A 108,689-nucleotide genomic window follows, 5' to 3' on the forward strand; every position below is an offset into this window, starting at 1 on the left:
TTCGCGTCATCCAGCTTCTCGATCGCCGCGATGTCTTCCGCGGTGAGTTTGAAGTCGAACACCTGGAAGTTCTCGACGATGCGGGCCGGCGTCACCGATTTCGGGATGACGACATTGCCGATGTCGAGGTGCCAGCGCAGGATCACCTGGGCGACGGTCTTGCCGTGCTTCTTGGCCAGCGCTGCCAGCGCGGCGTCGTTGAGCAGTGTGCCTTGGCCCAGCGGGCTCCAGGCTTCTGTCACGATGCCTTCCTTTTCGTGATAGGCGCGCAGCGCCTTCTGCTGGAAGCGCGGATGCAGCTCCACCTGGTTGATCGCCGGCACCACGCCGGTTTCCGCCTTCAACCGTTCCAGATGGGCGATCTGGAAGTTGGAGACGCCGATGGAGGCGACGCGTCCTTCTTCGCGCAGCTTGATCAGCGCCTTCCAGCTGTCGACATAGCGGCCGAGCGAAGCCGCCGGCCAGTGGATGAGGTAGAGGTCGACGCTGTCACGACGCAATTTCTTCAGGCTGGCGTCAAAGGCCTTGAGCGCCGAATCATAACCCTGGTCGGAATTCCAGAGTTTCGTGGTGATGAAGAGTTCGTCGGCGGGCACGCTGGAGGCGGCCAGCGCGTCGCCCACGCCTTGCTCGTTGCGATAGATCGCGGCCGTGTCGATCGAACGATAGCCGGCCTGGATGGCCGCGGTCACTGCCGCGTTGGCGCCCTCGTTCGGCACCTGCCAGACGCCGAAGCCAAGCTGCGGTATCTGCTTGCCGTCGTTGAAACGGAGTGTTGGGCTCATGGTCTCTTTCCTGAAATCGTCGTGGGATGGCGGTCGATGGGAGGACGATGCCTGGGTTGGCCGATGGACATCGCCGGAAAGGATGGTCGCGGCCCGAACGGACCGCCACCCATAATCTGGGGCGCGCGCGTGACAACGGCAAGGAAACGACCGCCTGATTTCAGGTTCGGTACGAAAAAAGCTACTCGCACTGGAAGCCCTTAGCTGGAAGGAAGGGTCGCGAGAAAACTCTCGCGAACCTGCATCGCGTCCCACCAGCCGGACAGGGCGGGATTTTTCTCCAACATCGATGCCGCCACTGCAGCCTGCGCGAAGTAGAAAAACATCGGTGCCGCATGCAGGTCGGCCAGCGTCAGCTGCTCGCCGAGCAGGAACGTTCCGGGCTGCTTCAACCCGGCCAGTGTCGCGAGGCAGGCTTCGGCGCGCGGCAGGGCAGCCGTCACCACGGCGTCGTCGGGCGTTGCGCCTTGCCTCGGCTTGGAGACGGTCTCGACATAGATGTCCCACACCAGCGCCCGGTAGGCATAGGCGTCGAGCAGGCCGATGATCTGGTTCATCACCGCACGCTGGCGCGCCTCATGAGGCTGCAGGGCAGGGCCGTCGAAAGCCTCGTCGACATAACGCGCGATCGCCGTCGTCTCGAACAGGTTCAGCCCGTCATGCTCGAAGGCCGGTATCCTGGAGAAGGGGTGCAGGGCGCGATACCATTCGGGCGGCCCGCCCTCGGCGAAGATGTCGACCGGCACGACGTCGTGCTCGACCTGCTTTTCCATGAGCGTGAGCCGCGCGATGCGGACATAGACGCTGTAGTCGGCGCCATAGAGGATGGGTTTCGGCTGCTGGCTCATGGTGGCTCCCGTCGCCTCGTCTGAGTATCACGAAAATGCGCCGGTCGGTCTGGCCCTGAGACCGGCGCGTGGCGAGGCCAGATGGGGATCGCGTGACGCCGCTTATGGCAACCCGCAAGTCAGCAGGATTTGTCAAATCTGGCTATGGTTGTTTCCGGCCGATCGATTTGCAGGGGGGCGACATGAATGGCGAAACGGCATGGGCAGTCTACGAAGCGCGTCTGAGGCGCGTTTCGAACCACATCCACGAACACCTCGACGAGGAGCTGGATATGGACCGCCTGGCCGAGATCGCCTGCCTGTCGTCCTATCACTGGCACAGGATCTACCGCGCCATCTACGGCGAAACGGCGACCCAGACGGTCAAGCGTCTGAGGCTCCACCGTGCCGCCGGCGATATCGTCGAGACGGATCTCAGCGTCAGCGAAATTGCGAAACGATCTGGCTATCCCAACGTCCAGTCGTTCAACCGCATCTTCAAGGCTGCCTACGGCATGCCGCCGGCGCGCTACCGGAAAGAGGGAAGCCACACGCTGTTTGAAACCAATCAGAGAAAGGCTTCCCATATGTTCGACATTTCCATCCGCACGCTCCGGCCCACCGAACTGGTCGGCGTTTCCCATCAGGGCTCCTACATGAACATCGGCAAGGCGTTCGAGCAGCTGTTCGGCACGCTTTATGCCCGTGGTCAGGGCAGGCCCGATATGCGCATGATCGGCGTCTATCTCGACGATCCCAATGTCGTCGCCGTCGACAAGCTGCGTTCCTTCGCCTGCGTGGAGGCGGATGCGCCGGCGCAGGCGCCGCTGGAACGCCGCACGCTCGAAGGCGGCGAATACGCCGTTCTGCGCCACAAGGGGCCCTACGCGGAAATGCACAAGGCCTATCAGTGGCTCTACGCGGAATGGTTGCCGATGTCGGGCCGCAAGCTGCGCGACACGGTGATGTTCGAGGAATATGTCAACAACCCGCGCGACGTGCCGCCGGCCGAACTGCTGACCGACATCAACCTGCCGCTGGTGTGAGGTGCCTTTCCTTCTCCCGCAAGGGGAGAAGGGACGTGCATCGCCCAACAAAAAAGCCCCGGAAAATCCGGGGCTTTTCACGACCTTTGGCCGGCGCTGCCTACGCCATCGCCTTCTGCAAATTCTCGTCGATCTTGTCGAGGAAACCGGTGGTCGACAGCCAGGGCTGATCGGGGCCGATCAGCAGCGACAGGTCCTTGGTCATGAAGCCCGACTCGACGGTCTGGATGCAGACCTTTTCCAGCGTCTCGGCGAACTTCTTCAGCGCGGCATTGTCGTCCAGCTTGGCGCGGTGGGCGAGGCCACGCGTCCAGGCGAAGATCGAGGCGATCGAGTTGGTCGAGGTTTCTTCGCCCTTCTGGTGCTGGCGGTAGTGGCGCGTCACGGTGCCGTGCGCGGCTTCCGCTTCCACCGTCTTGCCGTCCGGCGTCATCAGCACCGAGGTCATCAGGCCGAGCGAGCCAAAACCCTGCGCCACCGTGTCCGACTGCACGTCGCCGTCATAGTTCTTGCACGCCCAGACATAGCCGCCCGACCACTTCAGCGAAGAGGCCACCATGTCGTCGATCAGGCGGTGTTCGTACCACAGCTTGCGCGCCTTGAACTCGGCCTCGAATTCCTTCTCGTACACTTCCTGGAAGATGTCCTTGAAGCGGCCGTCATAGGCCTTGAGAATGGTGTTCTTGGTCGACAGGTAGACCGGATAATTGCGCAGCAGGCCGTAGTTCAGCGAGGCGCGGGCGAATTCGCGGATCGACTCGTCGAGATTATACATGGCCATCGCCACGCCGGCGCCCGGCGCGTCGAACACGTCGTGCTCGATCACCTGGCCGTCGTCGCCGACGAACTTGATCGACAGCTTGCCCTTGCCCGGGAACTTGAAATCTGTCGCCTTGTACTGGTCGCCGAAAGCGTGACGGCCGACGATGATCGGCTTGGTCCAGCCCGGCACCAGGCGCGGCACGTTCTTCATGATGATCGGCTCGCGGAAAATGGTGCCGCCGAGGATGTTGCGGATCGTGCCGTTGGGCGACTTCCACATCTTCTTAAGCTTGAATTCCTCGACGCGCTGCTCGTCGGGCGTGATGGTGGCGCATTTCACGCCCACGCCCCACTTGTTGATGGCGTTGGCCGCGTCGATCGTCACCTGGTCGTTGGTGGCGTCGCGGTGCTCGATGCCGAGGTCGTAATATTCGAGGTCGATGTCGAGATAGGGGTGGATCAGCTTGTCCTTGATGAACTGCCAGATGATGCGGGTCATCTCGTCGCCGTCGAGTTCGACGACGGGGTTAGCCACCTTGATCTTCGCCATAAAGAAAGCCTCGCTGCTGGTCGGGAAAGGGCCTCGCGCAGGGCTCGGCCGTCAGATGCGGCTCTCATAGCAAAGCCGAAACCGGCACGCAAACGGCTGGAACGTCGCTGCGGGCTAAGTTGGCCCGCGGCGGCGCCAATGCCTATTTCTTCTTCTGTTTTGGAGGCATCGGCCCGACGAATCGGGTGGCCATTGCCAGCCATCCTTTCAGCGCCGCGTCGTCGAGTTCGTCCGCTGTCACGATCACGAACCCTTTCATCTCGCGGCCGGTGAAGTTCATGCGCGCCGCGCCCGGCCGCGACAGCGCTTCCGCTTCCTGGGCTTCGCCCACGCGCACAAGCAGGCCGCCACCCTTCATCGTACCGGCCAGCATGTTGCCGTTGAGCGTAAAGCACAGACCTCCGAACATGCGGATTTCGGCAACGTTCGGATCGTCGCCGATAACGGCGCGGATTTGTTCGACAAGTTCATCCGTCACGGTCGATCCTTTGCCAAACTTTCTTTTCCGTTTCTAAATATGGCAGCGACGCGCAAATGCCGCAAATCTACCTGCGCCCCGCAGCCCGCACGCGCTCGACAGCGCAGTGCAGCCCTGCCAAGCTGCGCGTATGGAACCACTTGGCCAGACCGAACTTCGACTGATGCAGAGCCTGGCCCAGGAGGTGACCGCGCTGCGGCCCGAGTTGCTGAACGGCGACGCCACCGTCGGCGAACTGGCCTGGGTCTGGGCCAAGGATTTCGATGCGCTCGGCCCATTCTGGCGGCATCGGTTGTGGCTCGTCGACGGCCGGCTGGCTGGCTGGGGCTGGGCGCATCTGCCTTACAAGGTTCCACGCGGCGACGGCACGTTCCGCGAGAGCGACACCGCCAATCTGATCTGGCAGGCGCATCCGGACCGGCCGGAACTGCTGGTCGACATACTGGACTGGTACGACGAGGTGGCGGGCGATGTCGACCGGCTGCTGACGATACAGTCCGCCGATGTCGCGGCGCAGGCGATTGTCACCGCGCATGGCTACGCCTTCGACACGGAGGCCGGTGGAGACGACGGCTCCTGGGTGCAGTTCAACATGCGCGAGCTGACCGACGTGCCGAACCCGGCGCTGCCCGAAGGGTTCCGCTTCCTGACCGCCGCGGAAGTCCCCGCGGCGGACGCGGTCAACGTGCATCGCGACGCATGGCATCCCTCGGCTTTCAACGAGGCGGCGTTCGAGCGGGTCCGGCACACCTGGCCGTATCGGGCCGACCTGCATGTGCTGGTCGCCGCACCGGACGGCGCCCTGGCCGCGACCGCGATCATCTGGCTGGATAAGGCGACGCAAACCGCCGAATTCGAGCCCGTCGGCACGCATCCGCAGTTCCGGCGGCGAGGGCTGGGTGCCGCGTTGCAGCTGCACGGCATGCATCTGGCAAAAACCGCCGGCGCGAAACACATGCTGGTCGCCTGTCGCGGCGCGCCGGCCCACGCGGCCGCCCGCGACATGTATTACAGCGTCGGCTTTCGCGCCTTCACCCGGGACCTGCCGCAGATCAAGGTTGCGGGGTGACGCCTGTCTTTGCCAACCCTTCATTTTCCCGGCCGAATATGGCAGGGGTCGCGACAATGTCGCAAATGAGCGTTTTCTGGTTGCAATGACGAATTCTTCACACGAAGCGGGCGGCCCCGCCATCATCCTTGTCGAACCGCAGCTCGGCGAAAACATCGGCATGGTCGCGCGGGCCATGGCGAATTTCGGCTTGGGCGAACTCCGGCTCGTCAACCCGCGCGACGGCTGGCCGAGCGAGAAGGCGCGCGCGGCGGCAAGCCGGGCCGATCATGTCATCGACGGGGTCAAGCTATACGATGACCTGCCTTCGGCCGTAGCCGACTTGAATTTCGTCTTCGCCACCACGGCGCGCGAGCGCGACGGTTTCAAGGAGGTGCGCGGGCCGGTGGAGGCGGGCAGGGCGCTGCGGTCGCGCCAGCGCGATGGCCTGAAGACCGGCATTCTGTTCGGGCGCGAGCGTTTCGGCCTCTATAATGAAGAGGTCGGCCTCGCCGACGAGATCGTCACTTTCCCGGTCGATCCGGCCTTTTCCTCGCTCAACATCGCCCAGGCCGTGCTTCTGATGTCCTATGAATGGATGAAGTCGGGCCTGGAGAGCGAGACCGACACCAATTTCGCCGGCCCGGAAATGTTGCCCGCCACCAAGGAACAGCTGCACGGCCTATTCGCGCATCTGGAGGCGGCGCTGGAGGCGCGCGGCTATTTCAGGCCCGCCGCAAAGAAGCCCAAGATGGTCGACAATCTGCGCGCCGTTCTGACCCGCGCCGGCTTCGCCCAGCCGGAATTGAAGGTGCTGCGTGGTGTGGTTGCGTCGCTCGATTATTTCTCGCCGAAGGAGCCGCGCGGCGCCGGCTATCCAGAACGCAAGGCCAAGGCCGATCGCGCTGCCCATGCGGACGATGACGCCGACACGCTGCCGCCCGAGGGCGGCAAGGGTCTCGATAACGACTGAGGCATACCATGGCTGAGCAGCCGATCCTGATGTTCGATTCCGGCGTCGGTGGGCTCACCGTGCTGCGCGAGGCGCGCGTCCTGATGCCCGACCGCCGCTTCATCTATATCACCGACGACGCCGCCTTTCCTTATGGCAATTGGGAAGAACCGGCGCTGCTGGCGCATCTTCTCACTTTGTTCGGGCAATTGCTGGAGCGTTATCGCCCGGCCATTTCGGTCATCGCCTGCAACACGGCGTCGACGCTGGTCATCGACGCGCTGCGCGAGACGTTCCCAAGCCATCTTTTCGTCGGCACTGTGCCGGCGATCAAGCCGGCGGCTGAGCGCACGCGCTCCGGCCTGGTTTCGGTGCTGGCGACGCCGGGTACGGTCAAGCGGCAATACACGCGCGACCTGATCGCGAAATGGGCGCAGAAATGTCATGTGCGCCTGGTCGGCTCGACGGCGCTGGCGGGCCTCGCCGAGGTCTATATGCGTGACGGCTTCGTCGACGAGGAAGCCGTGCGCGCCGAGATCGCGCCTTGTTTCATCGAGCAGGACGGCCGTTTCACCGACATCGTCGTGCTTGCCTGCACGCACTATCCGTTTTTGGCCAACCGCATGCGCAAGACCGCGCCGTGGCCGGTCGACTGGATCGATCCGGCCGAGGCGATCGCGCGCCGCGCCTTGTCGTTGCTCGATGGGGCGCAGCCGGGCGGCCGCAGGGACTTCGCACCGAACGGCCCCGACATCGCCGTCTTCACCTCCGGCAAGCCCGACCACGCCATCCGGCGCCTGATGCAGGGTTTCGGGCTGACCACGGTTTCCTGACTTTTCGCCCTGGCCGGCCAAAAAACATACCGGACAAGAGGTCCGAGGACTGACCCTGTCCGGTATACGCCGTTACGGCGTTCGATGGTTCGGCTCAGTAGCCGAGCGTAAAACGCTTGCCGGTGTGCTTCGGCGTCTCGGCTTCGTCCAGCACGGCGTAGGCGAGATCTTCCACCGAGACATGGCTTTCGCCCTTGGCGTCGAGCACCGGCTCGTCGCCGCCCAGGCGGAACTTGCCGGTGCGTTCGCCGGGAGCAATGTGCGCGGCCGGCGACACGAGCGACCATTCCAGGCCGCTCTCCTTGCGCAGTTCGGCCAGCGCGTCGCGGGCACCGCGGGCGCCGTCGCGGTAGGCGTCCGGGAAATGCGGCGAATCGACGAGCTGGCTGCCGTCCGGCGCGTGCAGGCTGCCGGCGCCGCCCACCACGATCAGACGCACGCCCGCCTGCTTGGCGGCCGCCACAATGGCGCGCGAGCCGGCCATGTGTTTGTTGTAGATGTCGGGATCGCCCCAGCCGCCATTGAAGGCGGAAATGATGACGTCATGGCCGGCGATGAGTGAGGCAAGCTGCTTGACGTCGGTGACGTCGGCCTTGACCGCGGTGACGCCGGCGCCAGCCTGCACCTTGGCCGGGTTGCGCACGATGGCGGTGACGCTGTGGCCGCGCTGGGTGGCTTCCTTGGTGAGCGCGCCGCCGACGAAGCCGGAAGCGCCGATAAGGGCGATCTTCATGGATGGTCTCCTTGTCTTTCCCCTTCCCCTTGCCGGGAAAGATGGATATTTTCAGTAATCAGGTTATCACGGGTAACTACATAGCGACGACCGCCTGCCGCGAAAAGAACGCATGATTTCGTGCCCAGGTTACGCGAAAGGAACCGCATGAACGCCAGAACCAACGAAGCGGGCGTGCCGCTGCTTCACACCACGCCGGGTTTCGCCATCGACGCCGACGGCAATTGTCCGATCCGCGAGGCGCTGGACCGTTTCGGCGACACCTGGAGCATCCTGGTCATCCTCAACCTGCAGCCGGCGACCATGCGCTTCAACGCGCTGAAACGGTCGATCGAGGGCATCTCGCAGCGCATGCTGACGGTGACGCTGCGCTCGCTGGAGCGCGACGGTCTCGTGCGCCGCACCGTACGCCCGACCACGCCGCCGGAGGTGGAATACGCGCTGACCGAACTCGGCCAGTCGCTTGCCGTGCCGATCGCGGCACTCGGCGCCTGGGCCGCCGGCAACCGCGACAATCTGCGTGTCGCGCGCGCCGCCTTCGACGCCGCCGCCTGAGGCCGGAGCGCCGATATGTCGGCGCGGGCCTGAGCCAACGCACCGGACGCGGCCCGATCCCCGCGCTTGACAGAACGATGACAGCGGTCTATCGAACCCGCGCAACGCCGGGCCGTGAGGTCCGGTGCTTTGTTTTATGCCGCAAGGTCCCGGAATCATCCGGTTTCAGGTCCTTGCATCACCGACGTGTCCCGTGGATCTTCTTGTCGCTTGCGCGGAAGATCCTGTCAGGCTCCGAAAACGGGGGCCAGAGGAGGGCGCGTTTCCTTCACTCGGACCATGAGGTCCGGGTATTTTGTTTTGAAAGGGAATGCGATGAGCAAACGCGAATCCGCAAAATACAAGATCGACCGTCGCCTTGGCGAAAACATCTGGGGCCGTCCGAAGTCCCCGGTCAACAAGCGCGAATACGGTCCCGGCCAGCACGGCCAGCGCCGCAAGGGCAAGCTGTCGGACTTCGGTCTGCAGCTGCGCGCCAAGCAGAAGCTGAAGGGTCACTACGGCGACGTTTCGGAAAAGCAGTTCCGCAAGACCTACGAAGAGGCCGACCGCCGCAAGGGCGACACCTCCGAGAACCTGATCGGCCTGCTGGAATCGCGCCTGGACGCCGTCGTCTACCGCGCCAAGTTCGTGCCGACCATTTTCGCCGCCCGTCAGTTCGTCAACCACGGCCACATCAACGTCAACGGCAAGCGCACCAACATCGGTTCGTACCGTTGCAAGGTCGGCGACGTCATCGAGGTGCGCGAGAAGTCGAAGCAGCTCGTCATCGTCCTGGAATCGGTCGCGCTCGCCGAGCGTGACGTGCCGGACTACATCGAAGCCGATCACAACAAGATGGTCGCCACCTTCGCTCGCATCCCCGGCCTGTCGGACGTTCCGTACGCTGTCCAGATGGAGCCGAACCTGGTCGTCGAATATTATTCGCGCTAATCAGGCGGCGAATACGAATTGCGAAAAGGCCGCCTCCGGGCGGCCTTTTTTGTCTGGAGCGTTTGTTTGGTGGGGCGAGCGCCGCTATAAGGCGCGGCATCATCCTGCGGAACGTTACGCCATGAACGTGCAAGCCGAAACCATCCCCGACCTCGACGGCGGCTGCCATCCGCTGTTTCGCGACGTGCCGTCCTCGGTCGAGTTCAACAAGCTGCGCAAGCGGCTCTTGCGGCTGGCCCGCCAGGCCATGGACGATTTTTCCATGGTCAAGCCCGGCGAACGCTGGCTGGTGGCGCTGTCGGGCGGCAAGGATTCCTACGGGCTGCTTGCGCTTCTGCTGGACCTCAAATGGCGCGGCCTTCTGCCGGTGGAGCTCATCGCCTGCAATCTCGACCAGGGTCAGCCGAACTTCCCCAAGCACATCCTGCCGGACTATCTCACCGCCAACGGCATCGCGCACCGCATCGAATATCAGGACACCTATTCGATCGTCACCGACAAGCTGCCGCAGGGCGCCACCTATTGCTCGCTGTGCTCCAGGCTGCGGCGCGGCCATCTCTATCGCGTCGCGCGGGAGGAGGGCTGTTCGGCGCTGGTGCTTGGCCACCACCGCGAGGACATCCTCGAGACCTTCTTCATGAACCTCTTCCATGGCGGCCGGCTGGCGGCGATGCCGCCGAAGCTGCTCAACGACGAGGGCGACATGATGGTGCTGCGCCCGCTCGCCTATTGCGCCGAGGACGATCTGGAGAAGTTCGCCGCCGCCATGGCCTTCCCGATCATCCCCTGCGACCTGTGCGGCAGCCAGGAAGGCCTGCAGCGCAACGCCATGAAGGCGATGCTGGACGATATCGAGAAGAAGCAGCCCGGCCGCAAGGACACCATGATCCGCGCCATGGGCAATGTAAGGCCGTCGCATCTGCTCGACCGCAAACTGTTCGATTTCGCCGCGCTGGCCACCACTATCGGGAATGACGATGCACTTTGACGACCGCGATATCGAATGGCTGACCGGCGTTCTGGCCGATGCGGCCGCACAGGAGATCATGCCGCGCTTCCGGCGCCTTGGTGCCGGCGACATCCAGCAGAAGAAGTCGGCCGCCGACCTCGTCACCCAAGCGGACATCAACGCCGAGCGTGTCATCACGCAGGCGATCGCCGCGCGTTATCCGGACGCCCTCATCGTCGGCGAAGAGGCCTGCGAGGCCGACAAGACGCTGCTGGCGAAGCTCGGCGGCAGCAAGCTGGCCTTCGTCATCGACCCGGTCGACGGAACCTACAATTTCGCCTCCGGCGTGCCGGTGTTCGGCGTCATCCTGGCGGTGGTCCAGGACGGCGAGACCGTGGCGGGCATCATCTACGATCCTGTCGGCAAGGATGCCCTGATCGGCGTTCGCGGAGCGGGAAGCCACATGGTTGGCGCACAGGGGCCGGAACGTGTCGCCGTGGCCGAACCGGTGCCGTTCTCGCTGATGACCGGTGCGCTCGGCTGGCAGGCCTTCGACGAACCCGAGCGTTCGCTGCTCGCCAGGAACCAGGCCAAGTGCCTGTCCTACATCGGCTACCGCTGCTCGGCGCATGAATATCGCGTGCTTGCCGCCGGCCACGCGCATTTCATCGTCCAGAACGTGATGATGCCGTGGGATCACCTGGCCGGCGTGCTCATCCACCAGGAGGCAGGCGGCTACGCGGCGCGCTTCGACGGCAGCGCCTACCTGCCGTCGCATCTCTCCGGTGGGCTGATTGTGGCGCCCGACAAGGCAAGCTGGGCCGAGATCAGGCGCGAACTCTGGGCCTGACAAGGACCGGCAGCGCTTGGCTGCCGGCCTTGCAATCAGTGAGCAGCCTCGGCGCTGACCGTCTGGTGCGCGCTTGGCGCGGTGAACAGCTTGCCACGCTCGGCGATCAGCACCAGGACCAGCGCCATCAGCCCGACGCCGCAGAAGCCCGCGGCCAGCGGTGTGACCGTGCCGTCGAAGGCCTGGCCAACGGCGGCGCCGATCAGGCCGCCACCCAATGTCTGGATGAAACCCTGGATCGACGCGGCAGTGCCGGCGATGTGGCCGAGCGGCTCCATGGCGATGGCGTTGAAGTTCGAGCCGATCCAGCCGAACTGGAACATGGCCGCCGCGAACAGAAGCACGAACAGCGGCAACGGCACCGGCCCGAACAGCGATATCACGAACCAGATCGTCGAGACGATGGTGAAGCCGATCAGCGCACCATGCGACAGGCGGCGCATGCCAAAGCGCATCACCAGCCGCGAATTCAGGAACGACGACACCGCCATCATGCCGGCGATGGCCGCGAACAGCACCGGAAACCAGTAGCCGAGGTGGTAGATGCCGATATAGACCTGCGGCGCCGAGTTGATGAAGCCGAACAGCGCAGCGAACACCGCGGTGGATGCCAGCGTGTAGCCGAGCGACAGCCGGTTCGACAGCACGATCCTGAAGCCCTGGAAGATCGAGCCGAGATCGACGTCGCGGCGGTCTTCGGGATGCTGCGTTTCCGGCAGGCGGATGACGGCCCACAGCGCGATCGCCGCGGCGATCAGCGCCATCACCATGAAGATCATGTGCCAGTTGGCGAAGATCATCACCACTTGTCCGATCGACGGCGCCACCACCGGGATCACCATGAACACCATGAAGATCAGCGACATCACCTCGGCCATGGCGCGGCCGCCGAAACGGTCGCGCACCATCGAAACCGCGATGACACGGGTCGAAGCGGCACCGATGCCCTGGATGAAGCGCAGCGCCAGCAAGGTCTCGAAAGTCGGTGCGAAGACCGCGCCGGCGGCGGCGCAGATGTAGATGGTCAGTCCCACCAGCAACGGCGTGCGGCGGCCGAAACGGTCCGACAGCGGCCCATAGGCCAGGAGCGCGAAGGCGAGGCCGCCGAAATAGGCGGAGATCACATATTGGCGGTGGTTCTCGCTGGCGACGCCGAGGCTGGCGCCGATCTCCTGCAGGCCCGGCAGCATGATGTCGATGGCCAGCGCGTTGAGCGCCATCAGCGCCGCGCACAGCGCGATGAATTCCCAGCGCGGGATCGGGAAGGCCATCTCTTTGGCCGGCTGTTGAACTTGCGTATCCATGAGGGCGTCCCCAATGCCAAAACGCCGATGCGCCGTTAGAGCGTCCTTTGCGCGTCCGTTCGGACGCGCAAAGGACGCTCTAACATTATGAATCCGCGCATCGTGCTTTCCGAAAACCGAACCCGATTTTCGGAAAGCACGATGCGCCGGGTGGCCGGCGCATCGGGTCTCGCGTCCTCGAACGGACGGTTGTTCAGTTGTGGGCCGGGCTCGATCGTCCGGCGGGCGTCAGGTCAGGCGGCGCCTTTGACCTTGATGCCTTTCTCGTCGAAGAAGGCCTGCAATTCGCCGGCCTGGAACATCTCGCGAATGATGTCGCAACCGCCCACGAATTCGCCCTTCACATAGAGCTGCGGGATCGTCGGCCAGTTGGAATAGTCCTTGATGCCCTGGCGCAGCTCGTTGGAGTCCAACACGTTGACGCCCTTGTAGTCGACGCCGACATAGTCGAGGATCTGCACGACCTGGCCCGAGAAACCGCACTGCGGGAAGCCCGGTGTACCCTTCATGAACAGGACGACGTCGTTGCTCTTCACTTCGCTGTCGATGTAGTCGTTGATTCCGCTCATGGGCAAAAATCCTTCTGCGCCCGTGGGAGTCGGGCTTGAAACATGAGCATCAGATAAACCCGACAGCCGTGCGAGACAAGATGTTTGCCGATTTGCACTTAGGAATGGCGCAAGCGACGGGCCGTGGCTGGGCCAATCCGCCGGCCGGCGTGAAGAGCCGATGATGCGCCGGGTCCTGTTCGGCGGGCTGGCGGCGCTTTTGGCCGGTGCCCTGGCTGCCGCATGGTTTGTCTCGCTGCCGCGCCCGTCTGGCTTGGAGATTTCACCTACAGCCCAACCCGCTACCGCGCCTCAACCCGGCCTGTCGCCGGCTCCCGCACCGGCGTCGCCATCGCCATCGCAGGTGCCATCCACGCCGCCGCAGGTGCCGCCGGCACCTCCGTTGCCGCCGGGTGGCCAAGCGCCGACCGCGCCGGACAATCAGGCGCCGAACGGGGAGGCGCCCGCCGCGCTCCCACCGGCGCCGGCGACGCCAAGCGAAGCGGCGCCCATCGCGCCGGCCGCATTGCCGGAGCCCTGTCGCGACCAGACCTTCGAGACGGTCGCCTATGTCGTATGCGAGATCGATCTTCGCCGCTACGCGGTGACGTTGCAGCGGGCGGACGCCGGCGGTGTGCCTTACGCCTCGGTGCGAAAATTCACGCAGGCCATGCGCGCCGCCGGCACGCCGGCGCTGCTCGCCATGAATGCCGGCATGTACCACAAGGATTTGACGCCGGTCGGCCTGTTCGTGGCGGCGGGCCGCGAGGAAGCGCCGCTCAACCGCGACGACGCCGACGGAAATTTTTTCCTGAAACCCAATGGCGTCTTTTATGTCGACACCGACGGCAAGGCGGGCGTGTTGGAAACCGGCGCCTATGCCGCGACAAAACCCTCGGTGGCCTATGCCACGCAATCCGGCCCGATGCTGGTCATCGACGGCGCCCTGCATCCGCGCTTCGAGCCGAATGGCTCCTCCCGCTACATCCGCAACGGGGTCGGCGTCCGTGATCCCGATACGATCGTGCTGGTCATCTCGCGCGGCGAGGTCAGCCTCGGCAGCTTCGCCCGGCTGTTCCGCGACGCACTCGGCTGCAGGAACGCGCTGTTCTTCGACGGCGCCATCTCGACGCTTTCCAACGGCACCGACACGATCGTCGGCGCCTCGTTCCCGGCGGGGCCGATCCTGGCGGTGCGAATGAAGGAGAATGGGCGCTAGACGACCTCGTTTCGCGCGAAACAGACCCATTTTGCGCGCAAACAGCGGCTTGTAGACAAATCCGACGCGATTTTCGGGGGTGTCACCGACAACCGTCTGAATCAAAAGCGCTTTTTCATTTCACTTTTGTCGGCCGCGGGCGTTCTGTCCACATCGCGCGTCAGCAGCAGGCAGGAGCGCCGGCCTGGCCGAAGCGCGGGCACGTCCGGATTTTCTTAGTAAAATCAGTCCGGTATGCTGGTCTGCAGGGCCAGCGCGTGCAAAACGCCGCCCATATTGCCCTTCAGCGCGTCATAGACCATCTGGTGCTGCTGCACCCGGCTCTTGCCGCGGAAGCTTTCCGCCACGACCTCGGCTGCATAGTGGTCGCCGTCGCCGGCGAGATCGCGAATGGTCACCCGGGCGTCCGGAATGCCTTCCTTGATCAGCCGTTCGATGTCGTGTGCGTCCATCGCCATGGGACGTTCCTTCTTCAGTTCCCGATGAGGCGAGGAAATCAGGATTCGCCAGCCTCGGTCAATTCATCGGGTCTTAGTTTCGAAAACGAACCGGCATGCGAGATTTACGCAGTTGCACGGTGGAATACCGTTTGTCGGAAAACCGCTGTCCATTCTGTGCGGGTCGAAATCTGCCCAAGCCGACAGTTGGGAAAAGGTAGATCGAAAGCGATCGCGACAGACGGGCCATTTTTTCGAAAAGCCACCAAACTACCGCTTCCCCGATACGTTGCTGGATTGCCCATAACACGAAGAGAAGCAATCTGAGGATCAGGCCGAAGAAAAACTCAACCATTTCGATTTGCCACTGCGACAGCCGCTATGTTTGACTTTCACTCGCGCATCTCAGGCTTCCATGAAGGCAGGAAACCAGGATTCGTGCGCCGTTTTCAAGTCCTTGATTGATATGGCGCGTGCCGACCCGAGTTTCAATTCGCTGCCGCCGGTGGTGCCGATCCACGGCGCGAAGATGCCGAGCGCCTTGGCTTCGTTCCACAGCGCCTGCAATTCCTGCGACTGACCGCCGAACTTCACCGTCACCAGATAGCGGCTCTGATCCTCGCCGAAGAACACCGGGATCGGGTCGGCGCCGCTCAAGCCCGGCACGGTTGCGCCGATGCCGGATGCCATCGCCATTTCGGCCAGCGCCACGGCGAGGCCGCCGTCGGAGAGGTCGTGTACGGCGGTGGTGGCGCCGCTGTGGATCAGCTTGCGCACGAAATCGCCGACCTTTTTCTCGTGAGCGAGATCGACCGGCGGCGGCGGACCGTCGCTGCGGCCATGGATGTCGCGCATATAGATCGACTGGGCGAGGTGGCTGCCCCAGCCGGCGGGACCGCCGACGAGCAGGATGACTTCGCCTTCGCTGGCAAAGCCGAGCCTGGCCATCTTCGACCAGTCGTCGATCAGGCCGACGCCGCCAATGGTCGGCGTCGGCAGGATGCCCTGGCCGTTGGTTTCGTTGTAGAGCGAGACGTTGCCCGACACGATCGGGAAGTCGAGCGCGCGGCAGGCATCGCCGATGCCGGTCACCGCCTTGGCGAACTGGCCCATGATCTCGGGCCGCTCGGGATTGCCGAAATTGAGGTTGTCGGTGGCAGCCAACGGCAGCGAGCCGGTCGCGGTGAGATTGCGCCAGCATTCGGCCACCGCCTGCTTGCCGCCTTCGTAAGGGTCGGCCTCGCAATAGCGCGGCGTCACGTCGGAGGAGAAGGCGAGCGCCTTGCTGGCATGGCCGTCGACGCGCACGACACCGGCGTCGCCGCCCGGAATCTGCAGCGAATTGCCCTGGATCAGCGTGTCGTATTGTTCCCACACCCAGCGGCGCGACGACAGGTCGGGCCCGCCGAGCATCTTCACAAGTGCTGCGGCCACATCCGCCTGCGGAATGTCGTTCGCCGCCAGCGGTGCGCGCTTGGCCGGCTCCACCCAGGGGCGGTCATATTCGGGTGCCTGGTCGCCGAGTTCCTTGATCGGCAGGTTGGCGACTTCCTCGCCCTGATGCAGGATGCGGAAGCGTAGATCGTCGGTGGTCTTGCCGACGATGGCGAAGTCGAGCCCCCATTTGACGAAGATCGCCTCGGCTTCTTCTTCCTTTTCGGGGCGCAGCACCATCAGCATGCGCTCCTGGCTCTCCGACAACATCATCTCATAGGCTGACATGCGCTCTTCGCGCACCGGCACCTTGTCGAGGTCGAGCTCGATGCCGAGGTCGCCCTTGGCGCCCATCTCGACGGCCGAACAGGTGAGGCCGGCGGCGCCCATGTCCTGGATGGCGATGACAGCGCCCGACGCCATCAGTTCGAGGCAGGCTTCGAGCAGGCACTTTTCGGTGAAGGGGTCGCCCACCTGCACGGTCGGGCGCTTCTCGTCGATCTTGTCGTCGAACTCAGCCGACGCCATTGTGGCGCCGCCGACGCCGTCGCGGCCGGTCTTGGCGCCGAGATAGACGACGGGCAGGCCGACACCCTTGGCCTGCGACAGGAAGATGCCATCGGCCTTGGCGAGGCCGGCGGCGAAGGCGTTGACCAGGATGTTGCCATTGTAGCGCGCGTCGAAATTGACCTCGCCGCCAACCGTCGGCACGCCGAAGGAATTGCCGTAGCCGCCGACGCCGCTGACCACGCCGGCCACCAGATGGCGGGTTTTCGGATGATCGGGCGAACCGAAACGCAGCGCGTTCATGGCCGCGATCGGCCTGGCGCCCATGGTGAAGACGTCGCGCAGGATGCCGCCGACCCCGGTCGCAGCGCCCTGATAGGGCTCGATGAAGGAGGGGTGGTTGTGGCTCTCCATCTTGAAGACGACGACGTCGCCGTCGCCGATGTCGACCACGCCGGCGTTCTCGCCCGGACCCTGGATGACGCGCGGGCCCTTGGTGGGCAGCGTGCGCAGCCATTTCTTGGAGGATTTGTACGAGCAGTGCTCGTTCCACATCGCCGAGAAGATGCCAAGTTCGGTGAAGGTCGGCTCACGCCCGACCAGATCCAGGATACGCTGGTATTCGTCGGGCTTCAGCCCGTGCGATGCGATCAGCTCGGGTGTGATTTTCACGGTGTTGGAGATGGTCATGGTGCGGCGGGCAGCTCCGAAAGCGTGTTGGGGCCCCTATAGCCGAACAGCCGGCGCCGCGACACTGCCGATTTCAGAAAAAAAGCCGCATGCCACAGGCAGTTTGCGCAGTCTAGAGCGCCACGCGTCCGTTCGGACCCGCAAAGGACGCTTTAGAACCTTGAATCCGCGCATTGTGCTTACCGAAAATCGGACCTGATTTTCGGGCTGATACACTAGGCGTTTGGCGCCGGCGCGAGGCGTTTCGCAAGCACCATCGTGCCGGGCCGGGCGGCCCCGCCGGGGCCGGGAAGGGCCAGCACGTCGCCGGCCTCGACCTTGCCGCCGCATGTGGCGCAGGTGATTTCGGGTTCCAGCGGGTTGCCGCATGTCTTGTGCACGAAGCGCATGGGCTGCCCCTCCCTGGGTTGCACCCAGCGGTCTCCCCAGCTCGTCAGGGCGACGATGATCGGGACCAGTTCCTCGCCGGCCTTCGTGAGGCGGTATTCGAACCGCGCCGGCCGGCTCTGATACGCCACGCGTTGCAGGATGCCGCCCTCGGCCAGGTGTCGAAGCCGGCGCGTCAGCAGATTGCGCGAAATGCCCAAATCCACTGCGATATCGTCGAAACGCGACACGCCAAGGAAGACGTCGCGGACGATGAGCGGCGACCACCAGTCACCGAACACCTCCAGCGAGCGGGCGAGCGAACAGCGCATGTCGGCGAAGCTTACCTTTTTCATGCCGCGATCCTAGTCAGTTGCTTGATTGAACTCAAGGCGATAGGTTCAATCATTGAATGGAGGCGTGCCATGTATCATGCGATCGTTCGTGCCCGCATTCGCTCCCTGTTCGAGAGCGTCAACAAGGGCGATGCCGGCCCGGTGCTTGCGGCTTTCGCGCCGCGTTTCGAACATCGCTTCCTGGGCGAGGGGCATGCGCTTTCCGGGGTCCGCACCTCCTTGTCCGCAACGAGGCTATGGTATGAGCGCCTTTATCGCCTGCTGCCGGATTTGCATTTCGACCTGGACGGGATCGCCGTCAGCGGACCGCCCTGGAATACGCTCGCCATTGTCGATTGGTTGGAAACCAACAGCGGCACCGACGGAGTGCGCACCCACAATCGCGGCATTCACGCCGTGCGCCTGGCCTGGGGCAGGATGACCTCGCTTCACATTTGCCCGGACACGGCCGGGCTGGTGGCGACGCTGGATCGCCTGGCTGCCGCGGGCAACAGTGAGGCGCACGCGCCGCCGATCACGGGCTGAAGCGCGCGCCTGCCGGCGTTTCAGCCGAAGGAATCGTAGCCGACGCGGCCTTCTTCCAGAAGCCTGCGGATGATTTCCACGCCGCGCGCGACTTCGGCGCGCTGGCCCGGAGCCGAAATGCCGAAGCGTGCGCCGTGAAGCACCTGTTCGGAGCGGCCGGCCTTGAACTCGTCCTCGTCGTCGAGCAGCAGGTCGTTTTCGAACGAGGCCTTCTTGAACGTGCCGGAGAGCCAGGGATCGGGCAGGGTGAGCCAGACGAAGGGCACGTTGTCGTGTGCCTTGAAGGTGAAGCCGGCGAGCTTCTCGCGCACGATGGCGATGCGGGCGTTGATCTCGCCGATGCTCTTGTTGCGGATGTCGTGCGCCTGGCCCGACAGCACCAGTTGCGCGCCGACCTCGGCAAGCAGGAAGGGCATGCCGCCGGTCAACATCTTGTGCGCCACCTGGATGCGGTGCCGGTAGGCCGGCGGGCACGACAGCCAGCCGCCGCGCACGCCCGCTGCCACCGATTTCGACAGGCCGCCGGCAACGATGGTGCGTTCCGGCGCCAGTTCGGCCAGAAGCGGGGTCGGATCGTTGGTGAGGCCGCCGTAAAGATCGTCCTCGATCAGGAGCACATTGTATTCGCGCGCGATGCGGGCGATCTCGCGCCGGCGGTCGGTGTCGATCGTCACCAGCGTCGGGTTTTGCACCGTCGGCATCAGAAACAGCATCTTTGGATGCTTCTGCGCGCAGACCCGTTCGAAATCCTGCGGGTCGAGGCCGCCGGAATCGGAATCGACCAACACAACACGCCGGCCGACCAGCCCGGCGCTGCGTGAAATCTGCGAATAGGTGAGATGTTCGAAGGCGATGCTGTCGCCCGGCACGGTGAGCGCGGCAATGGCGGCCATCACCGCCGGGTGGGTGCCCAGCGTCGGCACGATGGTGTCGGGCGCGGGGCGAAAGTTATTGCGGGCGAGCCAAAGGCTGCCGGCTTCGTACCAGCGCTGGGGGAAGTCGCGCGTATAGCTGGCGATTTCGTAGGGGTGTTCCTGCGCCGTCTTCGTCAACAGATCGGCGATGGCGACGCCCTGGCCGGTGTCTGGCGCGGCAGTGGTGTCGAAACGCAGCTTGCCGGACGGCGGTTCGGTCAGCTTCGTGCTCTCGGCGTAGGACGAGAGCGTTATCGCATCCGCCGGCGCGCCGTCGGAATGGCGCTTCAGCACATAGGTGCCGCGGCCGACCTCGCCGCTGACCAGTCCTCGCTCGCGCAGCAATTGGTAGGCGCGGCCGACGGTGCCGACGGTCGCGCCGATGTCATAGGCGAGGTCGCGCTGCGGCGGCAGCTTGACGCCGGCGCCGAGCACACCGCGATCGATGTCCGCTTCGATGCGGTCGGCCAGGCGCTGGTAAAGCGGGCCGGTGCCGGTCGAAAGGTCGGGGAGCCAAGTTGTCATGGTGACAATTTTCTATATTGTATCAATATCAGAGTCAATACATATGGATTGCACCGCGATTGTCGCGGCAATTGTTACAATGGTGCTATGATGGCAAGTGCAATCGAGACAATTCATCGGAACCGGTCGGCTTCGGCGGGCTTTGGCAAGCAGCCTTCCGGCCTGTCGGGCTTCGTGCGCCGCATTGTTGTGGTGATTGTCACCGCGAGCAATCGACTTGCGGATGCGCTGGAGCGCCGTCGCAGCCGCCTTCAGCTGCTCGAGATGACCGACGACCAGCTCAAGGATATCGGCATCTCCCGCGCCGACGCCCATCGCGAAGGACTGCGCCCCTTTTTCGACTGACAGTCTTGGGGGAGTGAGCATGAGCGGGGAGAAGCGCCGGATAGCGTGGCAGGGCATAGTGGCCCGCCTGCAGCCTCGCCGGATATGGCAAGTGCCTAATTTTACCGTCGCCGCGGGGCCGGAGCTCGGCGGCGGCCGATGGTTCGGTCGAGGAAGGCGGCGGCGACCCCAAGCGCGACAAACAGAGCAGCGACGCCGAGCGTGCCCAAGACAACGCCAAAAATGCCGGTCATACGCACATCGAGGAACGGATAGGGCGCCTCGCCGGTGAAATGCGCGCGCGTCAGCGCATAGACAACGTACAGGACCGGGTAGATCAGCCAGACCGGAATATCCTCCCAGCGCGAGGTGCCTTCGGCGCCCGCGGTCAGCCACCACAGCACGAACAGCGCCGGCGCCACATAGTGCAGAAGCACGTTGCAAAGCAGGAACAGGCCGTGCGGCTGCCACAGTGGCGCCAGCACGACCGCATAGACGATGGTGACGACGCAGATGGCGACCGCCACGCCGGCGCGCAGCCGAGGCGAGGCGAAGCCCGGCGCCCAGGCGTAGCCGGTGGGCGTCAGCAGCGAGACATGCACCAGCACCACTGCGATGTTGGTCAGGATGGTGAAGAAGCTGAAATAGAAGACGATTGCGCCGACAAAGCCGCGCCCCGCCGCCATCGCGGCGGGAATGGTGATGAGGAATTGCAGGACGAGGCCGATGAGCCCCGCTGCCAGTCCGACGATTTGCAGAAACCGTGCCATCGACGCCGGCCGGGTCGATCAGGCCTTGGCGCCGCAGTCGCCGTTGCCGGTCTGCCAGCGGGCGATGTCGGAACCGATGCGGCCGCCGAGCGGCTCGGCCATCAGCGGGCCGAACACCTCGACGCGGTTGGAATTGCCGCGCGCCTGCACGACCAGCAGCGGCTTGCCGCCATAATGTTTGCCCGGCACCAGCAGGAACCGTGGCGTTCCGCCGAAATTGTTGAGCTCATTGGCCATCTGGTAGGACTTGAAGGCCGGGTCCTTCGAGGCGATCCAGCATTTGTGCGCGGCGATCGCCACCTGTTCCATGGCGCGCAGCGAAGCGCTCTTGCTGCCGCCGCTGGGGGCGGAATTGTAGGACTTCGACTGGCAAGCCACCAGAACCAGGCCTGCCAGGGCGACGAAGCCGAAACGGGCGGCCATCTTTGCTGCGTTCATCGTTTCGGCTTCCCCCAGTCGAGATGAAGTTTGATTGTCGTCGAAAGAGAAGATGGCCTGCTCAGGCGGCGATGCCGAGCGCGCCTTCGAACAAAGCGCGGCCATCATTGCCGCCATGCGCCGCCTCGATCAGGTTTTCGGGATGCGGCATCAGGCCAAGCACATTGCCCTTGGTCGAAATGATGCCGGCGATGTCGTTGATCGAGCCGTTCGGATTGGTGCCGTCGGCATAGCGGAACACGACCCGGCCTTCGCCCTCGATGCGCGCAAGCGTCTCTGCGTCGGCGAAATAGTTGCCGTCGTGATGTGCGACCGGGCAGCGGATGATCTGGTTCGGCTGGTAGCCCCGGGTAAAGGCGGTGTTGGCGTTGGCGACCTGGAGCTTCACTTCGCGGCAGACGAATTTCAGCGAGGCGTTACGCATCAAGGCACCGGGCAGGAGGCCCGCTTCGACCAGGATCTGGAAGCCGTTGCACACGCCCACCACCATGACGCCCTTGGCGGCCTTCTCGGCCACCGCCCGCATCACTGGCGAACGCGCCGCGATCGCCCCGCAGCGCAGATAGTCGCCGAAGGAGAAGCCGCCGGGAATGGCGATCAGGTCGACATCGGGGATTTCCGTATCGGTCTGCCAGACGGTGGCGGGCGCGGTGCCGGAAATCTTGGTCAACGCCGCGATCATGTCGCGATCGCGATTGAGGCCGGGCAGGAGGACGACGGCGGTTTTCACGTCAGGCGATCTCCACCGCGTAGTTTTCGATCACCGTGTTGGCCAGGAGCTTGTCACACATGGCCTTGAGCTCTGCTTGAGCCTTGGTTTTGTCGGTGCCGTCGATCTCGATGTCGAACACCTTGCCCTGGCGAACGGAACCTACGCCACCGAAGCCGAGGCCGCCGAGCGCATGTTCGATCGCCTTGCCCTGGGGGTCGAGCACGCCATTCTTCAGGGTTACGGTAACGCGGGCTTTCATCATGCTGTTCCTGCATCCATTCGCGGGGTCTACGAGCTTCGCTTCGAAGCACCCCGCGCGATAACACTATTAATGCGGCTTCGAGCCTTTCGGCGGCTCGGTCGAGGCGACCAGCACCGGGCCGGTCCGCTGCGGCTCGTTCTCGTTCATGATGCCGAGGCGGCGCGCCACTTCCTGGTAAGCTTCGACCAGCCCGCCCATGTCGCGGCGGAAACGGTCCTTGTCGAGCTTGTCCTGGGTGGCGACGTCCCACAGCCGGCACGAATCGGGCGAAATCTCGTCGGCGACGACGATGCGCATCATGTCGCCTTCGAACAGACGGCCGCACTCGATCTTGAAATCGACGAGCTGGATGCCGACGCCGAGGAACAGGCCGGAGAGGAAGTCGTTGACGCGGATGGCCAGTGCCATGATGTCATCGATTTCCTGCGGGCTTGCCCAGCCAAAGGCGGTGATGTGCTCTTCCGAAACCATCGGATCGTCGAGCGCGTCGGCCTTGTAGTAGAATTCGATGATCGAGCGCGGCAGCACGGTGCCTTCCTCGATGCCCAGGCGCTTGGCCAGCGAGCCGGCGGCGACATTGCGCACCACGACTTCGAGCGGGATGATCTCGACTTCCTTGATCAGCTGCTCGCGCATGTTGAGGCGGCGAATGAAGTGGGTCGGGATGCCCATCCGGTTCAGATGGTTGAAGATGTGCTCGGAAATGCGGTTGTTGAGCACGCCCTTGCCGTCGACCACTTCATGTTTCTTCTTGTTGAACGCGGTAGCGTCGTCCTTGAAGAACTGGATCAGTGTTCCCGGCTCAGGTCCTTCATAGAGGATCTTGGCCTTGCCTTCGTAAATGCGGCGGCGTGACTTCATTGGATTTTTTCTCTGGTTGGAAGGGCAAGCGGCAACGACCGGTCCCTTTCTTTCGCAACGCTTGGCGGCGCGGTGGTCTCAGTCGCGGTCTCTACCGCAATCGCGGGCTTTGCTCAATCGGCAAATCCGTTGAATCAACCGGTTTGACCACCGAAATGCCGCATTGCAGCATGCTATTTCGCATATTGACCGCGGGCCGCCCATTTGGTTTGAGGGATCGCGACAGGCACAATTGCCAGATGACTCGGTTTCCACCCGGAGGAATTGCCGCATGAGCAGCATGAAGGATCGCGAAGAAGGTTTCGAGCGCAAGTTCGCGCATGACGAGGAACTGCGCTTCAAGGCCAATGCGCGGCGCAACCGGGCGCTCGGCATTTGGGCCGCCGGGAAGCTGGGCAAAAGCGGCGCCGACGCCGAGGCCTATGCCAAGGAAGTGGTGGTTTCAGACATCGAGGAAGCCGGCGATCACGATGTCTTCCGCAAGATCCGCAAGGATTTCGACGCCGCCGGCGTCGAGCAGTCCGACCATCAGATTCGCCGCACCATGGACGAGCTGATGGCCGAGGCCATCGCCCAGATCAACAACACCTGATCGACGGCCGGTCGCGCCGACATGGCTGGACCAACGAACCGCCCGGTATTACCGGGCGGTTTTTCTTTGCCTTTTCCGTCATTTCCGGCTGAAACTGGATTCATTGTGAGAGGAATGAGCCAATGTCCCTGAAAGCACGTCTCGAAGCCGATGAAACGCTGTGCACGGCATGGTCGGGCGTGCCGGACGCGCTGACGGTGGAGATCGTTGCCCGGCAGGGTTTCGACGCTGTGACGCTGGACATGCAGCATGGCGGCCACAATGAGGACAGCGTGCTGCGCTCGATCGTACCGATCCAGGCGGTCAACAAACCGGCGCTGGTTCGCATTCCGGTCGGCCGCTTCGACATGGCCAGCCGCGCGCTTGATTTTGGCGCCGAGGCGGTGATCGCGCCAATGGTGAATTCGGTGGCCGACGCCAGGGCTTTTGCCGCGGCGATGAAATATCCGCCGCTCGGCGAACGCTCCTGGGGCCCGACCTACGCCTTGCCGCGCCACGGCAAGGGCACGCAGGCCGACTGGCTGAAGGAGAGCAACCAGCGCACGCTGGCCTTCGCCATGGTCGAGACGCGCGCCGCGCTGGCCGCGCTCGACGGCATCCTGGAAACACCCGGCATCGATGGCATCTTCGTCGGCCCGTCCGATTTCTCCATCGCCTGGAGCAACGGCGCCAAGGTCGATTCGACGCTGGAAGACATGATGGAGACCATCGCCTCGATCGCCGAACGCACCCGCAAGGCGGGCAAGCACGCCGCGATCTATGTCATCGATCCGGCCATTTCAGGCCGCGTTGTCAAGATGGGCTACCGGCTGCTGGCCATGGGCTCAGAACAGGCGCTGATCGGGCTCGGCACCAAGACGCTGCTGGCGAGCGTGAAGGAATCGATCGGTTAGGCTTCAGTCAGACTAATCCAACACGTCTATCACAACCGCGACAGGAAATGCGCGAAGGTCATCGAGCCTTCCGGCCAGGGGCCGTGGCCGGATTCGGAGTTGAGGTGGCCCGTGTCGCCGGCATCGATGAACAGCGATCCCCAAGCGCCGGCAAGGTCTTCGGCCACGTCGAAGTCGCAGAACGGGTCGTTGCGGCTGGCGATGACCATTGAGGGGAAGGGCAGCGGGTCGCGCGGATAGGGGCCGAAGGTCATCAGGTGCTTTGGCCTGATTTTCGGATTGGCGACATCCGGCGGGGCGACGAAGAAGCCGCCGGCGATCGGCTTGTCGCACAAGGGAAGCGCCTGGATGGCGGTTGCCACGCCCAGCGAATGCGCCACCAGCACCACCGGCTTGGTCGCCTCGTTGACGGCTTCGGCAACGCGGGCCGTCCAGTCCTCGCGTACCGGCTTCGACCACTCCGCTTGCTCGACACGGCGCGCGGTCGACAGTTTCGCCTCCCAGCGGCTCTGCCAATGATCGGGCCCCGAATTGGTGTAACCCGGCACGATGAGGATATCGGTGTCCTTTACTTTCATGGCTCGGATGTAGCGTTCCGCCTTTGCTGGCGCAACATGCCACTCGAATATTCGAATTGTGAACACCTTGTTCGATTTTTGCCGCCTTGTGTGAACAATGGGATTGTTCCATTTGGTAGGCGATGCAATCACCGCCGCATGCTTTCGGAGATAGGGATTTTGCGACTGACACGGCGTACAATGATGGGTGGCGTAGGGGTGATGGCCTTGGGGGCCATGACCAGCGCAGCCCGCCCGGAGAAGATGATGAGCGATCTGCCTTTTGCCGCTACCACGCCGATCAGTGTTGCCCGTGTCGGGTTGAAGACCCGCGACGCCGATGCGCTGGCCGCCTATTATCGTGCTGTTGTCGGCCTGGAAGAGCTGGCCCGCGACGGCGAGACGATCACGTTGGGCGCGGCCAACCGGCCGTTGCTGGTCTTGGAACGCGATGCGGCTGCCAAGCCGGACGATCCGCGCAGTGCCGGCCTGTTCCACACCGCCTTTCTTCTGCCAAGCCGTGCTGATCTCGGCCGCTGGATCAACCACGCCATCGAAAACAAGATCCAGGTTGAGGGCGCGTCCGACCATCTGGTCTCGGAGGCGGCCTATCTGACAGACCCGGAAGGCAACGGCATCGAGATCTATGCCGACCGCCCGCACGAAAGCTGGAAATGGGACGGCCCGAGCGTCGAGATGGCGACACTGCGCATGGATATTCCAGGCGTTGTCGGCTCGGTGCCGGCCGGCGATGCCGGCTGGAAGGGCGCGCCGGACAACACCGTTGTCGGCCATGTCCATCTGCGGGTCGGCGATCCGAACCAGGCCGAGGCCTGGTGGAACAAGGAATTCGGCTTCGACACCGTCAAGAAATACGGCACGCAGGCGGTGTTCCTGTCGTCGGGCGGGTATCATCACCATATCGGCGCCAACACCTGGCAGAGCGCCGGCGCCGGTAAGCGCGATGCCAGCCGTTCGGGTCTCGCCTGGGTCGAGATGCGCTCGGCTGAGGCCAAGACGCCGTCCGCCTATGAAGATCCGTGGGGAACCGTCATCCGCGCCGTGCCCGGCCAGCCTGGATAACAAACTGACTTTGCCGCCCTGATGGATCGTTCAGGAAGGATCCTGACACCCCCGAGCCTCGACCGATGCTAGACATTCACAGCCGAATCCGCGTCAGGCGGATTCGGCTGTTGGCATCAAGGAACTAAGGCTCATCCATGTTGAAGGTTATCGCCCGCGATTTCATCAAGCCTGAGGCACTCGAAATCGTGCAGCCGCTTTATGCCGAACTCGTCGAGAAGACGCGGCAGGAACCGCTTTGCATCTCCTACGATCTTTTTGTCGATCAGAAGGACCCGGGGCATTTCGTTTTCATCGAGGAGTGGCCAGACCGCGCCGCACTGGACGTCCACTGCCGCACCGAGCATTTCCGCCGGCTGGTGCCGCTGATCAATCAGCACCAGACCAGGGAGGGCACCGTCGTTTTGATGGACCGGTTCGTGCCCTGAGCGACGCTTAAGTGCCGATGGCGTTAGCAGCAAAGCCGGTCGACAGCCCATGGCTCCAATTGGCAAAGCCGCTGGCTTCGGCGCGTCGGGCGGCCGAGCTCCAATCATAATCGATCGCGCGCAGGGTGAACGACCATTTGCCGTTGAGGCGCGTGGCGATTGCATAGCGGGCATGCGGGCTGCCGGTCACGGTCAGGCCGGGAAAGGCCTGCACGCCGACGCTGCCCGGATTGAGGACGGTCAGGCGGTCCGAGACATGCACGATGCGCGGTGTGTGCGTATGGCCGCACAGCACGAGCTCGGCCGGCACATCGCCGAGTTTGCGTCGGATCTGGCCCTCGCTGGAGGGGAAGAAGTGGTTGCCGCCGTCTTCCTCCAGCAGGAAAACCTCGTCGTCCGCCGGGCTGCCGTGGCAGAGGAAAATCTCCGACGTCAGGCTCGTTGTCGCAGGCAGCGATGCGAGCCAATCGCGCGAAGCCTTGGTGAGGTGCCGGTATGCGAAGGCGTCAATCGTATCCATCTCGCCTGGCGGCATCTCGGCCAGCGCGCGATCATGGTTGCCGCGCACCGTCGGCCAATTCTCGGCGATCAGATATTGCGCCGTCTCTTCCGGCCATAGCGGACCGGACAAGCAGTCGCCCAGATTGACGATCAGGTCCGGCGAGGCCGTCTTGATCTCGGCATGCACCGCCTCCAGCGCCGGCAGGTTGCCGTGGATGTCGGAGATGACCGCCAGCCGCATGGATATGCTTATCCAAACACGCGCTTGAAGATGGTGTCGACATGCTTGGTGTGGTAGCCGAGATCGAATTTTTCGCGGATTTCCGCTTCGGACAGCGCCGCCGTCACTTCCTTGTCGGCAAGCAGTTCCTCAAGGAAATCAGCGCCCTGTTCCCAGACCTTCATAGCATTGCGCTGCACCAGCCGGTAGGCGTCCTCGCGGGAAACACCCGCCTGGGTGAGCGCGAGCAACACGCGCTGCGAATGCACCAGGCCGCGGAACTTGTTGAGGTTCCGGTCCATGTTTTCCGGGTAGACCAGCAGCTTGTCGATGACGCCGGTGAGCCTGGCCAGCGCGAAATCCAGCGTCACCGTGGCGTCCGGACCGATCATGCGCTCGACCGAGGAGTGAGAGATATCGCGCTCGTGCCACAGTGCCACGTTCTCCATCGCCGGCAGCACCATGCCGCGCACCAGGCGGGCAAGACCGGTGAGGTTTTCGGTCAGCACCGGATTGCGCTTGTGCGGCATCGCCGACGAGCCCTTCTGGCCGGGCGAAAAATACTCTTCCGCTTCCAGAACCTCTGTCCGCTGCAGATGACGGATCTCGGTCGCCAGCCGCTCCACCGAGGAAGCGATGACGCCGAGCGTGGCGAAGAACATGGCATGGCGGTCGCGCGGGATGACCTGCGTCGACACCGGCTCCGGCTTCAGGCCGAGCTTTTTGGCAACGTGTTCTTCGACATAGGGCTCGATGTTGGCGAAGGTGCCGATCGCGCCGGAAATGGCGCAGGTGGCGATGTCTTCGCGCGCATGGACGAGGCGCTCGCGGCAACGGCTGAATTCGGCATAGGCCTGCGCCAGCTTGACGCCGAAAGTGGTCGGCTCGGCATGGATGCCGTGGCTGCGGCCGATGGTGACGGTGTCCTTGTGCTCCAAGGCGCGGCGCTTCAGCGCCGCCAGCAACGCGTCGATGTCGGCGAGCAGGATGTCGCTGGCGCGGGTAAGCTGCACGGCAAGGCAGGTGTCGAGCACGTCCGACGAGGTCATGCCCTGGTGGATGAAGCGCGAGTCCGGCCCGACGAATTCGGCCAGATGGGTGAGGAAGGCGATGACGTCGTGCTTGGTGACGCGCTCGATCTCGTCGATCTTGTCGACATCGAACGTCGCGGCATTGCCCTTTTCCCAGATGGTCTTCGCCGCTTCCTTCGGGATGACGCCGAGTTCGGCCAGCGCATCGCAGGCATGTGCCTCGATTTCGAACCAGATGCGGAAGCGCGTCTCGGGCGACCAGATGGCGACCATTTCCGGCCGGGAATAACGTGGGATCATCGGTCCGTCCTGATGTCTGGGGAAAACTTACGCCGCGTCCTAACAGAGCACGGCAAAATGCTCAACGCGCCAGATGCTCCCGGATGCTCAATGTCGTTGCCGGACAAACCACAGTGCAGCAGCAAAGAGAGCGACAAACCCGACCGGGAAATAGAGGCGGATGCCGAGCACGGCGAACTGATAAAGCGCGCCGGCGCTGGTGAAGGCGAACTGGAACAGCCAGCGCAGGCTGAGCGGCGGGCCATGCCATTCGGCGTAGTAGGAGCGATACTGCATCGCATAGAGCCCACCGGTGACCAGCACAGTCGCCGCAAACAGCGACACGAAGCCGGCCGCGAAAACCACGCTGCCGGGGCGGCCAAGCGAGACAAAGCGCGCGACGAACAGGCCAGTCGGAAAGGCAAGAGCGCCGCCGATGGCAAACAGCGACATGATCGCAACCACGGCAGCGGACGATTCCCAGCCTTGCAGGAAAAGATTGGTCCCGGCACTGACGGCCATCGCCGTCGCCCATGCCAACGCCCCGAAGAGTGCGATGCGCGGCGCGGGCAGGGCCAGGCGCAACCGCATCGCAATCGTGCCGCGCCCGTCGGGGCGTAAAGTCGTTGCCTGGGCGGCCGGGTCTGTCACAGCCGCCCGGTCACCGCCATCCAGCGATAATCCGGCCCTTCAAAGCCGTAGCCACGAACCCAGATCAGCACCGCATAGGCCGACAGGCTGTCGCCGCCATAAGTCTGCACCGCGCCGATGCCATAGCCGTTGGGACAGCCACGGCTCTTTGGGATCGATTTGTCCTCATGCAAAAGCTTGGTCTGGCCGCCTTCGCGGGCTTCGATGCGCAGCAGTCGGAAACCCTTGGTTTCGCCCTGGCTGGAACAGATGTCGTCGCCACTCAGGGTGAATTCGTCCAAGCGCACTTCCAGCGGCTCGTCGATCGCTGGAAACACCGGCCGCGGATTGACGACCATACGGTGCGGGTCGGCCGACAACTCGGTGACGGGATTGCCGCCAACGGTGAAGCCGGCATTGGCCTCGAGTTCCGCCTGTTTGACGATGGCTTCGCCCTGTTCGCGCGCCTTGTCGCGCACTGCCTGCAGCGTGGCCTTCTCGTCGTCGAGCCGTACGCGAATGGGTGTGCCGCTGACGAATGTGTCGGTCGCCGTGTCGATGTAATAGCGGTTTGCATAAGGGAAACCGGAACCGTCCTGCACGCCGTATTCCTCGAAGGCGAAGATGCCGCCGCCCTTGGCGAAACCGAGAATCTGCAGCCGCGCGACATCGCCTGCCCGTGCGACGACGGCGCCGGCCAGGACAAGGACAACTGTGAGTGCCAAACGCATCAGACGGTTCATCTTTTCTCCGGTGTCGGCTGGAACATACCGGTTCCTATCACAATCGTTTTAGCGCGTCGCATGGCGCGAAATGCATTTTGATGGATGCGGCCGGCCCGCTCTTTGCTAGTCTCGGCGTTCTTCACAAGGAGAACTGCCATGAGCGACACGAGCAAAATTCGCGAGCATATGGAAGTCGTCGGTGCGGACGGTACCCATGTCGGTACCGTCGACAAGGTTGAAGGAAAGCGCATCAAGCTTATCAAGACAGACAGCGGCCAGGGCTCCCACCGGGGGCATCATCACTACATCCCCTTGAGCCTTTTTGCCGAAATCCAGGACGGCAAGGTGTGGCTGTCGGCGAATTCGGATGTCGCCGTCATGTTCGAGGAAGAAAGATCCGATCCAACCTGATCGGGCTTCCAACGCCATTGTCATGGAACGGACGGGCTGGCGCCTCGTGTCAGCCCGGCAGGGCCGACCATACGGGAAACAGGTCGCCTTTCGCCGGCGTGGCGGCGAAGGCTGCTCGCGCGATCGCGCGCGCCATCGTCGCGCCGGCCGCCGCATAAAGGTCGATGGCTTCGACCGCCGACGGGGTTATGCCGCTCTTTCCCGTGCCCAGCCCGAAGACCAGATCTCCGTCGACCGGCGTGTGCGTCGGCCAGATGGCGCGGGCGAAGCCGTCATGCGCGGCGATCGCCAGGCGTTTGGCGGCCGCCTTGGTCAGCACGGCGTCGGTGGCGATGATCGCGATGGTGGTGTTGGCACCGACCGGATTGTCGCGGAATTTCAGGCGTATCTGCCTGGCATTCTCGGGCAGTGGCGAAGGATAGCCCAGTCCACCGAACTCGTTGCCGATCTCGAAGGGCGCTGCCCAGAAATGACGGCTGCGGCCGACGGTGACCGAGCCGGTCGGGTTGGCCGCGACCAGCGCGCCGATGGTGATGCCGTTGTCGAGCACGGTGGAAGCCGAGCCGAGCCCACCCTTGAGCCCGGAGGTCAGCGCGCCGATACCGGCGCCAGCGGTGCCGATCTCGAAGTCGTCGGACGCCGTGAGCGCCGCCTCATGTCCCAGTTCTCTGTATGGCGGGTAGCGGCCCCAACCCTTGTCGCCGCCATTGGCAAGATCGAACAGGATGGCCGCAGGCACGATCGGCACGCGGAACCCCGCGACCTCGAAGCCGATGCCGTTTTCCCGCAAGGCTGCCTGCACGCCCGACGCGGCGTCGAGCCCGAAGGCGGAGCCGCCCGACAGCACCAGCGCATGCACGGTTTCCACCGCATTGTGCGGCTCCAGAAGGTCGGTTTCACGCGTGCCCGGCGCGCCGCCCAGCACCTGGACGCCGGCAACCGCCGGTGTGTCGCACAGGATGGCGGTGACGCCCGATTTCAGCCTGGCGTCGCCGGCATTACCGACCCGCAGGCCGGCGACATCGGTGATCAGATTGCGCGGGCCGGTGCGAAACATCATTGTCCCTCGAGAGGCACGAAGCGCGTTCCGTCGAAGCGGAAGGCGCGATAGGGGTTCTTGGCAAGGTCACCCTTGGCATCGAAGCGGATAATGCCGGTGGCGGTCGTGAAGTCGCGGTCGGCAAGGGTTTCGATCAGCGGCTTGCCGGCGGCCTCCTTCTTGGCCTGGCCGGCGATCTCGACCGCGACAAAGGCCGGCAGCGCATAGCCTTCGGGCAGCACTTTGGCGGCGCTGAACAGATCGAGCGTTTTCTTGTCCGCGACATCCGCCCATTCGGGCATGGCGATCATCAGCGTGCCTTGCGTGTAAGGCACGTCGCTCGCCGCGCGCAGGGCTTCGCCGCCGGCAAATGCCATGTCGGCGCCGAGCTTGGCGGCATCGCGCGCCATGACGGCCAGATCGCGGCCGTCGCCGCCGACGAAGACGCTGGTGGCGCCGGCCTTGCGCAAGCGGCCGACTAGCCCGACCTGGTTGTCCATTTCTGGGCGGAACGTGTCGGTGAAGACCGGCTTGAGCGCCGCCTGCTCGACGGTGGCCCGCATCGCTTCGGCAAGTTCGCGGCCGTAGATAGTGCCGTCGTCGACGACGGCGAAAGGCTGGTCGCGCCACAGCCGGGACAGGACCCTGCCGGCTGCGTCGCGTTCGGCGTCGCCGCGCGGCCCGAGCCGGAACACCGGCCAGCCAGTCTTGGCGCGCCGGTCGGTCAGGCTGTCGGTGCGCACGCCGGGGGTGATCACCGCGATGCCCGCCTGTTTGAGGATGGGCATCGCTGCCTCGATTGCCTCGGTGCACAGGAAGCCGACGACGATATCGACCTTTTCGGCAGCGAATTGCGCGGCTGCCGCGGCACCGCCCGCCGCCGTGCAGGTGTCGTCGACAACGCTGATCGCGGCGCCGTTCGCGCCGGCGCCGAGCCTTGCGCCATATTCGATCTGCCGGCCAAGGACAGCCGACGGACCCGACAGCGGTGCCGCGACGCCAATGGTCAGCGTCGTGGCGGCTGCCGGATCGAGGAGGAAAAACCCGCCAAGCAGGCTAAGGATTGCGGACGCCAGTCGCATGCGAATGAAACGTGTCTCCCTGCAGGCTTCGGCCCAGACCTAAAGGCTGCACCGTCTTGGTGCAACAAGCCTGTCGAATCTTGGTACAGCAAGGCAGTTTCGATGAGCCGCATCAACCACTTCGCTTGTGATGCACAAGATACCGCCATATATAGCGGGAGGGGTTTGGTGTCTGGAAAATCGCCCGTGCTGAAGAAGAATGATGTCGAGCCGCAGGCCTATCGCGACGCGATGAGCCGTTTCGCCGGTCATGTCCACATTGTCACCACCGACGGTCCGTCGGGCAGACGTGGCGCGACGGTGACCGCGACCTGTTCGGTTTCGGATACGCCGCCGATGATACTGGTGTGCCTCAATCGCTCCAATCCCCGCAACGAACCCTTTGTCAGCAATGGCAATTTCGCGTTGAACACGCTGGCCGCCACGCACCGGGGGCTGGCCGACGGCTTTTCCGGCCTTACTCATCTCGCGCCCGACGAACGCTTCGGACTGGCCGAATGGGACACCATCGCCACCGGCGCGCCGACGCTGGTCGGAGCGCTCGCCGTTTTCGACTGCGAGCTGACCGACATCAAGGATCTCGCCAGCCATCGTGTGCTTTTTGGCAAGGTGACAGGCCTGCGCATCGGCGATAATTTGAAGCCGCTGATCTACCATGATCGCGGCTACCGCATTCTGCAGGACTAGGGTCCTGATTCTGGGATGCGGGTACGCACGGAGACAGAATGACCGAGCTGAAACCGCGCCCCGCGCCGGGAACGATCGACGAAACGCTCGATCTCCTGACCGGCGCGGATTACGTGGCCGACCGCTCGCTGGCGACGGTGCTGTTCCTGTCGTTGCGCATGAAACGGCCGCTGTTCCTTGAAGGCGAGGCCGGCGTCGGCAAGACCGAGATCGCCAAGGTTCTGGCATCCGCGCTTGGTCGGCGGCTGATCCGCCTGCAATGTTATGAGGGGCTGGACGTTTCCTCGGCGGTCTATGAGTGGAACTATGCCGCGCAGATGATCGAGATCCGCATGGAAGAGGCGGCCGGCAAGGTCGAGCGCTCGACCATGGAGCGCAACGTCTTTTCCGAAAAATATCTGATCCGCCGCCCGGTGCTCGACGCGCTGACCGGCAAGGAAGGTGCGGCGCCCGTCTTCCTGATCGACGAACTCGACCGCACCGACGAGGCGTTCGAAGCCTTTCTTCTGGAAATCCTCTCTGACTTCCAGGTGACGGTGCCCGAGCTTGGCACGATCAAGGCGGAGGAACCGCCGATCGTCATCATCACCACCAATCGCACCCGCGAAATCCATGACGCGCTGAAGCGCCGCTGCCTTTATCACTGGGTCGATTATCCGAACGCGGCGCGCGAATTGGAGATCGTGCGGCGTAAGGTGCCCGACGCCAACAGGCGGCTGTCGGCCGAAGTCGTCGCTTTCATCCAGAAGCTGCGGCAGATCGAATTGTTCAAGGCGCCGGGCGTGGCGGAAACCATCGACTGGGCCGGCGCATTGGCGGAATTGGACAAGGTCGCGCTCGACCCCGAAACCGTGTCTGATACGATCGGCGTGTTGTTGAAATACCAGGACGACATCGCCCGGATCGAGCAGGGCGAGGGCCGGCGCATCCTCAAGGAGGTCCAGGCGGAACTGGCCTCGGCGGCGGAGTAGCATGAGATGAAAGGCAGCCAGCCGGAGGGCCGGATCGCCGACAACATCGTCTTTTTCGCGCGTGCCCTGCGCAAGGCCGGCATGCGGGTCGGCCCGGCCTCGGTCAAGGACGCCATCGAGGCGGTGCTGACCGCCGGCATCGGCGGCCGCGACGATTTCTACTGGACGCTGCACGCCGTGCTCGTCACCCGCCATGAGGACCACGCCACTTTCGACGAGGCGTTTCGCCTCTACTGGAAGTCGCGCGAGCTGGTCGAGAAGCTGCTCGCCATGTTCTCGCCGGTGGCGGTCGACAATGCCGAGCGCCGCAAGCCGCGCGCGGCGGAAAACCGGGTCAGCCAGGCGATGTTCGAAGGCCGGCAGGATGGCCGGCCGCCGCGGGAAATACCCGAAATAGAGATCGACGCGCGTTTCACCGTGTCCGGCAGCGAAGTGTTGCGCGGCAAGGATTTCGCGCAGATGAACGCCGACGAGCTCACCGACGCGCGCAAGGCGATTTCGGAATTGCGATTGCCGTTCGATACGGTCGCGACGCGGCGCTTCAAGGCCGATGGTTCCGGCCGCCGCATCGATCCGCGCGCCATGATGCGCATGGCGGCGCGCACGGGCGGAGAGCTGATCCTGCCGAAATTCCGTTCGCCGCGCGAAATCCATCCGCCGCTGGTGGTGCTGGCCGACATTTCCGGCTCGATGAGCCAGTACACGCGGATTTTCCTGCACTTCCTGCACGCGCTGACCGAGAAACGGCGGCGTGTCCATGCATTCGTCTTCGGCACCCGATTGACCAACCTGACCCGCCAGATGCGCCATCGCGACCCGGACGCGGCGCTGGCCGATGCCTCTGCCGTCGTCAAGGACTGGTCAGGCGGCACCCGCATCGGCGAGACGTTAGGTGAGTTCAACCGGCTGTGGTCGCGCCGCGTGCTGGGGCAGGGCGCCGTGGTGCTGCTGATCACCGACGGGCTGGAGCGCGACCATATCGAGGGTCTCGCGCAGGAGATGGAGCGGCTGCACAAATCCTGCCGGCGGCTGATCTGGCTCAATCCGCTGCTGCGCTTCGACGGTTTCGAGGCGCGGGCGCGCGGCGTCAAGGCGATGCTGCCGCATGTCGATGAGTTTCGCCCGGTGCACAATCTCGAAGCGCTGGCCGATCTCTGCGCCTCGTTGGCGCGGGGCTCCGCTCGCGACGTCGATCCGCGCCGCTGGCTCGACATTGGCGCGGCCAGGGCAGCGTAGCCATATGTCTGGAGGAGGGCCCATGGAAAACAGCGCCTATCTCGACGAAGCCCGCGATCCTTTGATCATCGCGGAAGACTGGATGAAGAACGGCAAGGATGTCGCCATCGCCACCGTGGTGGAAACCTGGGGGTCGGCGCCGCGTCAGGCCGGCAGCCATCTGGTGATCGACGCCGGGGGCAATTTCCACGGGTCGGTTTCCGGCGGCTGCGTGGAAGGCGCCGTGGTGGCCGAGGCGCTCGACGTCATCGGCTCGGGCAAGGCGAAGATGCTGGAATTCGGCGTCGCCGACGAAACCGCCTGGAACGTGGGGCTGTCCTGCGGCGGCCGCATCAAGGTTTATGTGGAACGACTGGGGTAGAACGACGTGAAAACGATCTGCAACGCGCGATTTTCGCCTCGCCATGAAGCTTTTTGAAATCGGCACATCACGATGGACCCCTATGCCCTCAAGACACTGAACGCCGAACGCCGCGCACGTCGTGCAGCCGTGCTGGTCACCGATCTCGGCGACGGCCGCGACCGCGTCGTGCGCGAGGGCGATAAGGTGGCGGGCGAACTGGGCGCCGCCATCGAGACTGCCTTCCGGACCGGCCGTTCCAAGGCGGTCGAGGCCGAAGGGCGTCCCTTTTTCCTCAACGCGCATCTGCCGCAACCGCGCCTGGTGGTGATCGGCGCCGTGCATATCAGCCAGGCACTGGCGCCGATGGCCAGGATTGCCGGTTACCCGGTCGAGATTATCGACCCGCGCACCGCCTTTGCCACGGCCGACCGCTTTCCCGACATGCCGCTGCACGCCGAATGGCCACAGGATGTCTTGGCGCGCCAGCCGCTCGACGGCTACACCGCGCTCGCCGCCGTCACCCATGATCCGAAGATCGACGATTTCGCGCTGAAGGCGGCGCTCGATGCGCGCTGCTTCTATGTCGGTGCGCTGGGCAGTCGCAAGACGCACGCCAAGCGGGTCGAGCGGCTGCTGGCGCTGGGTGCGAGCGCCGACGATGTCGCGCGCATCCACTCGCCGATCGGCGTCGACATCGGCGCGGCGAACCCCGCCGAGATCGCTGTTGCCGTTCTGGCCGAGGTGATCGGCGCTTTCCGCTCGCGCGGGCTGGCGCGCCGGGGCGAAGCGGCGTGAAATTCGGTCCGGTTCCGATCGATCAGGCTGAAGGCGCGATCCTGGCCCACGCGACGAATGCCGGCGAGCGGCGTTTTCGCAAGGCGCACCGGCTCGAAGCGGCCGATATCGCCGCGCTGCAGGCGGCGGGTGTCACCGAAGTTGTGGCGGCGGTGCTCGGGGCCCGCGACCTTGGCGAGGATGCCGCCGCCGGGGCGATCGCGCGGGCGATGCGCCATCGCGACATCGAGGCGAAGGCGGCGACCACGGGTCGCGTCAATCTGCATGCGTTGGCGGCCGGCGTGTTCACCGTCGATGCGGCGATGATCGACGCAATCAATGCCGTCGATCCCGCTATCACCATCGCGACATTGGCCCACCATGCCCCGGTCGAGAGCGGCCAGATGGTGGCGACAGTGAAGATCATTCCCTTCGCGGTCGACCGCGCTCTTGTCGACGCGGTACTGGCCATCTGCGCCGGCGGCGAGGTTTTCGCGGTCAACGCCTATCGGGCGATCCGGCTCGGCGTCGTGCAGACGGTGCTGCCGGGGGTGAAACCCAGCGTGCTCGACAAGACCATGCGTGTCACCGAGGCGCGGCTGGCGCGTTCCGGCAGCCGGGTGACCACCGAGCGTCGCGTGCCGCATCAAGCGGAAGCGGTGGCCGAGGCCGCCGGTGCATTGGCCAGGGACAACGACATGGTGGTCATCTTCGGCGCTTCGGCGATGTCCGATTTCGCCGACGTCGTGCCGGCGGCGATCGAACGGGCCGGCGGCCGCGTCGAACGCGCCGGCATGCCGGTCGATCCAGGCAATCTGCTGGTACTTGGCCGGCTGAACGGCAAGCGAATCGTCGGCGCGCCGGGGTGTGCCCGCAGTCCCAAGGAAAACGGGTTCGACTGGGTACTCGACCGGCTGATTGCCGGGCTCGAAGTGACAGGACGCGACATCGCCGGCATGGGCGTCGGTGGACTGCTGATGGAAATTCCGAGCCGGCCGGAGCCGCGCGAACGTCCACCGGCGCATGCGGGCGAAAGGGTTCATGCCGTTCTCCTGGCCGCCGGTCGCTCGAGCCGCATGGGTGGACCCAACAAGCTGATGGCGCTGTTCGACGGCAAGCCGCTGGTGCGCCGCACCGCCGAACGCGTACTTGCCTCGAAGGCCGTCGGCACGGTCGTGGTCTCCGGCCATCAGCGCGACCGAGTGCGCGCTGCGCTCGCCGGGCTCGACCTTGCCTTTACCGACAACCCCGACTTCGCCGACGGCCTGTCGACCTCGCTGAAGGCGGGCATTGCGGCGCTGCCGGCCAGTGCCGCCGGCGCGTTGATCGTGCTGGGGGATATGCCGGGCGTCGCCTCCGCCGATTTCGATCGGCTGATCGAGGCCTTCGCGGGTTCCGGCGGCAAGGCGGTGGTGCGCGCCTCGCATGACGGCCGGCGCGGCAACCCGGTGCTTTTGCCGCGTTCGCTGTTTGCCGCCGTTGCCCATCTCGAAGGCGATACCGGTGCCCGCCATCTCGTCGAGACGGAGGGGGTGGAGGTGATCGACGTCGAGATCGGCGCCGGCGCCTCGGTCGATGTCGACACGCGCGAGGCACTGGAAGGCGCCGGCGGCGTGTTGCAGGATTGACAAGCAGCCGCCGAAAGCCGCAACGCTCTCCCATGATCTTTGCTGTTTCTTCCGCCGCGCCGCGCCTCGCGCGCCGCTTCCGTCTTTCGCTGATCCTCCTTTTGTCGCTGGCGCCCGCCGCGGCATTGGCCGATGCGCAGACGCTGAAGCCGCTCAAGGACGAGCTGTTCGCCTATCCGGGCATCCTGTCGGCCGAAAAGGGCGATATCTATCGCGTGGTCGACTATCGCGAGATGCGCGACATCAACGCGCGCGACACGGTGCCGGAACGGCGCGTGAAACCGCAATATACCTCGACCGGCGTGCGCGGCGTGCAGCAGGATCTGGCGCTGACGACCGACGTCGGCATCATCCGCCATGTCGCCGTCGGCAAGACCGAGGGCGCCGCCATCATCGTGCTTTACCTGCACGGGCAGGGCGGCAGCCGCAAGCAAGGGGTGGACGACTTCACCTTCGGCGGCAATTTCAACCGCATCAAGAACCTGATGGCCGACAATGGCGGTCTTTACCTGTCGCCCGACTTCAGCGATTTCGGCGACAAGGGCGCCGCGCAGGTGGCGGCATTGATCGGCCATTATGCCGAGCGGTCGCCCGGTGCGAAGATCTTCGTCGCCTGCGGTTCGATGGGCGGCGCACTATGCTGGAAACTCGCCGGCCGCGCCGATACCGGCAACCGCATCGACGGCCTGCTTTTGCTGGGTTCGTTGTGGGACGACAGCTTCTTTGCAAGCCCTGCCTTCAAGCGGCGCGTGCCGGTGTTTTTCGGCCAGGGCAGCAAGGACCCCGTTTTCCCCATCGAGAACCAGGAAGCCTTCTTCCGGTCTATTCTTGCCAAGTCAAAGGCTTACCCGACGCGTTTTGTGCGCTTCGAGACCGGCACGCATGGCACGCCGATCCGCATGACCGACTGGCGCGAAACGCTGAACTGGATGCTGTCGCGCAAATAAGGAGCCGGACGGCTCGACCGAGGCGGCTCTGAACGATCGATGGTTTTTGCTCAGGGCGCGGTGTTGTAGTCCAGCACGGTCTGCGGGTTGATCTCGCCGTCATAAGACGCGTCGACGTCATATTGCACGAGGCCGAAGACGCCGTTGCGGAACAGATAGGTGCCGGTCGAGGAAGCATCGCCGACGCCGCGCCACTTGTCGTGCGACACGATCGTGTGGGCGTTCTCGTCATAGTCGGCGTTGATCAACTGATCCGTCGTGCGGAGGCCGGTGATGCCGATATGCTCGACCTTGCCTTCGGTGTCGCCGTTCTCGTAGCGGATATCGAGTTCGGGCACGGCGAATTGCAGCTGGCTCACGCTCTGCCCGTCTTCAGAGACATAATAGACCGAGCTTTCGTTGTAGGCGGCCATCGAACAGAAGAAGCGGAACAACCGCACGGTCTTGTCCGGTTCGCTGTCGCTGGGCTTGTAGGTGATGGTGTGGTCGCTTGGTTCGCCGGTTTTCGCACCACCGCCAGGGGCTTCGGGATCGCATTGATCGCCATAGGAGGCGAGGAAGGCCTTTTTCGCCTTTTCCAGCACCGCGTCCTGTTTCGGCAGCGCCGGTCCTTCGCCGCAGCTGTCGGGCAGTGCGTTCTGGAGCTCTTTGTCGGACAGTTTCAGCGCGCCCTTCTCGATGCGGATCGGGCTGAAGGGCGGCGATTGAATCTGCGCGTTGACCTGGCGCAGCGTGTAGCAGCCGGCAAACACCTTGCCGTTGCCGGATTTGTCGACGGCGCGGATGGCGACGGGCAAGGTGTAGAAAATGCTGCCGGCCGCCCCCTCGCTTGCAGGCATACCGGTCGTCACCTCGACAGCCTCGGTGCTTTCATACCCCTTGGCGAAGGCGTCGAAATCCTTGGCGGGCTTGGTCTCGCCGAAATAGTCCCAGGCGCGCGCATATTCATGGCGGTTGATTGCATTGTAGAGCGAGCGCACCACATTGGCGGCGTCTGAACGATCGTCGAGATAGGGCGGCTCGGCGGCCATCGCGGCCTGACTGAGCGTTGCGAGGCCAAGGACTGCCGTCGCGGCGAAAAGGGGGCTTTTCATCGGGAATCTCCAGTCGACAGGGGCAGCATCCACATCGATTGAGGCAGGCGCGTGACGCCTGCGCGACACTTGAAGAATCGTGCGCGAAAGCGCTAGCTCTTTTAGCGGTCAAGAACGGAGCGGCCTATGGCGATATCCATGTACGATGCCTCGATTGCGGTGTTTTCAGCCAGGCTGAAGGCACTTGCCGGCGTGCTCAATGCCGCCGAGCAGAACGCTGTCGACCGCAAGATCGACCCGGACGTGTTCTTGCTCGCGCGCCTTGCGCCGGACATGTATCCGCTGACCCGCCAAGTGCAGATCGCGACGGATCACGCCAAGGGCGCGAGTTCCAGGCTGGCCGGGCGCGAGGCGCCGCGTTTCGAGGACGACGAGCAGAGCTTCGACGACCTGCACGCCCGCATCGGCCGCACGACCGATTACCTGGCGACTTTCTCGGCGCAGGACCTCGACGGGTCGGAGGAGAAGAATATCGAAATGAAGCTGGGTGGAAGGCAGATCGCCATGCCGGGCCTGCAATATCTGCTGCATTTCGCCATGCCCAACTTCTATTTCCACGTCACCACCGCCTACGACATCCTGCGTCACAACGGCGTGCCGCTGGGCAAGGTGACTTTCATCAGTGGCGGGCAGCGATCCTGAGGCCGACAGCCGGAATACCGGCTGCCGCATATTGGCTGACGGTGGTCAGCGAAGTGCCGGGCGGCGTGCGATGCGCGGAAAGTCGATCGGCCTGATACCGGTCTCGGCGCGATCGGTACGGCTCATCGCATAGATAAGCGCCAGCGATGCGCTGTAGCGCACCTGTTCCTGCGGCCGCGGGCGGGCGAACATCTCGGTGAAGAACCCCATGGTTCTCGGCTCCGGTTGGTCCTCCCGTCTCCTCATATAGGTGATTCATGACCGTTGTTGCAGTGCAGCATGGCCACGGAACGCTGTTTTATGTTGCATTGCACAATATGTCGCAGCGAGGAGGATAATCGGCGCGATGATGGGCTAGGATCGCCAGCGTTAAGCAACGCCAAAAAAACCCTTGCCGAAGGCATGCATTCTTAACTGGCCGGATGTATCGTCCGTGCAAAGCCCGGTTGGGCACGCATTGCTGGGAGGCTGACATCGCAACCGGGGCCAAGCGAGATTTCGCTTCGTTGCTCGACGATTTGTTCGTCGCCTCCGGCGAGGCGGAGGACGTCGCCGCGAAGCCGACCATTCCATTCGACTATCTGTCCGTTGTCGACGAGCTGCACTCCGGTCGCATCAAAGTGGCCGGCGAGGCCGCCGCCGCCGAATATCGCGAGAGCGGAGCCGATCTGGCGGCCGAGTTCGCGGCCTTGCTCGACCAGGCGCGGATCGCACTGGCCAACGAGCATCCCGAGCCGCAGGAAGTGCTGCCGCCGATCGACCCCGAGGCGATCGCCACCGAACTCGGCCTCGGCCGTGTCGCCAAGGCCGCCGACCTTGCCCGCCTGCGCCGCGAATTCGCCTTCGCCAATCATCCCGACCGGGTGGCGCCGCATCTGAGGCAACGGGCCATGATCCGCATGCAGGTGGCGAACATGCTGATCGACGACGCCCGGCAGAAGGCGCTGGCGGCGACACGCCGCCGCTAGTCCGTTCTTGCGCAAGGGTGGCGGCATGCGGGGCTTGGCCTCGACGTTTGCACCGCTTATGCTGGGTTTCCTCCCGCGCGCCTGCGCAACCAAGACCTTTCCCGATACGCTTCCTGGAGCCGATCATGCAAAAGCGCCGTCTCGGCCGGACCGATCTTCTTGTTTCGCAGATATGCCTCGGCTCGATGACCTGGGGACAGCAGAATACGGAGACGGAAGGGCACGCGCAGATGGATCTGGCCTTCGCGCGCGGCGTCAACTTCATCGATACGGCGGAGCTTTACCCGATCCCGCCAAAGGCGGAGACGCAGGGGCGCACCGAGACGATCATCGGCAATTGGATGAAGGCGCGTGGCAATCGCGACCGTGTGCTGTTGGCCACCAAGGTTGTCGGCCGCACCGCCAGCGACTGGTTTCGCGGCGGACGTCCTTCAAAACTCGTACGCGCCGACATTTTCGACGCCATCGACAAATCGCTCGCCAAGCTCGGCACCGACTATGTCGATCTCTACCAGATTCACTGGCCGGAACGCGATGTGCCCTGGGGTGCCAATCCGACCCGCGTTGGCGGCACGCCGCCACGTGCCGATTCCACCAGTGGCGACGAGACCCCGATCGTCGAGACGCTTGCCGTCTTTGACGAACTGGTGAAGGCCGGCAAGATCCGCCATTTCGGCCTGTCCAACGAGAGTTCCTGGGGGCTGATGCGTTTCATCACCGAGAGCGAAAAGGGGATAGGGCCTCGCGCCGTTTCCCTGCAGAACGCCTACAATCTCGTCAACCGCACCTTCGAGGTCAATCTCGCCGAAGCCTGTGCCCGCGAGGACGTGTCGCTGCTTGCCTATTCGCCGCTGGGGCAAGGCTATCTCACCGGCAAATACGACCATGGCGCGCGGCCGGCGGGTTCGCGCTCGCAGCTGTTCAACCGCGGCCAGCGCTATGAAACGCCGAACGCCGCCGAGGTGCTGCTCGAATACAGCGAGCTGGCGCGTTCTTTCGGCATGGAGCCGGCGCTGTTTGCCGGTGCCTATGTGGCGAGCCGGCCCTTCGTGGCGTCGAGCATCATCGGCGCCACCAGCCTGCCTCAGCTCGAGATCGCGCTTGCCGCCGCAGCCGTCGTGTGGACCGAGGACATGCAGAAGGCGGTCGATGCCGTGCATCAGCGGGTCGGCAATCCCTGTCCCTAGCCCGGTGGCCACGCGTGCTGCATCTAGGCACGGTCACAAACAGAGAGGACAGCATGGATTTTCCGATCGAGGCCGTGCGCGACGCGTTTCCGGCACTTTCCCTGACCGACAAGGGCCGCCGTCGCATCTATCTCGACAACCCGGCCGGAACCCAGGTGCCGAAATCCGTGGCGGATGCGGTGTCGCGTTGCCTTGTCGAAACCAACGCCAATCTCGGCGGCTTCTTCGAGACGACGCTGGCCGCCCAGAAGGTGGTGGATGATGCCCATGCCGCCATGGCCGATTTCGTAGGTGCTGCTTCGCCCGAGGAAATCATCATCGGCGCCAATATGACGACGCTGACCTACCATATGTCGCGCACGCTCGGCCGCGATTTCAAGCCCGGCGATGAGATCATCCTCACCCGCATGGACCACGAGGGCAACGTCTCGCCCTGGCTGCAACTGGCGGAAGACCGCGGCCTTGTCGTGCGCTGGCTGCCCTTCGACCAGCAGAGCTGGCAGGTCGAGGGAGCGGCCCTTGCAGCGCTTCTGAACGATCGCACGCGGCTGGTGGCGCTGAACTATGCCTCCAACCTCACCGGCTCGATCAACCGGGTGAAGGAACTGACGCGCATCGCCAAGCAGGCCGGCGCGCTGGTCTATGTCGATGCCGTGCAGTTCGCGCCGCATGGGCTTGTCGACGTCGCCGAAATCGGTTGCGATTTCCTGGCCTGCTCGGCCTACAAGTTCTTCGGCCCGCATATGGGCATCTTGTGGGGCAAGCGTTCGGTGATCGACGCACTGCAGCCTTATAAGTGCCGCTGCTCTTCAAACGGCCTGCCGGAGCGGTTCGAACTCGGAACGCCGCAGATCGAGCTGATGGCCGGCCTGACCGCCGCCGTCGGATATTTCGAAAAGCTGGGTGAGGCGACCGGCGAACACGGCACGCGGCGCCAGAAGATCGCCGCCGCCTTCAAGGCGGCCATTGCCTATGAGAACGTGCTGGCGCCGCGGCTGATCGACGGGCTTTCCGCCATAAAGGGTCTGACCATCCACGGCATCACCGAGCCTGCGCGGGTGAATGAGCGCGTGCCGACCGTTTCCTTCACGGTGGAAGGCATCGCGCCGGAAAGCATCGCCAGGCAAATGAACGCCGAAGGCATTTTCCTGTGGTCGGGCCACAACTACGCGTGGGAGATTGTCCACCAGCTCGGCATCCCGGCGGAGGAGGGTGTCGTGCGCATCGGCATCGCGCATTACAACACCGCCGCCGAGATCGACGAGACGCTGGAAAGCGCTGCCCGCATCATCGCCATGTTGCGGCAGCAGCGCTAACCTTCGCCATGGGCGGTTATCTTGCCGGGCGGTGGCTGTCGCCGAAGCCGGTGAGGAAGGCTGTCAGATTGGCACCGAGCGCGTCGCAGAGATAGCCTCCCTCCTGCACGATCACGGTCGGCAGGCCGAGCTTGCCGATCGCTTCGCCGATGCGCGCGAAGCCGGGTGTCGACACCGACAGTCCGCCGAATGGATCGCCCTCGAATGCGTCGAGGCCGAGCGCGACGACGAGCGCGTCCGGCGCGAAACCGCGGATGCGCCGGAACGCCGTGTTAAGCGTATCCAGAAACGCCTCGTCGCCCGATTTGCGCGGCAGTGGCAGGTTGAAATTATAGCCTAGCCCCGGACCTTCGCCGCGTTCGTCGGCGTGGCCCCAGAAGAAGGGGTAGAAGCGCACCGGGTCGGCATGGATCGAAACGGTCAGCACGTCCGGACGGGCATAGAAGATGCCTTGCGTGCCGTTGCCGTGGTGCAGATCGACATCGAGGATCGCCACGCGCGCCGCATCCCGGCGCAGCACCTGGGCGGCCACGGCCGAATTGTTGATAAAGCAGAAACCGCCGGCGACGTCGGCGAAGGCGTGATGGCCGGGCGGACGGCAAAGCGCATAGGCGGCGAGCTCGCCCGACAGGACGGCCTCGGCCGCCTCGACGGCGCTCCACGCGCTCCACAAGGCGCTGTCCCAGGTCTCGGCCGAGATCGGGCAGGCTGTGTCGGCCATGTGGTAGCCGGCCTGTCCGACCGCCGAGGCCGGATAGGAGCCGCCACGCGCGATGGGATGGATGTTGGGGATGACTTCGGCGGAAGCGCCCTCGATGCGCTGCCAGCGTTCGAAAATATGTTCGAGGAAATCGAGATATTCCGGCGTGTGCACCGCCGCCACCGGTCCAAGGCCATGGTTGCGCGGCCGCTCGATCGAACAGCCGGCGGCAATCGCGCCCGACTTCAGCCTTTCGACACGCTCCGGCTGTTCCGGATTTGGTTGTGGTGCGCCGCTGGACAGGAAGGCCTTGGGGGCGTGGCGTTTCTGCTCTGCGGCATAAAAGGCTTTCATCGCTCGTCCCCCAAATCCCCGGCTTCGGCGAAGGCGAAGAACGCATCGCCGATGATCCTGTGTACCTGATCGTCGTCCTGATGGGCGATGCCGATGCGCTCGTAGAACCGTTGCGCGCCGATATTGCCGGTGTCGACCGCCAGTTCCAGATAGACGCCACCCTCCTGCTTAACGAGCCGCGCCAGCTGCCGCAGCAGCTTTTCGCCGACCTTCATGCCGCGAAAATCCTTGCCGACAAAAAGGTCCTGAACAAAGGCGCCTGGCCGGCCTCTCCACGTGGAATAAATGGGGAAATACAGGCAGATGCCGGCGAATTCTGAATCAATTTCTGCGATCAGCACCTGGAAATGCGGCTTGGAGCCGAAACCGTCGCGGCGGATATCTTCCGGTGTCGATCGCATCTTGGGCAGCTCGCCGACCGTCTCGGCGATGCCGAGCAGCGCCGCATGGATGTTCTCAGCATCCTCGACCCGGCCGGGACGGATATGCACCCGGACATGCTTTGCGTCTTTGGTGGTCATCGCTAGAACGCCACCCGGTCACCGCCCTTGAGCGACAGCATCTGGCGCGCTTCGGCGGGGGTGGCCACTTCCAGCGACAGGCCCTCCAGGATGGCCCGGACGCGTTTGACCTGATCGGCATTGGATTTGGCCAGCGCGCGCCCGTCGTAAAGACTGTCCTCCAGCCCGACGCGGACATTGCCGCCCATCGCGGCCGCCATCGAAATCAGGTGCATCTGCTGGCGCCCGGCGGCCAGTACGGAGAATTTGTAGTCGCCGCCGAACAGTTTGTCGGCGATCCGCTTCATGTGAAGAAGGTTTTCCGGATCGGCGCCGATGCCACCGAGGATACCCAGCACGAACTGGATGAAGAGCGGACCCTGCACCAGCCCGCGATCGCGGAAATGCGCCAGCGAATAGAGGTGGCCGACATCGTAGCACTCGAACTCGAACCGCGTGCCGCAACCCTTGCCGAGTTTGTCGAGAATGGTCTCCATGTCGGCGAAGGTGTTCTTGAAAATGGTGTGGCGCGTTGCTTCCAGAAGCTTCGGCTCCCATTCGTGCTGCCAGTCGCGCGGCTTGTCCAGCATCGGGAACAGGCCGAAATTCATCGAGCCCATGTTGAGCGAGCACATTTCCGGCTCGGCCTTCAGCGGTGCCGCGAGGCGCTCGTCCAGGCTCATCAGCGAGGAGCCGCCGGTGGTGATGTTCACCACCGCGTCCGTCGCCTGCTTGATGCGCGGCAGGAACTGCGTGAACACGGCCGGATCGGCGGTCGGGCGGCCGTCCTGCGGGTCGCGGGCATGGAGGTGCAGGATCGAGGCGCCGGCCTCGGCCGCCGCTATGGCCTCGGCGGCGATCTGGTCGGGCGTCACCGGCAGATGCGGCGACATCGACGGTGTGTGCACCGAACCGGTGATGGCGCAGGTGATGATGACTTTACCGGATGCCATGACGATCCTCAGGAGTTGACGGGCAGGCCGAGTTCGCCGGCCAGTGCTTGCAGCGTATCGGCGAGCACGGCGACGATTTCGCCGATTTGCTCCGCGGTCACGATCAGCGGCGGGCAGACCATGAAATTGTCGCTCTCCGGTCCGCCGCGCACCCGGCGCGAATAGATGATCAGGCCGCGCTCGAAGGCGAGATCGATGAGACGCACATTGGCATTCCATTCGCGCGGCAGCGGCGTTTTGGCGACCGGATCGGCATAGAGTTCGGCGCCGAGAAGCAGGCCCTTGCCGCGCACGTCGGCGACGAAGGGAAAGCGTTGGGTCAGTGCTTCCAACTCGCCTTTCAAGACAGCGCCCATGGCCGTTGCATTGTCGATGAGGCCAAGCCGGTCGATCTCGCCAAGCACGGCAAGCCCCGCAGCGGTGGCGACCGGGTTGCCGCCATAGGTATGGCCGTGCAGGAAGCCGCCCATTTCGAGCACCGGGCCGACCACTTTTTCGGTCGCGGCGACCGCGCCGAGCGGCGCGTAGCCGGAAGACAGGCCCTTGGAGAGGGCGACGATGTCTGGCCGGCAATTCCAGTGATCGCCGCCCAGGAATTTTCCGGTGCGGCCGATGCCGGTCATCACCTCGTCGTGGATCAAGAGGATGCCGTGGCGGTCGCAGATCTCGCGAATGCGCGCGAAATAGCTGTCCGGAGGCACAAGCGCTGCGCTGGCCGCTCCGCCGATCGGCTCCATGATGAAAGCGAGCACGCTGTCGGCGCCTTCTTCGACGATCTTCTGCTCCAGCATGTCGGCGTAGCGCAGCCCGCGTTCCTCCAGCGAAAGGTTGTCGCGGTCGCGGTGCACGAAGGGGGCTGGCACCAGCGGCATGGCCTTGCCTATCGGCGTGAAGGCCGGCGTCAGCACCTCGTCGCCGGTGACGCCGAGCGAGCCGACTGTGATGCCGTGATAGGACGGCATGCGGCCGATGATCTTCCAGCGCTCGGGCTGACCCGTTGCCACCGCCCATTGCCTGGCGAGTTTCAGGCAGGCTTCCACCGCCTCGGAGCCGCCGGAGACGTAATAGATGCGATCCAGTCCCTCCGGCAGCCGCGCCGCCAGTTCGCGAGCCAGCGCCAGCGCCGGCTCGCTTTCGAAATGGATGGTGTAGGCGAAGGAGACACGGTCCATCTGCCGCCGCATCGCCTCGATCGCTGCGCGGTTGCCGTGGCCGATATTGACGTTCACCGCGCCGCTGGAGCCATCGATGTAGCGGCGCCCGGTCTTGTCCCACAGATAAATGCCGTCGGCGCGGTCCACCGTCGGGCGCGGCAGCCGGGTGAAATGGAAGAGATTGGGTTTTGTCACGGCGGTATCGGTCATGAAGTCTGTTTTCCGAGGAAGCGATCGAGGACATTGGCGGTAACCCGCTCGACCATGGGGTCTTGCCGCAGCAGGCCGGCGACCCACTCGCAGCTGCCGGCGTGGAAGACCTCGCCCTTGCCGCGCGGGAAGGAGACGATCATGCCGTTCGCGCGCTTGATCTTGTCGAGATTGGCGTCGCTCGCCTCGCCAAACAGGGTTTCGGCGCTGAAGCGGCCGTCCTCGTCGCCAAGGAACTGATCTTGCGCCGCGATATCCGCGCTTTCCTCGACCTGCGACGCCATGCCGACGGCGAGGATTTGCAGGCCGTCCGGCGCGCCGCTGTCAGCCACGGGGTAGGGCAGGCCTCCCCGGATTTCATGCTCCAGCCCATCCACCTCGTAGCCGAAGACATGGCTGTCGGCGCCGAGCAGGTCGCCATAATAGAGCCCGGTGCCAGCGAAGGCCCAATGTTCGGGCCGATAAATCGGAAAGCCGCGCGCGCCGCGCGGCGCGCAGCCGCCCCAGCCGGCATAAAGGCCACGCGTGGCGTTCAGCCCGAAGGTCTCGGCCCCGGGCCGGCCGATCTCGGGCGCTTCCCAGGAATTGGTGGCGCGGCGGACGTCGCCGCTCGTATAGGCCGGGTCCTCGGCGCGGGCGCGGTATTTGTAGCAGACCTGCCGCCGGCCCTCGTCTTCCAGCCGCGTCTGCCACATGAAGTTGCCGGCAAACCGCGCTGCATGACCGCCGCGCTCGACATAGGCGTCGACCGCGTCGCGCATCTCCCAGGTCCAGTACTCGTCGTGGCCGACGAAGACGGCGCAGTCATAGCCTTCGAGGATTTCGGGCGAGAAATGCAGGTCGTGCTGGCTGGCGAGGTCGATCGAATGGCCGGCGCGTTCGGTGAAACGGAAGAAATGGCTGTCGTAGCTGGCCCAGCCGGCCGAGGTGTATTTCTTCGAATGGCCGGTGGCGTAGGCCCATTCCATATGTGGATAGCGCGGCACCGTCTTTGGCGGCATCGAGACACCGTGTGGCACGCGCGGAGCTTGCGGCGGTAGCACGACGAAGCCGCGGCACCAGGGGCGTTCGGTCGACACGACAGGCGAATACTGGTTGCGGTTCGGGCCGGTGATGCCTTCGTAGTGGTTGGAGCCGCCCCAGGTGTTGTAGGCCAGCCAGGTTCCGGTCGCCGCAACCTGCAGGATGCGGCCGCTTCGATTGCCGGGCAGCGGCGCGACGATGATGAGGTGATGGTAACGGATCGGCTGGCCGTCCTTGCCTTCGGCGGTCAGCGTCAGCCGGTAGGCGCCGGAAGGCCAATCGGTGCCGGTCGTGAATTCGAACGTCGTTTCCCAGCCGCAGCCTTCCACCGAACATTGTTCCGGTGTCTCTTGCCAGCGGCAGGCGATGTTATCGCGCTCGAACACTCTGGTTTCGATGCCACCGTCGCGAACGATCTCGATCGAGAAATGCTGTGCCGTCGCGCTGACCTGCAGCCGCACGGTCTCGCCCGGTCGATAGGAAAAGCGGTCCGAATAGGCCCAGATTTCGCCGCGCGCGCCATCCATTCCGGGTTTCTCGTAATAGTGGCTGCGCACGGCGGCATGGCGTTGCTGCGCTGTCAGGCCGAAATCCGGAAATAGCGAGGATGACTGGTTCATGGGGTCCGGCGGGAAATTTCTGCGGCCATTTCGATCATCGTCTTGCCGGGCGTCAAATGGAAAGCATCAGGCCAGCCGGCTACCCTTGGCCTTGGTGCGCAAACCGACTATCCAGAAAGCACGAGGGAACGCCAAGGGAGCGGTCATGCTGCGGATACAAAAGGTCAAGGTCGACGACATCTATGTGCCGACCGCGCGGCGCAAGACGCTGCATCCCGAGACCGTCCGCCACCTTGCCGAGGATATTCTGGAGAATGGCATGAAGACGCCGATCCAGGTACGCCATGATGGCAAGCGCCATGTCCTGGTCGAGGGATTGCACCGGCTGGAAGCGGCGAAATGGCTGGGCGAGGCAACCATCGACGCCTATCTGGTTCAGGCCAAGAAGCACTAGGTCCTGACCCTGGCGCTTTCACTGGCGCCCTGAAGCCTTTGAAAAGAATCCCGTTTTCAAATTGAGGAAAAATATCCTGGCCGGCGGTGTCGGATCGACCTCGCGCGCTTCGTCCTAGGTGCGAACGTCAACATTCGCACCCATCAGGAAGGGAAACACCGTGACCACCAAACTCGACATCGCTCCGTCTTCGGAAAACGAACTGGTCCTCGCCCGCATCATCGATGCGCCGCGCGACGCTGTCTATCGCTGCTGGACCGACCCGAAGCTGGTCACCCAATGGTTCGCGCCGAAACCGTGGACGACACCGCGCGCGGAGATGGATGTCCGTCCCGGTGGCGCCTCGCTGGTCGTCATGGCCGGTCCGGACGGCGCAGAGTTTCCCAATCCGGGCCAGTATCTGGAGGTCGTTCCCGGCCGCAAGCTGGTTTTCACCGATGCCTTCACCGGCGATTGGCAGCCGTCGGCGAAGCCGTTCATGGCCGTGGTGCTGACCTTCGAGGATGAAGGCGCGGGCAAGACCCGTTACATCGCTCGCGTCCGGCACTGGAACGCGGCCGACCGCGACCAGCATGTGGAGATGGGTTTCGAGGGTGGTTGGGGCATCTGCGCCGACCAGCTCGAGGCACTCGCCAGGACGCTTTGATCGACGGCGCGAATAGACCGCATCACGGCTTTTCATTTGACGGCACGGGGCAGGGCGCTACCGTGCCGCTTCTCTTTTTCAGCGAGCCTGACATGACCATGAAATACCAGGGCGGATGCCTTTGCGGTGCCGTTCGTTATTCCGCCGAGGGCGAGCCGATCAATCAGCGGGTCTGCCATTGCCGCCTTTGCCAGAAGGCGATCGGCGCCGCCTTCAATGCGCGCCTGCTGTTTCGCATCGACGCCGTCGCGGTCGAAGGGCCGCTGGCCATGGTCAATTCCTCGTCGGAGATCAGGCGTGGTTTCTGTCCGCATTGCGGCACGACCATGTTTTCGCGGCGCGATGCCGCCGGCGTCATGGGCGTGACATCGGGGTCGCTCGACGATCCGGCGGCGTTCAAACCCGAGATGCATATCTACACCGCCTCGAAGCAGGCATGGCTGACGATTAACGACGGCCTGCCGCAATTCGAAGGCGCGCCGCCTCCTGCATAGAGCCGGCTTTCGGCGTTCAAGCGGTCGCTCGCGCAAGTGTGAAATGGATCGCTTACGCCGCCGTATTTTTCCTGCAAATTCCTCGAAATAGCCGGCGAAACATCATTGGGGTGCCATGTTTGGCGCCCTATCTATGCATGGCGGGCGGCCTTCGATGAGGCGAGACATGAGCGAGCGCAGTGAGACACTGGACGAGCTGTTGGGCGACCAGATCGTGCAACTCGTGATGGAACGGGACGGCTGGCGGCCGGAAGATGTGCGCCTGCTGTTCGAGCGAGCGCGCCAACGATCGGCGGCCACGCCGTTGGTGCTGGCGCCGCACGTAATCGCCAAGACCTGTCGGCCGCGCTGGTTGGGCGGTTGAGGTCAGACCGGCGTGCACGTCATCCCGTTGCGCTGCGCGTTGGCGACGCAGTCAGCCCGGTTTGTATATCCTTGCGAAGACGCGCCGACGATGCGGCCGTTCGATGACGTGCGGCGCCAGCGCCAGCCGTCATTGCCCATGTAGATTTCCCAGCTATCCCCGTTACGATCCGTGCAGCTCGACATGGCTCTGTCCTCTTGGTTGAGCGGACAGAGTTAGGGTGATTCCGGGTGACGCCACCACGAATTGGTTGCATCTCTAGGTTGTTGAATTGACCATCTTAAATTGTGATGGCCTCTAGTCGCGGTGGCCAAGTCTGGATTTAAACTCGGCCCCGCAGGCTTGCCGCGGGGCCGGTTTGTATCAATGGCAACTGCCGCAGCAGCTGGTAGCGACCTTCTCGTTGCCGTAGCCAGCCTTCGAGATCGCAGCCGAAATCGCGCTCTCATCGCTGGCGCCTTCCACCGAGACGATCGACGCCGCCAGATCGATCGTGACCCTGGCTTGCGGATCGACGCTTTTCACCGCCTTCTCCACCGTGCTCGCGCAGTGGCCGCAGGTCATATCCGATACTTTCAGGTTGATCATCACAACATTCCTTTCATGGTCGACAGCAGGGACGGTGAGGTTGTGGGGCTTGCCATCGTTGGAAGGTCAAGCGCAGCGCGAAGAAATTTGCCGACGATGTCGCTTTGCCCATTTTCCGATGAGGCTAGGAAGATAGTCGCTTGACCTTCCAGTTACTGGAAACCTTATCTGCTCCTGCAACGACCCAAGGAAGTTGCACGAACATGATCCTCCCCGCCCCATTCACGCCTGCCGGCAGCGGTTTTGCTCTGTCCTCAGACGGGAGGGCCAGCCGATGAACATTGGAGACGCAGCCGCCGCGTCCGGCGTGTCGGCGAAGATGATCCGCTACTATGAAGAGGTCGGCCTGATCGCCAGCCCCGAGCGTACCGGGGCCGGCTACCGGGTCTATTCGCCCGATGACATCCATATGCTCCGTTTCGTCCGCCGGGCGCGCGATCTCGGCTTTTCGGTCGAGCAGATGACCAGTCTGCTGGCGTTGTGGAGCGACCGCTCGCGTGCCAGCGGCGACGTCAAGCGTATCGCCTTGGCACATGTCTCCGAACTGGAGCGCAAGATGCGCGAACTCCGCGCCATGTCGAATGCGCTGCGCCATCTGGCCAAAACCTGCCACGGCGATACGCAAGCCAGCTGCCCGATTATCGAGGAGCTTTCGAGCGGCCATGAGGCGGCTCCACCGAAGCCGAAGCGCAGCACAATGCGACGCCGAAGCGACGCCTATTGAAGCGCTCCGGCAATCCCGCGACCAGACTGTCTACAAGACCCAACAAGGAGAAAATCATGCATCGGCGCACTTTCCTGACCGCCAGCCTTGCCGTGCTGGCCACCGGTGGCCACGCGCTCGCGCAGATGGAGGGGCATGACATGAACGCCATGCCGGGCATGGGCGGTCATGAGGGGCACAACATGGCGGCCGAACCCGCCACGCCGGCGGCGGAGCTGGCGCTGAAGGAAGGCGAGCCGCTGCGCGACCTGCCGAGGCTCGCCAACCAGGCGACGGAAGCTGGCCGTTTTCGCGCCAGCCTGACGGCGGGACTGGCGAAAGCCAACTTCGTTGAAGGTCTGGACACGCCCATCCTCGCCTACAACGGTACGAGCCCCGGTCCGCTGATCGAGGCTTTCGAGGGCGACCGCGTCGAGATCGACTTCGACAACGCCATTCCGGGCGAGGAAAGCACCATCCACTGGCATGGCATGCCGGTGCCGGCCGACCAGGACGGCAATCCGATGGACCCGGTCGCAGCGGGCGCCAAGCGCGTCTATGCATTCGACCTGCCGGCCGACAGCGCCGGCCCCTATTGGTATCACCCGCATCCGCACGGCAAGACGGCCGAGCAGGTGTATCGCGGCCTCGCCGGCGTCTTCCTGGTCAAGCCGAAAACCGATCCCGTGCCGGCCGCCTATAGCGACACCGTGCTTTTCTTCACCGATCTGCGCCTTGGCGAAGATGGCGCGATGCCCGAGAGCTCGATGGTCGACCTGATGAACGGACGCGTCGGCGACCACGTCCTGGTCAACGGCCAGAAGAGCCCCACGCTCGCCGTCGGGCTCGGCACCAAGCGGCGCTTCCGCCTGTTCAATGCCACCAATGCGCGCTTCCTGAGATTGTCCTTCGGCAATGCCGCGATGACGGTGATTGGCTCCGACGGCGGACTTCTGGAAGCGCCGGTCACCGTCGACGAGGTTCTGTTGGCGCCTGCCGAGCGTGTCGAACTGGTCGTCGCCTTCGACAAGCCGGGCGTGGTGCAACTGGCCACGCTCGACTATGACCGTGGTTGGATGGGGCCGGGCCGGCCGGACGATGCGGGGCTGACGCTGCTGACGGTCAATGTTTCGGAGACACCGGCCGAACCTGCGCCACCGCTGCCGCAGAAGCTGCGCAGCATCGCGGCGCGGGGGACGTCGGCGGTGCGTCGTCGCTTCGTCTTCACCGAGAAGATGGGCATGGGCGCCGGCGGCATGGAAATGGGGTTCTTCATCAATGACGCCGCTTTCGATATGAACCGCGTCGACGTCGTCGCCAAGGCTGGCGAGACCGAACTGTGGGAAATCGTCAACAAGGCCGACATGGATCATCCCTTCCACGTGCACGGAACCCAGTTCCAGGTGATCGAGAATGAGCGCGACGGCAAGGTAACGCCGGCTCCTCATCGGGCCTGGAAGGACACGGTCAATGTCGCCCGCGGCGAGACGGTGAGGCTGTTGCTGAAGCAGGAGCGCCCGGGCCTGCGCATGTATCATTGCCACATCCTGGAGCATGAGCAACTTGGCATGATGGGCGTGGTCGATGTGCGAGCCTAGGCCGTCGACGATGGCCGGCCGATGCCGGTAGTCCGGTAGCGCATGGAAGATCTCGTCGCCTATGGCGCGCTGTTCGCCAGCGCCTTCCTGGCCGCGACGCTCCTGCCAGCGTCGTCGGAACTGGTTCTGGTCGGGCTGCTTGCCGCCGGTCGCGGCGATCCCGCCGGTTTGCTGATCGTGGCGACGGTCGGCAACACGGCGGGCTCGGTGGTGAACTGGGCGATAGGTCGCGGCATCGAGGCATTGCGGGGCAGCCGCTGGTTTCCGGTCTCGGCGGAAAACTATGAGCAGGCCGGCCGCGTCTTTCGGCGTTATGGCTTATGGACGCTACCCTTTGCCTGGTTGCCGATCATCGGCGATGCGTTGACCGTGGTCGCGGGTGCCGCGCGCGTCGGCATCTGGCGTTTCGTTGCGCTGGTGGGGATAGGCAAGGCGGCGCGTTATGCCGCCATCGTTGCCGGCCAGTCCTGGGTGATGGGTTAGAGCGCTGCCCGGCTCGACAGGCTCGGCTTGATCTGGACGCCAGTCACGAGCTGCCGGCGAATATTTGCTCAAGGCGGGCGGGAGTGCTGCCGGTGAGGCGCCTTGTTTCGCGCACCAGATGCGCCTGGTCGGCATAACCGGCTTCGGCCGCCAGGGCCGCCGTCGAGGCACGTGAATTTTGCGACAGGCGTCGGAAGCGCTGATAGCGCAGGATGCGGTCGAGCGTCTTCGGACCGTAGCCGAAACTCTCGTCGAAACGACGCCTCAGCGTGCGCTCGCTCAATGCCAGGGCGCGTGCCAGCCAGGGGATGAGCGGCGCGCCCTCGGGCGGCCCGGCATCGATCAGCCGGTGGGCGGCCTGCATGGTGCGGTCGGCGGCCTCGCTCCGGGCATGTCCCGCAATGGCGCTTTCCAAGGAGGCGATCAGTTCGGCGAGGTTCGGCTGCTGGCGGATCGATGCGCCGAGCAGCTTTCCCTTTCGACCAAGCACGGTCTCGATCGCCAGCCGCTGCCCGAGCAGTTCGGCAGCGTCCACGCCAAGCCAGGCGGCAGCCGCGGCCGGCTGGAAGCGGAAGCCGATGACAGCGACGCCCGCAGCTATCGCTTCGGTCTGCGGCTCCTTGTCGGGTCCGGCAATGCGGAACCGCCCGTCGATCCACTGCAGGTCGATCGTGCCGTCCGGCGTCACCACTATCGGCGGCGCTCCTGCCTCCGACATCTGGTGAACCCAGACGGCGGAGAACCAGTCGCGCAGGAACGGCGCGACCGGACGCTCGTGGTAATGGCCGGTCGCCTGGGCGGGCACCGCCTGCATGATCTGTTCTCCCTGGGCAAAAACGCGTCTTGCAAACAGGGTAGGGTCGGCTGTCGGTCCGTTCAAGCCGCTCCGGCACGCGGGCTGCAACATTGGCCGAAATGTTCAAGCAATCCGAACTACGGTCAGGCAAACAGATGTCGATGTTGCCCGGCGCCGATAGCCGTAGGCAAGCGAGGACAGGAAAGGCCAAGACCATGAAACCCAGGATCAGCGTGATCACCGTCGGCGTCGACGATCTGGAGACGTCGCTGAAATTCTATCGCGATGGCCTTGGCCTGCCGACCGAAGGCATCATCGGCACCGAATTCGAACATGGCGCGGTCGCTTTCTTCGATCTGCAGCAGGGCGTGAAATTCGCCATCTTCGCGCGCGCCGACATCGCGCATGACGCCGGCATAACCAGGACCGGCCGCAGCCCGACCGAGTTTACGCTCGGTCACAACGTAGCCAGCCAGGGGGAAGTGGATGCCGTCATGCAACGGGCGATCGCCGCCGGCGCGCGGATCGTGAAGCCGGCGCAGAAAACGTTCTGGGGCGGCTATGCCGGCTATTTCCAGGACCCCGACGATCATCTGTGGGAAGTCGTCTACAATCCGGCCTTCCTGCCGCCGCAGGAATGAGACCGCTCCTGCAGCTTGCCTGCGCCAAAAAAGAGGGCCCTTCGTGGGGAAGGGCCCGAGAACAGGCATACGGGTGAATGGGCCTGTAGCCTCTGTTTTCTAGCTTGCCTCCAGGGCATCGAGCCGGTCCAGCGCCGTGGCCAGGCCCTTCAGGGAGATGGAAAGCGCGACATCCTGCTTGGTGTCGTGTGTCGCCGCGGTCACCTTGAGCGCGGTGCCGCCGCGCAGCATCGAGACGGCGGCCTCGTCGAAGTTCAACGACACCAGGCAGCCAGCCGGCAGGCAGGTCGTGAAGTTTTGCAGGGCCAGCGCCGGTTGTTCGTCGATCTGCAGCGTCACTCCACCTTGCAGCGACAATCCGAAGGGCAGGACGAGCAGGCCGGGCACCGCCTGGTCGGCTTGCTTGCGCAATTCGATGGCCAGCACGCGCTGACCGTCCTGGCGCTGCTGCTGCTGGGTGATGGTGCAGCTTCTGGTGTCGTTCACCACCCGGCAACCGACGGTCCAGTCCTGATAGGTCTCGTTGAGCGAGGTGGCGCCGCCGGGCAGTTGCGGCGCCTGCGCCAGCACCGTCGTCGACAGTGCGCCGGCGCTGATCATGGTCATCAATCTGAGCAAGGCCATGATCAGAACCTCACGCCGAGATTGGCCTTGATGCCGTGGTCCTGGGCATTGCTCGCCAATTGACCGTGATAGGCAAAGCCCAGCGTGGCCTTCGCCGTCAGGTCGAGGTCGAGCGCGGCCTCGATGATCGCGGAATCGCGGCCGAGCGGCGCGCCGTAGATGGCGAAGGGCTGCGAGCCGGCAAAAGCCTGCACCGAGGCCGGCGTGACGTCGCCGAAGGCATGACGCCATCCCAGCGTGCCGCGTGCCGTGGCACCCATGCCGGCCAGCACGAAATCGGTCGAGGCGCGCAACCCGAGCGTGGTGTAGCTGACGCTCGTCGTCTGGCTCTTCGCCGTCACCGCCGAAATGCCGCCGGTCTCAGCGAAGCTGTCCGTGCGCAGGCTGACATGGGCAAGCGCTGCGAAAGGCTCGAAGGAGGCGACCGCCGTATCGATACGGTAGCCGGCTTCGCCGAAGGCCTGGAAGGTGCCGGCGTCGTAGTCACCCTTCAGCTGCTCCGACAGGCCGCCGAAGGCGACGCGGCGCGCCGTCTCGATGTCGTGCCAGGCATAGGCGAGGCCACCGCGCAAGGCCACGCGGCCCCATTTCGCGCCGGCATAGATGCCAAGATGGGCATTGTCGCTCGAACCCGACGAAGCGCGTTCCTCGATCGAGAAGTTCGACTGGGTGTAGCCGGCCAGGACGCCAAGCCGCACCGCCTCGCTGACGAGCGCGTCGCCGCCGAACAAAACACCGCCGATCGAATGTTCGAGCTTGGCGGCATTGCCGTCGCCGTCGACATTGGCCCAGCTGCCGAAGGCATTGCCCCACACCGCGAAGCGGTCGGTGCTGGCCGCGTCGAATTGGCCGCCTTCCGGCCCATAGGACATCACCGGCATCGCCGCTGCTCCAACGCCTTCGAAAGCGGCGCGGATGCGGTCGTTGACGGCGGTGCGGACATGGATCGAATCGTCGATCAGCGCGGTCTTGGCCGAGGCATGGATCTCGCCGGAAAGGCGGTCGAAGGCGGCGCGCGCGTCGGTCTGGCTGAGCAGCGCGACATGGCCGACCAGCCGGCTGTCGCCAGCCATCCGGTCGAGCGCGGTGGCGACCGCGATCTGGTTGCGGGTCTTGCCGGCATCGGCGAATTTCACCGCGTTGCGGGTCAGTTGCAGCGTCAGGTCGTTGCCGTCGCCGCCCACATAGTTCAGCGAATGGCTGAGGAAGGCCAGCGGGTTGAGCACGCTGGCGAACTGGCCGGCGATGGCGTTCTGGCCGTTGTTCTGGATCAGCGTGTAGGGACCGGTGACGCTATTCCATTCCGACAGCGGCGCCGAGCTCATCAGAAGATCCAGCGTGGCACCGCCGATGTCGACATTGCCGCCGACGATCAGTTTGTCGGCAGTCGTAGGGGTGATGTCCACCTGCAGCGTACCACGGTTGGTGTAGTTGCCGGTCACCGTCTGGGTGCCGACGGAATTGCCGGGGCCGTGCATGGCGCCCGCCTCGACATTGGCCGTGGCCAGCGTGCCGGTGCCCGACAACCTGCCGCCGCTGCGCACCGTGGTCTGCCCGCCGAGCTTGCCGTCCACCGTGAGTTCGCCCGACGACACGCTTGTCGTGCCGTTGAAGGCCGAGCTGTCGGCGCTCAGGATGACGCGCGCATTGTTCTGCCCGGCGACGTCGAATGCGCCGCTGCCGGAAAGCACGCCCTGATAGGCGGCCGACGCGGCTTGCTGGAATTGCAGCATGCCTTCGCCACCGATCTCGACATCGCCGCGCAACTGGCCGGCCTGCGAGACGAGCACGCCTTGTCCCACCTCCCAGTCGGTCGTGCTGCCGGCGGCGAGCTTCAGCGTGCCGCTGCCGTCCTTCACGGTGCGGCCGGTGCCTTCGATGACCCCGGCGAAAGTGGCGTCCTCATGCTGGAGGAAGGTGACGCCGGCATTGTTGAGGAGGTTGTTGCGGATGCTGTCGACATCGCCGACCAGCCAGCCATTGCGCACGATGGTGTCGCCGGCATAGCTGTTGACGCCGTCGAGGACCAGCGTGCCGAGATCGTCCTTCACCAGCCCGCCGCTGCCAATGAGGTTGGAGCTGATACGGGAGGTCATCTGCGTGCCGTTCTCGGTGCCGTCGCCGACGCGGATCAGCGTCTGCGGCGCCGAAAGCGTCAGGCTGCCGCCGGTGACGGTGTAGCCGTCCGTGGCGAACTGCATGCCAGTGACGGTGACGGGCGCGCCGCTGCTGTCGACGCTGACCACGCCGCCCTCGGTCTGGAACACGGCGAAGCGGCCGCCCCAGGCGTCGTTGGCGTCGCCATTGACGCGCGTCCAGTTGGTGGTGGTGTTGTTCCAGGTGCCGGTGCCGCCGCCGATGCGGCCGTCGGCCGTGGTGCCGCCGCCGTCCCAGAACTGCGTTTCGGGAACCTCGCCGGGGCCGGGATCGTCGCCGGCCACCACGATGTTGACCTCGTTGGCGATTGCGGTCTGGACCGAGATGTTGGTGCGCGGGATGCCGGGCGGCGAGCCGACGATTTCGAGGCCGTTGTCGGTCAGCCCGCCTTCATAATCGAACAGCCGGTAGATGCCGCGGCCGAAGCCGCCGGCATCCGTGATCGTCAGCGCGCCGTCCAGCGTGAGGTTACCGCCCACGTTGAACAGGGCGCTGGTGCTGGGTGCGCCGAGCGCGACGTCGATGTAGGAATCGTCGTTTAGCATCATGTCGCCGGTTACGGTGAGGCGGTCGCCCGCGCGGCCCTTCAGCACGCCGCCGCCATCGATCGTCACGTCACCGTCAACGGTTCCGCGGCCGGTCAGCGTGGCATCGGCTTGAACGGTCACTGACTCGTTGACGCGTAAGCGCCCGTCGACCCGCAGCGTGCCGCCGTTGACCTCGACTAAGTCAACATCTGAATCCGCGCTGGTCAGGACCAACGTGCCACTGCCGGTTTTTTGGAAACCATAGTCGCCGTTGCCCGATGTAATATCCCCGCCGAGCGTGGCCGAATGATTGTTCGCGACCTCGATCTCGAAGCCGATGTCATCGATTATGATGTAGTTGTCCAGGCGAACGCCATCGGCGAGGGTGAGGCGCGTGTCTTCGTCGGTAAAAAGGGTGCTGGTACCCAGCGCGTCTGTTGCGCGCACAGAGAGGCCGCCCTGCTGCAGGTAGAAAGCGCTGTCAAATGTGCTGGCTTGCGTCAGCGTGAGCGTCCCCTGGCCGGTTTTGAAAAATCTACCGAGCCCTGTGATGTTTCCATCAAAGGTCATGCTGCTGTCGTCCATACCAACCCAGAAAGCGGCATTCGTGCCGACATCGACGGTTCCTCTCCCGGCCAGATGGCCGATGGCTTCGTCTTCTCGAACACGCAATGTCGCGAGCCGCGAAATATGAACTTCCGACATGTTGTTGATGGTGCCCGAACCTGGTTGGGCGGACCCGACTACGAGGTCGCCTTCCTCGACCAGCACCCGGCCAGAGCCAAGGTGCTGGCCTTGCAATCGGAGCCAGCCCCCGCCGACCTTGCGTATGTCGGCATCACCGCTGATGTCGCCACGCAACGTGCCGCTTACTACGACCGCTGCGCCGAGGTTAACGGGTTGTGAACTGTCCAGATACAGGTTGTTGTTGAGAATGATACCATTACTGAGCCAGAGCGAGGCGGTATTGGTGGCGGTCGACAGCATGGATATTGTGCCGGTCCCAAGCGCATTCGAGTGAGCGGCATAGACCTGCGCGCCGATGATCGACGTGCCACCGGAATAGCTGTTGTTGCCGCGCACATCAACGTAACCGCTTCCGCGGATATCCAACGCGACAACGCCGGTGTCGTCCGAAATTGTGCTTGCGAGGTTAAGCGATGGCGACCCTGCCGCTGTCATGATCGTCAATGACGCGATGGTGCCTGCGGTGCTGTTGAGGATTTTCGAGTTTCCAGTTCCGCTAAAATCGCGTACCGCGAGAGATGAACCCGATAGATCCAATGTGCCGCCAAATAAAGATAGGTTCAACCGCCCCGAGCTGAGCGCGTCTCTCGCTAATTGATTGCCAATGGAAAGAATTCCAGCATTTAAGTATAGATTTGATTTCTGGCTATCTGTTTTCAGGTCTGACGGTGAAAAAATTACCTTCCCATCCGGAATTGTCGTGTTGCCAATTATTAGTGTTTTTGGGCCTCCGGATTGAAAATCCACTGTCCCGGAAAATGTAGCCGTGACATTGCTTGTGGCCCACATGGCCTGGGCCGTATTTCCACTGTTGAGCACAATCGCATCGTTGTGGGGGCCGGGTGTGTTGTAGACGATTGGCGCAGCACCCGCCGGCGTCGCCAGCACCGTCCCGGCCGCCACCAGCGCGGTGGCCGACAGAAGCAGGCGTTTGGTCATCGGAAGCCGCCGTGCCGGCGAGGGGACCAGATGTGTCATGAAATGTGCTCTCTGTTCGAATAGGGGTGGGGGAACAGCCGTTGCGGGCCGTCATTCGGTCCGGGTCAGCACGACCTCGCGCAGGCGCCCTTCCAGCGGCCGCACCACGTCGACGAAGGGTTCGCCCTCGGCGCGCATGGCCAGCATCTTGTCGAATTCCTCGTCGAGGGAGGCGATGGCCTCTTCCTTTTGGACGTCGTTGAGCTGGCTGAGCCGCCGGATGCCGGTCTTCAGGTCGCCGAACACGCCATGGAGTTCGGCCTCGCTCACCACCGCCAGGAAGCCGCGCATCGTCTCGCCGACCGCCGCCTTCCAGCTCTCGGCGGTGAAGCCGGCCGTGGTGATCAGCCGCGAGCCCTCGGCGTCGCGCTCGAACCATTCGGCGACGATTTCCTCGTCATAGGCGAAGGGTCCGAGCTGCGGCTGCAGCGCTTCAATGAGATCGACGACGCTGGCAGCCTCGCTGCTGGTCAGCGCCGTCGCCGGGCTCGACGCCAACGTCACCCCGGCACAAAATACAGCAGCCAGAATGTGTCGCGTCGCCCGAAGCAGTTTGGTGAGGCCGCCGGTGGTGCGCTGCCAGGGGCGCACGGCCTCGGTCACCCGCAACGCCGCCTGCGTCTCGTGTGGCCTCCTCGTTGGATGGCCGCTCCCCGCCAGGAGCCGTGCACCCAGAACATCGATCCGTTTCAAAATCCGCCCCCTTCGACCGCTTCCTAGAAGTTGCGGCGACGCACCCTCGAGAACCGCTCTCTGCACCGCCGGTCGAACGTCTACGCCGGGGAAACTGGCGCCGTCTTGGGCGAGGGCGAACGACCTATGCAGGAAACGAACAAAGCGCGACGATTGTGGCCGGTGACGAAAATTGAAGCATATTCAGTCGGTTGGTCGGCGGCGGGCGTCGCCGCTCCCTCCGGTCGGGCGCGACCGGGACGAGGGCGGCGGCGCGGCCCGCGTTAGCCGGCCAGCAGCCTGGCGCGCACTTCGGACGGCGTCAGCTCGAAGCGGCGCCGAAACGCACGGTTGAAGGACGAGATGTCCGAGAAGCCGGCGTCATAGGCGATCGTGGCGATGGTGGTTGAGACGAGATCGCGTTCGTGCAGCAGCCGGTATGCCAGGTCCAGCCTGCTTCCGCGCACGAAGTCGGAAAAGGTGGTGCCCTCGCTTTCGAACAGGCGCTGGATGTAGCGCGGCGTCACGCCCTGGCGCCGCGCCACGGCATCGATGTGCAGCCCCGGATCATGCAGCCGCTCAAGAATGTCCTGCTTGATAAGCTTCAGCCGCGCCGCCGCGATGCCCTTGTCCTTGCGCTTGCCGCCGCCGCGCGCAAAGCCGTCGAGCACCAGTGCGGTGAGATCGAAGATGTGGCGCGTCATCACCTCGCGCGCCCTGTCGCTTGCCGGCGGGTCGCGCCGGCGTATGGTGGCGAATATCCGTTTCAAAAGTCCGTCCCCCTTCAACCGCATCTCGGAAATGGCGGCGGTGCGTCCTCTAGGCATGGCCTCCACACCGCCTGGCTGAACGTCTACGCTGGGGAAACCGCCGCCGTCTTGGGCGGCAGCGAACGATCTATGCTGGAAACGAACAATGCCGGCAGGTAAAGGAAAGTGAAAAAACTATAGTTTAATCAGTGGGTTGGTGGGAACGCAAAGGCGTGTCCCGGCACTGTCTGTCAGCGCGTTCCGTACACCGGCGCCCGTGCCTGGAGGTCAGTTGGCTAATATCTTGGCGCGTACTTCGGACGGCGTCGCGTCGAAGCGCTGGCGAAACGCGCGGTTGAAGGACGAGATGTCCGAGAAGCCGGCGTCATAGGCGATGGCGGCGATGGTAAATCGGGCCAGATCGCGCTTGTGCAGCAGCCGGAAAGCCAGGTCCAGCCTGGTTCCGCGCAGGAAATCGGAGAAGGTGGAGCCCTCGCTTTCGAACAGGCGCTGGATGTAGCGCGGCGTCACGCCCTGGCGTTTGGCCACTGCATTGATGTGCAGGTCCGGGTCGTGCTGCCGTTCGAGAATATCCTGCTTGATCAGTTTCAGCCGTGCGGCGGCGATGCCGCTGTCGTTGCGCTCGGCGCCGCCGCGCACGAAATCGTCCAGCGCCAGCGCGCTGAGATCGAGAACGTGCCGCGAGACGATCTCCTGCGCCTTCTCGGTCGTCGGCGGGTTCTTGAGCAGCATGGAGACATAATCCGCGAACAGCCGCGACTGCTGTGTCACGCGCGGCACGATATAGGTCGGCTCCACGTCGACACGGGGAGCGAGGCGTGCCAGCACCTGCCGGTCGAGCGAGATCGCCTGCAGGCGGGCGGACTTGCCCTTCCAGAACTTGAACGGCCGGGCCTGGTTGATGAACAAAAGGTCGCCGGCCTTGATCTTGATCGGTTCGCCGCCATCCACCTCCATTTCATGGTCTTCGCTGTGCATGGTCAGCAGGTAGTTGTCGCGGCCGTCCTGCGTCAGGTCGCGCGTGCGGGCGCCGGACATCGCCGGGTAGAGCGCATGGCCGACGGTGACGCTGCCAGGCAGCGTCATGGCCTCCAGGTCCATTGCGATATTGTCCTTGTCGACGGGGTGCAGGTGCAGCCCGCCCACCTGGCGCGCCACGAAGTCATGCACGAAGGCCATCTGGCCGGCGTGCTGCATGCCTTGCGTCGACAAGCGCTGCATCGGAAAAGATCCGACGGTCATTGAAGGGGCCTCATTGCGAAGATCAACTCAAACGAGCCCGCACGGATATTGTGCCTGCGGCCAGTCATCTGCGATGCACGAAAAACAACTCCGGCCAGGGTGGATTTGTATCCACGAACCGGAGCAATGTTTATTTCTCCGCTGTTTTTGACTATAAGATAAAAATTGGACCAGTGCCATTTGGTACCGCGCCCGGGGGTCAATGGATCAGGCAAGGCTTCTTTCGTCGGTTAATCGCATCCATGCGGCCGCGCTGGCGCCGCATGAGTGGTCGCTTGCGCTGGAAGATGTGGCTGAACTGACCGGCGGAGATCATGCCGTCCTGGTTCGATTGCCGACCAGGACCGAACCGGGCCAGCTCCTGGCCAGTACCCGTCTCGACGTCGATATCCTCGCGCGCAGTCTGAGCGCCGGCGCGGAACTCGCGGCGGCGCGGCCGTCGGTTGCTAACGCGACTGCCATAGCAAGATCGGCCGATCGCGAATTCGTCAGCTTTGCCGCCGGCGCAAGTCCGGCGTCGCCGTTGCCGGCGCTGCGCGGCACGACCATGACCCGCGCGACGCTGATTTCCGACCGCGAATTCGAGCGCAGCGGCTATTACAACGAGGTGGTCAGGCCGATGCGCGGCTTCCATGCCGCACTCGCCCGGTTCGGCGCCGGGGATGAATATGCGTTGGCCATATGCCGGGGTCGGAGCGCCGCCGATTTCGGTGCGGACGAGATGTCGGGCCTGGCCGCACTCGTTCCCCATTTCGCCACCGCCTTGCAGGTCCAGCAGCGCCTCAACCACGCGCAGGACAGTGCCAGGGGGCTGGCGCACCTGCTCGACCGCATTTCTGCGGCACTGGTGATCGTCGATGGCGAGGGCTGCGTCTGTTTCGTCAACCAGCGCGCCGCGGCGATATTGGACCGGGCCGAAGGGCTCGCCCTGCAGAAAAACAGGCTGGTGGCGACCGACCCGGGCGGCAACCGCAGCCTGCAGGAGATTTTTGGCCGGCTCGGCCGGTTGGCCATTCACGACGGTTCGGCCGAAATCAGGTTGCGGCTACCGCGCGAACACAGCCGCTCGCCGCTGCTGCTGTCGGTGCTGCCGGCGGCTTCCTTCGAGACCCAGGGGCTGTCGCATCGCCGCGCCGTTGCGGCAATCTTCATCACTGAGCCGGATGCCCAGGTCGTGGTCGACCGGGCGGCGCTGGTCGATGTTTTCCGGCTGACCAGGCGCGAGGGCGACGTGGTCGTTCTTTTGGCCAGCGGGCTGGAAATTCCTGAGATCGCTGCCACCCTGGGCCTAGGCATCGGAGCGGTGCGGAATTACCTGAAGGCCGCCTACGAAAAGACCCGCACACACAGCAAGGCCGCGCTCGTGGCATTGGCTCGCGGCTTTGTCGCACCGACCGCCTGAGACGACAGTGATAGGGCTCCTGAGGCTGCGCCCTCGCTCATTCCCTATTCAGTCCAGCAGCGGCGCGACAAGCCAGGGCCAGCATGCCTTGCGTTTTCTGGTGAACGCCCCGGCATGGCCGATCGAAGCGAGCGCCAGCTGGATGGGCCGCAACAAGGTCAGGCCAGCCTTCGCCGCCGGATAATAGCTTGCCAGTTTTCCGGCGATCGCCGGGGACACCAATGGATCGTCCTCAACGGCGACCATGGCCAGTTTGAACTTTGCTCGATCGAGGCCGGGGACGGGATATTCCGTGCCCCAGAACGCACGGTGATAATCGCGTTGCCGGCAAAGATGGCGCCATTCCCAATAGACGCCGCCCGGAATGTCGGCCCCGAAACCCAGGCGACGCCCTGGCAGATAGCCGAAGAGCGTTACCGCGAGCGGACCAAGCAGCCACCAGAACGCCAGGATGCGCGCGAACGACGATTGCGGGTGGTCGCGCCAATGGGTCGGCCCGGAGGCGACGGCCACGACACGGTCGACCTTGGCGATATCGTCATGGAAGGCCAGCCACTGGCCGCCGAGCGAATGGCCGATGACGCGCAGCGGCACCGACGGGAAACGACCGGCGAGGTAGGTCAGCGCGCCGGATTGATCGTCGATCGCCCAATGGCTGAGACATGTCGCCGAGCGGGAAAGGCTGCCGCTGCCCGAACGGCCGAAGTCGCGATAATCATAGGTCAGCACGGCCACGTCATGGGTCCGCGCAAGCCAAAGCGCGAAATCCGCGTAGAAACTCGCCGGAAAGCCGATGCCGCCATGCAGCACCACCGCGAAACGCGGCTCGGTGCCGGGCAGATGCAGGCGTCCTGCCAGGGCGCGGCCATCCTTGGCCTGGAAGCTGATCTCCTCCAATTGCCATTTCTGAAAATGGCTGGTGGCGACGCGTCGCACGCCCAACACTTCGGTCTGCTCCAAACATGCCCCCGTTCGCTTTGAAACGATGGCGACTGTCCTCGCTGCGTCGTCTCCCCATCGCTTCGCTCCCTGTCTAGGAGGCGAAGTTCGGTTTCGTCTTGGGCGGTAGCGAACGACCTATGCGCAGAGCGAACTCGCACGGGCGAATTTTCTCTTTCAAAGGCAGGGCGGAACTGGCGTTGCGGGGTCGTTACCGTTTGCCCCGCATCAATATGTGCCTAAATTCGTAAGCGGCGGCCTTCGCACTTCGCGAGATCGAGCGAATCTCTTAGTTTCGCTGCATGCGTACCTTGTTCAAACGCAGGCTGCCTTCAGCAAAGTTGCGACCGCTGCTGCCACGCTCCGCCATGTTGGCTGCAACTGGCGGGATGGTTGCGCTGCTATTGGCCGGCTGTGCCCAGCCACAGATCGCGTCGTCGACGGACACGCAGATGATGTCGGCGGAAAAGGCGTTTGCCTACCCGGGCCCGGGCGGACCGGCGATCACCGCCGTGCTGGAACGGCGCTATGCCAACGCCATCCAGCAGGAAATCGCGCTCGCCACCTCCGCGCACACATCCGGCCAGAACATGTTGCGCGTTCAGCTGTTCGGGCCGGTGGACACGAAAACCACGGGGCAGACCCGACTGCGCGACGGCTTCCTGCCGCCGAGCAACATAAGCACGGAGTTGCGGCAGCTTTTCCCCGGCATACGCATGGCGCGCTCGCCATATTACGTCCAGAACCGATATGGCCCGTTCGGCTACGCGGTCGGGCGATCCACGGCCGGCGATACCTGCATCTATGCCTGGCAGCGGCTGACCTCCACCGGCTCGACGCAAACCCTGATCGGCAACAAGGGGTCGGTCCAGATCAGATTGCGGCTTTGCGACCAGTCCTTGCCGGAACATCGTCTGCTGCAGACGATGTATGATTTTACGATCTCGTCCTATTTCCAGTCGAGCGGCTGGAATCCCTATGGCGATGCGAATCCGCCGGATCCGTTACTCGGCAAGTCCGGTGCGCCGATTTATCCGGCGGCGGCCGGTGGCCCGGCCGTGCCGGATGTGCGTCCCGCGCCGGTCGCCGCACCAGTAAGGTCGTCAGCGCGGGGCAGCCCTGCGAGGACCCAGCAGGCGCTGCCACAGCCGGTTGGCCCCGTCGTGCCGCCACCGCCGGTTTCGGGCGCGCCTGGGGCGGAAATCCCGCAGACGACGACAGGCAAACAGGTCGTTGTACCGTCGCCGAGGGCGGCAGTCATCGTGCCGCCGCCGCCATGCGATCCGACAACAACGAACTGCCGATAGGCAGGCTGATGGAAAGGAATCATTAACCATATCCGTGGTCATGGAGGAGACTAGGCCTCCCATTCGTCTTTGATGCTGAAGCGGGAGGTTCAGCGGAACACGGAGCGCTGCGAGGCAAGTCCAGAACGTCCCGTCGGGATGGCGGGGACGAGGTTCCAGATGGTGGAAAGACGGATTTGATGCGCAAACTGATCATAGTGCTGCAATGGGCCGTAGCCTCCGTTGCGGTGCTGGGTCTTGTGACGCTGCCGATCAGCCTTGAGACCCAGCTGGTCGCGGGATTGTCCGTTGTTCTCGCGATGATGATCCTGAAATTGGTGCGACCGGACGGCATGTGGCGGCTGATCGCGCTGGCTTTCGGTACGGCTGTCGTCATGCGCTATGTCTACTGGCGCTCCACCAGCACCTTGCCGCCGATCAATCAGCCCGAAAACTTCATCCCCGGCTTCCTGCTCTACCTCGCCGAAATGTACAGCGTGCTGATGCTGGCGATCAGCCTTTTCGTGGTGGCGCAGCCGCTGCCCTCGCGACCGTCGCGGGCGAAGTTCGACGGCAGGTTGCCGACGGTCGACGTCTTCATCCCGACCTACAATGAGGAGCCGGCGCTGCTCGCCAATACGGTGGCCGCGGCGATGGGCATGGACTATCCCGCCGACCGTTTCACCGTCTGGCTGCTCGACGACGGCGGCACGCTGCAGAAGCGCAATTCCGAACGGCTGACCGAGGCGGACAACGCCGCGAGGCGGCATGTCGAACTGCAGAAGCTCGCCGCCGATCTTGGCGCCCGCTATCTGACCCGCGATCGCAACGAACACGCCAAGGCCGGCAATATGAACAACGGCCTCGACCATTCGAAGGGCGAGTTGATCGCGGTTTTCGACGCCGACCACGCACCGGCTCGCGACTTCCTCAAGGAGACGGTCGGCTATTTCGACGAGGATCCACGCCTGTTCCTGGTCCAGACGCCGCATTTCTTCCTCAATCCCGATCCGATCGAGCGCAATCTGCGCACCTTCGAGAAGATGCCTTCCGAGAACGAGATGTTCTACGGCGTCATCCAGCGCGGACTGGACAAGTGGAACGCCTCGTTCTTCTGCGGCTCGGCGGCCGTGCTTCGGCGCTCGGCGCTCTTGGAAACCGACGGCTTCAGCGGTGTTTCGATCACCGAGGATTGCGAGACTGCAGTCGAACTTCACTCAAGAGGCTGGAACAGCGTCTATGTCGACCGACCGCTGATTGCCGGGCTCCAGCCCGCCACGTTCGCATCCTTCATCGGCCAGCGCAGCCGCTGGGCGCAAGGCATGATGCAGATCCTGCGGTTCCGGTTCCCGCCGCTCAAGCGTGGTCTGACGTTCCCGCAGCGCCTCTGCTACATGTCGTCGACGCTGTTCTGGCTGTTTCCCTTCGCGCGGTCGATCTTCCTGTTCGCCCCGCTCTTCTATCTGTTCTTCGACCTGCAGATATTCACGGCCTCGGGCGGCGAGTTCATGGCCTACACGCTCGCCTACATGATCGTGAACCTGATGATGCAGAACTACCTCTACGGGGCGTTCCGCTGGCCGTGGATTTCGGAACTCTACGAATATGTTCAGACTATCCACCTGCTTCCGGCGGTGGTTTCGGTGATCGCCAATCCGCGCAAGCCCACCTTCAAGGTCACGGCCAAGGACGAATCCATCGCCACGAGCCGGCTTTCCGAAATCGGCAGGCCGTTCTTCGTCATCTTTGGCGTTCTGCTGCTCGGCGTCGCCATGACCATCTACAAGGTCTATGCCGAGCCCTACAAAGCCGACGTCACCCTGGTCGTCGGCGGCTGGAACCTGCTCAATCTGATCATGGCGGGATGCGCGCTGGGCGTGGTCTCCGAGCGCGGTGAGCGCGCCGCGACACGACGCGTGAAGGTGAGCCGCCGCTGCGACTTCAACCTCAATGGACGGTGGCTGAAGGGAACGATCGAAAACGTCTCCGCCAACGGGGCCAGGGTCGTGGTCTCGGGCGCCGAACTGGAGGAGATCGCGCAGGGTGCCGAAGCGGCCTTGCGTTTCCGCACCTTTGCGACCGACACCGACGGCGTCCTGCCTGTCGCCATCCGCAATTTCGAACGCACCGCCGACGGCATCGCCATCGGCTGCCGCTATCGCCCGCAAGAGGCGGCGCATCACAAGCTGGTCGCGGATCTGATCTTCGCCAATTCCAAGCAGTGGGAGGAATTCCAACTGTCGCGCCGGGGCAATCCCGGCCTGTTGCGCGGCACCTTCTGGTTCCTGCGGCTGGCGCTCTACCAGACCTATCGCGGCGTCGTTTATCTCCTGCGCGATATTCGCGGCCGATCGGAGCATGACACGCCCGTCGCCAAGGCCGCGGAGCGGCGGCCATGAGAGCACGGCTCTACGCTGGCCTCGCAGTGCTGTTGTCGACAGTGGCCGCAGGCGCGCAATCGATACCCTTCGACATGACGCCCGAGCTCGGCCGTCCGGCGGCCAGTGGCCAACCCCAGACACAGCCGTCGCAGGGCACCAACCCGCAACCGCTTCCCACCGTTGCCGACAGGCAGCGGCGCTACCTTCTGCCGTTTCCTGAATTCGTACTGTCGGGTGAGACGGCGCGCCGCTCTTGGGCCATCTACCTCACCCAGCAGGAGGCTGCCTCGCCGGCAGGGCTTCGCATCGGCTACCAGAACGCGGTTGTCGTGGCGCCCGAGATTTCGCATCTGGTACTGTCGATCAATGGCAACAAGCTGGTCGATACACAGATCAAATCGTCCAATGGCACGGCCGAGCTTGGCGTCGACATCCCCGCCAACCTGCTTCACCAGGGCCTGAACGAGATCGTCGTCGAAGCGCAGCAGCGCCACCGCACCGACTGCACGGTCGCATCCACCTATGAATTGTGGACACGATTTGATCCGGCCAAGACCTTTCTGACCTTTCAGGACCAGGCTGCCGGCCGCTGGAAAAGCGTCGAGGACATCCGCGCCGTCGGGGTCGACGAAAAAGGCGGGACCAGTTTTCTGTTGGTGGCGCCGTCAATGACACAAACCCCGGCCACGGTTCCCGTCGTCCGGTTGGCCGAAGTGCTGGCCACATTGTCCAACATGCCGAACCAGACCTTCGCACTGCGCGAGAAGCCCGATGCGCCAGCGCGCGCCGGCCAGGCAGTGGCGGTCGTTGGCCCGGCAGCCGACATCCAGCAATACCTGCCGGCATTGCCGCCAGGCGCGACGACCGCTCCGGTCTCGGCGATGGTCGACGATCCCAATGGCGGCCCGTCCACCCTCGTGGTCACCGGGCCCAACTGGCAGGCTGTCGGCTCGGCGGTCGAGGACATCGCCAAGGTTCTGGACCGGCCTGCGACCAGCCAGCGAACGAGCCTCGCCACGCAGACATGGCACATGCCAGACGTACCGCTTTTTTTCGAGGCCGGGCTCAAGACATTTTCCGAACTGGGCGTCGCCACGCAGGAGTTCAGCGGCCGCCGGTTCAGGACGGATTTCATGATCGGCATGCCGGCTGATTTCTACGCCGATTCCTACGGCCATGTGACGCTGCTGCTCGATGCTGCCTATTCGCAGGACGTGCTTCCCGGCAGCCACATTGATGTCTATGTGAACGGCAACATCGCCGCCACCATGCCGATCACCTCGACGGGCGGCGAGATCCTGCGGCACCTGCCGATCAATGTGACGATGCGCCATTTCCGGCCGGGCGACAATTCGATTGCGATCGAGGCGGTGCTGCAGACAAAGTCGGATGCTGTGTGCGCGCCCGGTGCCACCGGCTCCGGCAGCAGCCGTTTCGTGCTGTTCGACAGTTCCGAGCTGGTGGTGCCGGCCTTTGCCCGCATCGGCCGGACGCCTAATCTCAGCGCCGTCAGCGGCAACGGATTTCCCTATGGCAGGGCAGGCGAGCCGGTACCGCTCATCGTCGACAACAGCGAGCCCAAGGCCTTGTCGGCCGCCGCCTCCCTGCTTGCCAGAATGTCGGTGGCCGCCGGCCGGCCGATACCCGTCAAGGCGGCAACGGCAAGCGGAGCGACCACGGATCGCGATGCGATCTTTGTCGGTGCGGTCTCGCAAATCCCAGCGACGGTGCTTGCTCAATTGGGCATCGCCGGTGATGTGGCGCTGACCTGGGGCGAAGCCACGAGCCCGGCCGGCACCAACACCGATGCCACCTTCGACGAATGGCGCCAGAGGCTGCGCGGCAGCGGATGGCGCGGTCAGGTCAGCATGTTCGAGGATTGGCTGAACCGGACGTTCAATTTTTCCTTCAGTTCGTTGCGGCTGATCCCACGCTCTGACCGGCCGTTCTCGCCTCCGGGCGGCACCAGCTTGCTGCTTGCCCAGCAGGCCAGCCCGGACGGCTTCGGCACCTGGACCGTTGCCACCGCGCCGAACGCCGACTTGTTGCAGGAGGGCGTCGACGCGCTGGCTCAGCAAACACAGTGGCGGCAGCTCAGCGGCCGTATCGCCGCATTGGATGTCTTGAGCCACAAGGTGACGACCGAGCCAGTGGTCAGGTTCGGGTTCGTGCAGACGCAGCCATTCTCCATTTCGAATTACCGGCTGATCGTGGCGAACTGGCTGTCGGCCAATGCGCTTGCCTATTCGGTGGCGCTTGCTGTGCTGTCCATCCTGCTTGGCCTCGCCACCGCAGGTCTGCTCGCTTCCCTGGGCAGGCGACCATGAGGGCGCGCATCCTCATTCCCGCTGGCCTGGTTGTGCTTGGCGCCCTCGCGGTCGCTAATGCGGACCGGCTTGAGCAGTTCGTGCGCGGCGGTACAGGCATGGGCGCACAGAACCTGGCCGGCGGCGACATGACGGCAACGATCGCCGACGTGCATACGATTTTGGCGCAGGCTGATGGCGGCACCGCCACGCCCCTGTCGGCCCGCCCGACCGCCCAGCCGAAGGTCGACGAGACGGCGCTTCGCTACTTTGCCGCCAGGGGCGACACCAAGCGCCTGGAAGCCGAGATCGCCAGGCTGAAGGCGCTTTACCCCAATTGGGTGCCGCCGCAGAACCCGCTCGCGGCAGCACCCGTCGGCGATCCCCAGCTCGATGCGATGTGGAAGCTTTATTCCGACGGCAAGCTCGCCGAACTCGAAAAAGCCATCGCCGCGCGGCAGCTGGCCGAGCCCGGCTGGACGCCGCCGCCTGATCTCGTCGATCGGCTGAAACTCGCCGAGGCGCGAGAACAGCTCGTCAAGGCCGCTGACCTGAAGAACTATGACGAGGTGGTGCGGCTCGGCGCCGCTAATACAGGCCTTTTGACCTGCGGCGACGTCGATGTTTTGTGGCGGGTGGCGGAGGCCTTCGCCCGCACCGACCGCAAGGATCGCGCCACCGACGCCTATCTCTATGTGCTGAGAAATTGCGACAAGCCCGAGGAGCGGCTGGGTAGCGTGCAGAAGGCTTTGCCGCTGCTGCCGCGCTCGGACATTGCCCTGCTGCTTGCGCTGGAGCGCAAGGCGCCCGACGGCAAGGGCGAGTTCGAACCGGTGCGCGCCGACATCGCCCGCCAAAGCCTGGCCGATGCCGGCAAGGATCCGAAACTCACCGTCCTGCCGGAAGACCTGGCCCTCGTCGAAAAGCTGGCGAACGACCAGAACCTGGTCTCCGACAACCTTCTGCTTGGCTGGTACCATTTGCGCCGCGACAATCCGCAGGGCGCCGAAACCTGGTTCCGCAGGGCCTATCTGAAGGAAAGCTCCGCCGAGACCGCACAAGGCCTGGCGCTCAGCCTGGTCGACACCAACCGCGCCGCCGAGGCCGAAACGGTCCTGTTCCAGTGGCGCGACAGCAGCGACGACACGAAAAAAGTCTATCTGGCCGCCGTCGCCAATCTGCTTGCCGCCAATCCACCGCCGCAGCCGACGCCGGAAGTGCTGGACCGCATGTCGCGCGCTGTGGTGGCCGCGAAGGATCCCGTGTCGGCGCAGCAGTTCGGCTGGTATGCCGACGCTTTGAACCAGTTCCAGACAGCGGGCCAATGGTTTGCGCTGGCACTCGGCTGGAAACCCGACGACGAGCCCAATGCCTATGGGCTTGCCCTGATGCGCTGGAAGCTCGGCGACAAGGCCGGCGTGCGCGAGATGCAAAGGGCCTGGGCCGGCCGTTCGGAACGGATCGCCCGGGTGGGCGAACCCGAGGCGAAACCGCGCAACGGCACGCCAACGGCACCTCTGCCGCCCCTGGCGCCAACCCAGCCCCGGGTCGAGCCGCAGGCGAGGGCGCCGGTCGCCGTATCGCCGACGCAGGAGGCCGCGCCCGAACGCCGGGCTCGGCCGCGTCGTGCTGCGGCGCAGCCGCGCAATTGCCAGGCAACGCAGGACCCCACCGGCATGGCGCCCGAACAGGCCCTGTCGCGCGGCTGGTGCCTGATGGAGATCAACCGGCCGCTCGAGGCCGCCGCCGCCTTCGAGGTCGCCCTGCGCGGCAGCGGCCGCACCCGCAGCGACGCGGCCTATGGTCAAAGCCTGGCCTATCTGCGCGCCGGCCTTGCCGACCGGGCGGCGGTGGCATCGACGAAAGCCCCGCTGAGCGGCGGCCGCGCCACCGAAATCCGCACCGCGCTTCTGGAACAGCAGGCGCTCGCCGCCTTCGAGCACGGCCGCTATCGCGAGACCCTGATGACGCTGGAGGAACGGGCCCGCATCGCGCCCGAGCGCATCAACCTGATGATCCTGCGCGGCTATGCCTATCTCAAGCTGCGCCGCTTCTCCGATGCCGAGCAGGTTTTTCGTGCCGCCGCCGCCACCGGCGACCGCGACGCCTTGAAGGCGCTCGGCGATCTCGCTCGCGCCCGCAATCCGAATTAGCAACCGGGAGGCGGCTCCGATTTCCTGGCGAGAGCCGTGCGACGCCTAGCAGATATTGCCGCGCTGGACCAACGATCGCCGCCAAGAAGATTGGCGGCCACGGTATTGGCGACCTATGTCATCAAGGGACGATCGCCTATCCTCGTGCCAACCGCGCCTCTGGAGCCCAATATGACCGACACCCCGCAATACACGCCGCCGAAAGTCTGGACCTGGGACAAGGCCAATGGCGGCGCCTTCGCTTCCATAAACCGGCCGATCGCCGGCGCCACTCACGACAAGGACCTGCCGGTCGGCAAGCACCCGCTGCAGCTTTATTCGCTGGGCACGCCTAACGGCCAGAAGGTCACCATCATGCTGGAGGAGTTGCTGGCGCTCGGCCACAAGGGCGCCGAATACGACGCCTGGCTGATCCGCATCAACGAGGGCGACCAGTTCGGCTCCGGCTTCGTCGACGTCAATCCGAACTCCAAGATCCCGGCGCTGATGGACCGGAGCGGCGACAAGCCGGTGCGTGTGTTCGAATCCGGCGCGATCCTGATGTATCTGGCCGAAAAATTCGGCGCCTTCCTGCCCACAGCACAGCCGGCGCGCGCCGAAGCTCTGTCCTGGCTGTTCTGGCAGATGGGCTCGACGCCGTTCCTCGGCGGCGGCTTCGGCCATTTCTATGCCTATGCGCCGGAAAAGATCGAATACGCCATCGATCGCTACGCGATGGAGACCAAGCGCCAGCTCGACGTGCTCGACCGCAGGCTGGCCGAGAGCGACTATGTCGCCGGTTCCGAATACACCATCGCCGACATGGCGATCTGGCCCTGGTATGGCGGCATGGTGAAGGGCTGGAACTACGGTGCGGCCGAGTTCCTGTCGGTGCACGAATACAAAAACGTGCTGCGCTGGGCCGACCAGATTTATGCTCGGGCCGCGGTCAAGCGCGGGCGCATGGTCAACCGCGTCTCGGGCGATCCGGCCGGCCAGCTGCGCGAACGCCACGATGCCAGCGATTTCGAGACGAGGACGCAGGACAAGCTGGAGACCGTCGGGTAGGGGCTTGCCGCCCTTTAGCCTGTTACTGGCTGTCAGAGGGATGTGACGAGGCGGCATCTCCCACGCGTTCGTCATTCCGGGCCAGCGAGGCGAAGCCGAGCGCCGACCCGGAACCCATTGAGCAGCACGGCCGGGTCCTGAGTTCGCACGGACAGCTGTGAAATATGCGGCGTCGGTTCGGCTGCTGGGCGGTCCAGGACGAGGACCGAGCCGTGCCCGACGACGGGCGGCCAATGGGTTCCGGCTCTCGCTGCGCTCGGCCGGAATGACGGCGGTGGCGCAGTCGCGTCGACGCGATGACGCGTTGATACACTTCTTCATCGCCACGCTGCGGAAATCCGCCCTGGCCATTGTCAAGAAATGCTCCCTTGCGGGAGGTGGGAAGCGGGGCGCCGGGTCGGTGCCTCTTAGCAAACAGTACGTGGCGCCTTCCGGGCGCCCCGCCAGTGTTCTTGCCCCGGACCGACCTCGCCGTCATTCGCGACGGCAGACTTCGGGCCTCAAAGCCGCCATTCGCGGCGGCCGGGTTTTTCCAGGGCCCGGACTTAGGGCTCGTCACCAGACAGCGCCACCGTAGCGCTGCCAGTCCGGCACCGGCGCCCTCCCTGATACCCGGTGCGCACCAGGTTCCCGTGAGGGCGACGGGCCGATTGTGGCGTGTGTCGCGAGGGCGTGGATAAATCCGCGAACGATTTTTCGCGTGGTTTGCGGCAAGGGATTGAACGGACAAGGTTCTTTCTTTCGACCTACGCCTTCCTCCACGCATCCAATCCACATCCTGCACCGCGCGGGCGCGTCAGCGTTCCGGCATGGATTCCCGACACGCTCCGCTCGTTCCTCGCTCACGCGGTCGGGAATGACGAATGTCCTTGAGCGCTTTCGTCAATCGCCAACGGTTTTGAGAGTAGTTGTCGTTCGCGTCGGTTTCGATGACCGCCGTTGTTCACACCAACGGTTTTAGGGATCGCTGTCGTTCGCAGCGCCCCTGATGCAAAGCCGGGCACGGACAATTGGCGAGACCATCCACGCCTCTCGTCATTCCCAACCGCGTGAAGGAGCGAAGCGACTGGAGCGTGTCGGGAATCCATGCCGGAACGTTGACGGTGTCGCCCACGGTTCGGAGCCAAATGTCAGCTGCCGCCCAGAACGATCGGACATGAAGAACCTGTCGACTGGCGTCACGCCAGAGCCTAACCAACTCTTGGGAACCGGCCTCGCCGGGCTTTTCCGCTTCCGCCCCGATTGGCCGTCTCGGCTCACCCGCCCATTATTTGCGGGTTTCCACGCAGCGGTTCATTTTGTGGGGATCGCCGGAGGTGTCGCATTTATAGCCGCATTCGTAGTCGCCGCTGCCGTTTAGCTTAAGCGTGTTCATGCGTTCGATCGCTGCTTCCTTGCAGTATTCGGCGGTCTTGAAGCGCGGCGTGACGTCGAATTTCGTGCGGTCGGCGCGGTTTGGATAGACGATCGCCGACCATTCGCCCGGGCGGTCGTCGCAACCGGCCAGCAATAGAAGCATGACGATGAGCGGAGCCCGCATGATCTGGTGCCCGACTGTGCTTCACCCGGGTATTGCCCCCAGGGTTGCCGGCAGTTTAGCGCGTAAGGATCGGCTTGCACAGAACCGGCGATACGTGGCCGGCTACAGACGCCCGGCGTCCGCAAATGATCGCTGGACCGGGTCCCGCGACGGTCAGCGTTGGGCGGGGCCGCCGCCGGTCCGTGCCGTTTCCTTCTTCTGCTGCAAAATTTCCAGTCTTGTTTTCAGGGCGGCCACTTCTTCGGCCAGCCGGGCGGCCTGGGCCTTGTTGGTGGTGGCCTGGATTTCGGCTTCCTTTGCCGCAATCTGCCGCCTGAGCGCGGCTTCGGTCTGTTGCCCCGACGGCGATGCCGAGAGCGGCGGGCGGGGAGGGGTGGAGGAGATCGAGGAGACCATGGACGAGAACCCGATGACAAGGATGGCGGGTATCGTAGCCTGCCAAAGCCGGGAAACGGCTGAAGGATGGTCAACGCCCGGCGGAGGAGGGGCCGGGCGGCCAGGCGTAAGCGAGTGTGTCGCTAAGGTCGCTGCGTCGAAGTCATTCGCAGGGTTTTCCTGTGAAAATGCCCCACGAGGCTAATGCGCGCAGCAGCCGTTGTTAGCTCTGGTCGGGTGTGCGATGGTCACAGCAAGAGGGTATTCTATGTCTCATCGCTGTTTGAAACGGAAAGCTGGTCTGGCGGCAGTTGTGCTTGCCTTGGCTGCAATCGCCAGCGTTGCGAGCGCTGATGAGATTCCAAGGTTTTGGCGGAAGTCGATGGTCAATGATCCCGCACTAAACTACCCGCTGAAAAAATACACTGCCGACCTGAAAGACGCGCCATCAACGGCCTTTCGGAATTCGCTGCTGGCGCGCATGGAAGGTGCGTGGTGCAAAGGATCAACCTTCAACAAAAAGCTATTGAAAGAATATTTGTCGAATTGGTCAAATATTACTGTCAATGAAGGTAATTCTGCTGCGTTTGAAGCTGAATCTTCGTTGCGTCAGTTTTCATACTTTGATCTTGCCCACCTTTGTTCTGCGATAGAATACCAATTCGGACCAAAAGGAAAACTCATACCGGGTGCTGTGACGTTGGGAGTGGGAGTTCCGAAAACAGAGTACTCACAACAGAATTCTTACATTCGCGTGCCCAGTGTTTTCAAACAGTAGGCGGTTCTGTAGCCTATATCCGCCCTCGCTTTGACTTCTTCGCCTAGGCCTTGAACGTCTGCTCGGTGAAGTGTCGCGAAAGCCGCTCCAGCTCCGGGCCGAGCACCCTGTCTTCATCAACCGGCGGCACGATGGAGCGCACTTCGTCGATGAACGGGGCGAGCCGGGGCGGGGCGTTGCGCCGGGTGGCGTGGAAGGCCTGCGAGGCGATGACGGAGAATGCAGCCATGCAGGCATCGAGGCAGCGGCCGGCTTTTTCCTCCTTCGCCCAGGCGATGAAGGCCGTGGTCGCAACGTCGTCCTGACCCGAGCCCGCCGATTCCGTGCCGGGGATGAAGGTGGTCTGGGCCGCGAGCTTCGCCTGTTCGAGATAGCCTGTCGAGGCCATCGGCACATAGCCGAGCGCGCCATGCCCGTCGCTGTCGCTCGGGTGCCGGTCGACCATCAGGAGATTGGGCAAATGGGAGACGGCGCCGTTGAGCAGCTTCGATCCATGGCGGTCGCACAGCAGGCAAAGATCAGCCCAGATCGCCGCAAGATCGTCCATGGCGGGCGCCGCCATGGCATTGTGGTAGCCGCCGGTGCTGATGCAGCGGCCGTAGGGATGTGTCTCGTCGGGCGGAATGAAGAGCGGATTGTCGGAGGCCGAGCGCAGCGAGATCGTCGCGGCGCGCTCGGCAGTCGCCAAGGCGCGGTAGGCTTGGCCGAGCACACGGGGCACAATGCGGAAGGAGACCGGCGCCTGGTAGTTGCGCCGGTCGCCGGTGCCGCCTTCCAGCAGATGGCGCAGGCCGCTCAGCGCCGCCGCCTCATGCTCGTCGCCCCACAGCGTTTCAAGGGCGGCGTCATAATGTTCGAGCGGCGCCCGGAACGCCTCGATGGAGAGCGCGAAAACCTGTTCGGCGCGCCGCAGGCGTCGCCGGGCGGCAAGTGCCGCGTCGGCGACGAGCGCGGCCGCGCAGGGCGAGCCGTTGATCAGCGATCCGCGTTCCTTGACTTCGAGGTCGAGGCTTCCGGTGAGTGCTGCGAACAGGGGGTAGAGCGCGAGGATTTCGCCGGCCCCGCCCTGGCCGGACGAGGCAACGCTGGGCATCGGCCGGCCGTCGAGCATTTCGGCGACGGCAAGCGCGATGCGCGGCGTGGTGGCCGCGTGGCCCTCGACGAAATTCGCCAGCCGCGCCAACACCATCGCCCGCACGACGCGTTCGGGGAAGGGATCGCCGAAGGATGTCGCGGCGGCGAAGGCTTTTATGCGGGCATGGCGCTCGCGTTCCTCGATCGAAAGCCGCGTGTGGGCCAACTCGCCCATTGCGGTGGTCACGCCATAGATGACGAGCGACGGGTCGGTGTCGATGAGGCTGAGGAAAGCGGCGCGGCAGCGGGCGATCTCGGCAAGGGCCGCCGCGCTCAACGTCACCGGCTCGTTCTGCCAGGCGACACGTTGCACGGTGTCGAGATTGATATCGTTCCTGGAGGTGATGGTGACCGTCATCGCTGCTTCCCCGCTGTGCTTGACCCAGTGATGGAAGAAGTGCGGTGGGCGCGGCGTCAAGGGTGCCGAGCGGGGTTTAGGGATGTGCCAAGGGCTGGTTCGGCGATGCTGCGTTCGCCAAGATCGGAGTTGTGTCCTTAGGCGCGGCACCGGGAATGGCTTGTCCGCGCGGCCACTTCGTCATCCTAGGGCTTGCGCTTCGCCATGCTCGGCTCCACCCTAGGATGACGAAAGCACGGCTTTCGCGTCTTACGCTAACAGTGACGACAATGACGCCAGCAGCATCTTCTCCGCTGTGGGAGAAGATGCTGCTGAATGCGACGGATGGGGAATGTTGGGAGGGTTAAGACGTTCGCTTTTCCCGCCGGTCTTCGGTGCTAGGGCGATCCAATTCGTCTCGAATTCGGTCAATCCGCCGTTCAATATCGTTAGCCAGGAGCGCTGCAAGCTGCCGAGCACTCGTGACGTCTTGAAGCACAAATAGTTCTCCCGTTCTGAGCGAGAGTATACCCAGAGTATGCGAGGCACCTTCACGGCCAAACAAACCCATTGTGCCAATGGCTTCTCGTAGGTTTAAAGGAGGCTTGGCTGTGTTCCAGATATGCACGTGCACAACTTTGCCATCATGTTCCATCTCGAAGTCTGGTGAGAAGCGCACGGTAAAGTACCCTAATGGGCTTTGGGCCGTTTGGTCGGTGTTCCGCAACTCTCTAACGCCAATGCCACCCAAGCATTTAGGTAGATACTCGGTAGCTGCGGTTGCAGCTTTCCGTTCAGGAAGTCGTTGAATTCGGCTGAGTTCAGCTTGGACTTGGGACTGAGAGAGTCTTCCGCAAGCGTTACCCACTGCGATGCGGCGCATGGCCTTGTGGAAATCATAGCCTCCACTTCCGCCCGCGAGGCGCTTGCGGATCACCGAGTCTCGAGGTTTGGGGTTTAGTGCGAGTAACTTGAGATATGCAGACGTTCCAAAATTTAGCATCGAATTCTCCATTGATGCTGATGAACCGCATCGACTCTGAAATCCGACTCTCCGTATAGTCACCTTGTCACAGGAGGAGTGTCGAACTCTTTCGCCCCGCAGCGGCTTAGCTGATTGCGGTATCCAAAGCCGATCCATCTGGGTCGGCTTTGGTGTTTGAAGTGACGTCACATAAAGACATCGTTATGTGGTTTCCTGTTTTGTTCTCTTTTGCACTTTCGGCCCGATCTTGCGACCGGGCCGATTCACTAACTCTCTGATTTCAAATGCTTATCACGAGCACCCGCTCGTCGCGCCGCACGTGTCGCACTTCTCGCAGGTGCCGTTGCGCACCATGGTGAAGTTCTGGCACTCCGAGCAGGAGTTGCCGGTGTAGCCTTGCAGCAGCGACTTGGCGCGGCGGTCGGCGGCGAGCTTCTTGGCGTCGGCTGCCTCCCTGGCGGCGGCGTCGGTGAACAGCGCCGAGGTGGTGTCGGATGCCTGGTCGGCGCTTTCCTCGACGGCGATGTCTTCGGCCAGTTCCTTGGCGCGCTCTTCATAGTCGCGCTTGTAGGCGGTCGATTCATCGGCCGAGGGGCGCAGAGCCGTGGCGGAAGCCGTCGCCAGCGCCAGCACGTTGGAGCCGGAGAAGGCGGTGGGTGCCGCGCGGGCAGGGGCGGCCGGGCTCTGGCCGGCAAAACCCTTGGGTTCGGCTGCCCCCATGCCCGACACCAGCTTCACCGGCGAGGCGCCACGATAGAGACCCTTGGAGAAGGGGGTCGTCTTGCCTTCGGTGATGCCCTTGCCCAGCGAGGTCTTGTCGAGGTCCGACTGGTCGACATGGGCGAGGTCGTGCCGCGACAGATAGGAGACGGCGAGCTCGCGGAACACATAGTCGAGGATCGAGGTGGCGTTCTTGATGGCGTCGTTGCCGACGACCATGCCGGCCGGCTCGAACTTGGTGAAGGTGAAGGCCTCGACATATTCGTCCAGCGGCACGCCATATTGCAGGCCGAGCGAAATCGCGATGGCGAAGTTGTTCATCATGGCGCGGAAGGCGGCACCTTCCTTGTGCATGTCGATGAAGATCTCGCCGAGGCGACCGTCGTCGAACTCGCCGGTGCGCAGATAAACCTTGTGGCCGCCGACGACCGCCTTCTGGGTGTAGCCCTTGCGGCGGTTCGGCAGCTTCTCGCGGTCGCGGTAGAGGCGTTCGATGACGCGCTCGACGATCTTCTCCGTCACCTGCACCGCCTTGGCGGCGGCGGGGGCGGCGATCAGCGCCTCGACGGCGTCGTCCTCGTCCTCGTCGTCATCGGCGATCAGCGAGGCGTTGAGCGGCTGCGACAGCTTGGAGCCGTCGCGGTAGAGGGCGTTCGCCTTCAATGCCAGCTTCCACGACAGCATGTAGGCGCTCTTGGCGTCCTCGACGGTCGCCTCGTTCGGCATGTTGATGGTCTTGGAGATGGCGCCCGAGATGAAGGGCTGGGCGGCGGCCATCATGCGGATGTGGCTTTCCACCGACAGATAGCGCTTGCCGATCTTGCCGCAGGGATTGGCGCAGTCGAACACCGCATAATGCTCGGTCTTCAGGAAGGGCGCGCCTTCCAGCGTCATCGCACCGCAGACATGGACGTTGGCGGCCTCGATCTCCTTCCGGGAGAAGCCCAGCGCCGGCAGCATCTCGAAGGAGAAGTCGCCGAGCTGCTCGTCGGTGAAGCCGAAGGTTTCCTTCACCCAGTCGGCGCCGAGCGTCCACTGGTTGAAGACGAACTTGATGTCGAAGGCGCTCTTCAGCGCGGCGTTGACGGCCTCGATCTTGGCGTCGGTGAAGCCCTTGGCCTTCAGCGTCGACGGGTTGATGCCGGGCGCCTGGTTGAGATTGCCATGGCCGACGGCATAGGCGTCGATCTCGGCGATCTGGCTTTCGGAATAGCCGAGCGTGCGCAGCGCTTCCGGAACAGCGGCGTTGATGATCTTGAAATAGCCGCCGCCGGCCAGTTTCTTGAACTTCACCAGCGCGAAATCGGGCTCGATGCCGGTGGTGTCGCAATCCATGACCAGGCCGATCGTGCCGGTGGGCGCGATCACGGTTGCCTGTGCGTTGCGGTAGCCGTGCTCCTCGCCGAGCTCGATGGCGTGGTCCCAGGCGGCCTTGGCGTGCTGGCCGAGCTCGACCTGCTTCAGGTCGGCATGGACCAGCGGCACCGGGTCGACCGCCAGCTTCTCGTAGCCGGCCTTGTCGCCATAGGCGGCGCGGCGGTGGTTGCGCATGACGCGCAGCATGTTGACGGCGTTGCGGTCATAGTCCGGGAAGGCGCCGAGCTCGCGGGCCATTTCGGCGGAGGTGGCATAGGCGACGCCGGTCATGATGGCGGTCAGCGCTGCGCAGATGGCGCGGCCTTCGGCCGAGTCATAGGGAATGCCGGAGGTCATCAGCAGGCCGCCGATATTGGCGTAGCCGAGGCCGAGCGTGCGGTATTCGTAGGAAAGCTTGGCGATCTCCTTGGACGGGAACTGCGCCATCATCACCGAGATTTCGAGCACGATGGTCCACAGGCGGGCGGTGTGCTCATAGGCCTCGATGTCGATCGAGCTGTCAGCCCTGCGGTAGGGCAGAAGGTTGATCGAGGCGAGATTGCAGGCCGTGTCGTCGAGGAACATGTATTCCGAGCACGGGTTCGAGGCGCGGATGGCGCCGGCCGAAGCGCAGGTGTGCCAGTCGTTCATCGTGGTGTTGAAGTGCAGGCCGGGATCGGCCGAAGCCCAGGCAGCGTAGCCGATCTTCTCCCAGAGATCGCGGGCCTTCAGCGTCTTCAGGACCTTGCCGTCCTTGCGGGCGGTCAGGTGCCAGTCGCTGTCCTGCTCGACGGCGCGCAGGAAGTCGTCCTTCAGCGAGACGGAATTGTTCGAGTTCTGGCCGGAGACGGTGAGGTAGGCCTCCGAATCCCAGTCGGTGTCATAGGTCTTGAAGTCGAGCGCGGTGTAGCCCTGGCGCGCGAACTGGATGACGCGCTGGATGTAGTTCTCCGGCACGGCGTTCTTCTTGGCGGCCTTGATCTCGCGCTTCAGCGCCGTGTTGACGGCGGGATCGAAGCAGTCGTCATCCTGGCCTTCGCAGTTGACGCAGGCGCGCATGATCGCGTCGAGGTGCTTCTTGACGATCTTGGAACCGGCGACCAGCGAGGCCACCTTCTGCTCTTCCTTGACCTTCCAGTCGATGAAGGCCTCGATATCGGGATGGTCGGCGTCGACGATGACCATCTTGGCGGCGCGGCGCGTGGTGCCGCCCGACTTGATGGCGCCGGCGGCGCGGTCGCCGATCTTGAGGAAGGACATCAGGCCCGACGACTTGCCGCCGCCCGACAGCTTTTCGCCCTCGCCACGCAGATAGGAGAAGTTCGAGCCGGTGCCCGAGCCGTATTTGAACAGGCGCGCCTCGCGCACCCACAGGTCCATGATGCCGCCCTCGTTGACGAGGTCGTCGCCGACGGACTGGATGAAGCAGGCATGCGGCTGCGGGTGTTCGTAGGCCGACTTCGACTTGGTCAGCTTGCCGGTGAAGGGGTCGACATAATAGTGGCCCTGGCCGGGGCCATCGATGCCGTAGGCCCAGTGCAGGCCGGTGTTGAACCACTGCGGCGAATTCGGCGCCACGCGCTGGGTGGCGAGCATATAGGCGAGTTCGTCACGGAAGGCGGAGGCATCTTCCTCCGAAGCGAAATAGCCGCCCTTCCAGCCCCAATAGGTCCAGGTGCCGGCAAGACGGTCGAAGACCTGGCGGGCGTCGCGCTCGGAACCGTAGCGCTCGCTTTCCGGCAGCTTTTCGAGTTCGGCCTCGTCGGCGATGGAGCGCCACAGGAAGGAAGGAACGTCGTTTTCCTCGACCTTCTTCAGGCGCGCGGGCACGCCGGCCTTGCGGAAATACTTCTGCGCCAGAATGTCGGCCGCGACCTGGGAGAACTGCGAGGGCACGTCAATGCCGTCGAGGCGGAACACCACGGAGCCGTCGGGGTTCTTGATTTCCGAAAGCGCCTTGCGGAATTCGATCTCCGCATAGGCCGATTGTCCCTGCTTGGTGAAACGCCGCTCGATGCGCATCGTCGTGGTCCCTTTTCATCTATATATAGCGCTTTTCGCGGGAGATTTCCCGATCCCTTTCGAAAAGCGCACGTCCCAGCTCTCCGGCCGCCTCGCAACAGCCGGGGTTCCTCTCCGCGCCCTGTCGCCGCCTTGCTGCCTGAAGCCTCTTGCGAAACCCTGTTCAGCCTGTCGACGGACCCGCGCGGGTCCCTCAAATTCGAAAAAATCTCGATTCCCTCACTGGAGGGAAATTCACATTATCTAGGGCTGATCATGGCTGCAAACACTAAATATAGTGTTAACAGGTCATTTATTCCAGCCGTAAAAGTCTCCTTTTCGGTGCTTCCCGCCCGGCAAACGTCACGCCTCCGCCGGCCTGGTGGGTAAGGCGGAATACGAGCGAAAACGCACAAGATCCTGGGAAAAAGACCGGCCTCGAAACTTTCCGGCCGCGCCCGAAACACGAGCGCATGGCTTATAAAAGTCGACTCGCCCCGACCCGTCAAGGATTCGTTTTTGTAGATTTTGTGACCCCAACATATTGTGTGTCACATATGTGGATAATGGGGAGAAAACCGCCCGGCTAACGACGGGCCTTGTCAGGAATTTGTCGCTGACGGCTTGCGTGTTTCGTACGCGTGCGTAAAAGAGGCGCGGGGGAATATGGCTGAGAGTGGCAGCCGTCACACATTGGGGTGACAGTTGAAGGCCTATTTTGTCCGCAAGTCCGTCGACTGCGAAGTCGTCGGGTTTTTTGTCGCCCCTTCCTTGGTGTTGCTTGCCGCGCTTGTCGACGAATGCTGCGACCCGGCGATTTGCGACTATGCGCCGGCGCCGATGGGCGGCCTGCTTGTTCCCGGCTCCACGCAGACACAATGGCCGCTGGCCGAGGACGGAACGGAAACCGGCCTCGAGGACGCTGCCCTTTCCCAGCAATGGGACGACGAATTGCGCGAGGGCGGCGAACTGGAATGGAAGCCGCTGAAGCCGGCTGCGCTGAAATTGATTCGCGAATGGTCCGGCAAAAGCGCTTCATCGCAGGATGCCGCGCCAAAGCGCGCGACGCCGGACAAGGTCGCTTAGTCCCGGTTGTAAGGTTGGCTTCAGGCGGAGTAGGAAACGCCGCGATATCGCATGCCTAGCTGCACCGCGCCCACGATGGCGCGCGACAGCATTTCCATGTCGACCGGCATGTGCGGACGCCATACGTCGAGAAGAAGCGCGACACGCGGCTTGTCCGACAGGTTCATCACCTCATGCGGATAGGTGTCGTCCCACAACATGCATTCGCCATCCGAGATGCGGTGTTCCTCGTCGTCGATCATCATGATCGTCGCCGGCCGTCCGTCGGGCAGGCTCGGGATCTGCAGGCCGAGATGGAAACGCATGATGCCGCGGAACGGGCCGCGATGGCGCGGTATGTGCTTGTGGGGCGCGAGGAACGAGATCGCAGCCGACTTCACTTCGGGGCATTCGCCGAGGATGCGGGCCAGCACCGGCATGCGGGCGACATTCTCCGGCACGGCGACGTCATAGGCCTTGAGCACGAACATGCGCCAGTCGAGCCCGTCATTGGCCGAGATGTCGGCCTGTTCGGGCATGATCTCATGGAAACGCGGCACCTTGTCGATGCGCACCGCCAGCGCCTCGTCGCGGATCGCCTGCCATTCGGCGGTGAATTTTTGAGCGTCGGGGAATTCGGTGGCGGCGTCGAGGATGGGAGGTGCGTCGATCCGGCGTTCGTAGATGCGCCGCACCAGGCCCGATGCACTGTCGTAGAAGGACACCGCCATCTCCCATCCGAGACAAGGACGACGATAAACTCCGCAGGCGTGAAGTGGTTCCCTCAGCACATGGGACGCCAGCCGCGATCAACGGCAGGTCGCAGGCGGCTGTCGCGATGCAATCAGGCGGCGAAGCGCTGCGGGTCGGTGCCGAAATAGGCGATGATCTGGCCGAGGTCGGGTTCGTTGACCATGCGTGTGGCCTGCGCCGGGGTGACCCATTTGCGTTCGCGCTGATGGCACTCCTTCCACTTGTCGGCGATGGTGTCGACAAGCAGCGGGAAGACCAGCACCTCGCACGGCACCTGCTGGCCCGTGGAAAGCGCCTTGGCATAAAAATAACGTCCGGCCTCGATGGTCGAGACCTTGCCGGTCAGCCCGGCTTCCTCGCCGGCCTCGCGGGCTGCCGCCTCGCAGAGCGGCTCGCGCGCTTCCGGCCAGCCCTTCGGCAGCACCCAGCGGCCGGTGTCGCGGCTGGTGATCAGCATCACTTCCAGCGTCCCGTCATTCTGCCGCCAGGGCAGGGCCGCCACCTGCAGGCGCAACGGCGCCTTGCCGAACAGCTTGCGCACACGTTCGGTGATATGGTCTTGAGAGAGGGGCCCGTTCAACATTCGAAAATCGCCGCAAGAAATCGAAACTTCTTCGCTGTTTCACGAAATATGGGCGCTATTTTCCGAAACAAAAGTAAAAACTTCACAGATGTTTCCGGAAACCGCCCGAAATCTGGAAAAAGTTGTGAAATGCTGGCGGAAAAACAGATGCGGATGCCTTGCCGGCCGCTTTCGCATTGCGTTTCGACAGGCGCGCGCAAGCGCTGATTCGAGCCCGAACCCGAAACCGGACAATTTTCGAAGATCGGGGTCGTCGGTGCCGGTCAGCCGGCGTGGTCGTCGGCGATCGGCTTCTGGTAGGTGAAGCCCATGTCCCAGGGGAAATAGATCCAGGTGTCCTGGCTGACCTCGGTGACGAAGGTGTCGACCAGCGGCCGGCCTTTCGGCTTGGCATAGACGGTGGCGAAATGCGCCTTCGGCATCATGGCGCGCACCACGCCGGCGGTTTTGCCGGTGTCGGTGAGGTCGTCGATGATCAGGATGCCGACGCCTTCGTCGGCCAGCAGCGAGGGCTCGATGTGCTTCAGCACCTGCATCTGACCCTGCGAGGTGTAGTCGTGGTAGGAGGCGACGCACACCGTCTCGATGATGCGGATGCCGAGTTCGCGCGAAATGATCGCCGCCGGCACCAGCCCGCCGCGCGTGATGCAGACGATCGCCTTCCATTGCCCGTTGACGCCGGACAGCCGCCAGGCAAGCGCGCGCGCGTCGCGGTGGAACTGGTCCCAGGAAACGGGAAAGGCCTTTTCGGGAAGGGACATGGCTCGCACTCCGCAAGCGCGCCGACCGCGCGCAGAAATCAAGGAATGCGGGCGGAATTAGCCGGAAAGCCGCGTGCTTGGCAAGGGCTTGCGGAATTGTCCTTCGGTCCGGGCCGAGGATATCCACCACCCTCGGCCGTTCATCGTCTTCAACAACCCGCGGGGGCCAGCCGTTTCAGCGCGACAGGAAGGCGGTGACCGGGGAGGAGCGCAGCACCGTACGCGTCACGCCGCCATAAAGCAGCCGGTGCAGCCAGGAATGGCTGTAGGCGCCGACGACGATCATGTCGGCGCCGGTCTCGACCAGGCGGTTTTGCACGGCATCCTCGATCGTGCCGCCCTTGGACTGGCGGATTGCCACGGAAGCCTTGACGCCATGGCGCGACAGTGCCGCCGCGATGCCGGCGCCGCCCGCATCGTCCTCGTCGCCATCCTCGCCGGGGTCGACCACGAAGATTTCGACCTTCTCGGCCCCGATCATGAAGGGCAGGGCGTCGAAGGCGGCGCGCGCCGCCTCGCGACTGCCGTTCCAGGCCAGCATGACATGGCGGAAACTGGCGGCCGCCGGCCCCGCATGCGGCACCACCAGCACCGGGCGTCCGGCGTCGTAGATCAGCGAACCGATATCAGCGTTGGAATCGCCGCCGGCGTCGCGCTGCGCCGCCACCACCAGGTCGGCGGCGCGCACGCTGGACAGGCTGGACAGCGCGCTGTCGCCGGAGAAAGTCTCCTGCGCACGCCATTCGAAGGAGAGGCCGGAGGGCTGCAGGCGCTTCTGGAAGATCGCCTTCAGCTTGGCCGAGCGTTCCTTGTTGAGGTCGGCCGAGACCTGCAGGAACTCGGTGTCTGGAAAACCTGTCGCGGATGTATAGGGCATCGGCAGCGCCTCGGCATGCACGCCGATGACATGGGCGCCGAAGCGGGAGGCAAGCGCGATGGCGCCGTCGAGCACCCGCTCGGCATCCTGCTCATTCTGAACGATGGCGACGATGGTCTTGAACGTCATCAAACCCTCCTGCCTGCATTCTCTGATCGCACTGTAGCCGCCACCGCGGCGGCATAACAGCGACATCTCGGATAATGATAAAACGTGGAGGATTGGGACAGGTTCCGCCCGTCAGCCCTCGGCGACGAGCCCGGCGACCATGGCTTCGACCTCGGCGCGCGCGGCTTCCAGCGCTTCGGCCGAGCGGGCGCGCACCACCAGTTCCGTCCAGAACGACCCGTCGGCATATTTCGGATAGGAGCCGATGATGGTGTCGGGATGCGCCTTCTGGATCGCCGCCAGCGGTTCGCCGATGCGGCCTTCGCCAAACGGGCATTGCACGGTGGCGGAAAGCAGCTTGGTGCCGGTCTTCAGCGTCGGCATGACATTGTCCAGCATCGCCTGGAAGATCGACGGCACGCCGGCCATGACATGGACGTTGCCAATGCGGAAGCCAGGCGCGACCGAGACGGGATTGTCGATATGCTCGGCGCCGCGCGGCATGCGGGCCATGCGCTTGCGCGCGTCGTTGAATTCGATGCCGCGCTTCTCATAGCTGGCGGCGAGCAGCGTCAGCGCCTTGGCGTCGTATTCGCAAGGCACCCCAAAAGCCTTGGAAACGGAATCGGCGGTGATGTCGTCATGGGTCGGGCCGATGCCGCCGGTGGTGAACACATAGGTGTAGCGGGCGCGCAGCGCGTTGACGGCGGCGGCGATCTCGTCCTCCTCGTCCGGCACGACGCGCACTTCCTTCAGGTCGATGCCGATCGCCGTCATCATGTCGGCCAGATGGCCGATGTTCTTGTCCTTGGTGCGGCCGGACAGGATTTCGTCGCCGATGACGATCATGGCGGCAGTGACGATATCTGGCATGGCTGGCTCCGAGGGCAGGGACGCAGTCGAATACCGCGCCGCACGGATGCGGGCAATGCTCCTGAAACAGTGAACAGTGCGTATCGGCATTGCAGTCTTCCGGTGAACGATCAGGGCCCTATTTTGCCGCGCGGCGGGACGCTTCCAGTCCCGACAATCCATCATCAAGGAGACACTGCATGGCGAAGGTCCTGGTCCTTTATTATTCGAGCTGGGGGCATATGGAGCAGATGGCGCGGGCCGCTGCCGAGGGCGCGCGCGAGGGCGGCGCCGAGGTGACGGTGAAGCGCGTGCCCGAGCTGGTGCCCGAAGACGTTGCCAAGGCCGCCTTCTACAAGCTCGACCAGGACGCGCCGGTCGCCGACCCGCTGGAACTCGCCAATTACGATGCCATCATTTTGGGCACCGCCACGCGTTATGGTACCATGGCGGCGCAGATGAAGAATTTCCTCGACCAGACCGGCCCGCTCTGGGCCCAGGGTGCGCTGCTCAACAAGGTCGGCTCGGTCATGGTCTCGACCGCGACCCAGCATGGCGGCGGCGAGCTCGCCCTGATCAACGCGCAGGTCTTCATGCAGCACCAGGGCATGGTGATCGTGCCGCTGTCCTATGCCTATCAGGGCCAGATGGGCATCGACGTGGTGCGCGGTGGCGCGCCCTACGGCATGACCACCACCTCCGACGGCGACGGTTCGCGCCAGCCTTCGGCGCAGGAACTGGAAGGTGCGCATTTCCAGGGCAAGCGCGTCGCCGAAATCGCCAACAAGCTGCACGGCTGAGCGTCTCACGGCCGGTGGCTTGCGACGGGCGGTCCGCAAGGGCCGCCCGTTCCGCTTTGAAAATACCGGAGCGGCGGGCCTTAATATACGTCATTTGCCGTATGCCCTTGAGGCGTGTCCTCCGCTAGCGTGCGGCCGCGGGCTCCGGGGCTTCGGGTGGGGTAACGAGCTTGCCGGAAATCCGGACTGGAAACGGTCCGGATTTTTGTCTTTGGGCCGCATTGGGGCATCAATCGCGCTGCCTCGCCGCGATCGGCACCGTGGCTGTATTTACCTTGTCGCCATCCATTTCCCATTCTCTTAGCCACGCAACATGGCTTGCCTTGACACGGAGCCGGCGGACACGCCGATATGCGGATCGTGTGGATTAGAGGCTGCTGATGTTGCTCACGGTTCTTCTCTGGCTGCTCGCCGCTATCATCTTGGCCGCCGTGGCCGTCGTCGGCTACTTCGTGTTCAAGACGCAGCGCATCGTTGCCTGGGTCGAACGCACCATGCCGCCGGCGGGCAAGTTCATCGAGGTGAAGGGCAACCGCATCCACTATGTCGATATGGGCGAGGGGCCGCCCATCGTGTTCCTGCACGGCCTCGGCGCCCAGCTGCACCATTTCACCGATCCGCTGTTCAAGGTGTTCGGACCTGGCTACCGGCTGATCGCGCTCGACCGGCCGGGCTCGGGCTATTCGACGCGCGCCAGGGGCTCGACCGGGCGCCTGCCGGAGCAGGCCGACATCGTCTGCGCCTTCATGGAACAGCTTGGTCTGGAGAAGCCCGTCATCGTTGGCCATTCGCTGGGCGGATCGGTGGCACTCGCCATCGCCGTCGAACATCCCGAGGCGATTTCCGGTCTCGTGCTTCTGTCAGCGCTCACCCACAAGGAGGTCGAGCTCAGGCCGGAATTCAAGGCGTTGTTCGTCTCCTCGCCGCTGAAGCGGTTTATCCTCGCGCACACCGTCTCGGCGCCCGCCGGGCTGAAATACGGCATGAAGACGATGGGGTTGATCTTCGCGCCGCATCCGGCGCCGAAGAACTACATGACCGACAATGGCGGCTATATCGGGCTGCGGCCCAGCCACTATTACGCCAGCGCCACCGATTTCGCAGTCATCGAGATGGACCTGCCGCGCCTGTCGGAGCGCTACAATGAGATCAAGGTGCCGACCGGCCTTCTGTTCGGTGGCGTCGATCCGATCATCAGGCTCGAAGTGCAGGGCACGCCGGTCAAGGAGAAGATCGCGGGGCTGGATCTGGAGATCGCCGAAGGGCTTGGCCACATGCCGCAATTCGTCGGCCCCGACCAGGTTGCTGCCTTCATTCGCCGCATTGCCGAGCGCGCATTCGCCGGTCGCGCGGCGGCCTGACCGGTCCCGGCCGGTCGATCAGGCGCATCCGTCGTCAGGCGTTGCTGTCGTCCTGCACTTCCGTCTGCGGCCGGTCACGTCCGTCGGCCAGTTCCGAATGCCATTTGCCAGTGGCATCCTCATATTCGATGCCGTCGGTCTGGCCGGCAATCTGCTGTTCCGAGGAGGCGATCTGGGCGGCCTGCAACGCGTCGGAATGGCTCGGGAACGTCTCGGAATAGGTGCCGCCAACCTTGTAGGCCCAGCCGCCGTCATGCTCGACGATCTTGTAGGTCAGCTTCGTCATGAAAACCTCCGGTCAGTTGGCCGCGATCGAAAGCCAACTTCCCGCACTTTCCAGCACTTTCGCGCGGATTTCAACCTTCGGCTGGTTTTGCCGGCGCCATGACGCCCTGTTCAATCGTCGTCCTTGAGCCAGTGTTCCATGGTGGTGACGGCGCGCGCGAGCTGCGGGGCGGGGTGGATCTTCTCGCCCAGCGTCGCCGCCGCGCGCCAGCCCCAGCGCGGATCGGCGAGGAAGGCGCGGCCGAGCGCCACGATGTCGGCCTTGCCTTGCGCCACGATGGTGTTGGCGTAGTCGGGGTCGGTGATGAGGCCTACGGTGCGGGTGGCGATGCCGGTGGCCTTGCGCACCGCTTCGCCCAGATGCACCTGGTAGCCGGCGCCGGTCGGCAGCTTCTGCAGCGGCGAGTTGCCGCCGCTCGAGCAGCACAGATAGGCGACGCCCGCTTGCTTCAGCGTCTTGGCCACCTCGATCGCCTCCGGCACGTCGAAACCTCCATCCACCCACTCCTTCACCGAAAGCCTGGCGCCCAGCATCAGCTTGGGTGCTGCCGCTTTCACCGCCTTGGCGACCTCGACCGCGAAGCGCATGCGGTTTTCCAGCGAACCGCCCCAGCGGTCGGTGCGCCGGTTGGAAAGCGGCGACAGGAACTGGAAGATCAGATAGCCATGGGCGGCGTGCAGCTCGATGAAATCGAAGCCGGCGCGCTCGGCCCGTCGCGCCGCCTCGGCGAAACGCTGGATGACGCCAAGCACCTCGTCTTCGTCCAGCGCATGCGGGACCTGCCAGCCGGTGTCATAGGCTATTGCCGAGGCCGAGACGACCGCCCACGGGTCTTGCCCCGGCATCAGCGGTCCGCCGCCTTCCCAGGGCCGCTGGCAGGACGCCTTGCGGCCGGCATGGGCAAGCTGCACGCCGAACTTGGCGCCGGGCATGGCGACGCGCCTTGCCGCATCGAGCGCCCGCTTGGCGGCGGCCTCGTTGTGGTCGGAATAAAGGCCAAGGCAATTGTGCGAGATGCGGCCGCGCCGTTCGACGTCGGTCATCTCCACCGTGATCATGCCGGCGCCGGACATGGCAAGGTTCATCCAGTGGCAGATGTGCCAGTCGGTGGCGGAGCCGTCATCGGCCGAATACTGGCACATCGGCGCGACCGCGATGCGGTTGGGCAGAACGAGGCCATCGAGCGAAATGGGCTGGAAAAGGGCGGCTGTCATGACATCTCCGGCGTTGTCGCGACCGTTTTCCCACTAAAGGCCGCCGCGCGCCGCGGATCAAGGCCGGCGTGGATTGGCCCAAACACTGCCATGATTGGCACCAAGTCCTGACCTAAGCCCGCACCCGCCATGGCGGGTCGATGCGGTTCTTTCCGGCATGATAGAGGACGATCCTGTTGCCAGCGGGATCGAAGAGTTCCGCTTCCCGCCAAAGCCAGCGCTGGTCCCGGGGCCCGGAGGTGAATGCGAAGCCCAGCGATTTGAAGCGTGCGACCTCGGCGTCGAGATCGTCCATCTCGAAGTAGACGGTCGTTCCGCTTCCCGTGCGTTCGCCCTGATCGACGGAAAATGTACTGTCGCCGTCCGGGCAGAGAAAACGGATGTAGTGCGGCCGGCTGTCGACGACGGGAATGAGCCCGAGCCTGCGGTAAAATTCCCAGGCGGCGTCGAGATCGGGGGCGGTCACGGTGACCTGATTGAGCCGCATCAAAACCTCGCACTTGCATCGCCGCCGCCCGATGAGGCCGGTAGATGTCCTGTTTCCGGCCGCCATCCTTGCGGGCCGCGTCGCCGCGCGCTATCCCAGCGCATCCCCCGAGACGAGGCAAGCATGGACGACCGTATTCGCATTCTTTCGCAGGAAATCCTTTCCGACGACTGGGCCATCCTCAAGAAGACGACCTTCGACTACCGCCGCAGCGACGGCGTGTGGGAGACGCAGGTGCGCCAGACCTACGACCGTGGCGACGGCGCCGCGATCCTGCCCTTCGACCCCGACCGCGGCACCGTGCTTCTGGTGCGCCAGTTCCGCTGGCCGGCCTATGTCACCGGCCACAAGGAACCGCTGATCGAGGCCTGCGCCGGCCTGCTCGACAAGGACGATGCCGAAACCTGCATCCGCAAGGAGGCGGAAGAGGAGCTGGGTTACAGGCTGAACGGGGTGAAGCTGTTGTTCTCCACCTATATGAGCCCCGGCAGCGTCACCGAACGGCTGTGGCTGTTCGCCGGCCGCTACAGCCCGGCCGACCGCATCTCCGCCGGCGGCGGCGCGGCCGACGAGGGCGAGGACATCGAGGTGCTGGAAATGCCGGTCGACGAGGCGATGGCGGCGGTCGCCGACGGCCGCATCATCGACGGCAAGACCATTATTCTCCTGCAGCACCTGAAGCTCAATCCGGCGCTGTTCGGCTGAGGGAAGCGCCGCTTTTCGATAGACGAAACAGCTCACTGGATACCCGGCGTGGGTTGGCGCGAATGCTACAGTTCGCCCTTGCAGCGGCGATTGCGCGCAGCCTCGATGGCCGCGCCTTGCGCCTGCAGGCGTTCGATTTCCGCCGTTCGCCGGTCCTTCAGCAGCGACACCGCCTTCTGCCCGCCCGGCAGCCACAGCGGCACATCGGCGTTCGAGATGGTGCCGCGGCTGAAGGCGTTGCGGGTGACGTCGGTGGCGACGACGCCGAGCGCGGCGTTGAGGCCGCTGCAATCCATCGACGCATATTGCGAGGGATCGACGGATTTCATCGACCCGCAGCCTACCAGAAGGCCGAGCAGAAAGGCGGTTGCCGGGAAACGGAGGCCGATCGCTTTCATGGCGCCAGCCTAGCAAGGCCAGCGGTGAATTGGAACCGGCGGGCGAGGCCGGCATGTTCACGCCTTCCGGGGCGGTTGGGTAGGTCGGTACCCGGTTTCGGATAGCGCGATGTGGCTTGCCTTCTACCGGGACCGGCAGCAACGCTACCCTGCGCACGCTATTTCTTATCAGCCCATCGTTGGCGCTCTGGCCGAATTGACCTGTTCACTTTGACCGGGAAATCCAATCCATCGGGCTGTCCACCGTTCGACGCGACCGAACGGCATGCATCCGCCGCCATAGCTTCTTCCTGGAAACCGCGCCCAAAAAAGCGTAACGGCAACATGTCGACCGGAGAGAAACGAGAATGCAGCTGACACCTTGCAATCCACGCGACGGCATCTATCCCGCGACCGATGACTACGTGCATGCGATGGAGGTGAGAAGCGCGGAGCGCTTCCTGTTCATCAGCGGTACGATGGGGCTTGATGCCCAGGGCAATGCCCCGGAAAGCCTGGAGGAACAGCTCGATCTGATTTGGTCCAATCTCCGGCGTATCCTTGCAGAAGCCCATATGACGACCGACAACATCGTGCGGCTGACGAGCTATCTGCGCGATGCGTCATACGCCGAGGCAAACCAGAACGCCCGCATCAAGGCTCTGGGTGACCGGCGCATTCCGACAACCGCGATCGTGGCCCAGACACTTGTGCCGGAATGGCTGGTCGAGATCGAGGTGGTCGCGGCCGCGTGAGACAGGCGCATCATCCATCACTCAATGATGGCTGCGAGGCTGCTGGTCGAACGGCGAGCCATCTCCCAGCGTATCGAGGCGCTGCTGCATCTCGCCATTGAGCACGATCATCTGTTTCAGCGCCATCATCACGTCGCCCTTGTGGCTGGCGACGAAGCGGTCGGCGATGCGCTGCAATGCGGTTTCCCGCCGTGTATCGAGGCGAACAATCCGGTCCATTCGAACCTCCTAGAACAGCACCTGTCGAACGCTGATCGCGTCGTTGGGTGCATCAACCAAGGCTGTCATGTTGTCAGGAAGAGAACGCTGCAGCGTCATCGCCTCTTCCCACGACGCCGTTAGCCAGGTCTCGGTTTCTTCCCGCGTCGCGAGAGGTTCTGTGGTGTGGTGGTGCATTCTCGCGATGGCCCGAGAATGGCGCGATAATGGGTGTGTGTCGCCAGGCCGAACGACGCCACAAACAGGGATTGCAGCGGCGGCGGATAAGGTTCCTTGGTCTTATCTAGCTGATTTTTATAAATATTATTTGGAAAATGGTGCGGACGACGGGAATCGAACCCGTACGATCGAGGATCGAGGGATTTTAAGTCCCTTGCGTCTACCAGTTCCGCCACGTCCGCGCGCCCTGCTTTTCGAGGCTTGAGCGGAGTTCGTCAACCGGTGTTTTGCCCGGCGAACAGGCTGTGGGCCGAACCGGACAGAAAATCCTCAGTCCGGAACGCCGCCGCGAATGCGGCGTGCAGCGTTGTCGGGGTCGAGGGATCGAGCAAGGGCAGGCGGCCGAGCGACTTTGTCCGACCCATCTCGCAGATGATGCGTTCGGTTTCGGGTTCCGGGTCGCCGATGAAGGCGATGCCGAGCACCGGCACGGCGCGGGCGCGCAGCGCCTCCAGCGACAGCAGCGTGTGGTTGATGGTGCCGAGCCGGGTGCGGGCGCAGAGCACCGCCGGCACCTGCCAGCGGGCGACGAGGTCGGCGAAGGTGACGGTCCGCGTCAACGGCGCCAGCACGCCGCCGACACCCTCGATGACCAGGGGGCCTTGCGTTTGCGGTATCGTCAGCTTTTCGGGATCGATGGCGACGCCGTCGATGGCGGCGGCATGATGCGGCGAGGCCGGCGCGTTCAGCCGCCAGGCCTCGGGCAGGATGCGCTGGGCGGGAATGCCGCCGAGCCGCATGACGGTTTCGCTGTCTGTCTCGCTTAGCAGGCCGGCTTGCACCGGTTTCCAGTAGGACGCGCCGAGGAAACCGGTGAGCCCGGCGGCGAAGACCGTCTTGCCGACATTGGTGTCGGTGCCGGTGACGACGATGCGTGTTGTCATTGGGCTTCGACCGTTGGGGCAGGCGGTGCCGATTGAGGCCTGAGGCCGACGCCTGCCGGGCTATCATCGCAGACGTCTTCATGCACAGGGCGCAACGCGGCGCGCATGCCGAGCTTTTCCAGCAGCGAAAAATCCTTGCCGCGGGCGGGATTGCCGGTGGTCAGAAGCACGTCGCCGGTGAAGATCGAATTGGCGCCGGCCAGGAAACACAGCGCCTGCAATTCGTCGCTCATCGCGTGCCGCCCGGCCGACAGCCGCACCACGCTTTTCGGCATCAGGATGCGCGCCAGCGCGACGAGCCGCACGAAGGCGATCGGCTCCACCGGCCGGCTCTTCTCCATCACCGGCGTGCCCTTGATCTCGTTCCACATGTTGATGGGAACGCTTTCGGGATGCTGTTCGAGCGTCGCCAGGATGACCAGCATGGCGATGCGGTCCTCCGTCGTCTCGCCCATGCCGACGATGCCGCCCGAGCAGACCTTGATGCCGCCGGCGCGCACCAGCGCCAGCGTCTCCAGCCGGTCGTCCATGCTGCGGGTGGTGGCGATCTCGGGATAATAGGCCCGCGAGGTGTCGATGTTGTGGTTGTAGTAGTCGAGACCGGCTTCGCCGAGGCGCTCGACCTGCGGCTCCGTGAGCATGCCGAGCGTGACGCAGGTTTCCATGCCGAGCGCGCGTACGCCCTCGATCATGGCGCAGACCTGGCCCATGTCGCGGTCCTTCGGGCCGCGCCAGGCCGCTCCCATGCAGAAGCGCGTCGCACCGCCGGCCTTGGCGCGGCTTGCTTCCTCGATCACCTGGTCCACCGCCATCAGCTTGGTCGCCTTGACGCCGGTCTTGTGATGCGCGCTCTGCGAGCAGTAGCCGCAATCTTCCGGGCAGCCGCCCGTCTTGACGCTGAGCAGGCTGGCGGTCTCGACCTCGGTCGGGTCGAAATACCGGCGGTGCAGGCATTGCGCAATGAAGATGAGGTCGGGCAAGGGCAGGGCGTGGATCGCCGCCGCCTCCTCCTGCGTCCAGTCGGTGCGGAGATTGCCCGTCCCCAGCAGAGACAGGCGATCCCCCATTGCTTGGCGCGGCACGCTCACCGGCCGATCCTGCCCAAAAGGCGGGCCGGGATCATGGCGGAGCCCGCGGCAACCATGGCGATGTTGATCAGGTCGCCCAGGATGAAGGGGGTGAAGCCGAGCGCGATGACGTCCTTCATCGGAATGTAGAGGCCGAGCCAGGGCAGGCCGACGGCGTAGGTGACGGCGAGGCCGGCGAGCATGGCCATGGTGCGGCCGAACATCTGCCGGCCTTCGGCGAGCGCGCCCGTCAGCCAGCTGGCGAACAGGTAGCCGAGCAGATAGCCGCCGGTCGGGCCCATCATATAGGCAAGGCCGATGCCGCGTTCCGGCGAGCCGGAGAAGACCGGCAGTCCGGCGGCGCCGACCGCCAGGAAGGAGAAGAAGGTGGCGGTGGCGATGCGCGGGCCGGTCGCCACGGCGATGCCCATCACCGCCAGCGTGTACATGGTCAGCGGCACCGGCCAGAACGGGATGCGGATCTTGGCGCACAGCGTGAGCAAGGCGACGCCGGCGACGATGACGGCGGCGGTCTTGATCGCCTCGCGCGGCTTGACGCCGCGCAGTGTGAGGGTCTGGCTCATGTTTTTCCTTTCGCAGATTATAGATAATTTGTGATCTATATCTACATTGAATCCACAAAAGGAAACGAGTCGCAACTAAATTATAGATATTTTATCCGACAATCGCGAAAGCGTCGCGAACGCTACCGCTTGCAGACTTCTGCGGCCGGCGGCCGATCCACTGCACATGGCCGGCAAGCGTGCCGCAGGCGGTTTCAACCTGGCCCTTGCGCAGGGCGGCAAGAATGGCGCGGTGGTCATGGTCGGTGCGGGCTTCCCAGTCGGAACGCCAGGCGGCGAACAGAAAACGGGCGCTGGCGGCGTGCAGATCATCTATCGCCGAAAGCAGGCGCGGCATGGCGCAGGGTTCGAGGATGACGCGGTGAAAACGCCGGTTCGCCTCTTCCCAGGAGCGCACGTCGCGGGAATTGTCGCCGGCCTTGGTGGCTTCCTCGGCCGCGTCGAGAATGGCGGGCGTGATGTGCGGCGCCGAATGGCGCAGTGCCAAAACTTCGAGCGCGGCGCGCATTTCCGCCACTTCCTTCACTTCGGCGAGGTCGAAGCTGGCGACACGCACGCCGCGGCGCGGCTCGCTCACCGCAAGCCCTTGCGCCTCGAGGCGGCGGAACGCCTCGCGCACCGGAACGTGGCTGGCGCCGAATTCCTCGGCGATATGGTCCTGCCGCAGCCGTGAGCCGGGCTCGATCTTGCCTGCGATGATGCGGTCGGCCAGCGTCCTGGAGATGCGGACCGCCAGCGTGTCTTCTTTTTGTGCGCCCATATTTCATAGATAATTTGACGCGCGACGCTTGTCGATTGGCCGGCGCCACAAGCCACAGGCGCATAGCCTGACCGGGTGATGCGGCCCGCCGGACGCGAGGGGACAAAAAGAAAGGCCCAAAAAAGAAAGGTCCAAAAAAGAAAGGCAAGGTACGGGAGGGCACCTTGCCTTGAAGACGGGCGTCGAAGCGCGGATCTGCCTCTAATGGCAGGCGGGGTTCATCCCTTCATCCGCATCGCCTCGACGCCTGTTGCTGGAAGCTAGCGCCGCGCCACCGGCGGCACGTAGTGTTCGAGGTCGGGTGCCGGGAAATGCACCGTCTCGCCGGTTTCGGCGGATTTGTAGAGACCCATCATCATCTCGACCACGCCGAGCCCGTCATGGAAGGTTTCCTGCGGCGTCTCGCCCTTGCGGAAACATTCGGTCATGTGGCGGTTCTCGTCGGTGTAGCCATAGACGCCTGCCTCATCCTCCAGCACCGGCATCAGGCCCTGTTCGGCGTTCTGCTTCTCGACCAGGTCCTCGCCTTCCGAGCCTTTGACGGCGCGCGACATGAATATTTTGAGGCCGGTGCCCAGCGAGTTGAATTCCATTGCATATTCTGGGCCGAGCAGTTCGAGCTGGATGCGCAGGCCGGCGCCGACATAGGCCCAGGAAGTGGTGGCCTCGATCATCAGTTCGTTGCCGGCCTCGTCCTCCAGTGCCACCACACCGCGGGCAAAATCCTCGGATGGGTGGTTGCGGTAGTCGACGCCCGGGCCGAAGCGGCGGGCGAGGTCGTCGGCGTAATGCGGCCGCGTCCATTTGAGGTTGGCGACGGTGCCGCTGACCGACTTGACCCTGAGCGAATTGCGCGCAGCGCCCGGCGCGGTGAGCAGGTGACGGGCGACTTCGAGGCTATGGCACATCATGTCGGACAAGACGCCGCCGCCCTGCTTGTCGCCCTGCCAGAACCAGGCCTCGTGCGGGCCGGAATGCTCCTCCGCCGCACGCGCCAGATAGGGGCGGCCGGTGGTGGAGGCGGCGCGACGCCAGATGATCTCCTTGCCGCGGATGACCGGCGTCGAGAACACCTGGTTTTCGAGATAGCCGTGGTTCAGCCCGGCATCCTCGGCCAGCCGCAGCATTTCGCGTGCCTCGGCCACCGTGCGTGCCAGCGGCTTTTCGCAGGCGACGGCGAACACTTTCGAGCGGCCGGCCTTCACTTCCGCATGCAATGTGCGCATCACGTCGAGGCGGGTGTAGTTGGGCGACAGGACCCAGACGGCATCCAGCGTGGGATCGCCAAGCAGGCTTTCGAGGCTGTCGTGGTTCTTGCAGGCGCCGAGGCCGAGCTCGTCGGCGAGCTTGACGAAATGCGCGCGCTTCTCGTTTGAGCGGCTGTAGACGCCGACGACGTCGATGTTGCGCACGCCGACCAGCGATTTCAGGTGGAACTGGGCGATGAAGCCCGTGCCCACGAATCCGACGCGCAATCTCTCCTTCGGCAACTGTGCCATGGTCGTCCTTTCCTGCTTTGAAATCTCTCAGATCGGTTTGGCGCGCGCCGTCGAGCCGCGAACCTGCAAGGCCGTCGGCATTTCCAGCGTCTCGGCTTCGGTCAGGTCGCCGGTCAGCACGCGCAAGAGCTGTCGCATTGCTTCCTGGCCGATCTCGGCACGCGGCTGGCGCACCGTGGTCAGCGGCGGGTAGAAAGCTTGGCTCAGGAACAGGTCGTCGAAACCGACCACCGAAACGTCGCCCGGCACGTCGAGACCCAGCCGGCGCAATTCGTTGATGGTGCCGAACGCCATTTCGTCGTTGGCCACGAAGATGGCGGTCGGCGGGTCCGGCCGCTCGCACAGCGCCCGGCACAGCGTCTCGCCCGAATGCAGCAGATAGTCGCCCACCGGTTCGTAGCCGTCCGGAATGGCGAGCCCGGCGGCCGACATCGCCTGGCGGTAGCCGTCGCGGCGCTTGACGCTCATGACCTCCGGCACCGGCCCGCTGATATGGGCGATGCGCTCGTGGCCGAGGTCGATGAGATGTTCGACGGCGGCGCGCGAGGCGCCGACATTGTCGATCTGCACATGCGGCAGGCCGAGACCCTCGATGGTTTCCAGCGCCACCACGACCGGCAGGCCGTGCAGATGCTGGCGGCTTTCCTGGACCGACCATGGCAATTTGCCGGTGATCAGGATCATGCCGTCGGCATGGCCGTCGCGCAGCATGTCGAAATACTCGACCTCGCGTTCGGCATTGTTTTCGGTGTTGCCCATCAGCACCGAATAGCCGGCGGCGCGCGCGGTCGCTTCGACGCCTTTCATGATCTCGAGATAGAAGGGGTTGCCGACGTCGCGCACCACCATCAGCACCGCCATGGAGCGCTGTGTGCGCAGGTTGCGGGCACTGACATTGGGCCGGTAGTTCAGCGACTGCGCCACCTCGCGGATGCGCGACAGGGTCGGCTCGGCCACCAGTCCGGTGTCGGAAAGCGCCCGCGAGACCGTCGCCGGGGAAACCCCGGCGCGCGCGGCGATGTCCTTGATCTTGGCGGGCCCGGCCATGCCGATCAGCTCCGCATCGCCTTGGCGCGGCCGTAGAACAGCATCAGCGCCACCAGCGTCGCGCCGAACACCATCTGGCGGCCGGATTCGTCGATATGCACGGTGGTCAGGATGCTTTGCAGCAGCACCAGCAGCACCGCGCCGGCCATGGTGCCGGTGTAACCGCCCTTGCCGCCGGAAAGCGGCGTGCCGCCCAGAACCACGGCGATGATGGACGGCAGCATGTATTGTTCGCCGACATTGGCGAAGGACGAGCCGGAATAGCCGAGCAGGCACATGCCGGCGATTGCCGCGAAGGCACCCGACAGCATGAACAGCGCGATGCGGATCGTCTTCACCGGCACGCCGGCCATGAAGGCGGCCTGCTCGTTGGAGCCGATGGCGTAGACCCGGTAGCCGAACACGGTGCGGCGCAGCAGCAGCGCCATGGCAAGGCCGATCAGAAGCCATAGCCAGATGATGCCGGGCAGGCCGAGCAGGAACGGCTTGACGACGAAGTCGGAGAGGCCGGGTGCGGCGCGTCCCGACGGGATGCCGTTGCGGATCACCACCAGCAGGCCCTGCAGCACGCCCAGCATGCCGAGCGTCATCACCAGCGGCGGGATGCGCAGCAGCGTGACGCCGACGCCGTTGATGAGGCCAAAGAAAGCGCCGACGACAATGCAGACCAGGATGGCCGGCAGGATGCCGCCATCGGCGCCGTTCATGACATTGCCGGCAAGGATCGCCGCCAGCGAGACGATGCCACCGACCGACAGATCGATGCCTTCGCGCCCGCCCAGGATGACGAGGTTCTGGCCGGCGGCGACGATGCCGAGCAAGGCTGCAACGATGAGCAGCCTGAGCACCTGCCCCGGCGAGGCGAAGCCCGGCGACAGCCATTCGCCGACGGCGAGCAGCAGCACGATGAGGATCAGCGCCACCACGAGCGGCTTCTTCAGGAAGGCCAGCACGGCGTTCTGCGCCGGCTTCGAGGCGAGGGCGTCGGCGCTCATGCCCGTGCTCCGCGGCTGACGAGGATGCCGGTCATCAGGGCGGCCAGGATGGCGAAGCCCTGCGCGAAGTTCTGCCATTCCGACGGCGTGCCGACGAAGAAGACCAGCGCGTTGATAAGGCCGATGATGAGGGCGCCGATCAGCGAGCCAGTGACCGTGCCGAAGCCGCCGGCCAGCGCCGAGCCGCCCAGCACCACGGCCGCGACCGAATAGAGCGTCATCTTGCCGCCGACCAGCGGGTCGCCGCTCGCCGTGTCGCCGGTGATGCAGAGTGCGGCGAGTGCCGCGAACAGGCCGCAGAAGACATAACCCTTGATGCGGATGGCGGTGACCGGCAAGCCGCTCTGGAAGGCGGCCTGCTGGTCGTCGCCGACGGCCAGCATCTGCGTGGTCAGCCGCATGCGCATCAGGAAGGCGAGCACGATCGCCACGGCAACAACCGCGTAGAGCACGAAGGGGATGCCGAAGAAGCGTCCGCCATAGGTGGTCCAGTAGGCTTCCGGCGCCGGCGTTCCGGCCACCGGCAGCACGGTGAGCGCAAGGCCGGTGAAGAAGATCGAGGTCGCGAAGGTAGCGACGATCGCCTGCAGCCTGAGGCCGGCGACGATGATGCCGTTGATGAGCCCGCAGGCGAGCCCGATCAGGGCGCCGGCAAGGCAGGCGGCGATCACGGAAAAGCCGTCGCCGCCCCATTTCTGCATCAGCACGATCACCGACACATTGACCAGCGACACGATGCTGCCGGCCGAAAGGTCGATATCGCCGGAGAACACGACATAGGTCTGCGCCACCGCCAGCATCATCAGCGCCAGATAGGTGGAAACGAGGCCGGTCATGGCGCGGAAGCCGAGGCTGCGCGGCTCGAAGATGCCGTTGAGCGCCAGCAGCGCGACAAGGATGATCAGCGCCGGCAGGAAGGGATAACGCCGGATCAGGCGACCGAGGCCGCCGGTTCTTGATTGTTGGGTCGCGTCGCTCATCAGGCGGCCTCGTAGGCGGCGTGGTAGAGATTGTAGCGGGTGCGGTCCTCGCCCTTCAGTTCGCGCGTCACCGCGCCCGAGTTGAAGACCAGGATACGGTCGGCATTGGCAAGCAGTTCGGCGTCCTCCGAGGAATAGAGCACGATGCCCATGCCGTCGGCGGCCAGCGAACGGATGAGCTGGAAAAGGTCGGACTTGGCGGCGAGGTCGATGCCCTTGGTGGGATCGTCGAGCAAAAGGATCGACGGACGGTCGACCAGCCAGCGGGCGATCACCACCTTCTGCTGGTTGCCTCCCGACAGTGAATTCACCGGCTGGCCGATGTCCTGGAACTTGGTTTTCAACGCCTTGAGCGGCCCGTCGACCAGTGCGGTCAGCGCACCCGGCCGGGCCAGATGCAGCCCGTTGCGCAGGAAATGGATCGGCGTGACGTTTTCCAGGATCGGCCGGCCGGTCAGCGTGCCGTCGCGGCCGCGGTCACCCGAGACATAGGCGATGCCGTTGCGGATCGCCTCGGCCGGCGTGCGGGCCGCGCACGGCTTGCCGCCGACATGGATGGCGCCGGAATTATGGGCCAGCGCCCCGAAGATGGCGCGCAGCACCGACGACTGGCCCTGGCCGTGCAGGCCGCCGAAACCGAGAATCTCGCCCTTGCCGACGCTGAAGGAAATGTCGCGGAAGCCCGCGCCCGATAGGTTGGCGACGGACAGTACCGCATCGCCGGCGGTGGCCGGCACCGGCGGCTTGGCATCGACAAATACCGCCTCGCGCTCGCCCACCATCTGGCGGATGACCGTATCGGCATTGGTCTCGGCGATGGCCGAAGTGGCGACGGTGGCGCCGTCGCGGATGACGGTGACGCGGTCGCCGATCGAAAAGATTTCGTCCATGCGGTGCGAGATGAACACCATGGCGCGGCCTTCCTGTTTCAGGCGGCGCAGGATTTCGAAGAAACGGTCGACCTGGGCGCGGTCGAGCGCCGATGTCGGTTCGTCGAAGATGAGGATGGGGGCTTCGGTGGCCAGCGCCTTCATGATCTCGACCAGCTGCCGCTGGTCGGCGCGCAGCCGGTCCACCGTCACGTCGGCGGCAAAACCTTCGCCGGCGACATCCTTGAACTCGGCGATCACCTTTGCCGCGCGCTCTTCCAATGCGGTGCGGTCGACAAAGACGCCGCCCTTCACCGGCATCGCCGGCAACAGGATGTTCTCGGCCACGGTGCGCCGCGCGGCCAGGCTGAGCTCCTGGTAGAAGATGCCGATGCCGAGTGCCCGCGCCGCGCGCGGTCCGTCAATCGTCACCGGCTTGCCGTCCAGCAGCACCTCGCCGGCGTCCGGCTTGACGCTGCCGGCGACGATCTTGCACAGCGTCGACTTGCCCGAGCCGTTCGAGCCGATCAGCACATGCACTTCGCCAGGCTTGAGATGCAGGTCGCCTCGGCTTAGCGCAACCGTTGCGCCATAGGCCTTGCGCGCGCCGCGAACGATGAGTTCGGACATCGATGCCGTTCCTTCGGCAGGGCAGGGGTAAAACCCCGGAAATTGCCAGATTACTTGAAATTTCGTCCCAGGTCCGCCCGGCGACCGAAGCCGCCGAACGGAGTTCCTTGGGAGGAATTACTTGAAGAGCTTTTCAGCGTCTTCGATCGAAAGCTGGCTGGTGAAGGAGTAGTAGCCGGGCTTGCCGTCCACTGCTTTCGCTGCTTCCGGAAGGTTCTTGGAATCGATGAACGGGATCGGCAGGTACATGGCGTTCTTGTACTGCCCGGCCGCCGCCGGCTCCTTCAGTTCCTTGCCCTGCAGCATCAGCACGGCGACATTGAGCGCCGAGGCCATGACGCCCGGAGGATTGACCGAAGCGCCGGAGTTCAGCTTGTCCTTGGTCCAGATGTCGATGAAGTCCTTGCGGATCTCGCCGGTGGCGGCGATCGACGACTGCTTGCCGGCATCGATGATCGACTTCCAGGCGCCGGCGGCCATGCCGTCCTGCACCCACACGCCGTTGATGTCGGGATAGGTGGCGAGCAGGTTCTGCATGGCCTGCTGGCCCTGCGCCTGGTCCCAGTTGGCGTTCACTTCGTTGACGATCTTGATGTCGGGATACTTGCCGAACACTTCCTTGTAGCCGGCAACGCGCATCTCGTTGGCCGGATGGCCGGCGACGCCGTTGATGGCCACGACATTGCCCTTGCCGCCCAGCGTCTCGGCCAGCCACTTGGCGCCGGCGGCGCCCCAGGCCTTCTGGTCGATACCGACATAGGTGGCATCCTTGGACGACACCTCGGCGTCGGTGGCGATCACCAGGATGCCGGCGTCCTTGGCCTGCTTGAAGATCGGGTCGAACGCGGTCGGGCTGTTCGGGTTGATGATGATGGCGTTGACGCCCTGGCTCATGAAATTGCGCACCTGCGCGATCTGGCCGGGCACGTCGACATTGGCGCTCTGCACCACGACCTCGACATTGACGCCCTTGTCCTTCCAGGCGGCTGCCGCGGCCTTCGCCTCGTCAATCATCTGGGTGCGCCATTCGGAACCGACCCAGCCGTTGGAAAGGCCGATCTTGAAATCTGCTGCGTAAGTGGAAAACGCCGATATGGCCAGCGCGGTGGTGGCCGTCAAAGCTAATGCGATCGCCTTTTTCATATGTTCCTCCCTGAGTGCGACGGCGCGAATGGTAACAGGAATGAAATCGATTTCAATAGCGCAAACGCAGCTTTTTGGGGGATGAGCCCGCCTCCATGCGGGCAGGGACGGGCTATCGTTGCGTCTTCACTTCTGGTCGATGAAGTCGACGACCGCCTTGGTGTATTCGTCGGGCGCCTGCAGCATGGCGAAATGACTGGCGTTGGGCAGGATGATCTCCTTGGCGCCCGGAATGGTCTTGGCCATGTAGTCGGTGTGCTCGCGCTTGATCGCCTCGTCGTGATCGCCGGCTACGATGGCCGTCGGCGTGGTGATCTTGGCGACCTGCTCCTTGCTCCAGTTCGGCTGCGTCTCCCACATCTTGCTAATCTGGGCGACGAAGGCGTCGTACTGGTCGGGCGTCTTGGAGAGTTTTTTGTAGTCGCGGCCCGAGCGCTCGATATAGGCGGCGAAAGTCTTGTTGGTGAGCACGCCGGGATCGACGCCATCGGTGGTGACGTTGGCGGCTTGCGCGAACAGGCGGGTCAGCCGTTCGGGATGCTTCATGGCGATGTCGATGCCGATGATGCCGCCATCGCTCCAGCCGACCAGCGCCGTCTTGTCGATCTTGAGATGGTCGAGCAGGGCAAGGTAGTCGGACGCCATCAGGTCGTAGCCATAGGGCTCTTCGGTGCGGGTGGAGCGGCCATGTCCGCGGCTGTCGGCCACGATCACCTTGTGCGTCTTGGCCAGTTCCGCCACCTGGCTCGACCAGATGTCGGCATGGCCGAGGCCGCCATGGATGAGCAGGACCGGATCGCCCTTGCCGTAGACGGCGTAATACATCTGGATGCCGTTGACCGGCGCATAGCCGCTTTCCTCGGCCTTCGGCATGGGCGCGGGTTCGGGCAGGGTCAGCCAGCGTTCCTCGGCGCGCGCGGCGCCCGAGACGATGAGAAGGGCGACAAAGGCCAAAGCGGTCCACAAACGCGACATCGGGCGGTCCTCCGGGATTGAACCCGGATCAACCGCCTTCCGCCGCGCAAAGTCAACATCGGGCAAAAGCGACGCCGGGGTCGGGAATGGATTCCCGACCCCGGCACGAACCTTCGCCCCTGAGACCTTACGCGTCCTCCTCGACGAACACTTCCTCGCGCTTCTTGCGCACCGCCGGCAACAGCACCACCACCAGGATCAGCGCCGCGACGGCCAGAAGGCCTGCGCTGATCGGACGGGTGACGAAGATGGACGGGTCGCCGCGCGACAGGATCATCGCCCTGCGCAGGTTCTCCTCGAACAGCGGGCCGAGCACGAAACCGAGCAGCAGCGGCGCCGGCTCGCAGCGCAATTTGGCCAGCACATAGCCGAGCAGGCCGAAGAAGGCGACCGCGTAGA

The 108,689-nt window shown here is 64.2% G+C and carries 113 protein-coding genes, 1 tRNA gene and 1 pseudogene (2 of these 115 only partly in view); 48 read left to right on the forward strand and 67 right to left on the reverse strand.

The genetic code is table 11. The features are described 5' to 3' along the window. Together QFZ88_RS23720 and QFZ88_RS23725 are read right to left on the reverse strand one after the other, a co-directional pair. Positions 1 to 785, reverse strand: partial view of an aldo/keto reductase gene (locus QFZ88_RS23720; protein ID WP_024923793.1) — the 5' portion only. It extends 43 nt beyond the left edge of the window; the window shows 785 of its 828 coding nt (coding positions 1-785); it begins with the start codon at positions 783 to 785; its stop codon lies beyond the left edge, outside the window. Between the two features lie 200 nt (positions 786 to 985). Next, entirely contained in the window at positions 986 to 1,633 is a 648-nt protein-coding gene (locus tag QFZ88_RS23725) for a glutathione S-transferase family protein (protein WP_024923792.1), read from the reverse strand. 182 nt (positions 1,634 to 1,815) lie between these two features. Between QFZ88_RS23725 and QFZ88_RS23730 the strand changes: the two genes are divergently transcribed. Continuing rightward, positions 1,816 to 2,658: an AraC family transcriptional regulator gene (locus QFZ88_RS23730; protein ID WP_024923791.1), complete on the forward strand. Its 843-nt coding sequence runs from the start codon at positions 1,816 to 1,818 to the stop codon at positions 2,656 to 2,658. Between the two features lie 100 nt (positions 2,659 to 2,758). On the opposite strand, the gene QFZ88_RS23735 is transcribed toward QFZ88_RS23730, so the two are convergent. Both QFZ88_RS23735 and QFZ88_RS23740 read right to left on the reverse strand, forming a co-directional pair. Continuing rightward, positions 2,759 to 3,970 carry an NADP-dependent isocitrate dehydrogenase gene (locus tag QFZ88_RS23735; protein WP_024923790.1) on the reverse strand — a complete coding sequence of 404 codons (1,212 nt, stop codon included), beginning with the start codon at positions 3,968 to 3,970 and terminating at the stop codon, positions 2,759 to 2,761. 142 nt (positions 3,971 to 4,112) lie between these two features. Beyond that, positions 4,113 to 4,448, reverse strand: coding sequence for a TfoX/Sxy family protein (locus QFZ88_RS23740; RefSeq protein WP_024923789.1), 336 nt, complete (start codon positions 4,446 to 4,448; stop codon positions 4,113 to 4,115). Between the two features lie 163 nt (positions 4,449 to 4,611). Between QFZ88_RS23740 and QFZ88_RS23745 the strand changes: the two genes are divergently transcribed. From QFZ88_RS23745 to murI, 3 genes are all read left to right on the forward strand, one after another. Continuing rightward, positions 4,612 to 5,517 carry a GNAT family N-acetyltransferase gene (locus tag QFZ88_RS23745; RefSeq protein WP_204367407.1) on the forward strand — a complete coding sequence of 302 codons (906 nt, stop codon included), beginning with the start codon at positions 4,612 to 4,614 and terminating at the stop codon, positions 5,515 to 5,517. A gap of 85 nt (positions 5,518 to 5,602) precedes the next feature. Then, positions 5,603 to 6,469 carry an RNA methyltransferase gene (locus tag QFZ88_RS23750; RefSeq protein WP_024923787.1) on the forward strand — a complete coding sequence of 289 codons (867 nt, stop codon included), beginning with the start codon at positions 5,603 to 5,605 and terminating at the stop codon, positions 6,467 to 6,469. 8 nt (positions 6,470 to 6,477) lie between these two features. After that, a complete protein-coding gene (murI, locus tag QFZ88_RS23755; RefSeq protein WP_024923786.1) occupies positions 6,478 to 7,281 on the forward strand; it encodes a glutamate racemase in 804 nt (267 codons plus the stop codon). Positions 7,282 to 7,375: 94 nt separating this feature from the next. Here the strand turns inward: murI and QFZ88_RS23760 are convergent, their stop codons facing one another. Further along, positions 7,376 to 8,014 carry an NAD(P)-dependent oxidoreductase gene (locus QFZ88_RS23760; RefSeq protein WP_024923785.1) on the reverse strand — a complete coding sequence of 213 codons (639 nt, stop codon included), beginning with the start codon at positions 8,012 to 8,014 and terminating at the stop codon, positions 7,376 to 7,378. Positions 8,015 to 8,161: 147 nt separating this feature from the next. On the opposite strand from QFZ88_RS23760, the gene QFZ88_RS23765 reads away from it, so the two are divergent. From QFZ88_RS23765 to QFZ88_RS23780, 4 genes are all read left to right on the forward strand, one after another. Beyond that, positions 8,162 to 8,569: a winged helix-turn-helix transcriptional regulator gene (locus QFZ88_RS23765; RefSeq protein ID WP_024923784.1), complete on the forward strand. Its 408-nt coding sequence runs from the start codon at positions 8,162 to 8,164 to the stop codon at positions 8,567 to 8,569. 315 nt (positions 8,570 to 8,884) lie between these two features. Next, positions 8,885 to 9,502, forward strand: a complete 618-nt coding sequence (rpsD, locus tag QFZ88_RS23770; RefSeq protein WP_024923783.1) for a 30S ribosomal protein S4 — start codon at positions 8,885 to 8,887, stop codon at positions 9,500 to 9,502. Between the two features lie 121 nt (positions 9,503 to 9,623). Next, positions 9,624 to 10,490, forward strand: coding sequence for a tRNA 2-thiocytidine(32) synthetase TtcA (ttcA, locus tag QFZ88_RS23775; protein WP_024923782.1), 867 nt, complete (start codon positions 9,624 to 9,626; stop codon positions 10,488 to 10,490). Continuing rightward, entirely contained in the window at positions 10,480 to 11,301 is an 822-nt protein-coding gene (locus QFZ88_RS23780; RefSeq protein WP_024923781.1) for an inositol monophosphatase family protein, read from the forward strand. Before ttcA ends, QFZ88_RS23780 begins: the two co-directional genes overlap by 11 nt. Before the next feature lie 35 nt (positions 11,302 to 11,336). On the opposite strand, the gene QFZ88_RS23785 is transcribed toward QFZ88_RS23780, so the two are convergent. Together QFZ88_RS23785 and grxD are read right to left on the reverse strand one after the other, a co-directional pair. Further along, complete coding sequence (locus tag QFZ88_RS23785) at positions 11,337 to 12,605, reverse strand: multidrug effflux MFS transporter (RefSeq protein ID WP_024923780.1); 1,269 nt, start codon at positions 12,603 to 12,605, stop codon at positions 11,337 to 11,339. A 233-nt stretch (positions 12,606 to 12,838) separates the two neighbouring features. Continuing rightward, the gene (gene grxD, locus QFZ88_RS23790) at positions 12,839 to 13,174 is read right to left on the reverse strand and encodes a Grx4 family monothiol glutaredoxin (RefSeq protein WP_024923779.1); all 336 of its coding nucleotides are present in this window, start codon (positions 13,172 to 13,174) and stop codon (positions 12,839 to 12,841) included. 160 nt (positions 13,175 to 13,334) lie between these two features. Between grxD and QFZ88_RS23795 the strand changes: the two genes are divergently transcribed. Then, complete coding sequence (locus QFZ88_RS23795) at positions 13,335 to 14,372, forward strand: phosphodiester glycosidase family protein (protein ID WP_024923778.1); 1,038 nt, start codon at positions 13,335 to 13,337, stop codon at positions 14,370 to 14,372. Between the two features lie 224 nt (positions 14,373 to 14,596). Here QFZ88_RS23795 and QFZ88_RS23800 read toward each other — a convergent pair whose 3' ends face one another. The 3 genes from QFZ88_RS23800 to QFZ88_RS23810 all read right to left on the reverse strand — a co-directional run bounded on the left by QFZ88_RS23800 (position 14,597) and on the right by QFZ88_RS23810 (position 18,162). Next, complete coding sequence (locus QFZ88_RS23800) at positions 14,597 to 14,830, reverse strand: BolA/IbaG family iron-sulfur metabolism protein (protein ID WP_024923777.1); 234 nt, start codon at positions 14,828 to 14,830, stop codon at positions 14,597 to 14,599. 384 nt (positions 14,831 to 15,214) lie between these two features. Continuing rightward, entirely contained in the window at positions 15,215 to 17,440 is a 2,226-nt protein-coding gene (gene purL, locus QFZ88_RS23805) for a phosphoribosylformylglycinamidine synthase subunit PurL (RefSeq protein WP_024923775.1), read from the reverse strand. A 215-nt stretch (positions 17,441 to 17,655) separates the two neighbouring features. After that, a complete protein-coding gene (locus QFZ88_RS23810; RefSeq protein ID WP_024923774.1) occupies positions 17,656 to 18,162 on the reverse strand; it encodes a winged helix-turn-helix transcriptional regulator in 507 nt (168 codons plus the stop codon). 69 nt (positions 18,163 to 18,231) lie between these two features. Here QFZ88_RS23810 and QFZ88_RS23815 point away from each other — a divergent pair, with 69 nt between their 5' ends. Beyond that, positions 18,232 to 18,687: a nuclear transport factor 2 family protein gene (locus QFZ88_RS23815; RefSeq protein ID WP_024923773.1), complete on the forward strand. Its 456-nt coding sequence runs from the start codon at positions 18,232 to 18,234 to the stop codon at positions 18,685 to 18,687. A gap of 20 nt (positions 18,688 to 18,707) precedes the next feature. Here the strand turns inward: QFZ88_RS23815 and QFZ88_RS23820 are convergent, their stop codons facing one another. Then, complete coding sequence (locus QFZ88_RS23820; RefSeq protein ID WP_024923772.1) at positions 18,708 to 20,126, reverse strand: PLP-dependent aminotransferase family protein; 1,419 nt, start codon at positions 20,124 to 20,126, stop codon at positions 18,708 to 18,710. Between the two features lie 87 nt (positions 20,127 to 20,213). Between QFZ88_RS23820 and QFZ88_RS23825 the strand changes: the two genes are divergently transcribed. Then, positions 20,214 to 20,471, forward strand: coding sequence for a DUF1127 domain-containing protein (locus tag QFZ88_RS23825; RefSeq protein WP_024923771.1), 258 nt, complete (start codon positions 20,214 to 20,216; stop codon positions 20,469 to 20,471). Between the two features lie 101 nt (positions 20,472 to 20,572). On the opposite strand, the gene QFZ88_RS23830 is transcribed toward QFZ88_RS23825, so the two are convergent. The 5 genes from QFZ88_RS23830 to purC form a co-directional block, all read right to left on the reverse strand. Beyond that, entirely contained in the window at positions 20,573 to 21,220 is a 648-nt protein-coding gene (locus tag QFZ88_RS23830; RefSeq protein ID WP_024923770.1) for a Pr6Pr family membrane protein, read from the reverse strand. Positions 21,221 to 21,238: 18 nt separating this feature from the next. Further along, a complete protein-coding gene (locus QFZ88_RS23835) occupies positions 21,239 to 21,658 on the reverse strand; it encodes a hypothetical protein (protein ID WP_244431203.1) in 420 nt (139 codons plus the stop codon). 61 nt (positions 21,659 to 21,719) lie between these two features. Further along, entirely contained in the window at positions 21,720 to 22,388 is a 669-nt protein-coding gene (purQ, locus tag QFZ88_RS23840) for a phosphoribosylformylglycinamidine synthase subunit PurQ (RefSeq protein WP_024923768.1), read from the reverse strand. 1 nt (position 22,389) lies between these two features. After that, positions 22,390 to 22,632: a phosphoribosylformylglycinamidine synthase subunit PurS gene (purS, locus tag QFZ88_RS23845; RefSeq protein WP_024923767.1), complete on the reverse strand. Its 243-nt coding sequence runs from the start codon at positions 22,630 to 22,632 to the stop codon at positions 22,390 to 22,392. Between the two features lie 66 nt (positions 22,633 to 22,698). Next, complete coding sequence (gene purC, locus QFZ88_RS23850; RefSeq protein WP_024923766.1) at positions 22,699 to 23,493, reverse strand: phosphoribosylaminoimidazolesuccinocarboxamide synthase; 795 nt, start codon at positions 23,491 to 23,493, stop codon at positions 22,699 to 22,701. 271 nt (positions 23,494 to 23,764) lie between these two features. Between purC and QFZ88_RS23855 the strand changes: the two genes are divergently transcribed. Next, positions 23,765 to 24,085, forward strand: a complete 321-nt coding sequence (locus QFZ88_RS23855) for a DUF1476 domain-containing protein (protein ID WP_024923765.1) — start codon at positions 23,765 to 23,767, stop codon at positions 24,083 to 24,085. A gap of 122 nt (positions 24,086 to 24,207) precedes the next feature. After that, positions 24,208 to 24,978 carry an HpcH/HpaI aldolase family protein gene (locus QFZ88_RS23860; protein WP_024923764.1) on the forward strand — a complete coding sequence of 257 codons (771 nt, stop codon included), beginning with the start codon at positions 24,208 to 24,210 and terminating at the stop codon, positions 24,976 to 24,978. A gap of 29 nt (positions 24,979 to 25,007) precedes the next feature. On the opposite strand, the gene QFZ88_RS23865 is transcribed toward QFZ88_RS23860, so the two are convergent. Next, a complete protein-coding gene (locus tag QFZ88_RS23865) occupies positions 25,008 to 25,556 on the reverse strand; it encodes an RBBP9/YdeN family alpha/beta hydrolase (RefSeq protein ID WP_024923763.1) in 549 nt (182 codons plus the stop codon). Positions 25,557 to 25,772: 216 nt separating this feature from the next. Here QFZ88_RS23865 and QFZ88_RS23870 point away from each other — a divergent pair, with 216 nt between their 5' ends. Beyond that, positions 25,773 to 26,618: a VOC family protein gene (locus QFZ88_RS23870; RefSeq protein ID WP_373426396.1), complete on the forward strand. Its 846-nt coding sequence runs from the start codon at positions 25,773 to 25,775 to the stop codon at positions 26,616 to 26,618. Positions 26,619 to 26,755: 137 nt separating this feature from the next. Next, a complete protein-coding gene (locus QFZ88_RS23875) occupies positions 26,756 to 27,046 on the forward strand; it encodes a putative quinol monooxygenase (RefSeq protein WP_024923761.1) in 291 nt (96 codons plus the stop codon). Positions 27,047 to 27,053: 7 nt separating this feature from the next. On the opposite strand, the gene QFZ88_RS23880 is transcribed toward QFZ88_RS23875, so the two are convergent. The 4 genes from QFZ88_RS23880 to QFZ88_RS23895 form a co-directional block, all read right to left on the reverse strand. Next, positions 27,054 to 27,788, reverse strand: coding sequence for a metallophosphoesterase family protein (locus QFZ88_RS23880; protein WP_024923760.1), 735 nt, complete (start codon positions 27,786 to 27,788; stop codon positions 27,054 to 27,056). Between the two features lie 8 nt (positions 27,789 to 27,796). Continuing rightward, complete coding sequence (gene purB, locus QFZ88_RS23885) at positions 27,797 to 29,098, reverse strand: adenylosuccinate lyase (protein WP_024923759.1); 1,302 nt, start codon at positions 29,096 to 29,098, stop codon at positions 27,797 to 27,799. Positions 29,099 to 29,185: 87 nt separating this feature from the next. Further along, positions 29,186 to 29,728 carry a hypothetical protein gene (locus tag QFZ88_RS23890; protein WP_307419296.1) on the reverse strand — a complete coding sequence of 181 codons (543 nt, stop codon included), beginning with the start codon at positions 29,726 to 29,728 and terminating at the stop codon, positions 29,186 to 29,188. Then, positions 29,725 to 30,450 carry a DUF2259 domain-containing protein gene (locus QFZ88_RS23895; RefSeq protein WP_024923757.1) on the reverse strand — a complete coding sequence of 242 codons (726 nt, stop codon included), beginning with the start codon at positions 30,448 to 30,450 and terminating at the stop codon, positions 29,725 to 29,727. Before QFZ88_RS23895 ends, QFZ88_RS23890 begins: the two co-directional genes overlap by 4 nt. A gap of 138 nt (positions 30,451 to 30,588) precedes the next feature. Here QFZ88_RS23895 and QFZ88_RS23900 point away from each other — a divergent pair, with 138 nt between their 5' ends. Then, positions 30,589 to 30,843: a DUF2171 domain-containing protein gene (locus QFZ88_RS23900; protein WP_024923756.1), complete on the forward strand. Its 255-nt coding sequence runs from the start codon at positions 30,589 to 30,591 to the stop codon at positions 30,841 to 30,843. 49 nt (positions 30,844 to 30,892) lie between these two features. Here the strand turns inward: QFZ88_RS23900 and QFZ88_RS23905 are convergent, their stop codons facing one another. Next, positions 30,893 to 31,900: a P1 family peptidase gene (locus QFZ88_RS23905; protein WP_024923755.1), complete on the reverse strand. Its 1,008-nt coding sequence runs from the start codon at positions 31,898 to 31,900 to the stop codon at positions 30,893 to 30,895. Next, on the reverse strand, positions 31,900 to 32,964 hold the full coding sequence (locus QFZ88_RS23910; RefSeq protein ID WP_024923754.1) for a branched-chain amino acid ABC transporter substrate-binding protein: 1,065 nt from the start codon (positions 32,962 to 32,964) through the stop codon (positions 31,900 to 31,902). The genes QFZ88_RS23905 and QFZ88_RS23910 overlap by 1 nt, the downstream gene beginning before the upstream one ends. Before the next feature lie 186 nt (positions 32,965 to 33,150). On the opposite strand from QFZ88_RS23910, the gene QFZ88_RS23915 reads away from it, so the two are divergent. The 7 genes from QFZ88_RS23915 to QFZ88_RS23945 all read left to right on the forward strand — a co-directional run bounded on the left by QFZ88_RS23915 (position 33,151) and on the right by QFZ88_RS23945 (position 39,550). After that, positions 33,151 to 33,651 carry a flavin reductase gene (locus tag QFZ88_RS23915; protein ID WP_024923753.1) on the forward strand — a complete coding sequence of 167 codons (501 nt, stop codon included), beginning with the start codon at positions 33,151 to 33,153 and terminating at the stop codon, positions 33,649 to 33,651. Between the two features lie 38 nt (positions 33,652 to 33,689). Continuing rightward, on the forward strand, positions 33,690 to 34,622 hold the full coding sequence (locus QFZ88_RS23920; protein WP_024923752.1) for an AAA family ATPase: 933 nt from the start codon (positions 33,690 to 33,692) through the stop codon (positions 34,620 to 34,622). Positions 34,623 to 34,628: 6 nt separating this feature from the next. Then, positions 34,629 to 35,858, forward strand: a complete 1,230-nt coding sequence (locus QFZ88_RS23925) for a vWA domain-containing protein (RefSeq protein WP_024923751.1) — start codon at positions 34,629 to 34,631, stop codon at positions 35,856 to 35,858. A 22-nt stretch (positions 35,859 to 35,880) separates the two neighbouring features. After that, positions 35,881 to 36,219, forward strand: coding sequence for an XdhC family protein (locus QFZ88_RS23930; RefSeq protein WP_024923750.1), 339 nt, complete (start codon positions 35,881 to 35,883; stop codon positions 36,217 to 36,219). Between the two features lie 72 nt (positions 36,220 to 36,291). Further along, positions 36,292 to 36,996: an XdhC family protein gene (locus QFZ88_RS23935; protein WP_024923749.1), complete on the forward strand. Its 705-nt coding sequence runs from the start codon at positions 36,292 to 36,294 to the stop codon at positions 36,994 to 36,996. Continuing rightward, on the forward strand, positions 36,993 to 38,603 hold the full coding sequence (locus QFZ88_RS23940; RefSeq protein ID WP_024923748.1) for an NTP transferase domain-containing protein: 1,611 nt from the start codon (positions 36,993 to 36,995) through the stop codon (positions 38,601 to 38,603). Before QFZ88_RS23935 ends, QFZ88_RS23940 begins: the two co-directional genes overlap by 4 nt. Before the next feature lie 32 nt (positions 38,604 to 38,635). Continuing rightward, positions 38,636 to 39,550 carry an alpha/beta hydrolase family protein gene (locus QFZ88_RS23945; protein ID WP_024923747.1) on the forward strand — a complete coding sequence of 305 codons (915 nt, stop codon included), beginning with the start codon at positions 38,636 to 38,638 and terminating at the stop codon, positions 39,548 to 39,550. Between the two features lie 50 nt (positions 39,551 to 39,600). On the opposite strand, the gene QFZ88_RS23950 is transcribed toward QFZ88_RS23945, so the two are convergent. Then, positions 39,601 to 40,644: a DUF1176 domain-containing protein gene (locus tag QFZ88_RS23950; RefSeq protein ID WP_024923746.1), complete on the reverse strand. Its 1,044-nt coding sequence runs from the start codon at positions 40,642 to 40,644 to the stop codon at positions 39,601 to 39,603. Between the two features lie 126 nt (positions 40,645 to 40,770). Here QFZ88_RS23950 and QFZ88_RS23955 point away from each other — a divergent pair, with 126 nt between their 5' ends. Further along, positions 40,771 to 41,286, forward strand: coding sequence for a DUF1993 domain-containing protein (locus QFZ88_RS23955; protein WP_024923745.1), 516 nt, complete (start codon positions 40,771 to 40,773; stop codon positions 41,284 to 41,286). Between the two features lie 45 nt (positions 41,287 to 41,331). Here QFZ88_RS23955 and QFZ88_RS23960 read toward each other — a convergent pair whose 3' ends face one another. Beyond that, positions 41,332 to 41,496 carry a hypothetical protein gene (locus QFZ88_RS23960; protein WP_162835319.1) on the reverse strand — a complete coding sequence of 55 codons (165 nt, stop codon included), beginning with the start codon at positions 41,494 to 41,496 and terminating at the stop codon, positions 41,332 to 41,334. 296 nt (positions 41,497 to 41,792) lie between these two features. Here QFZ88_RS23960 and QFZ88_RS23965 point away from each other — a divergent pair, with 296 nt between their 5' ends. From QFZ88_RS23965 to QFZ88_RS23975, 3 genes are all read left to right on the forward strand, one after another. Next, positions 41,793 to 42,254, forward strand: coding sequence for a hypothetical protein (locus QFZ88_RS23965; RefSeq protein ID WP_081766862.1), 462 nt, complete (start codon positions 41,793 to 41,795; stop codon positions 42,252 to 42,254). A gap of 125 nt (positions 42,255 to 42,379) precedes the next feature. Next, complete coding sequence (locus QFZ88_RS23970) at positions 42,380 to 43,441, forward strand: aldo/keto reductase (protein ID WP_024923743.1); 1,062 nt, start codon at positions 42,380 to 42,382, stop codon at positions 43,439 to 43,441. Between the two features lie 53 nt (positions 43,442 to 43,494). Continuing rightward, positions 43,495 to 44,757: a cysteine desulfurase-like protein gene (locus QFZ88_RS23975; protein ID WP_024923742.1), complete on the forward strand. Its 1,263-nt coding sequence runs from the start codon at positions 43,495 to 43,497 to the stop codon at positions 44,755 to 44,757. A gap of 16 nt (positions 44,758 to 44,773) precedes the next feature. On the opposite strand, the gene QFZ88_RS23980 is transcribed toward QFZ88_RS23975, so the two are convergent. Genes QFZ88_RS23980 through QFZ88_RS24000 form a run of 5 tightly spaced genes read right to left on the reverse strand, consistent with a single transcriptional unit; the run spans position 44,774 to position 50,271 of the window. Beyond that, a complete protein-coding gene (locus tag QFZ88_RS23980; RefSeq protein ID WP_024923741.1) occupies positions 44,774 to 45,811 on the reverse strand; it encodes a histone deacetylase family protein in 1,038 nt (345 codons plus the stop codon). Beyond that, positions 45,808 to 46,332, reverse strand: a complete 525-nt coding sequence (locus QFZ88_RS23985; protein WP_024923740.1) for a GNAT family N-acetyltransferase — start codon at positions 46,330 to 46,332, stop codon at positions 45,808 to 45,810. Before QFZ88_RS23985 ends, QFZ88_RS23980 begins: the two co-directional genes overlap by 4 nt. Positions 46,333 to 46,334: 2 nt before the next feature. After that, positions 46,335 to 47,264, reverse strand: a complete 930-nt coding sequence (locus QFZ88_RS23990; RefSeq protein ID WP_024923739.1) for a 3-keto-5-aminohexanoate cleavage protein — start codon at positions 47,262 to 47,264, stop codon at positions 46,335 to 46,337. 8 nt (positions 47,265 to 47,272) lie between these two features. After that, positions 47,273 to 48,628, reverse strand: a complete 1,356-nt coding sequence (locus tag QFZ88_RS23995) for an aspartate aminotransferase family protein (protein WP_024923738.1) — start codon at positions 48,626 to 48,628, stop codon at positions 47,273 to 47,275. Continuing rightward, positions 48,625 to 50,271, reverse strand: coding sequence for a N,N-dimethylformamidase beta subunit family domain-containing protein (locus QFZ88_RS24000; RefSeq protein ID WP_024923737.1), 1,647 nt, complete (start codon positions 50,269 to 50,271; stop codon positions 48,625 to 48,627). The genes QFZ88_RS23995 and QFZ88_RS24000 overlap by 4 nt, the downstream gene beginning before the upstream one ends. 145 nt (positions 50,272 to 50,416) lie before the next feature. On the opposite strand from QFZ88_RS24000, the gene QFZ88_RS24005 reads away from it, so the two are divergent. The 4 genes from QFZ88_RS24005 to QFZ88_RS24020 all read left to right on the forward strand — a co-directional run bounded on the left by QFZ88_RS24005 (position 50,417) and on the right by QFZ88_RS24020 (position 52,169). Next, positions 50,417 to 50,665, forward strand: coding sequence for a ParB N-terminal domain-containing protein (locus QFZ88_RS24005; protein ID WP_024923736.1), 249 nt, complete (start codon positions 50,417 to 50,419; stop codon positions 50,663 to 50,665). A gap of 160 nt (positions 50,666 to 50,825) precedes the next feature. Beyond that, positions 50,826 to 51,311: an SRPBCC family protein gene (locus QFZ88_RS24010; protein ID WP_024923735.1), complete on the forward strand. Its 486-nt coding sequence runs from the start codon at positions 50,826 to 50,828 to the stop codon at positions 51,309 to 51,311. A 98-nt stretch (positions 51,312 to 51,409) separates the two neighbouring features. Next, positions 51,410 to 51,805: a GFA family protein gene (locus tag QFZ88_RS24015; RefSeq protein ID WP_204367408.1), complete on the forward strand. Its 396-nt coding sequence runs from the start codon at positions 51,410 to 51,412 to the stop codon at positions 51,803 to 51,805. 166 nt (positions 51,806 to 51,971) lie between these two features. Next, positions 51,972 to 52,169 (forward strand): hypothetical protein, encoded by a 198-nt coding sequence (locus QFZ88_RS24020; protein WP_024923733.1) that lies wholly within the window; start codon positions 51,972 to 51,974, stop codon positions 52,167 to 52,169. 2 nt (positions 52,170 to 52,171) lie between these two features. Here the strand turns inward: QFZ88_RS24020 and QFZ88_RS24025 are convergent, their stop codons facing one another. Both QFZ88_RS24025 and QFZ88_RS24030 read right to left on the reverse strand, forming a co-directional pair. After that, the gene (locus QFZ88_RS24025) at positions 52,172 to 52,354 is read right to left on the reverse strand and encodes a YegP family protein (RefSeq protein WP_024923732.1); all 183 of its coding nucleotides are present in this window, start codon (positions 52,352 to 52,354) and stop codon (positions 52,172 to 52,174) included. Positions 52,355 to 52,532: 178 nt separating this feature from the next. Next, positions 52,533 to 52,757: a heavy-metal-associated domain-containing protein gene (locus tag QFZ88_RS24030; RefSeq protein ID WP_024923731.1), complete on the reverse strand. Its 225-nt coding sequence runs from the start codon at positions 52,755 to 52,757 to the stop codon at positions 52,533 to 52,535. 274 nt (positions 52,758 to 53,031) lie between these two features. Between QFZ88_RS24030 and cueR the strand changes: the two genes are divergently transcribed. The 3 genes from cueR to QFZ88_RS24045 are packed head-to-tail and all read left to right on the forward strand — an operon-like array spanning position 53,032 to position 55,541. Then, a complete protein-coding gene (cueR, locus tag QFZ88_RS24035) occupies positions 53,032 to 53,481 on the forward strand; it encodes a Cu(I)-responsive transcriptional regulator (RefSeq protein WP_065998106.1) in 450 nt (149 codons plus the stop codon). A 56-nt stretch (positions 53,482 to 53,537) separates the two neighbouring features. After that, positions 53,538 to 55,058, forward strand: coding sequence for a multicopper oxidase family protein (locus QFZ88_RS24040; RefSeq protein WP_024923730.1), 1,521 nt, complete (start codon positions 53,538 to 53,540; stop codon positions 55,056 to 55,058). A 42-nt stretch (positions 55,059 to 55,100) separates the two neighbouring features. Beyond that, positions 55,101 to 55,541, forward strand: a complete 441-nt coding sequence (locus QFZ88_RS24045) for a YqaA family protein (RefSeq protein WP_024923729.1) — start codon at positions 55,101 to 55,103, stop codon at positions 55,539 to 55,541. A 43-nt stretch (positions 55,542 to 55,584) separates the two neighbouring features. On the opposite strand, the gene QFZ88_RS24050 is transcribed toward QFZ88_RS24045, so the two are convergent. Further along, positions 55,585 to 56,355, reverse strand: a complete 771-nt coding sequence (locus QFZ88_RS24050; protein WP_024923728.1) for a helix-turn-helix domain-containing protein — start codon at positions 56,353 to 56,355, stop codon at positions 55,585 to 55,587. A gap of 197 nt (positions 56,356 to 56,552) precedes the next feature. Between QFZ88_RS24050 and QFZ88_RS24055 the strand changes: the two genes are divergently transcribed. After that, the gene (locus tag QFZ88_RS24055; RefSeq protein WP_024923727.1) at positions 56,553 to 56,978 is read left to right on the forward strand and encodes a VOC family protein; all 426 of its coding nucleotides are present in this window, start codon (positions 56,553 to 56,555) and stop codon (positions 56,976 to 56,978) included. A gap of 99 nt (positions 56,979 to 57,077) precedes the next feature. Here QFZ88_RS24055 and QFZ88_RS24060 read toward each other — a convergent pair whose 3' ends face one another. The 3 genes and pseudogenes from QFZ88_RS24060 to QFZ88_RS29590 all read right to left on the reverse strand — a co-directional run. Next, positions 57,078 to 57,602, reverse strand: a complete 525-nt coding sequence (locus tag QFZ88_RS24060) for an invasion associated locus B family protein (RefSeq protein WP_024923726.1) — start codon at positions 57,600 to 57,602, stop codon at positions 57,078 to 57,080. A gap of 2 nt (positions 57,603 to 57,604) precedes the next feature. Next, positions 57,605 to 60,427: an autotransporter outer membrane beta-barrel domain-containing protein gene (locus QFZ88_RS24065; protein ID WP_244431204.1), complete on the reverse strand. Its 2,823-nt coding sequence runs from the start codon at positions 60,425 to 60,427 to the stop codon at positions 57,605 to 57,607. Positions 60,428 to 60,466: 39 nt separating this feature from the next. Next, a pseudogene (locus QFZ88_RS29590) lies at positions 60,467 to 60,652 on the reverse strand (hypothetical protein); the annotation flags it as partial. Here QFZ88_RS29590 and QFZ88_RS24070 point away from each other — a divergent pair. Further along, on the forward strand, positions 60,593 to 61,192 hold the full coding sequence (locus QFZ88_RS24070) for a hypothetical protein (RefSeq protein ID WP_161773073.1): 600 nt from the start codon (positions 60,593 to 60,595) through the stop codon (positions 61,190 to 61,192). The pseudogene QFZ88_RS29590 and the gene QFZ88_RS24070 sit on opposite strands and share 60 nt — an antisense overlap. Positions 61,193 to 62,062: 870 nt before the next feature. Here the strand turns inward: QFZ88_RS24070 and QFZ88_RS24075 are convergent. The 3 genes from QFZ88_RS24075 to QFZ88_RS24085 form a co-directional block, all read right to left on the reverse strand. Continuing rightward, on the reverse strand, positions 62,063 to 62,704 hold the full coding sequence (locus QFZ88_RS24075) for a hypothetical protein (RefSeq protein ID WP_244431205.1): 642 nt from the start codon (positions 62,702 to 62,704) through the stop codon (positions 62,063 to 62,065). Between the two features lie 263 nt (positions 62,705 to 62,967). Next, positions 62,968 to 63,510, reverse strand: a complete 543-nt coding sequence (locus tag QFZ88_RS24080; RefSeq protein ID WP_081769993.1) for a helix-turn-helix transcriptional regulator — start codon at positions 63,508 to 63,510, stop codon at positions 62,968 to 62,970. Positions 63,511 to 63,720: 210 nt separating this feature from the next. Further along, positions 63,721 to 64,674: an AraC family transcriptional regulator gene (locus QFZ88_RS24085; RefSeq protein WP_036253957.1), complete on the reverse strand. Its 954-nt coding sequence runs from the start codon at positions 64,672 to 64,674 to the stop codon at positions 63,721 to 63,723. 223 nt (positions 64,675 to 64,897) lie between these two features. Between QFZ88_RS24085 and QFZ88_RS24090 the strand changes: the two genes are divergently transcribed. Next, positions 64,898 to 66,097: a helix-turn-helix domain-containing protein gene (locus QFZ88_RS24090; protein ID WP_024923721.1), complete on the forward strand. Its 1,200-nt coding sequence runs from the start codon at positions 64,898 to 64,900 to the stop codon at positions 66,095 to 66,097. Positions 66,098 to 66,145: 48 nt separating this feature from the next. On the opposite strand, the gene QFZ88_RS24095 is transcribed toward QFZ88_RS24090, so the two are convergent. Continuing rightward, on the reverse strand, positions 66,146 to 67,057 hold the full coding sequence (locus QFZ88_RS24095) for an alpha/beta fold hydrolase (RefSeq protein WP_024923720.1): 912 nt from the start codon (positions 67,055 to 67,057) through the stop codon (positions 66,146 to 66,148). Between the two features lie 431 nt (positions 67,058 to 67,488). Here QFZ88_RS24095 and bcsN point away from each other — a divergent pair, with 431 nt between their 5' ends. From bcsN to yghU, 5 genes are all read left to right on the forward strand, one after another. Further along, a complete protein-coding gene (gene bcsN / locus QFZ88_RS24100; protein WP_161773074.1) occupies positions 67,489 to 68,343 on the forward strand; it encodes a cellulose biosynthesis protein BcsN in 855 nt (284 codons plus the stop codon). A 179-nt stretch (positions 68,344 to 68,522) separates the two neighbouring features. Beyond that, a complete protein-coding gene (gene bcsA, locus QFZ88_RS24105) occupies positions 68,523 to 70,721 on the forward strand; it encodes a UDP-forming cellulose synthase catalytic subunit (protein ID WP_065998103.1) in 2,199 nt (732 codons plus the stop codon). Then, positions 70,718 to 73,030, forward strand: a complete 2,313-nt coding sequence (locus tag QFZ88_RS24110; protein ID WP_024923717.1) for a cellulose biosynthesis cyclic di-GMP-binding regulatory protein BcsB — start codon at positions 70,718 to 70,720, stop codon at positions 73,028 to 73,030. Before bcsA ends, QFZ88_RS24110 begins: the two co-directional genes overlap by 4 nt. Then, the gene (locus QFZ88_RS24115) at positions 73,027 to 75,162 is read left to right on the forward strand and encodes a hypothetical protein (protein ID WP_065998101.1); all 2,136 of its coding nucleotides are present in this window, start codon (positions 73,027 to 73,029) and stop codon (positions 75,160 to 75,162) included. The genes QFZ88_RS24110 and QFZ88_RS24115 overlap by 4 nt, the downstream gene beginning before the upstream one ends. A gap of 171 nt (positions 75,163 to 75,333) precedes the next feature. Then, positions 75,334 to 76,209 carry a glutathione-dependent disulfide-bond oxidoreductase gene (yghU, locus tag QFZ88_RS24120; RefSeq protein ID WP_024923716.1) on the forward strand — a complete coding sequence of 292 codons (876 nt, stop codon included), beginning with the start codon at positions 75,334 to 75,336 and terminating at the stop codon, positions 76,207 to 76,209. Positions 76,210 to 77,476: 1,267 nt separating this feature from the next. Here yghU and QFZ88_RS24125 read toward each other — a convergent pair. Both QFZ88_RS24125 and QFZ88_RS24130 read right to left on the reverse strand, forming a co-directional pair. After that, positions 77,477 to 77,749 carry a hypothetical protein gene (locus QFZ88_RS24125; RefSeq protein WP_024926621.1) on the reverse strand — a complete coding sequence of 91 codons (273 nt, stop codon included), beginning with the start codon at positions 77,747 to 77,749 and terminating at the stop codon, positions 77,477 to 77,479. Between the two features lie 153 nt (positions 77,750 to 77,902). Next, entirely contained in the window at positions 77,903 to 78,145 is a 243-nt protein-coding gene (locus QFZ88_RS24130; RefSeq protein WP_024926620.1) for a hypothetical protein, read from the reverse strand. A 247-nt stretch (positions 78,146 to 78,392) separates the two neighbouring features. Between QFZ88_RS24130 and QFZ88_RS24135 the strand changes: the two genes are divergently transcribed. Beyond that, entirely contained in the window at positions 78,393 to 78,902 is a 510-nt protein-coding gene (locus tag QFZ88_RS24135) for a hypothetical protein (protein WP_161773075.1), read from the forward strand. Positions 78,903 to 78,945: 43 nt separating this feature from the next. Here QFZ88_RS24135 and QFZ88_RS24140 read toward each other — a convergent pair whose 3' ends face one another. Then, entirely contained in the window at positions 78,946 to 80,394 is a 1,449-nt protein-coding gene (locus QFZ88_RS24140) for an aromatic amino acid lyase (RefSeq protein ID WP_024926619.1), read from the reverse strand. Between the two features lie 1,255 nt (positions 80,395 to 81,649). Next, the gene (locus QFZ88_RS24145; RefSeq protein WP_024926618.1) at positions 81,650 to 85,456 is read right to left on the reverse strand and encodes a vitamin B12-dependent ribonucleotide reductase; all 3,807 of its coding nucleotides are present in this window, start codon (positions 85,454 to 85,456) and stop codon (positions 81,650 to 81,652) included. Between the two features lie 684 nt (positions 85,457 to 86,140). Here QFZ88_RS24145 and QFZ88_RS24150 point away from each other — a divergent pair. Continuing rightward, on the forward strand, positions 86,141 to 86,521 hold the full coding sequence (locus tag QFZ88_RS24150) for a hypothetical protein (protein ID WP_024926617.1): 381 nt from the start codon (positions 86,141 to 86,143) through the stop codon (positions 86,519 to 86,521). Positions 86,522 to 86,541: 20 nt separating this feature from the next. On the opposite strand, the gene QFZ88_RS24155 is transcribed toward QFZ88_RS24150, so the two are convergent. From QFZ88_RS24155 to QFZ88_RS24175, 5 genes are all read right to left on the reverse strand, one after another. After that, positions 86,542 to 87,231 carry an aspartyl/asparaginyl beta-hydroxylase domain-containing protein gene (locus tag QFZ88_RS24155; protein ID WP_024926616.1) on the reverse strand — a complete coding sequence of 230 codons (690 nt, stop codon included), beginning with the start codon at positions 87,229 to 87,231 and terminating at the stop codon, positions 86,542 to 86,544. Positions 87,232 to 87,344: 113 nt separating this feature from the next. Continuing rightward, complete coding sequence (locus QFZ88_RS24160) at positions 87,345 to 87,836, reverse strand: NUDIX hydrolase (protein ID WP_024926615.1); 492 nt, start codon at positions 87,834 to 87,836, stop codon at positions 87,345 to 87,347. Positions 87,837 to 88,099: 263 nt separating this feature from the next. After that, on the reverse strand, positions 88,100 to 88,597 hold the full coding sequence (gene gpt / locus QFZ88_RS24165; protein WP_024926614.1) for a xanthine phosphoribosyltransferase: 498 nt from the start codon (positions 88,595 to 88,597) through the stop codon (positions 88,100 to 88,102). A gap of 175 nt (positions 88,598 to 88,772) precedes the next feature. Continuing rightward, on the reverse strand, positions 88,773 to 89,603 hold the full coding sequence (locus QFZ88_RS24170; protein WP_024926613.1) for a universal stress protein: 831 nt from the start codon (positions 89,601 to 89,603) through the stop codon (positions 88,773 to 88,775). A 111-nt stretch (positions 89,604 to 89,714) separates the two neighbouring features. After that, positions 89,715 to 90,455 (reverse strand): competence/damage-inducible protein A, encoded by a 741-nt coding sequence (locus QFZ88_RS24175; protein ID WP_024926612.1) that lies wholly within the window; start codon positions 90,453 to 90,455, stop codon positions 89,715 to 89,717. Between the two features lie 179 nt (positions 90,456 to 90,634). Between QFZ88_RS24175 and wrbA the strand changes: the two genes are divergently transcribed. After that, a complete protein-coding gene (gene wrbA, locus QFZ88_RS24180) occupies positions 90,635 to 91,234 on the forward strand; it encodes an NAD(P)H:quinone oxidoreductase type IV (RefSeq protein WP_024926611.1) in 600 nt (199 codons plus the stop codon). Between the two features lie 380 nt (positions 91,235 to 91,614). Next, positions 91,615 to 92,595 carry an alpha/beta fold hydrolase gene (locus tag QFZ88_RS24185; protein ID WP_024926610.1) on the forward strand — a complete coding sequence of 327 codons (981 nt, stop codon included), beginning with the start codon at positions 91,615 to 91,617 and terminating at the stop codon, positions 92,593 to 92,595. Positions 92,596 to 92,629: 34 nt separating this feature from the next. On the opposite strand, the gene QFZ88_RS24190 is transcribed toward QFZ88_RS24185, so the two are convergent. The 3 genes from QFZ88_RS24190 to QFZ88_RS24200 all read right to left on the reverse strand — a co-directional run bounded on the left by QFZ88_RS24190 (position 92,630) and on the right by QFZ88_RS24200 (position 94,582). Next, positions 92,630 to 92,881: a DUF2188 domain-containing protein gene (locus QFZ88_RS24190; protein WP_024926609.1), complete on the reverse strand. Its 252-nt coding sequence runs from the start codon at positions 92,879 to 92,881 to the stop codon at positions 92,630 to 92,632. A gap of 110 nt (positions 92,882 to 92,991) precedes the next feature. Next, positions 92,992 to 94,095, reverse strand: coding sequence for an NADH:flavin oxidoreductase/NADH oxidase (locus QFZ88_RS24195; RefSeq protein WP_024926608.1), 1,104 nt, complete (start codon positions 94,093 to 94,095; stop codon positions 92,992 to 92,994). Between the two features lie 112 nt (positions 94,096 to 94,207). After that, positions 94,208 to 94,582, reverse strand: a complete 375-nt coding sequence (locus tag QFZ88_RS24200) for a VOC family protein (protein ID WP_024926607.1) — start codon at positions 94,580 to 94,582, stop codon at positions 94,208 to 94,210. Positions 94,583 to 94,705: 123 nt separating this feature from the next. Here QFZ88_RS24200 and QFZ88_RS24205 point away from each other — a divergent pair, with 123 nt between their 5' ends. Beyond that, a complete protein-coding gene (locus QFZ88_RS24205; RefSeq protein WP_024926606.1) occupies positions 94,706 to 95,287 on the forward strand; it encodes an NUDIX domain-containing protein in 582 nt (193 codons plus the stop codon). A 65-nt stretch (positions 95,288 to 95,352) separates the two neighbouring features. Here QFZ88_RS24205 and QFZ88_RS24210 read toward each other — a convergent pair whose 3' ends face one another. Next, on the reverse strand, positions 95,353 to 95,685 hold the full coding sequence (locus QFZ88_RS24210) for a hypothetical protein (RefSeq protein WP_024926605.1): 333 nt from the start codon (positions 95,683 to 95,685) through the stop codon (positions 95,353 to 95,355). Positions 95,686 to 96,032: 347 nt separating this feature from the next. Here QFZ88_RS24210 and QFZ88_RS24215 point away from each other — a divergent pair, with 347 nt between their 5' ends. Beyond that, positions 96,033 to 96,419, forward strand: coding sequence for a RidA family protein (locus QFZ88_RS24215; protein WP_024926604.1), 387 nt, complete (start codon positions 96,033 to 96,035; stop codon positions 96,417 to 96,419). Positions 96,420 to 96,440: 21 nt separating this feature from the next. Here QFZ88_RS24215 and QFZ88_RS24220 read toward each other — a convergent pair whose 3' ends face one another. The 14 genes from QFZ88_RS24220 to QFZ88_RS24285 all read right to left on the reverse strand — a co-directional run. Beyond that, positions 96,441 to 96,638, reverse strand: a complete 198-nt coding sequence (locus QFZ88_RS24220) for a hypothetical protein (protein WP_024926603.1) — start codon at positions 96,636 to 96,638, stop codon at positions 96,441 to 96,443. Between the two features lie 315 nt (positions 96,639 to 96,953). Then, positions 96,954 to 97,039: transfer RNA gene (locus QFZ88_RS24225), tRNA-Leu, on the reverse strand. Between the two features lie 33 nt (positions 97,040 to 97,072). Next, a complete protein-coding gene (gene bioD / locus QFZ88_RS24230; protein ID WP_024926602.1) occupies positions 97,073 to 97,741 on the reverse strand; it encodes a dethiobiotin synthase in 669 nt (222 codons plus the stop codon). Then, positions 97,738 to 98,808, reverse strand: coding sequence for a biotin synthase BioB (gene bioB, locus QFZ88_RS24235; RefSeq protein ID WP_024926601.1), 1,071 nt, complete (start codon positions 98,806 to 98,808; stop codon positions 97,738 to 97,740). Before bioB ends, bioD begins: the two co-directional genes overlap by 4 nt. Positions 98,809 to 98,825: 17 nt before the next feature. Continuing rightward, a complete protein-coding gene (locus QFZ88_RS24240) occupies positions 98,826 to 99,392 on the reverse strand; it encodes a biotin transporter BioY (protein WP_024926600.1) in 567 nt (188 codons plus the stop codon). A gap of 91 nt (positions 99,393 to 99,483) precedes the next feature. Then, positions 99,484 to 100,152, reverse strand: coding sequence for a GntR family transcriptional regulator (locus QFZ88_RS24245; RefSeq protein WP_024926599.1), 669 nt, complete (start codon positions 100,150 to 100,152; stop codon positions 99,484 to 99,486). 260 nt (positions 100,153 to 100,412) lie between these two features. Further along, positions 100,413 to 101,651 carry a Gfo/Idh/MocA family protein gene (locus QFZ88_RS24250; RefSeq protein WP_024926598.1) on the reverse strand — a complete coding sequence of 413 codons (1,239 nt, stop codon included), beginning with the start codon at positions 101,649 to 101,651 and terminating at the stop codon, positions 100,413 to 100,415. Between the two features lie 27 nt (positions 101,652 to 101,678). After that, positions 101,679 to 102,698, reverse strand: a complete 1,020-nt coding sequence (locus QFZ88_RS24255) for a LacI family DNA-binding transcriptional regulator (RefSeq protein ID WP_024926597.1) — start codon at positions 102,696 to 102,698, stop codon at positions 101,679 to 101,681. A gap of 5 nt (positions 102,699 to 102,703) precedes the next feature. Next, the gene (locus tag QFZ88_RS24260; protein ID WP_024926596.1) at positions 102,704 to 103,693 is read right to left on the reverse strand and encodes an ABC transporter permease; all 990 of its coding nucleotides are present in this window, start codon (positions 103,691 to 103,693) and stop codon (positions 102,704 to 102,706) included. After that, on the reverse strand, positions 103,690 to 104,673 hold the full coding sequence (locus tag QFZ88_RS24265; protein WP_024926595.1) for an ABC transporter permease: 984 nt from the start codon (positions 104,671 to 104,673) through the stop codon (positions 103,690 to 103,692). Before QFZ88_RS24265 ends, QFZ88_RS24260 begins: the two co-directional genes overlap by 4 nt. Continuing rightward, positions 104,673 to 106,172: a sugar ABC transporter ATP-binding protein gene (locus QFZ88_RS24270; protein WP_024926594.1), complete on the reverse strand. Its 1,500-nt coding sequence runs from the start codon at positions 106,170 to 106,172 to the stop codon at positions 104,673 to 104,675. The genes QFZ88_RS24265 and QFZ88_RS24270 overlap by 1 nt, the downstream gene beginning before the upstream one ends. A gap of 117 nt (positions 106,173 to 106,289) precedes the next feature. Then, entirely contained in the window at positions 106,290 to 107,315 is a 1,026-nt protein-coding gene (locus QFZ88_RS24275) for an ABC transporter substrate-binding protein (protein ID WP_024926593.1), read from the reverse strand. A gap of 126 nt (positions 107,316 to 107,441) precedes the next feature. Further along, positions 107,442 to 108,290, reverse strand: a complete 849-nt coding sequence (locus QFZ88_RS24280) for an alpha/beta fold hydrolase (protein WP_024926592.1) — start codon at positions 108,288 to 108,290, stop codon at positions 107,442 to 107,444. Positions 108,291 to 108,417: 127 nt separating this feature from the next. Beyond that, positions 108,418 to 108,689: the end of a tripartite tricarboxylate transporter permease gene (locus QFZ88_RS24285; RefSeq protein WP_024926591.1), read on the reverse strand. Its footprint extends 1,240 nt past the window's final position; only the last 272 of its 1,512 coding nucleotides appear in the window; its start codon lies beyond the right edge, outside the window — the gene reads right to left on this strand; the stop codon is at positions 108,418 to 108,420.

The sequence above is a fragment of the Mesorhizobium sp. YL-MeA3-2017 genome (genome assembly GCF_030814575.1).
In the GTDB taxonomy this organism is placed as follows: Bacteria; Pseudomonadota; Alphaproteobacteria; order Rhizobiales; family Rhizobiaceae; genus Mesorhizobium; species Mesorhizobium terrae.

Excerpts from the sequence above, each read along its gene's own strand:
- QFZ88_RS23835 (WP_244431203.1), bottom strand. The coding sequence starts at position 21,658 with ATGAACGCAGCAAAGATGGCCGCCCGTTTCGGCTTCGTCGCCCTGGCA.
- QFZ88_RS24125 (WP_024926621.1), bottom strand. The coding sequence starts at position 77,749 with ATGCGGGCTCCGCTCATCGTCATGCTTCTATTGCTGGCCGGTTGCGAC.
- QFZ88_RS23945 (WP_024923747.1), top strand. The coding sequence starts at position 38,636 with ATGATCTTTGCTGTTTCTTCCGCCGCGCCGCGCCTCGCGCGCCGCTTC.
- QFZ88_RS23880 (WP_024923760.1), bottom strand. The coding sequence starts at position 27,788 with ATGCGGCTGGCGGTCATCTCCGACATCCACGGCAACCTGCCGGCGCTG.
- QFZ88_RS24265 (WP_024926595.1), bottom strand. The coding sequence starts at position 104,673 with ATGAGCGACGCGACCCAACAATCAAGAACCGGCGGCCTCGGTCGCCTG.
- QFZ88_RS23905 (WP_024923755.1), bottom strand. The coding sequence starts at position 31,900 with ATGTTTCGCACCGGCCCGCGCAATCTGATCACCGATGTCGCCGGCCTG.
- QFZ88_RS23730 (WP_024923791.1), top strand. The coding sequence starts at position 1,816 with ATGAATGGCGAAACGGCATGGGCAGTCTACGAAGCGCGTCTGAGGCGC.
- ttcA (WP_024923782.1), top strand. The coding sequence starts at position 9,624 with ATGAACGTGCAAGCCGAAACCATCCCCGACCTCGACGGCGGCTGCCAT.
- QFZ88_RS24060 (WP_024923726.1), bottom strand. The coding sequence starts at position 57,602 with ATGGCCTTGCTCAGATTGATGACCATGATCAGCGCCGGCGCACTGTCG.
- murI (WP_024923786.1), top strand. The coding sequence starts at position 6,478 with ATGGCTGAGCAGCCGATCCTGATGTTCGATTCCGGCGTCGGTGGGCTC.
- QFZ88_RS24005 (WP_024923736.1), top strand. The coding sequence starts at position 50,417 with ATGCTGCGGATACAAAAGGTCAAGGTCGACGACATCTATGTGCCGACC.
- QFZ88_RS24195 (WP_024926608.1), bottom strand. The coding sequence starts at position 94,095 with ATGACAGCCGCCCTTTTCCAGCCCATTTCGCTCGATGGCCTCGTTCTG.
- QFZ88_RS24280 (WP_024926592.1), bottom strand. The coding sequence starts at position 108,290 with ATGTCGCGTTTGTGGACCGCTTTGGCCTTTGTCGCCCTTCTCATCGTC.
- QFZ88_RS24170 (WP_024926613.1), bottom strand. The coding sequence starts at position 89,603 with ATGACGTTCAAGACCATCGTCGCCATCGTTCAGAATGAGCAGGATGCC.
- QFZ88_RS23830 (WP_024923770.1), bottom strand. The coding sequence starts at position 21,220 with ATGGCACGGTTTCTGCAAATCGTCGGACTGGCAGCGGGGCTCATCGGC.
- QFZ88_RS24080 (WP_081769993.1), bottom strand. The coding sequence starts at position 63,510 with ATGCCTAGAGGACGCACCGCCGCCATTTCCGAGATGCGGTTGAAGGGG.
- QFZ88_RS23780 (WP_024923781.1), top strand. The coding sequence starts at position 10,480 with ATGCACTTTGACGACCGCGATATCGAATGGCTGACCGGCGTTCTGGCC.
- cueR (WP_065998106.1), top strand. The coding sequence starts at position 53,032 with ATGAACATTGGAGACGCAGCCGCCGCGTCCGGCGTGTCGGCGAAGATG.
- QFZ88_RS23950 (WP_024923746.1), bottom strand. The coding sequence starts at position 40,644 with ATGAAAAGCCCCCTTTTCGCCGCGACGGCAGTCCTTGGCCTCGCAACG.
- QFZ88_RS24070 (WP_161773073.1), top strand. The coding sequence starts at position 60,593 with ATGATTGTTCGCGACCTCGATCTCGAAGCCGATGTCATCGATTATGAT.
- QFZ88_RS24215 (WP_024926604.1), top strand. The coding sequence starts at position 96,033 with ATGCAGCTGACACCTTGCAATCCACGCGACGGCATCTATCCCGCGACC.
- QFZ88_RS24200 (WP_024926607.1), bottom strand. The coding sequence starts at position 94,582 with ATGCGGCTCAATCAGGTCACCGTGACCGCCCCCGATCTCGACGCCGCC.
- QFZ88_RS23750 (WP_024923787.1), top strand. The coding sequence starts at position 5,603 with ATGACGAATTCTTCACACGAAGCGGGCGGCCCCGCCATCATCCTTGTC.
- QFZ88_RS23895 (WP_024923757.1), bottom strand. The coding sequence starts at position 30,450 with ATGAACCGTCTGATGCGTTTGGCACTCACAGTTGTCCTTGTCCTGGCC.
- QFZ88_RS24270 (WP_024926594.1), bottom strand. The coding sequence starts at position 106,172 with ATGTCCGAACTCATCGTTCGCGGCGCGCGCAAGGCCTATGGCGCAACG.
- QFZ88_RS24135 (WP_161773075.1), top strand. The coding sequence starts at position 78,393 with ATGTCTCATCGCTGTTTGAAACGGAAAGCTGGTCTGGCGGCAGTTGTG.
- QFZ88_RS24000 (WP_024923737.1), bottom strand. The coding sequence starts at position 50,271 with ATGAACCAGTCATCCTCGCTATTTCCGGATTTCGGCCTGACAGCGCAG.
- QFZ88_RS24250 (WP_024926598.1), bottom strand. The coding sequence starts at position 101,651 with ATGGCACAGTTGCCGAAGGAGAGATTGCGCGTCGGATTCGTGGGCACG.
- QFZ88_RS23745 (WP_204367407.1), top strand. The coding sequence starts at position 4,612 with ATGCAGAGCCTGGCCCAGGAGGTGACCGCGCTGCGGCCCGAGTTGCTG.
- QFZ88_RS23800 (WP_024923777.1), bottom strand. The coding sequence starts at position 14,830 with ATGGCGATGGACGCACACGACATCGAACGGCTGATCAAGGAAGGCATT.
- yghU (WP_024923716.1), top strand. The coding sequence starts at position 75,334 with ATGACCGACACCCCGCAATACACGCCGCCGAAAGTCTGGACCTGGGAC.
- QFZ88_RS24220 (WP_024926603.1), bottom strand. The coding sequence starts at position 96,638 with ATGGACCGGATTGTTCGCCTCGATACACGGCGGGAAACCGCATTGCAG.
- bcsN (WP_161773074.1), top strand. The coding sequence starts at position 67,489 with ATGATGTCGGCGGAAAAGGCGTTTGCCTACCCGGGCCCGGGCGGACCG.
- QFZ88_RS24175 (WP_024926612.1), bottom strand. The coding sequence starts at position 90,455 with ATGCCAGATATCGTCACTGCCGCCATGATCGTCATCGGCGACGAAATC.
- QFZ88_RS24140 (WP_024926619.1), bottom strand. The coding sequence starts at position 80,394 with ATGACGGTCACCATCACCTCCAGGAACGATATCAATCTCGACACCGTG.
- QFZ88_RS24155 (WP_024926616.1), bottom strand. The coding sequence starts at position 87,231 with ATGGCGGTGTCCTTCTACGACAGTGCATCGGGCCTGGTGCGGCGCATC.
- QFZ88_RS23760 (WP_024923785.1), bottom strand. The coding sequence starts at position 8,014 with ATGAAGATCGCCCTTATCGGCGCTTCCGGCTTCGTCGGCGGCGCGCTC.
- QFZ88_RS24115 (WP_065998101.1), top strand. The coding sequence starts at position 73,027 with ATGAGGGCGCGCATCCTCATTCCCGCTGGCCTGGTTGTGCTTGGCGCC.
- QFZ88_RS24190 (WP_024926609.1), bottom strand. The coding sequence starts at position 92,881 with ATGACGAAGCTGACCTACAAGATCGTCGAGCATGACGGCGGCTGGGCC.
- QFZ88_RS24030 (WP_024923731.1), bottom strand. The coding sequence starts at position 52,757 with ATGATCAACCTGAAAGTATCGGATATGACCTGCGGCCACTGCGCGAGC.
- QFZ88_RS23955 (WP_024923745.1), top strand. The coding sequence starts at position 40,771 with ATGGCGATATCCATGTACGATGCCTCGATTGCGGTGTTTTCAGCCAGG.
- QFZ88_RS23875 (WP_024923761.1), top strand. The coding sequence starts at position 26,756 with ATGTTGAAGGTTATCGCCCGCGATTTCATCAAGCCTGAGGCACTCGAA.
- rpsD (WP_024923783.1), top strand. The coding sequence starts at position 8,885 with ATGAGCAAACGCGAATCCGCAAAATACAAGATCGACCGTCGCCTTGGC.
- purC (WP_024923766.1), bottom strand. The coding sequence starts at position 23,493 with ATGAAGTCACGCCGCCGCATTTACGAAGGCAAGGCCAAGATCCTCTAT.
- QFZ88_RS24090 (WP_024923721.1), top strand. The coding sequence starts at position 64,898 with ATGGATCAGGCAAGGCTTCTTTCGTCGGTTAATCGCATCCATGCGGCC.
- QFZ88_RS23930 (WP_024923750.1), top strand. The coding sequence starts at position 35,881 with ATGGAAAACAGCGCCTATCTCGACGAAGCCCGCGATCCTTTGATCATC.
- QFZ88_RS24205 (WP_024926606.1), top strand. The coding sequence starts at position 94,706 with ATGGACGACCGTATTCGCATTCTTTCGCAGGAAATCCTTTCCGACGAC.
- QFZ88_RS23810 (WP_024923774.1), bottom strand. The coding sequence starts at position 18,162 with ATGAAAAAGGTAAGCTTCGCCGACATGCGCTGTTCGCTCGCCCGCTCG.
- purL (WP_024923775.1), bottom strand. The coding sequence starts at position 17,440 with ATGACCATCTCCAACACCGTGAAAATCACACCCGAGCTGATCGCATCG.
- QFZ88_RS24025 (WP_024923732.1), bottom strand. The coding sequence starts at position 52,354 with ATGTCGAGCTGCACGGATCGTAACGGGGATAGCTGGGAAATCTACATG.
- QFZ88_RS23970 (WP_024923743.1), top strand. The coding sequence starts at position 42,380 with ATGCAAAAGCGCCGTCTCGGCCGGACCGATCTTCTTGTTTCGCAGATA.
- QFZ88_RS23795 (WP_024923778.1), top strand. The coding sequence starts at position 13,335 with ATGATGCGCCGGGTCCTGTTCGGCGGGCTGGCGGCGCTTTTGGCCGGT.
- bioB (WP_024926601.1), bottom strand. The coding sequence starts at position 98,808 with ATGGGGGATCGCCTGTCTCTGCTGGGGACGGGCAATCTCCGCACCGAC.
- QFZ88_RS24255 (WP_024926597.1), bottom strand. The coding sequence starts at position 102,698 with ATGGCCGGGCCCGCCAAGATCAAGGACATCGCCGCGCGCGCCGGGGTT.
- bcsA (WP_065998103.1), top strand. The coding sequence starts at position 68,523 with ATGCGCAAACTGATCATAGTGCTGCAATGGGCCGTAGCCTCCGTTGCG.
- QFZ88_RS24240 (WP_024926600.1), bottom strand. The coding sequence starts at position 99,392 with ATGAGCCAGACCCTCACACTGCGCGGCGTCAAGCCGCGCGAGGCGATC.
- QFZ88_RS23910 (WP_024923754.1), bottom strand. The coding sequence starts at position 32,964 with ATGCGACTGGCGTCCGCAATCCTTAGCCTGCTTGGCGGGTTTTTCCTC.
- QFZ88_RS23935 (WP_024923749.1), top strand. The coding sequence starts at position 36,292 with ATGGACCCCTATGCCCTCAAGACACTGAACGCCGAACGCCGCGCACGT.
- QFZ88_RS23765 (WP_024923784.1), top strand. The coding sequence starts at position 8,162 with ATGAACGCCAGAACCAACGAAGCGGGCGTGCCGCTGCTTCACACCACG.
- QFZ88_RS24055 (WP_024923727.1), top strand. The coding sequence starts at position 56,553 with ATGAAACCCAGGATCAGCGTGATCACCGTCGGCGTCGACGATCTGGAG.
- QFZ88_RS24210 (WP_024926605.1), bottom strand. The coding sequence starts at position 95,685 with ATGAAAGCGATCGGCCTCCGTTTCCCGGCAACCGCCTTTCTGCTCGGC.
- QFZ88_RS24085 (WP_036253957.1), bottom strand. The coding sequence starts at position 64,674 with ATGCAGCGCTTGTCGACGCAAGGCATGCAGCACGCCGGCCAGATGGCC.
- QFZ88_RS23980 (WP_024923741.1), bottom strand. The coding sequence starts at position 45,811 with ATGAAAGCCTTTTATGCCGCAGAGCAGAAACGCCACGCCCCCAAGGCC.
- QFZ88_RS24045 (WP_024923729.1), top strand. The coding sequence starts at position 55,101 with ATGGAAGATCTCGTCGCCTATGGCGCGCTGTTCGCCAGCGCCTTCCTG.
- QFZ88_RS23825 (WP_024923771.1), top strand. The coding sequence starts at position 20,214 with ATGATGGCAAGTGCAATCGAGACAATTCATCGGAACCGGTCGGCTTCG.
- QFZ88_RS23785 (WP_024923780.1), bottom strand. The coding sequence starts at position 12,605 with ATGGATACGCAAGTTCAACAGCCGGCCAAAGAGATGGCCTTCCCGATC.
- bioD (WP_024926602.1), bottom strand. The coding sequence starts at position 97,741 with ATGACAACACGCATCGTCGTCACCGGCACCGACACCAATGTCGGCAAG.
- QFZ88_RS24245 (WP_024926599.1), bottom strand. The coding sequence starts at position 100,152 with ATGGGCGCACAAAAAGAAGACACGCTGGCGGTCCGCATCTCCAGGACG.
- purB (WP_024923759.1), bottom strand. The coding sequence starts at position 29,098 with ATGATCCCACGTTATTCCCGGCCGGAAATGGTCGCCATCTGGTCGCCC.
- gpt (WP_024926614.1), bottom strand. The coding sequence starts at position 88,597 with ATGTCCCTTCCCGAAAAGGCCTTTCCCGTTTCCTGGGACCAGTTCCAC.
- QFZ88_RS24260 (WP_024926596.1), bottom strand. The coding sequence starts at position 103,693 with ATGAGCGCCGACGCCCTCGCCTCGAAGCCGGCGCAGAACGCCGTGCTG.
- QFZ88_RS24110 (WP_024923717.1), top strand. The coding sequence starts at position 70,718 with ATGAGAGCACGGCTCTACGCTGGCCTCGCAGTGCTGTTGTCGACAGTG.
- QFZ88_RS24185 (WP_024926610.1), top strand. The coding sequence starts at position 91,615 with ATGTTGCTCACGGTTCTTCTCTGGCTGCTCGCCGCTATCATCTTGGCC.
- purS (WP_024923767.1), bottom strand. The coding sequence starts at position 22,632 with ATGATGAAAGCCCGCGTTACCGTAACCCTGAAGAATGGCGTGCTCGAC.
- QFZ88_RS23920 (WP_024923752.1), top strand. The coding sequence starts at position 33,690 with ATGACCGAGCTGAAACCGCGCCCCGCGCCGGGAACGATCGACGAAACG.
- QFZ88_RS23865 (WP_024923763.1), bottom strand. The coding sequence starts at position 25,556 with ATGAAAGTAAAGGACACCGATATCCTCATCGTGCCGGGTTACACCAAT.
- QFZ88_RS23870 (WP_373426396.1), top strand. The coding sequence starts at position 25,773 with ATGACCAGCGCAGCCCGCCCGGAGAAGATGATGAGCGATCTGCCTTTT.
- QFZ88_RS24130 (WP_024926620.1), bottom strand. The coding sequence starts at position 78,145 with ATGGTCTCCTCGATCTCCTCCACCCCTCCCCGCCCGCCGCTCTCGGCA.
- QFZ88_RS23925 (WP_024923751.1), top strand. The coding sequence starts at position 34,629 with ATGAAAGGCAGCCAGCCGGAGGGCCGGATCGCCGACAACATCGTCTTT.
- QFZ88_RS23985 (WP_024923740.1), bottom strand. The coding sequence starts at position 46,332 with ATGACCACCAAAGACGCAAAGCATGTCCGGGTGCATATCCGTCCCGGC.
- QFZ88_RS24020 (WP_024923733.1), top strand. The coding sequence starts at position 51,972 with ATGAGCGAGCGCAGTGAGACACTGGACGAGCTGTTGGGCGACCAGATC.
- QFZ88_RS23860 (WP_024923764.1), top strand. The coding sequence starts at position 24,208 with ATGTCCCTGAAAGCACGTCTCGAAGCCGATGAAACGCTGTGCACGGCA.
- QFZ88_RS24275 (WP_024926593.1), bottom strand. The coding sequence starts at position 107,315 with ATGAAAAAGGCGATCGCATTAGCTTTGACGGCCACCACCGCGCTGGCC.
- QFZ88_RS23855 (WP_024923765.1), top strand. The coding sequence starts at position 23,765 with ATGAGCAGCATGAAGGATCGCGAAGAAGGTTTCGAGCGCAAGTTCGCG.
- QFZ88_RS24040 (WP_024923730.1), top strand. The coding sequence starts at position 53,538 with ATGCATCGGCGCACTTTCCTGACCGCCAGCCTTGCCGTGCTGGCCACC.
- QFZ88_RS23960 (WP_162835319.1), bottom strand. The coding sequence starts at position 41,496 with ATGGGGTTCTTCACCGAGATGTTCGCCCGCCCGCGGCCGCAGGAACAG.
- QFZ88_RS24015 (WP_204367408.1), top strand. The coding sequence starts at position 51,410 with ATGAAATACCAGGGCGGATGCCTTTGCGGTGCCGTTCGTTATTCCGCC.
- QFZ88_RS23990 (WP_024923739.1), bottom strand. The coding sequence starts at position 47,264 with ATGGCATCCGGTAAAGTCATCATCACCTGCGCCATCACCGGTTCGGTG.
- QFZ88_RS23820 (WP_024923772.1), bottom strand. The coding sequence starts at position 20,126 with ATGACAACTTGGCTCCCCGACCTTTCGACCGGCACCGGCCCGCTTTAC.
- QFZ88_RS24160 (WP_024926615.1), bottom strand. The coding sequence starts at position 87,836 with ATGTTGAACGGGCCCCTCTCTCAAGACCATATCACCGAACGTGTGCGC.
- QFZ88_RS23815 (WP_024923773.1), top strand. The coding sequence starts at position 18,232 with ATGTATCATGCGATCGTTCGTGCCCGCATTCGCTCCCTGTTCGAGAGC.
- grxD (WP_024923779.1), bottom strand. The coding sequence starts at position 13,174 with ATGAGCGGAATCAACGACTACATCGACAGCGAAGTGAAGAGCAACGAC.
- QFZ88_RS24050 (WP_024923728.1), bottom strand. The coding sequence starts at position 56,355 with ATGCAGGCGGTGCCCGCCCAGGCGACCGGCCATTACCACGAGCGTCCG.
- QFZ88_RS23900 (WP_024923756.1), top strand. The coding sequence starts at position 30,589 with ATGAGCGACACGAGCAAAATTCGCGAGCATATGGAAGTCGTCGGTGCG.
- QFZ88_RS24145 (WP_024926618.1), bottom strand. The coding sequence starts at position 85,456 with ATGCGCATCGAGCGGCGTTTCACCAAGCAGGGACAATCGGCCTATGCG.
- QFZ88_RS23735 (WP_024923790.1), bottom strand. The coding sequence starts at position 3,970 with ATGGCGAAGATCAAGGTGGCTAACCCCGTCGTCGAACTCGACGGCGAC.
- QFZ88_RS23725 (WP_024923792.1), bottom strand. The coding sequence starts at position 1,633 with ATGAGCCAGCAGCCGAAACCCATCCTCTATGGCGCCGACTACAGCGTC.
- QFZ88_RS23975 (WP_024923742.1), top strand. The coding sequence starts at position 43,495 with ATGGATTTTCCGATCGAGGCCGTGCGCGACGCGTTTCCGGCACTTTCC.
- QFZ88_RS23995 (WP_024923738.1), bottom strand. The coding sequence starts at position 48,628 with ATGACCGATACCGCCGTGACAAAACCCAATCTCTTCCATTTCACCCGG.
- wrbA (WP_024926611.1), top strand. The coding sequence starts at position 90,635 with ATGGCGAAGGTCCTGGTCCTTTATTATTCGAGCTGGGGGCATATGGAG.